The organism is Bradyrhizobium sp. HKCCYLRH2060, from assembly GCF_051168135.1.
Classification (GTDB): Bacteria; Pseudomonadota; Alphaproteobacteria; order Rhizobiales; family Xanthobacteraceae; genus Bradyrhizobium.
Map to the genome: position 1 here is coordinate 1 of NZ_JBNPUK010000007.1, position 115,343 is coordinate 115,343.

Consider the following 115,343-nt stretch of genomic DNA (forward strand, 5'->3'; position numbering starts at 1 on the left):
GACCTCTCGAAGATCTCACAGAGATCTTCGGCTTGCTTCTTATCCTCGATGTCCTTCGCCGGCCTGGTGGTCTTAGCGAGGAGCCTGAACCCGATCCCATCCCGAACTCGGCCGTTAAACTCCTCAGCGCCAATGGTACTATGGCTCAAGCCCTGGGAGAGTAGGTCGCTGCCAGGCCTGCAAAGGACATCCCCTCTTCACACCCCAAAACAACAACGCCGCGCTGAAACCTCAGCGCGGCGTTGTCGTTTGTCTCGGTGTCGTTTGTCTCGGTGCGGTCGTTCGCGCGGCGACATACTGTCTGGGTCGAAGCTCGAGCCCTGCCGAGATCTCGAGGCCAGCGTCCGCCGGCGACGACTCGCGGCGCGGCCGAGGGCAGGCTAGCGATGCGAGGATGACCATGCCGCATCGGTTCGCCTGCGCGGCCAACGCGATTGAAATGATCGAGAGGCGCGGATGGAAACGACCTCGGCGGCGCAGCCGCATCGCCTGAGCGCAATTGCGAGCTTTCATGCCCACATCTATTTCGATGATGCCACTCGAACCGAAGCCGCACAGCTACGGCAGTGGATGGCCGACCGCTTCCTCGTGACGCTCGGGCGTTGGCATGACGCGCTGGTCGGGCCTCACGAGCGGCCGATGTATCAAGTCGCCTTCGCGGTCGACGTGTTTCCAGTGCTGGTGCCATGGCTGATGCTCAATCATGGTCGCCTCAGCGTGCTCGTGCATCCGAACACGACCGAGCCGTTGGCCGATCACACCGCGCATGCGTTGTGGATCGGATCGCCGCTCGGCATCCGCAGTGAGAATCTTCCTTCGCACGGCGAGGCAGAGCTGGCGCGTGAGCCGAACACCACGCCGACGATCGCCGCCTGAGCTCGCGTGCCCACGGGTGACCGCTCCGTCTCGTCACGCTCGGAGCCTGGGCGGACTTGCCGGATTACAGCGTGCGCGCGAGATCGAACGCGCGGAGAATGACCTCGGCGGCATCGATGTCGAAATTGCTCGGGCCGAGCAGGCGCGGCGCCAGCGGGCGGCGGCCGGGCAGGGCATGTCCGCCACCTTCGACGCGATACAGCGACACGCCGCCGATCACCTGGCAATCGCGCCAGCTGAGTTGCGTGACGGAGGTGTCGCTGGCGAGATCCCGATGCGGCAGCGCGACGGCCTGGCGCGCGCCGCAACCGTCGCGCCGCGCAAAGAACTCCGCCGTCCTGTCAGCGCTCCACACCCGGCCGCGCCCGCCGCGCAGCCCGACCTCGCCGCCGCGATAGGGCACCATCGGATCAGCCGTGCCGTTGATCATCACCACCGGCAGCGGCCGCGCGGCGCAGGGCTCGATGCCTTCAGGCATGTTGGCGATCACCGTGCCGATGCCGGCAAACAGCTCCGGCGCCTTGCAGGCCAGGGTGAAGCTCATCATGCCGCCATTCGAAATGCCGGCGAGATAGATGCGCCGGGAATCGGCTGTGCCGTCAGCGACGAGCTGCCGCACCAGGGCGCGGATGAAACCGATATCATCGGGACCGCCGGAGCGGCCGTCGCGGCCGTCATTCCATTGCCGGTTGATGCCATCGGGAAAGACCGCGGCGAAGCCATGGGCCGCCGCAGCTTCGGCAAAGCCCGTCGTGCGGGCGGTGCCGGCGCCGCTGCCGAGCGCGCCATGGAGCACGATCACGGTCGGCTGCGGCGTCCTGCCCGCGGTCATCACCAGCGCATGGCGCGGACCGTCGCTTGTGTCGATGGTGATGCCGCGCTCCGCGGCGACGGCCGTGGTCGAGACGAGCAGAACGGCCGCCATGGCGGCCATGGACGATCGGAGATGTGACGTCATGAGCATCCTTCTCGGCTGTCGGGTGACTCCCGGCGGTGGCGCTTGTCTCCGGGGGCCGCGGTCAGCACGCGCAGCCGCGTGGCCCAGTTCCGCGCCGCCGTAAGGTCGCGGGCGATCGCAATCCATTCGCCAAATGCGATCCGCAACGGATTGAAGCTCGGTTCAACGCCGACGAGGCCATAGCGCAGCGTCTCGCCGGCCGGGGCCTCGGCGAAACTGCCGAACAGCCGGTCGAAAATGATGAGCACGCCGCCATAGTTGCGATCGAGACAGGACGCGTTGGCCGCGTGGTGGACGCGGTGATGCCGCGGCGTGTTCAGCACAGATTCGAGCGGACCGAGATGCGGCGCGAGCTCGGTATGGATGAAGAACTGGTAGAGCAGATTGACGCCGAGCATGGTGATGATGGCGAGCGGATGGAAGCCGAGCAGCGCCAGCGGCAGATAGAACAGGAAATGACCGGAGATCTCGCTCGTCCAGCCGAGACGAATCGCTGCGGTCAGGTTCAGACGCGTGGAAGAGTGATGCACGGCATGCGTGGCCCACAGCCAGCGAACCCGATGCGAGGCGCGATGGTGCCAGTAATAGACGAACTCGCTGGCGAGAAACAATGCGAGCAGGGCCAGCGGCCGGCTCGGATCGAAATCGAAGATCCTGTGGCGATAGGCGATGATGAAGGGAACGGCCGCGACGAGCGCGACCATTGCGCGGATCAGGTGCTGTCCGACCGCGACGGCGAACGAGGCTGCGGTCTCACGCAGGTCGTGAGTCTCGCGGCCGGCGAGCCGGCTGAGCCCATATTCCAGCGTCATGAAGCCGATCGCCGTCAGCAGCACGATCATGCGCGTCGACGGGGGCAGGGAAGAGAGGATGGGCATGGCGCGTGTCCGGCGTCATCGGATGGAGACGGCGCGCCGGCCCGCTCCGGAACAGCAGGCGGACCGGCGATGTCAATGCTTCCGGAGGGCCGCGGCCAGCGGCGCCGCGGCGTCCGCTCAGCGCGTGACGGTGCGGCTGTAGCTGTAGGAATTGCCGCGCGGTCCCGTGCCCTGGCCCTGCCGGGTGCAGCTGCCGTCGCTGCAGCTCGCGGAGCCGGAGCGCGACCAGCTGCGGCCGGCGGGACCTGTGCCGCCACCCTGCCAGGCGCAGGCGCCGCCGGAGCAGCTGCCGGAGCCGCCAAATGAGGTGGTGCCGCGCGGTCCGGTGACCGAGCCGCTGCGGGTCCAGGCATTCGCGTCGACCGCTGCTGCCGCCGAAAGCACTGCCACGAGCAGAAATGTCGCGATGGATGTCTTCACGTCAGTCTCCCAATTCGTTCGCGCGGGCGATCGCGTCGCCTGCAGAGGGATACTGCGCGTTCGATGTCGCGGCTTGATGCACCGCCGGTGTCGTTTGGTCGCGGTGATTGGCTGGATTGTAACGGCTTGTCACACGACGGCCGTCCGATGCCACGACATCGCGCGGGGCGGACTCCGGTCCGCCGCCCCCGACGCTCCGGCGCCCCTTCAGGCCGCTACCGGCCCGCCGTTGCGCTTCACCACCGGGTCTTGGTCGCCGTGTTGACGTTGATCACCGAAGTCGCCGTGTTGGACGTCGTCGTCGCCGTGGTGTTGATCAGGGTCAGAAGCTTGTAGTAGTCGACGACCTTGGCATTGGCGACGTACATCACGTCCTTGCTGCGCATCTGGAAGCCCGAAGCCAGCAGCATGCCGGAGGGATCGCGCAGGTTGATGTGATAGATCGTCGGGATGCGGTCGTAGATGAAGCGGCTGGTATCGACGCCGAGCTTCTGCAGCAGCGGGCGCTCCTCGTAGCGATACAGGAAGACCTCGGCCGGATCAGATTGCTGATCGTTCAGTCCGCCCGCCTTGCCGATCGCCTGGGCCAGCGTGAGGGTCTCGGTATCGAACGAAATCTCGGAATTGAAGCCGAAGACGTTCTGATTGAGGGCGCCGAGGGCCGTGAAAGTCGGGGATTCCCGCGTGATGTAGACGACGTCGTTCGGACGGATGAAGATGTTCTCGCGCGGATCCTGCACGACGCGGCTGAGCAGCACGCGCACGCGCTTGCCGTCCCGCTGCAGGGTCACATAGCTTTCGATGGCCTCGTGCTTCGGGCCGCCCGCACGTGCGATCACGGCCAGCAGGCGTTCGCCCACGCTGTTGAGGGCAAGCACGCCCGGCGTATTGACGTCGCCGAGCACGCTGACCACGCTGGAATGCTGCTGGTTCAGGCTGACCACGACCTGCGGCTCGAGCGCGCGCTTCTGCAGCCGGAAGACGATCTCCTGCTCGATCTGCGGCAGCGTCCGGCCGGCGGCGGTGATCTCGCCCGCATAGGGAACGCGGATATTGCCTTGCTGGTCCACCGCCTGCGCCGGCAGATCCACGAAGTTGCCCGGGCGGGCGCCGGCGGCCGTGGGCGGCGTGAACAGCCCGCCTGGGGCGGCTTCGAAAATGGAAACGTTCAGCACGTCACCAACGCCCGCGACCTGCACCGGCTTCGGCCGCTTGTCCGGGAATACGCCCTGGAACGTGATCAGATTGGGCTGCGACAGGAAGCCGATCGTTTCGGAGCTGACGTCGACCAGCGCATAGGGAAGCGCCGTGTTCGACCGCACGCTGGCCGTGGCATTGTCGTTCACGGCGTCGCTGGTCGGTCCTGTCCCGGGGAGCAAGGAACAGGCGGGCAGAAGCGCCAAGATCGCCAGGGTGAGGAGCGCGCGCGAGCGGCGGCAAAGGCCATGAAAGCTGCGCGGGTCCACTGTACTGCTGCGCACAGGAGACCCCCCGCCGCCGGTCGGCCCGGGCGGATTGATCAAGGCCTTCAAACGCGTCCCCGAATACAGCAAAAATACATTTCCCCACGCTGCTCCCTCCACCAAGAAGGGAGAACGTCCCACGTGTTTCAACCTACCCGGCGGCCATACTGGACGAAAGCGTACGGCCGTTCGGATTGGTCCGCTTTTGCCCGGCCGTGCCAATTAGGTCACAGTCTGACATCACCATATTACCGCCCCAAGCTGTCGGCGCCGCCGGAGGTCCCACGGTGAAGGGATGATCCATTCGACCTAACAGGGTCCGAACAATTTTAAGCACAAAGCCGTTGCGCAACGGTTAGCCCGAGTCGCTTGCTCGCGCAGGGGGCGACGACATCGCAGCCCGCGCAGCGCGTCGGTGAGCCGAGGCAGCCGGACAGCCGAGGGAGGCGGGACCGGCGCCGCCAAGGCGGCTGTAGCTGGCGAGATTCGAAGGCCGTGCGGGCGTCGGGACTGTAAGCGGCGGCCGGTTGTCCAAGGCCGCCGATCAAGTCTATGCTGCTGCGCCAGCCCTTGAGGCTCTTTTTGCAACGGAGCACGCAATTGTCGAACGTGATCAGGATCGCCGCAGCCGCTTTCGCGATCGCCTTCACGGGCCTATCCGATCCCGCGTCGGCGCGCGGCCTCTATCCGCTGACGGAGTGCGGGCCGGATCTCAGCAGACTCTGCCGGCTGCACGGGACATTCGAGGCCACTCCGTTTCATTATAATCTTGCGATTCATCCCGGGTGCATTCGGCGTGTCGCCGTCGAGACGCCCCAGGGCGTGCTGTACCGCCGCGCGGTGGTGTGCGGGGCGCCGGAGCGGCCCATGGTGTGGTAACCCGACCCCTTCCTCGTCGTCTCCGAAGGAGCTGGACGCTCCGCTCGGCCGAGTCATGGTCAAGCTTGGCGGCGAGGACTGATGAGGGCCGTGCTCGGCCGGTTCGGCCGCGTTCGGCAACGTCGATCGTCGCTCAGACGATTAAATGGGCAAGTTCCACACCGTATTCTTACGTAATCTAGAATTAAATTAATTGTGTAGAGACGATTCTGCACGGTCGGAGACATAAAAGGGTAGACTGAACAAACTAAAGCTTCAATTGTACCGGACGAAAGGTGCTTAAAAAGGTCTTTCTGGCAACGCGGTAGCATTTTACGGCAAACCGTAGCGAGTGCCAGAAGTATTTAATGTCTTGCTGTCAGATGGTAAATTAACTTGTCGCGAGTGGTTAATTTAATGCCGAAAATCGAATCCGTGCATCATCGCGATGACGGTTCGGCATTCGGGGAAGATGCCCTCAAAACTCGCCAACGAGTGGGGTCCGTCCTTGTGTGACGAGCTTGGTGCCGCGTTGATTGAGGATATTGAGATGGATGGCGGCGGTCGCGCTTTGAATGCCGTCCTGAAATCGCTGAATAAAATACGCCTTGCCAAATTACGTTTCGGCCGGCCAAGGTCGGGCCGTTCGCAGCAATCCGTGCTGCGGTCGCAGATCGAGCTTTGTGATGTCCTGCTCGATGAGATCCAATCCATCAGCACCAGCCTCGGCAAACGCGCGAAGAAGTCCGCGGCACCCAGGCGTCGCCCGATGGCCACGCGGCACGGCCGCGGGACGGCGCACGTGATTCCGCCCCGGCCGGCGGTGCCGGGTCGAACCAGGCAGCAGAAATAATCGCATCGGAATTTGATCGCTGCGGCGGCCGGCCGTCATGGCCGCGCCGCTTGCCGGCGCGAGGCGACAGCCGCTCGGCATTGACCCTGATGACGCGTCAGGTCGCCCCGTGCTGCTGTCGGCGGCCGCTCGACGGCCGGACGTCATCTGGACGTCCTTCAGCCGTCGTGTCGGGCAAGGACGGCGCTCCAAGACGGGCCCGAAACCATATCGCGGCGAGCCATGCGATGCGGCCGCTTCACCTGGCGCACAGGCCGCTGATGTCGCCTCCACGGACGATGACTTTGGACAACGGGTTTTCGGGATCGGCCGCCGGGTGTCCGCAGCCGTCCTCAACCTCACGGCCGATCGCAGCGGCAGTTAGTTCCGCTGCCGGTGTGTGCCTGTCTGACGCCGCGCGCCCCGCTGTCGGCGCGACGTGCGCAAGTCTGATCTGCGTGAGCGCACCTGAAGGATCCAATATTTAGGGAAGGCGTTTGATTCGCCGGAACGATGTCGGCTGCTTTGCGGCATATTCACGGTGGCGTGCTCAATTAAACCCGGTGGCGGCATTTTGTGCGCATGCAAAAATATCTCGATCCGGGTCTTCAGGGTGCTCGCTCGAAAAGGTTGTAAGTCCGTCGCGGCAGCTTTGAAAACCATGTCGTGGTGAGAATGTCAGCTATCAAATACGCGCAAGTTCGATCATCGAAACTACGTCACTTTGACGCGGTCTTGCCGTAGTATGCGACGAATCCGTTGCAGATCGTGTTGATTCGGTGGCTTCTTCCGGCGTGCAAACGAATGCTGCCGCAATCTCGAAGGCGGCGCGACATCGTTTCGGAAATGGGGTTGCGGGTTGAGTTTTATTTGAGTTACAACCATATGGCTTGGCCGGGTTGGTATAACTCAAATATTCAGTTTTTCCGACCGCGAGCCACTTGCGGAACGAAATACCGAATTATATGACGTTAATCCGGCAGGATAGAGATCACAGACAAAGGTCGCTGTATGTCCACCAAGAAGATCGATTTCGAGGCGATGTCTTTCGATGACCTCTGGTCTCTCCACGAGCAGATCAGTCAGATCCTCGCCGTGAGGATCACGTCGGAGAAGCGCGAGCTCGAACGTCGTCTGGCGGTTCTCAACCGCAGCCGCGGTGCCATCGAAGGTGCCGGCAGTGAGGGTGGGCAGTCCTACACCACCAGCGGCAAGGCGCGGCGCAAATATCCCCGGGTTCTGCCGAAGTATCGCAACCCGCAGACTTCCGAGACCTGGTCCGGCCGAGGCAAGCAGCCGCGTTGGCTGGTGGCGGCGATCAAGACCGGGCATCGGATCGAGGAGTTTGCGATCAATGGGGCAGGCGGTTCGAAAAGTCGCCGTCAGCGGGCCTAATCGGGGCCGACTGAGTCAAGCCCGTCGATAGCCCGAGCGACGCGCAGCGTCGGTTCTGCACCTGATTCGCTCCCTCAACATCAGCGAACGACATGTGAGCGGTCTGACGCCCCCGCGTCGCGATCCGCAGTCTCGAGCCTGAGATCGGTCCGATCCGCCCGCACGGCTCCGCCGGTAGGCTTGCGATCATCATCCCTTGCGAATATGCGCTAATAGGCATTGTTGCCGCGGATCAGCTCGATCGGCGTCCTCAGCAGGATCGCGACGTCGAGCGACAGGCTCCAATTGTCGATGTACCAGAGATCGAATTCGACGCGCTGTTCGATCGACGCACGCGTGGGCGTCGGGCCGCGGCAGCCATGCACCTGCGCCCAGCCGGTCAGTCCGGGCTTGACGCGGCGACGGAATGCGTAGTTGCGCACGAGCTTGTCGAATTCGTTGTCGTGCGCCAAGGCGTGGGGGCGGGGGCCGACCAGCGACATGCTGCCGTCCAGAACGTTGAGCAGCTGCGGCAGCTCATCAATGCTGGTCCGGCGCAGCCAGGTCCCGAGCCGGGTGAACCGGCTGTCGCCGATCTGGGCCTGGACGATGGAGGGCCCGTCCTCGAGCACGGACATCGTGCGAAACTTGTAGATCTGGAACGCCCGGCCGTTGAATCCGCAACGCTGCTGCCGGAACAGCACCGGTCCGGCCGAGTCGAGCTTGATGGCGATCGCCACCAGCAGCAGCAGCGGCGACATCAAGGCCAGCGCGATGCCGGCCAGCATGACATCCATGAGCCGCTTGGTGGCGTGTTCGAGCGGGCTCAGCAGGCCGCGCTGCAGCTCGATGGAGACGGCATTGCCGAGCTCGCGGCAGGGCCGCTTGAAGATGTCCGACGCCGCTCCGACCGGCACGAAGCTCACTGGAAACGGCAGGACTCTCAGTTCGGCGCCGAGCGTGCGCAGGTCGGACAAGGGTTCGGGATTGGCGCCGACGACGATCTCTTCGATGTCGGAGCCGCGCACATAGTCGATCACGCTGGACACGATCCGCTGCCGCTGATCCGGATCCGCACCGGGCTCGGGAAGCAGGAAATGCCGCTGGACGCGAAAGCCGGTGTCGGTGAGCACCTGGGTCAGCCCGGCGTTGTCCTTGCTTGCTTCATCGGTGATCAGAACGATGTTTCGGCCCGAGAACCGTCTCTCCGCCAAGCCCTTTGCCAGCAGATATGCGGTGGTGCGGCGATGCAGGATCAGCGCCGCGAGCCCGAACATCGCGAAGACGATGCTCGTGCCGCGCGAGAATTCGCTGCCGATCTTGAGCGCAAACAGGGCGCCGGCCAGCACGAGGAACGCCGTGACCCAGGTCAGGCAGGCCGCGCGGATCTGGCGCGGCAGGATCAGCAGCTCGGCCGGCCGGTACATCCCGCGGATCTTCATCAGCGAGACGAACAGCGCCGACACGAGGATCGCCAGGCCGAGCGATTTGCTGACGTCGTTGGCGCCCGCCGCATCCTGCAGGTGATACAGAAACCCGGACAGGACGCTCGACATGGTGATCGTCGCAATGTCCGCCACGATCGCGAACGGCTCCACCGAGTCGTAGTGGACGGGCCATTTGCGCCCCTGGAACTGCCGTTCCACCAGGACGGCCGGCATGCCGTTTCGATCGAGAGTCTCGGGCTGATCCACGTAATGCATGGGATGTCGGTGTTCGAAACTCGGTTAAATAGCGATTAGCCATTTATTATATGTTTTGGCATTTAATTTAAACAATGAAAAATTGCCATTGGAATTTATTCGCGCGGTCGGATTATCCCCCGATACCTGCGTCGCGGGCAGCGTGACGCCTGACGGTGGCGCTTAGGCGCCGAAAGATACCGCCCGTGCCCGCTACGGAAGCGGCTCCGGAAAATTAAGGTAGTCAAATTAATGTTTGAGGCGACGGATATTTCGATGCTTGCCGCCAAGAATGGCATTTAAAAAGAGATATAATTGGATTATTAATCCGGTGCCGGGTGCCCGTGACGCGGGTGGCGTCCGTAGCCGACCGGATGCGGAGGGAGTTTTTCCCTGCGCGGACGGAAGGGCGACACGAGGGCACGGCGAGCTGTCGTCGAGGCCCGCCGGCGAGGTTGAAGATAGTGCTGCTCATTTCAGAGATTGAGAACCCGAAGGACGTCGCGCCATGAAGGTCGTATTGTTCTGTGGAGGACTCGGGACGCGGATCCGGGAATATTCCGAGAGCATTCCGAAGCCGATGATTCCGATCGGCCACCAGCCGATCCTCTGGCACGTCATGCAGTATTACAGCCAGTACGGGCACCGGGATTTCGTTCTGTGCCTGGGCTACAAGGCCAATGTGGTGAAGGACTATTTCCTGAACTACAATCAGGCGGCGACCACCGACTGCACGATCTCGCAGTTCGGCAAGAAGGTCGAGCTATTGGGCGACCGCCCGCCGGACTGGCGGGTGTCGCTGGTCGACACCGGCATCTGGCGCAACATCGGCCAGCGACTGCGGGCCGTCCGGCACCTGGTCGAGGGCGAGGAGATCTTTCTCGCCAACTACAGCGACGGCCTGACGGACGCGCCGCTGCCGGAGATGATCGATCGCTTCAAGCGCAGCGGCAAGATCGGCTGCTTCATCGCCATCCATCCGCCGATCAGCTTTCACCTCGCCGAATTCGACGCCGACGGCACCGTGGGCCGCATGGCCGCGAGCAACGATTCCGATATCTGGATCAACGGCGGCTACTTCATCTTCCGCAAGGAGATATTCGACTACATCGAGGAAGGGGACGAGCTCGTCGTGCAGCCGTTCAAGCGGCTGATCGACCGCGGCGAGTTGATGGCCTACCGCTACGAAGGGTTCTGGCGGGCCATGGACACGCTCCGCGACCGCCAGGTGCTCGAGGAGATGATCGAGCGCGGCGACACGCCCTGGCATCTCGGCTCCAGTCTTCCGGCGGTGGTGAACGGATGAGGGCGTTGCAGCTCGCCGGTCGCGGCGACCGGCTGTCGGTCCTGTGTCTCGGCGCGCATTCCGACGACATCGAGATCGGGGCCGGAGGCACGCTGCTGTCGTGGCTCGACCAGGGCATCCGCCTGGATGTTCATTGGTGCGTGCTCAGCGGCAATGGCGAGCGCGGCGTCGAGGCGCGGGCGTCGGCCGATGATTTCCTCGCCGAGGTCGCCAGCCGCAATCTCGAGATCATGCAGTTCCGCGACGGCTTCTTCCCCGAGCAGGGCGAGGAGATCAAGGCCTGGTTCGAGCAGCTCAAGGGCCGGATCAATCCGGACGTCATTCTCGCGCACCGCCGCGACGACGCCCATCAGGACCATCGGCAGGTCAACCGCCTGGTCTGGAACACATTCCGCGATCATCTCGTCCTGGAATACGAGATTCCGAAATGGGACGGCGATCTCGGACGGCCCAACGTCTACATGCCCCTCTCCGAGCGGATCATGAAGCGGAAGGTCGCGCTGCTGATGACGCATTTCGGCAGCCAGCGCTCCAAGCAATGGTTCGATCCGGAAACGTTCATGGGCCTGGCGCGGTTGCGGGGCATGGAATGCCGCGCCGCCGAGCGCTACGCCGAGGCCTTCGTCGCGCGCAAGCTGTCACTGGGGTGAACGGCGGCTGAAGCCGCCTCGCCGCGAGGCCCTCGCACACGGTCTATCCATGCCCTATGGGCGAGGCGATGAGCGGCGCCCGGCCGCTTTGCCCGGCGGCGGCCTGCCGTCAGCCGGCCGCCCGCCGCGGAAGTTCGACGATCTCCTCTGCCGGCGGACGCTCGATCGCGGTGGCCGGCACCTTCTCCAGCCAGACCTCGCGCCACCATGCATAGATGCCGCGCGGGCAGAACAACCGGTTCTCGCTGTAGCGCGACTGGCAATAGACGCCGTCGAGGATGACGGCCGGTGTCTTCATCCGCCGGATGTAGCCGGTGCGCTCGTCGATGAACTTTTCGACCCGCGTCCGTACCCGGAACACCTTTCCGCAATAGGGCACCATCTCGGCGTCGAAGCCCATGCCGCGGTTGTTGGTCTGCTTGTCGATGGTGGCCAGGATCTCCTGGTGCGGGCGCACGCGGACGAGATCGCCGGGCTGCAGCCCGAGATCGGCGATCGGCGCGTCCTTGTCGGTCAGGAGGACGCCGCGCTTGCGCGGGAACGGTACGCCGCCCCACAGCGACTGGATGCGGTCGTAGATCCAGCGCGCGGGCCGGCCGAGCCGCGGGCGGCGGGCCATGGTGGCGCCGACATAGGCGAAGTAGAGGAGGCCCTTGAACATCTTCGCGAGCGAGACATTGCCGGACGCGATGTCCTCGGCGTACTGCCGGGCGTCCCACCATTTGAGCGGCTGGGTGTAGGTCGGGAGCTCGGTCGCCTGGCAGGCATAGCGGGGGCCTTTTCCCGGCTGCTGGTCCGGCGACTTGGTCGCATCCCACACCGCGCGCACCGTGCATCCGCCGGGCGGTTGAAGCGCAGCGGCGCGGTCCGGGATGGCCGCGGCGGGCTTGGCCGGATCGACCGGGGTCAGCCACGCCTCTTTCCAGAAGATCAGGCAGGCCGCCTGGCAGCCGCCATAGGCCTCGCCGTCGCAGCGATGCTCGAGATGCACGGCGTTGGGGAGGCGCCGTCCGAGCCACTCGCCGGTGTTGTATCCGGTGACCGTGTCGCAGGTCTTGTGGGCGCGCTTGTAGACCTGGAAGCGCTGGCCGCACCATTTGAACATCTGCGGCATGAACGGCAACCCTTCGAGGCGCCCGTTGGCATCGAGCGTCGCCAGGATCTCTTCCTTGCTGCGCACTTCGACCCAGTCGCCGGCGGATAGTGTCATGCTCTGTCTTTCAATGCTTCAATCAATGCGTCGTCAGGCCGGGGCGTTCCCGCACGCGGGACGTCCTCATTTCCATGGATCGAATTAAAGCTGCCGAGATTTGCGGTCAACATTTGTTCCTATTGTGGCATTATTTAATTTGGTGGAATAAATTAAATGGGAGAGGTTGCCTGATGCCGCATCGATCGGCGCCGTCCGGATGGGGCACGGTAACAGGCGGATCGAGATGGCGGAGAAAGGATTTTTACCGAGTTTTGCGTATCCCGCCGGAGAAGGCGGGCGGCACCGCCGCTGCCGACGGATTCACTGGACGCCGGCTGGAATATTAAATTATAATCGATTGCAGGTGATTTAAATTTTGTTTTGGTCGGTATCGTAGAGGGTGAGATTTTGAAGGTCCTGATCACCGGAAACATGGGCTATGTGGGTCCGGTCGTCGCGCGGCATCTGCGGGCGCAGCGCCCGGATGCGACGCTGCACGGCTTCGACAACGCCTATTTCGCGCACTGCCTGACCGGAGCGCCCGTCGTTCCCGAGCGATATCTCGACGAGCAGATCCATGGCGACGTTCGCGACATGTCGCTCGACCTCCGCGGCTATGATGCCGTGGTCCAGCTGGCGGCGATCTCCAACGATCCGATGGGCAATCGCTTCCAGGACGTGACGCTCGACATCAACCAGAACACCACCGTGTCGCTTGCCAGGAAAGCTGCGGCGGCCGGTGTGAAGAATTTCGTGTTCGCGTCGAGCTGCAGCGTCTACGGCATCGCCGACGGACCGCCGCGCAAGGAGGGCGATCCGCTCAATCCCATCACGGCCTACGCCAAGTCGAAGATCGGATCGGAGCAGGAGCTCGCCGCGATCGACACCGGCATGACCATCACCTGTCTGCGCTTTGCGACCGCCTGCGGCATGTCGGATCGGCTGCGGCTCGACCTCGTCCTCAACGATTTCGTGGCCTGCGCGCTCACCCGCCGCCAGATCAGCGTGCTCTCCGACGGCACGCCGTGGCGCCCCCTGATCGACGTGGCCGACATGGCGCGGGCGATCGACTGGGCGATCGACCGGCCGGCGGCGACGGGCGGCCGCTTCCTCACCATCAATGCCGGCTCGGACGACCGCAACTACCAGGTCAAGGATCTCGCCAACGCGGTGGCCGCGCGCGTGCCGGGGACCAGCGTGTCGATCAACACCTCCGCGCCGGTGGACAGCCGCTCCTACAAGGTCGATTTCGGCCTGTACCGCTCGCTGGCCCCCGATCATCAGCCGCAGGTCACCCTGGACCAGTCGATCCAGAACCTTGTCGATGGTCTCAAGAGGATGCAGTTCAAGGATGCCGAGTTTCGCTCGTCCGATCTGATCCGTCTCAAGGTCCTGCAGGACCACATGGAGACGGCCCGGATCAACGACAGGCTGCAATGGACGTGATCGCGCCGGCCGCGCCGGGCAGATGCTCGCCTCAGCCGGCAAGGACAGTGACGGAGACACCATGGAACTGACCCTTCCCACCGCCGTCGGCGTCGCGCCCAAGTGCCGGCACTGCGGCGACGACCTGACCCTCAAGCTGATCGATCTCGGCGCCTCGCCGGTCGCGAACGACTACATCGATCCGGCCAACTACATGCGGGCGGAGCCGTTCTATCCGCTGGAGACCTTCGTCTGCCGCGAGTGCCGTCTGGCGCAGACGCGCGACCTCCTGGCCGCGTCCGAGATCTTCCGCGCCGACTATGCCTATTTCTCCTCGCACTCGACCTCATGGCTCGAGCACGCGCGCCGCTATGTCGAAGCCACGGCCGATCGCTTCAAGCTCGGCCCGGCCTCGCGGCATGTCGAGATCGCGTCGAATGACGGCTATCTGCTGCAATACTCGCTCCAGAAGGGCATCAACTGTCTCGGCGTCGAACCCTGCGAAAGCGTTGCGCTGGCCGCGCGCGCCAAGGGCATCGAGACCCGGGTCGAATTCTTCGGCCGCGACTATGCGACCCGTCTCCGGGAGGAGGGCTGGTCGGCCGATCTCCTCACGGCCAACAACGTGCTCGCGCACGTTCCCGACATCAACGACTTCGTCGGCGGCGTCAAAATCCTGCTGGCGCCGGAGGGCGTCGCGACCTTCGAGGTCCAGCACCTGCTGACCTTGATGCAGCGGCATCAGTTCGACACCATCTATCACGAGCATTTCTCGTATCTGTCGCTGATCGCGGGCCTGCGCATCTTCGCCCAAGCGGGCCTGCGGGTGTTCGACGTCGAGCTTCCGGAGACGCATGGCGGCTCGATCAGGTTCTTCGTCTGCCACGCGGAGGCCGCTCATGCGGAGAGCCCGAACGTTGCCGATGTCCTGGCGCGGGAGCGGGCCTATGGGCTGCATGACGATGCCATCTACATGGCCTGGAACGAGCAGGTCAAAGAGACCAAGCGTGCGCTGCTCGAATTGCTGACGGCGCTCAAGCGCGACAACAAGAAGATCGTCGGCTACGGTGCCCCGGCGAAGGGTGTGACGCTGCTGAATTATTGCGGCATCCGCACCGATTTTCTCGACTTCACGGTCGATCGCGCCCCGTCCAAGCAGGGCCGCTACATGCCGGGTGTGCGCATTCCGATCCTGCCGCCGGAAGCGATCTTCGAAGCCAGGCCGGATTACGTCCTGATCCTGCCGTGGAACATCAAGAGCGAGATCAAGGCACAGATGGCGGCGATCCGCGACTGGGGCGGCCGCTTCATCGTGCCGGTCCCCAAGGCGACGATCGAGGAGTAGAGCAGGGCATTGCCGCACCATATGCGCGAAGAGTGTTGAGCCATGAGGTTTGTCCCGCTTGGACGGTCGGATGCGCGGCTGATCGAGCTGACCGTTCGCTCCGACGAGCGCGGCAGCTTCACGCGGACCTGGTGCGCGAAGACCTTTGCCGAGCAGGGCATCGCGTTCGTCCCGATGCAGGGCAACAGCTCGGTGACGCGTCTCCGCGGCAGCGTCCGCGGCATGCATTTCCAGCGTGCGCCGAAGCCTGACGCCAAGATCGTCCGCTGCAGCGCCGGGCTGATCCATGACGTCATCGTCGACATCAGGCCGAACTCGCCGACGCGCGGCGAGGTCTATGCCTGCGAGCTCGGCCCCTCGACGGCGCGGATGCTCTACGTTCCCGCTGGTTTTGCCCATGGATTCCAGACGCTGACCGACGACGTCACGGTCGAGTATCTGATGGGCGAAGACTATGTCGAGCAGCTCTCGGACGGCTTCCGGCACGACGATCCGATGATCGGCATCCGATGGCCGCAGCCGGTGACGGTGTTGTCAGCCAAGGATGCCGCTTGGCCCTCGCTTGCCGAACGGGGTCTTTGGTGAAGCAGCATGACGACAGCGCGGTATCCTGGGGGAGGGATCTGGCGGCCACGGAGCGGCCCGATCGTCTCGAACGTTCTGACGATTTGTCGAGGAGGATCACGGAATGACGAACATTTTCGTTGATGCCACGATGCCCGATGACGAGCGGCGCCAGAAACTGTATCAGGGCGCGCTGTTCCTGCATTCGCCGACGCCCTCGCTCAATGCGCTGGTCGCGTTCGCCAGGGAGCTGATCGAGGAGGCGTTTCATCCCTATGATCCCCGAACGGCGCAATTCGAGCTCCCGGTCGAGCGCTACGTCGAGATCCTCGCCAGGCTGAAGCCGTTCTTCATCCATCACGCCCGGTCGAAGGAGCTGGTCCAGGGCACGCTCCGCGAGTTCGGCTGCGATCCCGAGTTGACCTATTTCGACGTGCCGCGGCTGCGGTCGGCAACCAGCAACGACTATCTCACCACCGGGATCGCGTTCGCATTCCACCCTCATCGCGACACCTGGTACTCGGCGCCGCCGTGCCAGCTCAATTGGTGGCTGCCGGTGTATGACATCGCGCCGGACAACGGCCTTGCATTTCATCCGCGCTATTTCGATGAAGCGATCAAGAACGGCTCCAGGACCTATAACTACTACGAGTGGAACAGGACCTCGCGTGCGTCGGCGGCGCAGCACATCAAGACGGATACACGGGTGCAGCCGAAGCCGGAGCAGGAGATTGCACTGGATCCGCAGATCCGGGTGATCGCGCCGAGTGGCGGCGTCACGATCTTCTCCGGAGCGCATCTGCATTCGTCCGTCCCGAACACCTCGGGCGTGACGCGCTTCAGCATCGATTTCCGTACCGTGCATTTTGCCGATGTCAGCAGCCGGCGCGGCGCCGTCAACATCGACTCGGAATCGACCGGCACGAACCTGCGCGACTTCCTGCGGGTGGCCGATCTCGCGCGGCTGCCCGAGGAGATCGTCACGCCATACGATCAGGTGGAAGCTCCGGCGGAGCATCTGGTCTACCAGCCGACGATCGTGCCGCTGCCGGCCGGCGATCTCGCGGCCGATGCCGCGCAGGCGTCGGCCTGACCGATGAAGTAGGGCTGACGCGTCATGCTGGACATCCTCAAATCCCCGGCTGGTCCGAGAACGCCGGCGATCGATCTCCACGATCTGGTCGCCGAACTGTTTCCGATCAACCGCAGCCTCACCGGGGCGGGTGTCCGTCAGACGCTCGGCATCGTCGCGCGGAATGTCGGGCTTGCGATTCACGAGGTGCCGTCCGGCACGCCGGTCCTGGACTGGCACGTGCCGGCGGAGTGGAACATTCGTCGCGCGACGATCTCGACCCTGTCGGGCCGCGTTCTCGTCGACTTCGCCGACAACAATCTGCACGTGATGGGCTACAGCAAGCCGGTCCAGGCGGTGCTCAGCCGCGCCGAGCTTGCCAAGCACGTCCATACCTTGCCGGATCAGCCTGATCTCATTCCCTACCGGACCGGCTACTATGCCGACGATTGGGGCTTCTGCCTGCAAGATCGTCTGTGGCGGGGGATGACGGACGACAGCTACCGCGTCGAGATCGACAGCGAGCTCTCGCAGGGGGCGTTGACCTACGGCGAATTCTTCGTCCCCGGGCAGACGGACAAGGAAGTCCTGATCACCTGCCATATCTGTCACCCGAGTCTCGCCAACGACAATCTCTCAGGGATTTCCGTCATGACGGCGCTGGCGATGCGGCAGGCGCAGCAGCCGCGCCGACTCGGATACCGATTTCTGTTCCTGCCGGCGACCATCGGCGCGCTCGCGTGGCTCGACCGCAACGAGCGGAATCTCGGACGTGTCGAACACGGCCTCGTCCTCACCTGTCTCGGCGATTCCAGTGGATTTCACTACAAGCAGAGCCGGAGCGGGGCGAGCATCGATCGCGCCGTCGCGCATGTCCTGAAGCACTCAGGCCATCCTCATGAGATTCTGCCATTCAGCCCCTATGGATATGACGAGCGGCAGTTCTGCTCGCCGGGATTCGATCTGCCGGTCGGGTGCCTGATGCGCGGCGTGCACGGCACGTTTCCCGAATATCACACCTCGGCGGACAATCTGGATTTCGTCAAGCCGGACTGTCTCGAGCAGTCCTACGCGGTCATCGAGGAGGTGCTGGATCTGCTCGATCGCGACCGCATCTATGAGCGCGTCGATGGGCGAGGGGAGCCGCAACTGGGACGGCGCGGCCTGTATCGCGCGATTGCCGGCCAGCGCGAGGCGGGCGGGGCGACGCAGATGGACCTGCTATGGGTCCTCAACCTCGCGGATGGCAGGCACAGCCTGCTCGACATGGCAATCCGGGCCGACGTTCCGTTCGCGCGCATCGAGGCCGCTGCGCGGATCGCGCTGGACGCCGATCTCATCAGAACACCGGTTTCATCATCGTGACGTCGCCGCCTTCGTACAGCACCGTGCAAGTGGTCCAACAACACCAGAGTGAGGCGTCATGAGTTCGCAGCCGGGCAAGCCCCGTATCGCCGTCTTCTCACTCCGAAACATCTTCGGCAAAGCCCTCAACCGCGGTCCCCATGTCGAGTTCGAGGACATCATCTGCGAGGTCGATTCCGCCGAGCTGTTCGCGCCCGAACTCGACCCGTCGAGCCGACGGGCGAGCTTCGCGACCCGGCTGGGCTACCACGCGCCCGTGCTGCTGAATCCCGGGCTCACGCGGATCAAGCCGCAGCAGCAATACGACGTTCTGTTCGCGATCTGCGGGTTCCCGCAGGACCTGATCATGTTCGACGCGATCGAGGATCTGAGAGGTGCGTGCGGGACCTCGGTGTGTCTGCTGGACGAGCTCTGGATCAAGGAGATCGCCAAGCACCGGCATTTCCTGAAGATCCTCGCCAAGTTCGATGTCGTGATGCCGTTCCAGATCGGCACGGTGAAGCCGCTCGGCGAGGAGATCGGCAAGGCTTGCGTGCATCTTCCGCTCGCCATCGACGCGATCCGCTTTTGTCCCTATCCCGATCCGCCCGAGAGGGTCATCGACGTCTTCAGCATGGGGCGTCGCTCCCGTGTCACCCACCAGTCGCTGCTCGCGATGGCGCAGCAGAGCGGCCTGTTCTATCTCCACGACACGATCGGCGGCAGCCAGGCCATCGACCTCCGGGAGCACCGGACGCAGATGGCAAACCTCGCCAAGAGAAGCAGGTATTTTCTGGTCAATCCCGGCAAGTTCGACGAGCCGCAGGAGACCGGGCGGCAAGTCGAGTTCGGCTACCGGTATTTCGAGGGCGCGGCGGCGGGCGCCATCATGCTCGGCGAGCGTCCCGACAATGACCTGTTTCCGCGGCTGTTCGATTGGCCCGAGGTGATGATCGACGTGCCGCACACATCGCCCGACATCGACCGGGTCATCAGGGAGCTGGACGGCGATCCGGTCCGCCAGGACCGGATGCGGCGAACCGGCATGGCCCAGACCTTGATGCGGCACGACTGGGTGTATCGGTGGGAGACGATCCTGGAGGCCACGGGTCTGCAGCCGATGCCGGGCCTCGCTGCCCGCAAGGATCGGCTGAAGAGGCTGGCGGAGATGGCGGCTGGCTCGGGGATGGCTCGCGAGCAGGAATTAAATCGCAAGCCGGTATTGTTGGCGCAGTGACGTTTCAATCCTTTTCTCCGCCACAAAGTGGCGTCATCGCTCCAGCGGCCTCCGCGAGCTATTTTATACCGGCTGCATTTTCGACGATCGGATTTTCATTGCCCTGGACGGATCTGTTTGGCCGTGACTGGGAATCGAAAGGTTGGTTACGATGATTGAAAGCGATTGAACGGAGATGTCGGAAGCCGTCGCCGCTTACTTCGAGGAACATCGGGAATCGAGCGATCTCGGACGCCGTGCGTTGCGCGGCGGCCTGATTTCCATCGTCATCCAATACGGCAATGCCGTGCTCCAGATCGGAGCGGCCATCGTCCTGGCCCGGCTGCTCGCGCCGGAGGATTTCGGGCTCGTCGCCATCGTCACCGTGCTGACGAGCTTCGCGCCGCTGCTGATCGACTTCGGCCTGCTCGATGCCACCGCTCAGCGCAGCAGGATCACGCCGGCCCAGGTCAGCGGCCTGTTCTGGGTCAGCACCGGCATCGGCGTTGCGGTGGCGATCGTCGTCGCGGCATCCAGCCCGCTGATTGCCTGGGTCTACGGTGATCCGCGACTGGAGCCGATCGCGCTTTGCGTCGCGATCACCTTCGTGCTGTCCGGGCTGACCAACCAGCATATGGCGCTGCTCCGGCGCACGCTGCAGTTCGGTCGCATCGGCCGGATCCAGTTGTTCGGCACGCTGGCAGGGACGGTTGCCGCCGTCGCCATGGCGTTCGAGGGCTACGGCTATTGGGCGCTGGTCATTCGTCCCGTCGTGACATCGATTTGCGTCGTGGTCGCCGCGTGGTCGGCCTGTCGCTGGAGGCCCGGCGTCCCCGTTTTCGATGCTGAGGTGAGGTCGATGGTCCGGTTCGGGCTGCACGTGGTCGGCTTCACCGTGGCCTATACCTTGTCGCGGGCGGTGGACCGGATCGCGCTCGGGCTGCTCTACCGGCCCGATCAGGTCGGCTACTACCAGAATGCGATGAACCTGTACGACAACTCGATCTATGCGGCGCTCAATCAGACGCATGCGGTGGGAAGCTCGGCGCTGAGCAAGCTGCAGGCGAATCCGGCTGCGCTTCGGCAGAAGTACGAGGTGGCACTCTCGATGCTGGCGTTCTTCCTGATGCCGGCGGCGGCGATCCTCTCCGTCACCGCGGAGGACCTCACCGTCGTGCTGTTGGGGCAGAAGTGGCAGGCTGCGGGAGGGCTGCTCAGCATCATTGCGCTGCGCGGCATTTCGCACGTCGTCGAGGGCTCGCAGGGCTGGCTGCATCTGTCGCTCGGGAGGGCGGACCGCTGGCAGACCTGGGGCATCATCTCTCTCTTTGCGCAGGTCGTTGCGGTGCTGGCCGGACTGCCCTTTGGGCCGGTCGGCGTCGCCTGGGGCGTCGTGGCCGGATACTCGCTGATCGCGTTGCCGTCGGTGATGTATGCCGGACGTCCGATCGGGATCGGTGCGGAACTGGTGATCCGGGCCGTCGGTCCGCAGACCGTCGGCGCCGTTGCGACTGCGGCTGCGGGCTGGTGGATGCAAGCGACGCTTCTCGGAGCCTATCCCGCGCTCGTGCGCATGGTTCTGTCCGGCTGCTTCTGCGGCTGTCTCTATCTCGCGATCGTCGTCGGAATGTTCCGGGTCCGCGAGCCGCTCAGGATCGCAGGTACGATCATCCATGATTTCGCCGGCAGGCGCTGAGATGGAACGAAGGGGGCCTCGGACAGCACCGCACGTCGCGATTAACTATCGCAATCGTTAAATGCCACATATAAAATATCCCGTGATTTAAATGCTTTAAATGGTCATGGCCCGCGACAACCACCAAGGCTTGGATGTGATGGAGGTCGAGCCTGCGCCGCCAGCGCAGCGCGATCCCGAATGGTCGGTGGCCGGTTTCGCCGACCGACGGCGGCTCAGCATCCTCTGCGTCTCGCATATGCCGGCGAGCCCGCCGCGGTTCGGGGCACAGGCGCGCATGCACGGGCTGATGACCCAGCTCGCGCGCCGCCACGACCTCACGGCGGTGATGCTGGTCGATGACGCCTTCGACATCGACGAGTGCCGGCTGGCCATGCAGTCCTATTGCCGCGACGTGGTGCTGGTGCCGAACCCTTACGGCCGCGACGGTCTCGCGAAGCGGCTGCTGCAGCTGCGCTCGCTGGTCTCGGTGCGGAGCTTCGACCGGCTGCGCGTGGCCCTGCCGGAATTGCAGCGGGTGCTGGATCGGGTGCTGCGGTCCACGCGGTTCGACATCGTCAATCTCGAATTTCCCTATCTCGGTCACTGCCTGTTCCGTCAGGCGCCGGCAGGCGCAACGCCGCCGCGGCTGATCGTGGACTCGCATGAGATCGCCTACGATCTGGCGCGGCAGTTCGCGGCCACGGGGGCGAGCCTGGGCCGCCGGCTCTATGCCGGCGCGAACTGGCGCAAGCTGCGCCGCGAGGAGATCGCAGCCTATCGCCAAGCTGACGGCGTCTATCTCTGCAGCACGGACGATGAGAAGCGTCTGCATGACGACATTCCGAACGCCCGCACGGCGGTCATCCCCAATGCCGCCGATGTCGACTTCTATCAGCCGCGCGGTACCGATCCCGCGCCCGACGGCCGTACGCTGGTCTATTTCGGCCTGCTGTCGACGGTGCCCAACATCGATGCGGTCACGCATTTCGTGCAGGACATCTGGCCCCGCGTCGCCGCGCGGCACCCGGATGCGCGCTGCAAGATCATCGGCGGCCGGCCGCCGCAGGCGTTGACGGCACTGGCCGGGCCGCGGATCGAGCTGACCGGTTTCGTGCCGGACCTGCGGCCGCACCTCGCCGCCGCGGCGGCGGTGATCGTCCCGCTCCGTCTCGGTGGCGGCACGCGGCTCAAGATCGTCGAGGCCATGGCGATGGGCAAGGCGATCGTCTCGACCAGCCTGGGTGCCGAGGGCATCGAGGCCATGCCCGGGCGTGACATCCTCATCGCAGACGAGCCGGATGCCTTTGCAGATGCGGTCAGCGGGCTGCTCGCCGAGCCCGATCTCGCGGCGCGGATCGGCGGCTCGGCGCGGCAGGTCGCGGTCGAGAAGTATGCCTGGAGCGCGGCGGCGCAGGCGCTGGAAGACTTTTATTGCGAGATCCTGGAGGCAAGTTCGTGATGAAGGCCGTGCTCATCGGGGCAGGGCAGATCGCCCGCCAGCATCTTGCCTGCCTCAACACCTTGCCGGGCGTTCAACTGGCCGGCATCTGCGACCTGTCGCCGGCGACCGCGGAGGCCGCGGCCGAGCGCTACGCGATCCCGTCCTGGTTCACCGATCATCGCGCGATGCTGCAGACCGTGCGGCCCGATGTGGTGCATGTGACGACGCCGCCGACCTCGCATTTCCGGCTCGCGATGGACGCGCTGGAGGCCGGAGCACATGTGATCGTCGAGAAGCCCGCGACCTCGACCTTCGACGAGTTGCAGACCCTGACGTTGCGCGCCAAGCAGACCGGCCGCCACGTCGTCGAGGACTACAACTACGTCTTCAACCGGGCGCCGCAGGACATCCTGCGCCGGATCGAGACCGGCGAGTTCGGCGCCGTGACCCATGTCGACGTGCTGATCTGCCTCGACATCCTCGGCCCCGACGGCTTTGCCGATCCGAACTCGCCGCATCCGGCGCTCAAATTGGCGGGTGGCGCGATCGCCGACTTCCTGCCGCATCTCGCCTCGCTGTCACATGCGTTCGTCGGCCCGCACCGCAAGGCGGAGACGGTCTGGAGCAAGCGCAAGCCGTCGCCGCTGCCGTACGACGAGTTTCGCTGTGTGGTCGAAGCCGAGCGCGGCACGGCGACGCTCGGCTTCAGCGCCAGCGCTCAGCCCGACGCGTTCTGGCTGCGGGTCTATGGCGAGCGGATGCAGGCGACCGCCAATCTGTTCGAAACGCGGTTGACCTTCGATGGCCCGCGCAACGTGCCGAAGCCGCTGCGCCCGTTCTTCAGCGGATTGGAGGAGGGCCGCGACATCCGCCGCGCGGCGCTCTCGACCCTGCTGCGCAAGTTCAAGGGCCCGGGCGCCTATGAGGGGCTGTGGGAGTGTCTGGCGCGCACCTATCAGGCGCTCGGCGCGGGAACGGCCCTGCCGATCACGATCGAGGACGTCCTCGCGGTCAATCGGATGGTCGAGGCAATGAAGCCGAGCGAGCAGGCGGACATGAGGGAGCTGGCGATATGAGAGCCCTGGTCACGGGCGCCAACGGTTTTCTCGGCCGGCATGTCGTCGATGCGCTGCTCGCCCGCGGTATCGAGGTTCGTGCCATGGTCCGCCCGGCGACGCGCGTCGATGCGCTCGGCTGGCCGTCGTCGGTCGACGTCGTCAGGGCCGACCTGCGCACCTCGCGCGACCTTGTCGGCGCGTTCGAGAATGTGGACGTGCTGATCCATCTGGCGGCCGTGGTCTCCGGCGGCGAGGACGCGCAATTCGCCGGCACCGTGGGCGGAACCGAGCGGCTGCTCGAGGCGATGGCGGGCAGTGCCTGCCGCCGGCTCGTGCTGTGCAGCAGCTTCTCGGTCTACGACTACACGGCGACGCGCGATGTCCTCGACGAACGCGCGCCGCTGCAGCAGACACCTGACGTCTACACCCGTGGCGGATACACCGTCGCCAAATGGTGGCAGGAGCGGGTGACGCGCCGCTACGTCGAGACGCATGGCTGGGATCTCACCGTGCTGCGTCCCGGCTTCATCTGGGGTCGCGGCCACGGCTATCTCGCCGCGCTCGGCCAGCAGATCGGACGCCACCACGTCGTGATCGGGCCGCTGACCCGCATCCCGATGACCCATGTCGAGAACTGCGCCGACGTCTTCGCGCTGGCGGCCAGGGATTCGCGGGCGATCGGCCAGACGCTGAACGTCGTGGATGGTCCCGGCGAGCGGGTCTGGTCCTATCTGTCGGACTACATGCGCGGCACCGGCGCGCGCGGCTTGCGGTTGCCCATCCCTCATTGGCTGGCCAGCAGCGTCGTGCGGCTGGCGTTTGCGACCGTGTTCAGGCGGGCCACGAAAGTGCCGGCGATCCTGACGCCCAAGAAATTCGATGCGATGCTCAAGCCGCTGCGCTTCGACAATCGCAAGCTGAGGGAGACGCTCGGCTGGACGCCGCCGCTCGACTACGAACAATGCCTGGCGCGAACCTACGGTCCGCTGCCGGCGTCGGCACCAGCGCCGGCGTCCTGGTCGTCCGGAACGGCTGCTTCCATTTGAGGGCCGACAATGGTCCAGCGATGCCCGTGCCCTGTTAGTCCGCGATCTCGCGGGCGAGGCCATTCCGTGCCGTCCGTCATTTTGACGTCGCGCTTCTCAAACGGATTGTTCTGATGTGTGGCATCGCTGGGATCATCGGACGGGTGGACGACGACAACCGCGCCGCGCTGCAGCGGATGAACGACGCCATGCTCCATCGCGGTCCGGATGCCGGCGGAATTTGGACCTCGCCCGCGGACGAGCGTGGCTGGGGCGCGCTGCTGGCGCACCGCCGGCTCGCGATCCTCGATTTGTCGCCGGCCGGTGTGCAGCCCATGATCGACCCGGTCAGCGGGCACGTCATCGTCTTCAACGGCGAGATCTACAATTTCGCCGACCTGCGGCAGCGTCTGGTCGCCGACGGCCAGCATTTCAGCTCCACGGGCGATACCGCGGTGATGCTGCGCGCGCTCGGCCTTCACGGGCCGGAGGCGGTGGCGTGGCTGCGCGGCATGTTCGCGTTCGCCTGCTGGGATCCGAAGCAGCGCCGGCTGCTGCTGGCGCGCGATCCGCTCGGCATCAAGCCGCTGTACGTCGCCCGCGCCTCGAACCCAGACGCGGGGTGGTCGGTCGCCTTCGCATCCGAGCTGCGTGCTCTCCTGGCGTCGGGCCTTCTGGGCAGCGCCCAGCTCGATCCGCAGGCCGTCGCCAGCGGCGTCTGGAACGGTTTCGTGGTCGGCCCCGGTACCGCGGTGAAGGGCGTCGAGCTGCTGCCTCCCGGCCATCTCACCGCATTCGACGGCGTCGGCAACACCGTCCGCGATGAGGATTTCTGGTCGATCCCGGAGCGGGCTCCGGATCCGACGATGGATGAGGACCAGCTTGCCGAGATCCTCGAGGAGGGGCTGAGGCTGCACCTCGCCAGCGACGTGCCGCTGGCGGTGTTTCTCTCGGGCGGCATCGATTCCTCGGTCATGGCCAATCTGGCGCAGCGTGCGGCCAGGAGCCCGATCCACACCTTCACGCTGGCGTTCGAGGAGCAGGAGCTGAACGAGGGGCCGATCGCGCGACAGATCGCTGCCGCCATCGGCACCGAGCATCATGAGGTGGTGCTGACGGAGCAGCACTTCGTCGACAACCTCGATGCCGCGCTCGACAGCCTCGACCAGCCGACCTTCGACGGCCTGAACTCCTACTTCATGTCGCACGCCATCCGCGGCGCAGGCTTCACGGTGGCGCTGTCGGGGACCGGCGGCGACGAGCTGTTCGGCGGCTACACGTCATTTCGCGACCTGCCCATCCTGCAGCGATGGTCGGAGCGCACCGCCTGGGTGCCGGCCGGCGTCAAAGCCGCTGCGGCGAAGCTGGCCGCACAGATGCTGTCGCCGTCGCGCGGAACGGTGGCGCCGCAGACGCGCTGGGCCAAGCTGCCGGAGATGGTCCGGTGCGGCGACGATCTCCTGGCGCTGTACCAGATGGCCTATGCGCTGTTCCTCCCCGGCTTTCAGCGCGAGCTGCTCGCGCCTGATCTCGTCGAGACGCTGAACGATGGGTTGCCCGCCGCGATGAGAGCGAAGATCACCGCGGAGACCCGCGCGCGCACCCCGCTGTCGGCGATCAGCGTCATGGAGCAGCGCCTGTTTCTCGGCGAGCGCCTGCTGCGCGACAATGACGTGGCGAGCATGGCGGCCTCGCTGGAGCAGCGGGTGCCGCTGGTCGATCAGGTGCTGTTCGAAAGCGTCGACCGGCTGCCCGATGCGACGCGCTACGCGCCGCTGCGGAGCAAGGCGATGCTCAGGCGGATCGGCCTGCGTGGCCTCGATCCGTCGTTGTTCGACCGGCCGAAGAGCGGCTTCGTGTTGCCGCTCGATCGCTGGATACGGCGCGGCCTGCAGGATGCGATGGACCGGACCCTGCGCGACCCGCAGGCGATTGCGCCGGTGGGGCTTGAGCCTGCGGCCGTGGAGCGCCTCTGGCGCGCCTTCCTCGATGGCGCGCCGGGGATCTATTGGTCGCGCGTCTGGTCGATCTACGTGTTCGTGCGTTGGTGCCACCGTCATCGCGTCTTCCGCTGAGGCGCGATCGACATCAGGTGAGCTGGCTGCATCGAAGCGCGCGTGGTCAGGCTTCCGGCATGACGATTCCGCCGCACACTGGCACGCGAACGCCGGTCACGAAGCCGGCGAGGTCCGAGGCCAGAAACGCGATCATGTTGGCGACGTCCTGATCGTAGCCACGCCGCCCGAGCGGCACGGACCGCTCGTAGAGCGGCTGCACCTCGTCGCGGTCGCGGCGGTCCCTGTCGGAGATGACCCAGCCCGGGGCGACCTGATTCACCGTGATGCCATGCCCTCCGAGCTCCCGCGCCAGCGATCGGAGCATGCCGTCCATGGCGCATTTGGCCGCCGTGTATGGCGCGCGGTTGTGCAGGGCCAGGCTCGTCATCTCCGTGCCGAGAGAGATGAGGCGTCCCCATTTCCGCTCGATCATCGGTCCGGAAAACACCCGCGCGGTCGCCCAGGCCTGCAGGACCGAAGAGCGGAACACCTTGTCGAACTGGTCGGGTGTCTGCTCGACCACGGGACGTTCGTCGTACCATGTCACCGCATTGTTCACGACGATATCGACAGGACCGAGCGCGTGCTCGGTGGCGCGGCGCATGGCCTGCACGTCCTCGAGCTCGGCGACGTCGCCCGAGATCGTGCAGGCATGTTGCGGCTGAAGCTCGTTCAGCTCCTCGCACAGTCTTTCGGCGGCAGCCCGCGCCGTCAGATAATGGATCGCGACCTTCGCACCACAGGCCGCGAGCGTCCGGGCGATCGGCCGGCCGAGCTCTCCGGCCGCTCCGGTGACCAGCGCGACCTTGCCCGAGAGATTGATCTGGAGCGGGGACTTCAACGGGCGCAGCGCCGGATCGTCCGGCAGGGGACCGAGCGTGTTTCGCCGAATTCGTCGTGCAACCGCGCGCGCGATCCGCATCCACCCGTCCCCGAAAGTATTCATTCGCCCGGGTCGCAGTATTAAATGCGGGACTAATTATTTAAATTGCACAATTTGACGCATTTGTGCCGCAGCCGATCGAGCGGTGACGTGGGCCGATCCGCTCAGGATGCGCGCGGCGTCGGACTCTCGGCGAGACGGTTGCCGAGCGGCCAGTCTGCGCCGGACGCGTCATGCACCGCTCCGGCAGCAGGCGCAGGCCTGAACTTGTGCCGGAGCTGCCTGAAATACGGCTCGATGAAGCGCTCGATCGCCGCCGCGTAGATGACGGAGATCAGGAGCGCGAGCGGAAACAGCAGGTACGGCTTGGCGGCGATCGCGGGCAGGTTCTTGTCGATCGTTCGGATCACGACGTTGTGGATCAGATAGATCGCATAGGAATAGGTGCCGAGCGTCATCACCCAGGAGCGGTTGAGATCACGAAACAGCGGCGCGTCGGCGAAACGCACCGCGAAATAGAACAACGGCATCAGCGCCAGGCCCTGAAGGCTGTAGCGCGCGGTCTCCCGGAACACCGGATCACGGTAGACCAGCGAGACCAGCAGCGCCGCGACGGCGCCGGCCAGCAGCGCCCATTGGGCCGCCGACATCCGCCCCGAGGCAGAGCGCTGCCGCACCGGGTTCATGACCAGCGCCAGAATGCAGCCATAGGCGATCGAGTCGATGCGGGTGTCCGAGGCGTAATAGGTGCGGTCGGAGAAGAACCCAGGCGCATGCACGAGATGGAAGCGCCAGGCGAGGACGCCGAGACAGACGAGCCCGAGCAGCGCGCCGATGGTGCGCGGCCGCAGCGCCGATCCGAGCAGCAGCGTCATCAGCAGGGGATAGACGATGTAGAAATGCTCTTCGACCGCGAGCGACCAGAGAATGCCGGTGCCGTCGGGCACCGTGTTGCCGGGATCGAAGAACAGGCCGTAATAGTTGGCGAAATACAACACCTGGGCGGCCAGGCCCTTGACGGTCATTCCGCCGTCCAGCAGGCCGGCGGCGGTCAGGCCGTAGGCGATCGCCAGGGACAGCAGCAGAGGCGGCATCAGCCGGAACACGCGCCGCGCATAGAAACTGGGAACGTCGAGCCCCCCGGTTCGCTCATGCTCGGCCAGCATGAGCGTGGAGATCAGGAAGCCGCTGAGGAAGAAGAAGATGGTGACGCCGAAGCCGCCGGGGACGATGGCCTGAAGTCCGGAATGGCCCAGCACCACGATCAGCACCGACAGCGCGCGGATGCCGTCGAGTGACGGAATAAGCGTGGATGCACTGCCCTTGATGTTCGTTCCGCGTGATGCCGCTGGCGCGGTCGTCCCGTCGCCGGGCGCCGTCATCGGCGGTAGAGCGGACGCGGCACGAAGGCGGCTGAGCTCGAGAATCTTGGCCATGCTGTCCAGACGGAGTCGGAGAAACACGTAGCTTCGTAATCGTCGTGTCAGTGCCGCGGCGATCGGCCGCCGAGCGTCATCGCGTGTCGGCCGCGGCGTGGCTGGCCCGCCAGAGCTGGGCCCGCTCCGCGTTGATCCGGGCCGTGGCGGCGCGCTTGCCGAGGCGCAGGCAGGCGTGCTGGTAGGCGCGGAGGAAGCGGCGGAATTCGAGATCGTCGTAGCGCGGCAGGCCCGTCAGCCAGCTCCGGAAATAGCCCCACAGCATCGCGGTGCTGCCGATCAGGGCGGGATAGGCCGGCAGGTGATAGACCGCCACCGCGAACTGATACAGCGGCGACGTTCCCATGAAGTACTGGCCAAAACCCTTGCGCAGCCGCCCGGTCCAGATGCCCTTGTGACTGGCGCCCTGCGGCCGCAGATGGATGAAGCGCAGCGCTTCGCTGTCGATGCTCTCGGCGATCCAGCCGAGCATGCGGCAGCGGTGGCAGTCGATGCCGTCCCACATCACCTGGCGCACGAAACCGCCGATCTCCTGGAAGCAGGCGACGCGGTAGAACTTGGTCATCCCGACCGACATCTCGTCGCCGCAGACCTCCGGCTCGAGCGCGCCGGTCTGGGGATGGACGAACCACGGCTTGCCCGAGGTGGTCCCGACCCGCGGATCGCTTTCCATCCGCTCCATCAGCAGCTCGAAGTAGCGCGCGGGCAGATCGAGGTCCATGTCGAGCTTGCAGAGATAGTCGAAATCCTCCAGCCGCACGCTCTCCAGCCCGGCATAGAACGCCTCGATCACGCCGGGCCCGACCTTGCGTCCGCCACGATCGGCGCGGCGGATCACGCGCAGATAGGGCAGGCGCTGGGCGTACTCGTCGAGAATGGCCGGGGTGTCATCGGTCGATCCGTCATCCACCACGATCCACAGCGCCGGCGGCACCGATTGCGCAGCGACGCTGTCGAGAGTCCGGCGGAGGTATTGGGCCTCGTCCCGGCAGGGCGAGATGAGCAGGTAGCGGCGCGATGGCGTCACGTATCAAATCCCTTGCCGAAGGCGGAAGATTGCGACGAATCTCTGCCGAGCAGGGGCGTCGCCGGCCGCCTTTCAATAAATTAAATCGTGAATTAATATTATGTCAGGGCGCGTGTCAAAGTCATGGTGTTTTTAAATCGGCGCCCTCGTTCGCTGTGACCGGTCCTGCGAGAGGTTAACATGGATGGCATCGGCCCCGTGATCCCCGGCTGCACCCAGGCTTCGGCCCGGCCGGTCGCGCGTGGGACGCGCCGGATCGACGCCGCCTGCATCCGGGCGCTGCTCACGGCGGCGCTTGCCCTGCTGTCTGTCCGCGGCATTGCCGCAGCCGCCGAGCCGACCGCGTCCGCCGGGCCGTCACTGGCCGGCAATCTGCTGCCGGTGGAGCGTCTCGCAGCCTGGAATCCCGGGCTGATGTCAGCCGGCGGTATTCCGAACCGCACCATCATTTATCGCGCGCTGTCTCCGAGCGGGAGAGACGACAGCGGCGCGATCCAGGCCGCCCTGACCGCCGCGCCCGCCGGCCAGGTGGTGATGCTCGGCCCCGGGACGTTCATCGTCAACGAGCCGCTCCTGATCAGCCGGCCGGTGACGCTGCGCGGCGCGGGCGCGGGTGTGACCAGGCTGGTGAAAACCAACGGTGCACGGGCACGAACGTCGGCCGTGATTGCCGGCACCAAGGGAATCCTGACGCCGGTCGATCCGAGCACGTACAGCTATGATCCCAAGCCGATCATCATCGTCGGACCTTCGCGCTGGAACAATGGCCCCGACAGCAGCGCGTCGCAGGACCTGCTGGCCGACGGCGTTCAGGGAACGTCGACTGTGACCCTTGCCAACACCGCGAACCTGAAGCCGGGGGATTTCGTTCTGCTCGACGAGGTCTCGGGCGCATCGTGGCAGGCGACACCGGCCGGCTTTCCGGCGGGAGCGAAGGTCTGGCAAGGCGATCGGGTCGCCTGGAACATGCACGATCCGGTTCAGCCGGGGGACGACAATGCCGGCGCGAATGCCGGAGGTCCATATGACCAGACCCCCGGTGTGCTGCCGAAGTCGATGTCGTGGTTCGCCCGGACCGACCGGGCGACCGCCGAGATCAAGGAGATCGCCTCGGTCACCGGCAGCACGGTGACATTCACCTCGCCGCTCACGATCAGCTATCGCAGGGATCACCAGGCGCAGCTCACGCCCTACAGCACCGACCCGAACAGCGGTCGCCACGCCGCCAATAATCGCGACATCCACGTTGCCAGGGTGGGTGTCGAAGATCTGAGCATCATCGGCGGGGCGGACGGCGCGTTGCGGTTCGAAGCCGCCGCTTATTCCTGGGCCAGATCCGTCGAGGTGACACAATGGCTCGGCGAGGGCGTGGCGATCAACAATTCGTTCCGGATCGAGCTCCGCGACTCCTACATTCACGCCGGCTCGTGGCCGCAGCCGGGCGGGGCGGGCTACGCGATCAGCCTGGCGGCGGGCTCCTCGGAGGTCCTGATCGAGAACAACATCCTGGTCGATGTCTGCAAGAACATGGTGTTCCGGTCGTCGGGCGCCGGCAGCGTCGTCGGCTATAATTATGCCGACGACTCGTTCGATTTCGACAATCCCGGCTGGGTCGAGGTCGGCATCAACGCCTCGCACATGGCCGGCGCGCATCACGTCCTGTTCGAAGGCAATCTGTCCCACAATGCCGACAGCGACTACACGCACGGCAACGCGATCTATCTCACTTTTTTCCGCAACCATCTCACCGGCCAGCGCCAGCGCTTCGTCGATCGCTCGGGCATCCGGGCCGTGGGTCTCGCCTACGGCTCGTGGTGGGATTCGTTCGCCGGCAATGTGCTGGGCCAGCCGGGACGCATGAGCGGTTGGGTGTACGACGATCCATCGATGCGGGCCGGCACGGCCGCCTGGGGGCAGGGCGGTGTCGGCAACGTCTGGATGCTTGGCTACGACCCGGAGCGATGGACCATGGCGCCCGATCCGAAGACGCTGGCCACGGTGATCCGCGGCGGCAATTTCGACTATCTCACCGGCAAGGTGGTCTGGACTGACGCTCTCGCGGCGCAGCCGCTGCCGGCGTCGCTGTATCTCAGAGCCAAACCCGGCTTTTTCGGCGATCATCCGTGGCCCTGGGTGGACCCGACCAGCGATACCAAGCTGCATACGTTGCCGGCCAAGGCGAGATTCGAGGCGGGCGCGCCATTCGCGGCCGCGCCGGGATCAACGCAATAGAGCCGGCGTGAGACGTCCAACGGGTTTCCGTCAGGTGCGGACGCCGAGCCGCGGGCGCCAAGCCGGCCGTGTACGGCTCCAACGAGCCGGCCGCCTGTTCGCCGGCTGAGCGGCGGGCATGCTCTGTTGTGACCTCCGCCAGTATCGCGCGGCCTCGACCGTGACGAGCACGAACACCACCCAGGTCACGTCGAACGCGCGCAGCCACAGGGTTTCGAGCAGGTTGTAGAGCATGACGAACAGCGCGACGGACAGCAGGATCCACGCCCGCTTGTAGTCGTGCTTCATCACGCGGCCGATGACGTGAACGGTGGCCGCCAGAAAGACGAGGAGAAAGGCAAAGCCCACATAGCCCAGCTCCAGCATCGCATCGTAGTAGCCGTTGTGGGAGTTCGGCATGGCCTTCACCCAGCCGGGCGCATCGGTGATGCTTGGTGCGTCGGCGCCGACCAGCCAGAAGCTCTGATAGCCCCATCCCAGGAGCGGCCGCTTCGCGATCTCCAGATTCGAGAAGGCCCATATGGTCGTCCGGCCGGTGAAGCTGGAATCACCCGTCAGCAGATAGGCGATGCGGCCGGTCGTGAAGCCCGCGAGCTCGCCGACCACGAAGTAGCCGAGGATGATCGCCATCAGGATCAGAAGCGGTGCAACCCGCAGCGTTCTCGCAAGCGCCAGCGTCAGGACGGCCAGGATCGGGGCGACCAGAGCGAGGCCGAGCGCGGTCTTCGAACTGGACAAGAAGATCAGGACGACGGCAGCGGCGGCGACGACGATCCCAAGCGCGCGGCGCGTGCCGGGATAGAGCAGCTCGTGAACCGACAGCAGGAAGGCGATGGCAGCAAACTCGCCCAGCAGGTTCTTGCCCGAGAAGTAGCCCTGATAACCGATGTCGACCAGCGCGTTGCCGTACTGCGCGTAGGTCGCGTAGCCGCCGGGGATCAGCAGAACATTGAGGATCGCCCCCGCTGCAAAGCAGAGGAACATGCCGCGCAGGATGTCGGCGCTCGGCCTCGATAGCAGGGCGGGCAGCACGATGGCGGTGAGGACCATCGCTTCCTGGACGAAACGGACGAAGGCGAATTCGGGTTTGAATGCCCACGCAATGCTGGCGCCAGCCAATCCAAAATAGGCGCAGAGACTGATGATGTTGGGCGGAACGGCAAACCGCTCGCCGCGGGCGAGGCGTTGCATCGTAACGATGATGGCGACGGCCGCGAGAACAGGCCAGAAGACCCGGTTCTCGACCCTGCTCTCGAGCAAGCCCTGGAGTCCGGGCGATGGCGGGAAGCTGAAATAGATCAGCGGCTGAATGAGCGACGAGTAGGCGAAGGCGAGGACCGGAATCAGCGCGCAGACGTCGAACGTCCCCGCGGAGGCCTGCGGCCCGGCCGACATCGACGTGCTCGCTGCAATTCTCGGCATCAATCTCACTCGGATATTCGAACGGGGCGGCCCCCGGCAGCCGCCGGGAATACCGTCCATGATATTATCCAGAGATGAAATTAAATAAAAGAACCTTCGACGCGTGCTCGGAAGGTATCGCTGCGGACGCGCCGCAAATCTGCTCTGGCATTCACAAATAAATCGTATTAAATAAATCATGTGATTTAAAATTAAATAGTGGCTTTTAGGTCGCACGTTTTTCGGTCGGGGAGGTGCGGCAGGGGTCCGCGGCCCGGCATCCTCGTGCGGCGGGGCAGATTGAGGGAGAGCGGTTGATGCTGACCACGCATGAATTGCAGGAGCCGGGATCCTCCCTTTATCGCGTGGGGCGCTCCGGGGCGGGTCGCGATCGGCCGGAGGTCGATGCTGTCGCCCCGGCCGACGCCGCAATTCCCGACGACCTCGCGCGCGACGTCTATTGCGTCCTCGGAATACCGGTCGATGCCATCAACATGCGCGGCGTGCTGCGCCGCATCCGCGATGCTGCTCAACAAAGAACGCGGCTTCTCATTTCGACCCCCAATCTCAACTTCCTTGTCGCCAGCCAGTCGAACAGGAGCTTCAGGGAGTCGCTGATCCTGAGCGATCTCTGCACGGTGGACGGCATGCCGGTGGTCTGGATCGCCAGGCTGCTCGGGATTCCGATCAAGAGCCGGACGGCCGGCGCGGACATCTTCGACGCGCTGAAGTCGGAGGCCGCGCCGGCAAGCGCGCTGAAGCTCTTTCTTTTCGGTGGCCCGGAGGGGGCCGCCGAACGGGCCGCCCGGACGCTGAACGGTCAGTCGGCGGGATTGCAGTGCGTGGGCTGGTCGAACCCCGGTTATTTGTCGGCCGAGGAGCTGAGCCGGGATCACATCATCGACGAGATCAATTCCAGCGGGGCGGACTTCCTGGTTGCCTCGCTCAGCAGCGTGAAGGGACAATCATGGCTGCAGCGCAACCATGAGCGTCTCGAGATTCCAGTTCGCGCCCACCTCGGCGCCGCGCTCAACTTCCAGGCCGGCACCGTGAAGCGAGCACCGGCGTTCCTGCGCCGATCAGGCTTCGAGTGGCTGTGGCGCATCAAGGAGGAGCCCTATCTCTGGCGCCGCTACTGGAACGACGGCACGGCGATGCTCGGCCTCATGCTCACCCACGTGTTGCCGTTCGTGGTGTGGACCTGGTGGATGCGCCGCACGCATGAGCGGGGTGAGGCGCTGACCATCACGCAGGACTATGGGACACGCGCGGTCACGCTCAGCCTGTCGGGGCCCGCCGACTCGCGCCACGTCGACCGGGCCATTCCGGTTTTCCGCGCCGCGACGGCGTCCCGTAAGCCGGTCACGGTCGATTTCTCCAACGTCTGCGCCATCGATGCGCGCTTCCTTGGATTGCTGCTGATGCTGAGGAAGCAGTTGGAAGCCCAGGGCTGTACCGCGACCTTCGTGGGCGTTTCGCCGCTGATGGCCCGCATCTTCCGCTTCGGCGGTCTGGACCGGCAATGAGAGGGGGAGGCCTGTCATCGGTCGCACCACGGGTTCAGCAGTCGGTGGTTCGATGATCGCCGCCGCGACGCTCGCCCGCGTTGCGAAGGATTGCCTGAGCCGTCAGTCCGACCGGCGCCCACCGGCTGACTGTCGCCCATCGAGCGACGTGTGTTCGGAGATTGAGCGGTGAGTGCGGCAGGCCAGAAGAGGCGCGAGCTTCTGGTCGACTTCTATCGAAGCTGCGCGATGCTGTTCGTGTTCTATCATCACACGGCCAACGTCTTTCCGGACTCCGTCGATCTGTTCACGAAATTCAATCCCTTCGCCGAGCTCTTCGTCGTGATCTCGGGATTCATGGTCGGCTACGTCTATCTGCACAAGGAGAGACATGGAGAACTCGTCGCCCGCGGCTTGAAGGTGCTCGCCGCCTATTTCGTCGTCTCGGTGCCGGTTGCGGTCGGCATGGCCGTTCTGGGGAAGAAGCGAGAGCCGGTGGGGCAGGCGATTTTCGACGTGCTGACGTTCCAGTCCGAGCCGACCGCCATCACGATCCTCAAATTCTACGGGCTGATATTCCTGCTGCTGCCGGTCATCCTGCCGATGTTCAAGCGAAGCAGGCTCCTGGTGCTCGCGTTGTCGGCTGCGATCTTCGTGGCGTGCACCTGGTTCAGCAACACGAGCACGGCCGCCGAGCTCGAGAATCCGGCCGTCATTCTGCTGCTGTTCTCGCTCCAGGTGCAGATGTTCTTCGTGGTCGGTATCTGGCTCGGAGATCTCCATCGGTCCAACCGTCTGATCGGACCCGCGTTCTACACGGCGCTGGCGGGGATCTTCATCTTCGGGCTGCTGCTCGATTACAGCCTCGGCTTTCCCAGCAACGGCGAAAAATACCCCTATCGGTTCGACAAGCTCCTCAACCTGCTTTGGACATTGCCGCTGCTGTTGGCGCTGCTGTGGGCGGTGTACGCGCGCACCCGGCGATCGCCGGCAGTCGCGCTCATCCTCAACGTCGGCCAGAACTCGCTGATCGCGTTCCTCGGGTCGGAGGTGGTGCGGCAATCGGTAAAACTCGCGCTCCTCCTGGGCGGCGTCCACCCGCAGGTTTACGGCCAGACCGTGATGGGTCTGTTCGATGTCGTCCTGGTGACCGCGGTGCTTTGGCTCTACCGGGCGCACTGGCAGAACCGCCAGACAATGCTGCACCCGCTCAGCGGGCCGTAGGCGCATCTTTCGCCTGAAAGTGTTGCTCCGATGCGCTTGTTCGAATCCTCCCGGGCGGCTTAGCTCATCGCTAACCATTGGCCGCTAGCCTCTCGAGACGCCCGAGGAGGCATGAACTGATGTGGGTGATAGCGCTTCATTTTGCAGCCGGAGTGGTTGCCGGGACGATGTTCACGGTGCGCACGCTGCTGGCGCTTGCCGCGATCGTCTTCATGGAGTGCATCGCCGCGTCGATCATCAGCGGGCTGCCGGCCGCGCTCTATGCCGGCGCCGGTCTGGTTGCAGTCCAGGTCGGCTATCTCTCAGGGATCTACGTTCGCAGCGCTCTGGAGCGTGCCGGCATCGCCCAGCCATCCATTCGCGCCGAGCACCAGCGCTGACGGCCGATCGATCTCCGTCATCGGTTGCCGTCCATGGCGCGCACCGGCCGGCGCGCGCCGATGGACCTACTCGGCCATCACGCTCCCGTAACGAGCATAGTATTTATGGTTGTAGTAGTCGCCGAAGTGATTGGCGTAGCGCTTCAGCGCCTTCATGTCGGTCTTGTTGAGCACGACGCCGAACAGGGCATCGTAGACGTTGGGCGCCGTGTTCAGCGCATGCTCGACCACCTCGGCGGGCGTCCGTCCCCATTCCACGACAAGGACGAAGCTGTCGAGCAGCGCCGAGATGGCCCGCGCATCGACGACGGGGGCGAGCGGCGGAAGATCGACGATGACGTAGTCATAGGCTTCGCGGAGCTGCTCGAACAGCTTGCGCATCTGCTCGTTGCCGAGGATATCGCTGGTGTCGCGCTGTGCGGCGCCCATTCCGGGCAGAAAATCCAGGCGCGTCACCGGGTCGGTCCAGACGGCGTCCGCTAGCTGACGCCCTCCCGAGACGATGTCGGCGATCCCGGTCCCGGCATCGGGGGCGAGCATCGCGGAGAGCGACGGATTCCTGAGGTCGCAGTCGACCACGATCACCCGCTTGCCTGAATTGGCGACCAACTGCGCCAGCGACGCGGCGATGATGGACTTGCCCTCGTTCGGCAGGGCGGACGTCAGTCCGAAGACCTTCCGCGACGTCCGGTTCGGATCCTGGTCGATGGCGACTTTCAACGAGCGGATGGATTCGGCGAAGCGCGAAGTGGGCATCGCGGATGCGGCCCAGCAGGTCCCGGGGCCTCTCGAGACCATTCGCTGGCTGCAGTCCGGTTCGACCTTGGCGACGGCGTTGGCCGTCGCTTTCTTGGTGAACTTGTCGACTTCGCCTCGTTTGAGCAGAGGGACGACCGAGAGGCAGGGCAGGCGCAGGCGATCCTCGACCTGATCGGTCGTTCGAAAGCTGCGGTCCTTGGCCTCTGCGAGCAGGCCAAGGCCGCCGCCGAGCGCCAGGCCGCCGAACAGGCCGATCGCCATCAGCACGATGGACTTCGGCTTGATCTTCTTCTTCGGTGGTGTGGCGGCGGAGATCACACGCGCCTTGGCGATCGGGAAGGAGCCCTGCTGGACCGAGCCCATGTAGCGCTGAAGGAAGGTGTCGTAGAGGGCACGATAGCTCTTGGCGCTCGTCTCCAGCTCGCGGATGCTGACCTCCGCGGCCCTGGTGTCCTGCGACTTGCCAACGGCTTGCGCCAGCTGCCTCTCGATCTCCTGCTGCTGCTGCTTGGCCTCCGCATAGTCATGCTTGGCGACGTCGGCAAGGCGCCGCACCTCGTCGAGCATGGCCTGACGGATGCTCTTCATCGTCGCACGGATATTGACGACGGCGACGTGATCGTTGCCATATTTCGCAGCATATTCGTACTCGCGCTTGGCGTTATCGAGATATTGCTGACGCAGGCTGTTGATGATCGTCGTGCTGTTGGAATTGCTCAAGGAGAGGCCGTCCGGCGGATTGAGATTGCCGCTGAGTTCCGCCGGGGAGAAGTCGGAGACGGCGGCAATGCGGTCGACCGGCATATCGGCATTGCTCGTCGCGAGCATGTCGTCGAACCGATTGAGCCGGGTCATCAGCGAGGCGGTATGGGTGCGCGCCGCCACCAGACGGTTGGTGAGTTCTGTGACCTGCTGCTGGTCGATGAGCTTGCCGTCTGCCGAAACGATATTGTACCGGCTCTTCAGCTCGTTGACGGCGCGCTCGGCCGTCGTCGCGTCGTTGCCGAGGTCCTGCAGGCGGTCGTGGAGCCAGGCCGTGATGGTGCGCTGCTCGTTGGCCTCCGCCTTCAGCTGCTGATCGAAATACTCCTTGGCGATGGCATTGGCGATCATCGCCGCCCGATGGGGATCGCTGGCGCTGAAATCGACCTCGACGACCGAGCTGGTGCCGATCCTGAAGGCGTTCATCCGGCGCTGGAATTCGTCGAGGAGATCGTCCATGGACGGCGCGTTTGGCTCCGGCGCCAAACCGACGAGCCTGCGGACCGCGTTGACCGCACCGTGCAGCGGGCTGCCTTTACCGTTGAAGTCGGGGTCGTCGGCCAGGTTCAACTGGTTGATGACGCTGGTCGCGATCGACTTGGATTTCAGGATCTCGATCTGCGACTCCATGTCGAGCGGGGGCTCGTCCTGAACCGCAGGTTGCGGCTGCACGACCGCGGCCTTGGAGGTGCCCAGCATGATCTTGACGTCCGCCGAGTAGGTCGGCGGGAGGATTTTCAGCAGGGCGAAGCTTGCCAGGAGCGAAAGCACCGTGGTGATCGCAATCACCAGATAGTGCCGGCGCAGGAATCCCAGCGCCATGTCAAACGGCCCGGGTCCGTTCCGGTCCCAACCCTGCTCCTGCTGAGGGGGGTAGGCAGGCGTGCTCGCGTTGGGATTGTGCAGCATGTTTTGAAGCTTCATCAGTTGCGTTTCGGACGTCGGAGCCGTCCGATTGCCTGCGAGAACGAGAATTTATATATTCGGAGCCATTAAATGATCTGGGACTGCCGCTTGATTTAATTTATATTAAATAAGGTTTTGCTCAGCAAGTGGCCTTTCGAATTAAATATCGCCGGTGTGGAGCGCGCCCGTGCGCCAGCAAGGGCTTCTCCGGCCGTCGGATACCGGCGTCCCGCTCGCCGGCGTCTCGGTATTTGGCCGTGGCGTAACGGTGTGTAACGGCCGTCGCCGGACCATTGCCAAGCCACCGGTTTTGGGCATCAGTCCTGGCGATGAGCATGCCTGCGGCCACGCTTTTGATGGTGGAGGACGACCCGGAGATCAGCCGGCTCGTGAGTGATTTCATGCGCCGGGAACGGTTCGAGATCGAGGTCGCCGCCACGGCGGCGGCGATGGATGCCGTGCTGCGGCGGCTGCGCCCCGATCTCATCATTCTCGACCTGATGCTGCCGGGAGAGGACGGGCTTTCGATCTGCCGCCGGCTGCGGGCGAGCGACGACATTCCCATCCTGATGCTGTCGGCCAAGAGCGACGAGATCGACCGCGTGGTCGGGCTGGAGCTCGGCGCCGATGACTATATGGTCAAGCCTTTCGGGCCACGCGAGCTTCTGGCCCGCGTGCGCGCGCTGTTGCGGCGTACCCAGGCGAGCCCGCCGCGAGACGCGAGCCGGCGTTTCGGTTTCGACCGCTTCGTGCTCGACGTTGATGCCCGCAGCATCGAGATCCCGGATGCGCAGGGCGCGCCGATCCAGCTGACCTCGGCGGAGTTCGACCTGCTCGCCTGCTTCGTGCAGCGGCCGCGGCGGGTGCTGAGCCGCGACCAGATCCTGGATTGGACGCGCGGCCGCTCCGCCGAGCCTTTCGACCGCACCGTCGACATGCTGATCTCGCGGTTGCGGCGCAAGCTCGAGGCCGCAAGCCCGGGAACGAACCTGATCACCACCGTCCGCAACGGCGGATACCTGTTCACGGCGACGGTGAGGCCGGTGGCGTGATGATGCGGCTGACGCTTGCGATGCGTATCGGCCTCATCGTCATCATCGGCCTGTTGGCGATCTGGATCGTCACCCTGGCGCGGTTCTACCGCGCCCGTACCGCGGAGCTCGAAGGCGCGACGCCGCTGCCGATGCGGCTGGCCGCGCTCGCCGAGCTGATCGAGCGAACGTCCCGGACGGAGCGGGGCCGGGTCGTCGATGCCGTGTCCTCCGACCGCTTCGAGGTCCGGCTGGTCGGGGCCGACGCGGCGGCCCGGCTTCTGCGGACGGAGCCCGCGCCGGTCCGGTCCGGATTGCGCGAGGCCTATGCCGAGGCGCTCGGTGCGCGCCCGCTGGCCATCACCTCCGTGCCGGAGCCGGAGGGGCGGTGGTTTCCGCGGCTCTCGCGGGCGCCGCAGAATGCCCTGGAGTTCCGCATCGGCCTGAACGGCGGCGACGTGCTCGTCGTGGATTCGCGCTCGTCGCTGGTGTTGACCCAGCAGGGGTTGCCGATCGGACTCGGCGCGGGCCTGTTCGGAACGGTGGTCGCGCTGTTCGCGCTTCTCATCATGCAGCGCGAGACCCGGCCGCTGGCGCGCCTTGCCGCCGCCGTCGACCGGGTCGACCTCGGCGGAGCGGCGGTGCCACTGCCCGACGTCCGCCGCAACGCGCCCGAGGTGCGCGCCGTGGTCACGGCGTTCGGGCGGCTGCAGGACCGGCTCGCCGATCTGATGCAGGCGCGCATGGCGCTGGTCGGCGGCATTGCTCACGACGTCCGCACCTTCGCCACGCGGCTGCGGCTGCGTATCGACCAGATCCCGGACGACGCCGAGCGGCAGCGCGCCGTGGTCGATATCTCCGACATGATCCGTCTGCTCGACGACGCGCTGCTCGCGAGCCGGGCGGGGGCCGGCGAGCTGCCGCAGGAGCTCATCGCCTTCGACGAGCTGGTGCGGGCCGAGGTCGATGATCGCCGTGCGCACCGGGCGCGGGTGCGTCTCGACCATGCGGGCGATGGACGCGAGCTGCTGATGCTCGGTGACCGCGTCGCGCTGCGCCGGATCGTCGCCAACATCATCGACAACGCGCTCAAATATGGCGAGGCTGCGCATGTCTCGCTGCAACGCCAGCCGGAGCACGCCGTGCTGACGGTCGATGACGAAGGGCCCGGGATTCCCGGCGACCAGCGCAAGGCCATGCTTGAGCCGTTCACGCGCCTGGACACGTCGCGCAATCGTGGCACCGGAGGAGCCGGGCTCGGACTGGCGGTGGTGCGGACGCTGGTGGAGGCGCATCGTGGCAGCATCGAGATCACTGACGCGCCGCGCGGCGCCCGCATCGTCGTGCGGCTGCCGCTGTTTCTCGACGGGCCCGGCGATGTGCATTCCGATCTGACGTGATCGATGGCAGCGTGGTGATCGGAGCGCCGTCTTCAAGCGGTGGCAATTCGCCGTTCTTCCCGCAAAAGTTGAGATAACGACGTAGCGGGCGGGAAGGACGCGGCGGCTTGGTCTTCGCCTTACGCGACGTCGACGATGCGCCCGCTTGATGATCGCGTGGAGATTGTGATAGGTATTCGATGCATCCTCATTGCATCGCCACGCGGATTGAACTGGGCGCGGCGCCGATTTTGTAAACCCATCGTACCGAATGTCATTCAACCGCACGGGCCGCGCGGACCGCGGACTCGTGCGCCGATGGACGACGTCGTTCCGGCTCGCCCGGGCGAGAACGTCCGAGGTCAGGGCAGGATCATCGACATGGCAGCAAGAAAGACCCGCGTGGCGATATTGGGCGGCGGCATCGGCGCGTTGAGTGCGGCCTTTGCCTTGAGCGAGATCGATCCGCGCGGCGAGCTCTACGAGATCACCTTGTATCAGCTCGGCTGGCGTCTCGGAGGCAAGACCGCCAGCGGACGCAACGCCAAGCAGGGACAGCGCATCGAGGAGCATGGGCTGCATATCTGGGCCGGCTTCTACGAGAACGCCTTCACCATCCTGCGTGCCGCGCTGAAGGCACTGGATGCACCGCCGAGCGACCCGATCAGGACGATCGATGATGCCTTCAAGCGGCAGAACGAGATCTTCTACGCCGAGTATACCGACGGCCAATGGCTGCCCTGGCCATTCTGGTTTCAGCCGGATGTCGACGAATCGGTCTATCCCGGCCGGGATAGCCTGTGGGCGCCCGCCGACAACATCGTGCCACCGCTCTCGACCCTGCTGCTGCGGACCATCGCCAGCATCATCTTCAACCTGAACTACTATCTCGAGGATTGGCCGGGTGACCTGAATGCCGAACTGACGAAGGCGATCGCCGCCATGCCCGCCGAGCGGCAGGCCCGGCTGGCGGCGGTCCCGTCCAATGGCAAGGGCCATCCGCTGCTGCTGCTGGCTTACCGCGTCGGCGAAAAGCTGCACAGTGACGTCGAAGCGATCCGCCGCGATGCCCAGGGCGACATGGCGGCGCTTCTCCATGCGTTCCGCGGCATCGTCAAGGAGCACCAGAAGATCGATGGCCTCGAGGAAGGCCTGCGCCGGCTGTTGATCCTCGCCAATCTCGGCATCTGCATGCTGCTCGGCATCATCGAGAACGACTGCCTGACGGATGGGCTGGAGGTTCTCGACAGGTTCGAATTCCGCAGCTTTCTGGCGCAGCAGGATGAAGAGGCTGCCAACAACGCCATCGTGACCGCGCTCTATGAATACATCTTCGCCTTTCGCAGCGGCTCCCGCGAGCCGTCGGAGCAGCAGGTGTCGGCCTGCTCGGCCGTTCAGGGACTGCTGCGGCTGTTCTTCACCTACAAGGGGGCGTTCTTCTATAAGTCCGTCGTCGGCATGGGGGACACGATCTGCACCCCGATCTACCAGCTGCTGGCGCGGCGCGGCGTGAACTTCAAGTTCTTCCACAAGGTCACGAGCCTCGAGCCGACCGAGGACGGTAGCAACATCGCGATCATCAACATCGACAAGCAGGTCGAGTTCGTCGATGGCAAATATGATCCGCTGGTCCTGGTGAAGAACTACTGGTGCTGGCCGTCCGAGCCCAAATGGAAGGAGATCGAGAACGGTGAGTACTACGCGCTGAAGGGCTATAATTTCGAGAACGCCTATGGTCCTCCCAACCCGCCGCAGCCGCCTCCGGCGGCGCGGCTCAGCCTGCAGCTCGGCCAGGATTTCGACCAGGTGGTGCTGGGCATCGCGGTCGGCGCACTCGATGAGATCTGCCGGCCCTTGGTGCAGCAGAAGCCGGCCTGGGCCGACATGGTCGGCAATCTCCCAACCGTGCGCACCATGGCGCTGCAGCTCTGGCTCGACTGCCCGGTCGGGGATCTCGGCGGCCCCTATGTGGCGCCTGGACCGTCGCTGGAGACGATGGGGCCGATCGTCACCACCTGCAAGCCGCCGCTGGACACCTATTCCGACATGTCGCAATTGCTGCCGGCCGAGGACTGGCCGGCGCCGGGGCCGCGCTCGATCGCCTATTATTGTGCCATCATGAGCGACAAGAGCGCGCCGGACAATGAGGAACTGGCGGCGGACTATGTGAAAAACGCATCGAAGGACTGGATGACGTCCTGGCTCGATACGTTGTGGACGAACATCGGCAGCGGCAGCACGTTCCGCTGGGATCTGCTGCACGCGCCGAGCGACATCAGCGGATCGGCGCGGCTCGATTTCCAGTTCTGGCGCGCCAACATCAATCCGAGCGAACGCTATGTGCTGAGCCTGCCGGGCACGCTGCGGCACCGGATGGAGCCCGGCAAGTCCGGCTACGACAATCTCTTCCTCGCCGGCGACTGGACCCGTGTGCCTGAGATCAACGCCGGATGCGTGGAGGTCGCGGCGATGTCCGGCCTTGCCGCGGCGTCGGCGCTGTCGGGCGTCTACATTCCGATCGTCTCCACCAGCCCTGAGCCGTACATCACCAACGCCTATGTCAACTACGCCGGATGGATCACGCTTCCGCCGGCGCCCTATCTCTGCAACGACTCGACCTTCTACGGCTTCGCCGTGCCGGCCGACCTCGGTGCCTGCCAGCGATTCCTCGACCGCTCCTTCAACCGCGTCGCGGGCCGCGACCAGTTCCGCGTGATGCTGGACATGGCGTTCGTCAACGTCATCCAGGTGCGCAAGAGCCAAGCCGCGACGCCGCCATTCGCGGAGCAGGGGACGATGTCCGAGACCGATATCGGGCTGTGGCTCCTGGTCGGCAGCTATGAGCGGGGTGCCCTGCTGCCGAAATCGATCGGCTTCGTGCCTGCCTATCTGTTCGTCGACAATGCCTGGTCGGTGGTTGCGGGGCAGGAGGTCTGGGGCTTTCCCAAATATCACGCGACCATCGTCCAGCCGGCCAGCGCGCCATCGAACGACCCGTTCGACGTCTCGGGGCTGGCGATTGCCTGCTACGGGCCGGATGCCCATGCCTGCCAGCAGCGCGTCATCCGAATCGAAGGCACGGACGGATCGCCCCCGACCGCGACCGCGGTGGCCTCGCCGGCGGATGCGTTCCGGCGGCTCTGTGCCGGAGCCGACGACGAGCGGCTGAAGCAGGTGACGACCGGGCCCGGCATGGCGTCGTTCCTGGGCGGCGTCTGGGGTCTGCCGATTCCCGTGTTCTATCTCAAGCAGGCGCGGTCGGCGGACAGTCTCACCGCGGCGAGCTACAAGACGCTGTTGAACGGCGCGCTTGACCTGACGGCGCTGCGCAGCTGGCAACTGCAATCGGGCAACTGGACGATCGAGATGAGCGCGCTCGACAGCCTGCCGTTCATTCGCGACCTCGGGCTCGGCACGCCCGTCGACGGCAAGCTCGTCCTGACCGCGACCACGCGCATCTGGGCCGAGATCGACTTCACCGTCGCGACGGCCACCCCCATGGCCTGAACAGGTCGTCACGCCGATTGTCGCCTCGGCGCGTCATCATCGACGGCGGCGAGCCGCGCCGCCGCCCGGCGCAGGAACGCCGCCGCGCCCTGCGCCTCGGCCACCGTGACGGCCTCGCGCAGCGCGGCCGTCACCTGGCCCGGCGCATGATCCGGAACGGCGGCCAGGATCTCGGCGCGCCGCCGATGCAGCGGCGACAGGAAATAGCCGTCGCCATAGCGCCGCGCGGCGTCGATCGCCGCATCGATCGTCTGCATCGCCTCGGCCGTGTTGCCGACGATCAGTTGCAGGCCGGCGACCTCGCCGAGATAGAAGCAGGAGAAATGCATCATGCCGAGCGTCTGGAATGCCGGCAGCGCCTCGCACGCCGCCGCCAGCGCCTCGTCTGGATTCCTGCCGAGATGGCCGCGGGCGTGCGCCTGCAGGCTGCCCGCCACCAGCTGATAGAGCGGATAGCCATGGTCGCGGCAGATGGTCAGGGCTTCCTCGGTGGCGAGGAGGACATCCTCGTAGTCGCCGCGTGCGAGCTGATAGAAGGCGAGCCACGACAGCGCCCAGGCGAGGTCGAACGGACGTCCGAGCCGGCGCGCATGCGCGATGAGATCGCTGGCGACCGCGGCCGCTCCAGCGTCGTCGCCCATCGCATGCAGCACCTGCAGCAGCGAGGCCTGGGCGGCGACCAGCGGATCCTGCGAGGACAGTTGCGGCAGCCGCGCGCCGTCAGATGCCTGATAGAGCTGCACCGCGGCGGCCAGCAGCCGGCGCGCGGCGGGGAGGTCGCCTCTGGCGAAGAGAATGTAGCCCAACGCAACGCCGCTCTCGATGCGGTGCTCGGGAAGGCCGGTCTGCTCGCCGATTCCCAGGCACAGATGCGCCATCTCCTCGGCACCGTCGAGATCGCCCGCGATGATCAGGAAACTGCAGATGCCGCGCAGCACGGCGAACAGGCCGGCGGTGTTGCCGAGTGCGTCGCAGATCGCCCGTGCCTCGGACAGCGCCTTGCCGACCTCGGGCACGGTGTAGCCGCGCGAGGCGGCGAGGCTGACGGCAAGCCCGATCAGGAGCTCGAGCTCCAAGTCGGCGCGCTCGCCGTCGGCGGATTGATGACGCAGCAGGTCGAGCGCCGTTTGCAGATGTCGCGCCGCTTCGACATGCGCGGCGCGCGAGGCGGCGCGCCGGCCCGCGGCCGCCCATAGCGGGATGGCTTCGGCGATCGCGCCGCTCTCGGTGAAATGGTAGGCCAGCAACTCCGGCTCGGTGTCCCGCGTCTCGGGAAAGCGATCGCGCAGCACCGCGGCGATCCTGCCATGCAATGTCTGGCGTTCGCGCCGGAGCAGGGACTCGTAGGCGGCGTCGCGGATCAACGCGTGCTTGAACGTGTAGAGGCCGTCGGGCGGCGCGCCGCTGCTCTCCACGAGGCCGGACTTGACGAGCTGATCCAGGCTCTCGCCGAGCCTGGCTTCGGGCTCCGCCACGATGGCCGACAACAGATCGTAGCTGAAGCGGCGGCCGATGGCGGCGCCGAGATTGGCAATCCGGCGCGCCGGCCCCAATCGGTCGAGCCGCGCAACCAGGGAGTCCTGCAGCGAGGCAGGAATGGCCACGCTCGCATGGCCGTCCCGTGCGGGCGCCGCGGAGGCTTCGACGACGTACTTCGCCAGCTCTTCCAGGAATAGCGGAATGCCTTCGCCACGGCTGACGATCTGGCGCAGCGTCGCTGCCGGCAGCGCGGCCGAAGCGGCCACATGGGTGCAGATCCGCTCGGCGTCGCCGTGACTCAATCGCCCGAGCGGGAGCCGCGTGACCTGCGGGCTCCCGGCCCAGGGCGGCTCATATTCGAGCCGGGCCGTGACCACGATCAGCCAGCGGCGTTGTGCGGCGCGCCGGATCGCCCGATCGAGCAGCTCGAGCGTGGTCGTGTCGCTCCAATGCGCGTCTTCCAGCACCAGCAGCGCGGGCCCGGTCGGCACCATCATGTCGATCAGCCGGAGCAGCGTCTCCCGCGTGACCTCCGAGCGCTTCTCGACGGTCATCGTCTGCAGCGGACTGTCCGGCTCGGGAGCGACGCCCAGGATATCGGCGAGCACGGCGCGCGCCGTGGCGTCGCCGACGCCGTGCGCGTTCATGAAGCGATCGAGCTTGTCGCGACGCGTCGCTGCGCCGTCGGAGCGGTCGAAGCCGGCGATGAGCGCGAGCTGCTCCGAGATCGGATACAGCACGCTGTCACAACGGGTGGGGCTGCAGTGCCAGATCATCTGGAGCTGGGAGACGTCGGCCACGCGCCGACGCAGCTCCTCGACCAGCCGCGACTTGCCGATGCCCGGCTCGCCATGGAGCAGCACCACCTGTCCGCTGCCGAACCGCGCCGCCGCCCAGCAATCGAATAGACGCGCCAGCTCCTGGTCGCGCCCGACCAGAGGGGAGCTTTCGCCGCGAATGCGGGCGTGGAAACGGCTCGCGACGGCGGCTTCCTCCAGCACCTCGAACGCCTCGACCGGTGCGGCGAATCCCTTCAGCGCGAACGTGCCGAGATCGCGGAAGTCGAACATGCCGCGCGCGATGCGCTCGGTGGTCCGGGCCACGACGATGCTGTCGGGGGCGGCGATCGATTGCAGCCGCGCCGCCAGATTCGGCGTCTCGCCGACGATGTCGACCGGGCGGCCGTCGGCGCGGGGCATGAGGTCGCTGACCACGACGAGGCCGGTGGCGATGCCGATGCGCAGGCGCAGCTTCTGTCCATGCGGGGCCTCGAGCCGGCCGACGGCGTCGCGTAGCGCGATGGCGGCGCGGATCGCGGTGGCTGCATCGTCTTCCCCTGCGCGCGGATAGCCGAAATAGGCGAGCACGCCGTCGCCGGCATATTGCGTGATGGCGCCGCCATGGTGGCCGATGACGTTTTCGCAGGTCGTCAGGAAGGCGTCGATGACGCTGGTCATATCTTCCGGATCGAGCCTGACCGTGAGCGAGACGGAGCCGACGAGATCGCAGATCAGCGCCGTGACCTGCCGCCGCTCGGCGCGATGCATGCCGAGCAGGCGCGAGCTCGTCGTCGTATCGGATGACGGCTGTCGCAACGCCCCGCCACACCCGCCGCAGACGTCCGAGCCCGGTGGATTGGGCCGACCACAGGTTTCACAATCCATCTGCGTTCGGGCTCCCGGACACGACTACGGAATGCGAATGAGCGCGAAGCGCGGAGCTTGCGATGAGGGCGCGATCGCGGCGCCCGTATCGACCGACGTCGCGCGCCGAGCGCGAAGCATCGGTTTGCGGTACTGGCATTTCGAGTGCGACCAGGACCGGCTGATCATGTTCAACTCATAGCGCATTCGTGGCAGAGTAGCAACGGTGCCGGATTGCTCGCGGTCGCTCCGGGGAGGGGGGAACGATGTCGGACGGCTCCCTCGGGTGTCCTCGATGCCGGCGGGACCGTTCAAGCCTGCGACGATTTGACATCAATGTGGAAGCATCAGGTCGCCTCGCTTGCGGAAAGGCGCGCATGATCGCGCGATCCCGCGGCGGATGGCCCGTCCGGGTGATGCGTCGTGAGGCCCTCGGAAAGCGTGAGGGCGCAGGGAAGGCCGGACCTCGACTGAGGCCCGTGGCCCGCCTGCGAAAAAAATGCAGGCGGCAGGTACCACAGGTCAGCCGGAAACCCGGCCCTCCCTGCGCGATGGTTGAACGGCTGCTTCGCGTTCTCCCTGGTGCGCCGGGCTTTCTGGCCACCATCCCCACGCGAAGCCAGGGCCTCGACGTGAGTTGATATCAGCATCGGGATATCAGGACCGCGCGACTTGACCGTGCGTGGCGAATTGTTCGTCGGCGCGAGCAACCCGCGCTGCAATCCACCCCGCCCACCGCTCCCCGCCTCGCATGTCGTGACGACCGCGATACGCCCCTCAGCTCGAGGCGGGATAGGCAGATAAGATCACGATTTCCGTAAAAACGAAAGGGAAATATTTTCGGGGCGGGGACTGGACAGGCCAAATCAGCTTGATCGCGCAGCGGAAATCAGTTTCCTGGCGCATTGAGCATCCAGCGGTCGCGTCGCCCGTCCGAACTCGGGATCTGCTGGTCCGACGCTGACGCGTCGTCCTGGACTGACAAAGAGAGTGACCGAGGCGCCTGGCTGAGCCGCGCCGTCACGGCCAGTCGGCGAAGTTGAGCATGGTCCGTGACTGGCCTTTGGTCCGCTGCGACGAAAGACCCTTGCGCCAGGCGCCCGGCGATTGACCGGTGTGCCTGACGAAGAAGCGGTTGAAATAGGCGCTGTCCTTGAAGCCGAGCGCGAAGGCGATCTGCTTGATCGTTGCAGTGGTGGTTTCGAGCCGGGTCGCCGCTTCCTGAATGACGCGCTGCTGGATCAGCGCGCTCGGTGACCGCTGCAGCACGCGGGTGCACAGCGCGTGCAGGCGGTCCGCCGTCACGCCGAGCAGTGCGGCGTAGTCGGCGACCCGCAGTTGCTGATGAAAGCGTTCCTCGACGAGCCGGCGAAAGCGGCTCAGGATCTCGGCGCTGGAGCCTTGCGCCTCGCCGGCGCTCTCGTCGGCAAACAGCCGCCAGAAGCGCAGCACGCACAGGGTCAGCTCCGATGACATGATCGAGGCCGCGCCGCGCCGTGAGGGATTTTCGATCTCGGCTGCAATCGCCGCGATCGAGCGCGCGATGACCGCAGCGAACTCAGCCGTGACGGAGAAGGCCAGGACGGCCTCGGTGCCTGCGAGGTCGAGATAGGCGGGCTCGGCGGAGGAAGGCAGGTGGCGGTGCCAGAGCCCGGAGCGCAGCCGCAGGAGATGGCCGGCCGAGCCGGCCGCGACGTCGAGATGCTCGGCCTCTCCCGCCGGCAGCCAGACCAGCGCCGGACCGGACCAGGTCTGGATTTCGTCATCGGCGAAGCGCGCCGAGGCAGCCCCGGCGGAGAGGCAGAGCAGGTGGACGAACGGCCGCGCGGCATCCGACCGCAGGGCCCAGCGCCGTGCCTCGAAATGCGTGGGAATGGCTTCGGCGCCGAGCGCTGCCGGGGTGCCGCGAGCCACCGGCGGCAGCGTCCGAGGCGCGGCATTACGCGCAGTCGTCGCCCCAGAAAAGTGCACTCTTTTGCCGGAACTGTCCATTGCGCCACCCAAGCCTGCGGTGTTTCCCTCGTCAAGTCCCGACGACCGCAAACAAAAAACCGCGGACGACGCCGGGGCAGAGGAACGTCACCGATTCACCCGCGCGGTCCGCGCGCGTGAACATGGGAGGAGGACAAGGACATGACTTCGACCAACCGTCGTCAGGTGCTGCGGATCGCGGGAGCGGCGGCGATCGCAGCCGGCTTTGCCGTATCGGCCGCGCAGGCCCAGACACAGGACAAGATCCGCATCGGCTACGCGATCTCGAAGACCGGCCCCTATGCCGGCGGCGCCGGCATCACCACGCTGCCGAACTATCAGCTCTGGGTGAAGGACGTGAACGCGGCCGGCGGCATCAAGCTCGGCGACAAGCGGCTGCCGGTCGAGATCGTCGAATATGACGACCGCAGCTCGTCGGAAGAGGCGGTGAAGGCGATCGAGCGCCTCGCCAACCAGGACAAGGTCGACTTCATCCTGCCGCCCTGGGGCACCGGTCTCAACCTTGCGGTCGGTCCGACCTTGAACCGGCTCGGCTATCCGCATCTCGCGGTGACGTCGGTGACCGACAAGGCGCCAGAGCTCGCCAAGCGCTGGGCCAATGCCACCTTCTGGCTCGGCACGTCGGCGCAGATCTCCAACGGGCTCGCCGAGCTGCTCGGCAAGCTGAAGAGCGAGGGCAAGATCGGCGGCAGCGTCGCGATGGTCAGCGTCGCCGATCAGTTCGGCATCGAGCTGGCCGCCGCCGGGCGCGAGGCCTTCAAGAAGGCCGGACTGACCGTCGCCTACGACAAGACCTATCCGATGGGCTCGCAGGATCTGCAGCCGCTGCTCAAGGATGCGATCGCGAGCAAAGCCGATGCCTTCGTCGCCTTCAGCTATCCGCCGGATACGATCGGGCTGACCGAGCAGGCGCAACTGCTCAAGTACAATCCGAAGGTCTTCTATGTCGGCGTCGGCACGGCGTTCCCGCTGTTCAAGGGCAAGTTCGGCGCGGGCAGCGACGGCGTGATGGGCATCGGCGGCTGGAATGCCGACGCGCCCGCGCTCAAGGACTATCTCGCCCGCCACAAGGCGGCGACCGGGCAGGAGCCGGATCGCTGGGCGAGCCCGATCACCTATGCCAGCCTGCAGGTGCTGCAGCAGGCGATCGAGAAGGTCGGCAAGGTCGACCGTACCGCGGTCGCCAAGGAGATCCGCGAGGGCTCTTTCGACACCATCATCGGCAAGGTGAAGCTGAAGGACGGCCTGCTGCAGGAGGTCTGGAGCGTCGGCCAGTGGCAGAACGGCGAGTTCTACGCCCTGGCGCCGGCCTCGCTGCCCGGCGCACGCGCCGCGGTCGTGCCGAAGCCCGAGTGGAAATAGCCGGAACGAGGTCGTGAGCTTGCGGACGCGCGTCAATGCGCGCGTCCGCGGGCCTCGCGCAAGAGGCACCATCCCATGCTGCTGTTCGACATCCTGTTGCCCGGTCTGGTGCTGGGGGGCATGTATGCCCTGATCGCGCTCGGCCTGACGCTGCAATATGGCGTGGCGCGCATCATGAACCTGTCCTATGGCGAGTCGCTGGTCGCGGCCGCGTTCGGCACGCTGTCGCTCTATTCCGGCCTGCAACTGAGTCCGCTGCTGGCGCTGCTGCTGGCGATGCCCGCCGCGGGACTGCTGAACTGGCTGCTCTACAGGCTGTTGCTGCAGCGCCTGATCCGCCGCGGCAAGGACGCCGGTGCCCAGGAGGTCGACAGCATCCTCGTCACCTTCGGCGTGCTGTTCGTGATCCAGGGCATCATGCTGGTCGCTTTTGGCGGGCAGTATTACAGCTACAGCTATCTCTCCATTCCCGTGACGGTGCTCGGCTCGACGCTCGCGGTGAACCGGCTGGTCGCGCTCGGTTTCGCCGCGCTGATCGGCACCGGCGTCTATCTCGCGCTGACGCGGACGAGGATCGGTACGGCCGTGCGTGCCGTCGCGGTCGATGCCAATGCCGCGCGGCTCGTCGGCATCGATGTCGATTGGCTCGCAGGACTGGCGTTTGCGTTCGGTGGTGGACTGGTCGCCGCCGGCGGGGTGCTCGTCAGCATGTTCCTCACCTTCAACGCCTCGATGGGCGTCGTCTTCACGATGAAGGCGCTGGTGGTCGCGATCATGGGGGGCGTCGGCAATGTCATGGGCGCGCTGGCCGCAGGGCTGCTGCTCGGCGTCGTCGAGACCGCGGTGGCGCGGCTGGTCGATCCCGGGCTGACCTTGGCCGCGACGTTCGCGATGTTCCTCGCCGTGCTGCTGATCCGGCCGACCGGACTGTTCGGAAAGGCGGCGTCGTGATCAGCCCTGGCAAGATTCTCGCCTGGTGCATCGGGCTCGTCGGCGTTGCCGCAGCGGTCACGCTGCCGCTCTATGCCAACGGCTACTATCTCGCGCTCGGCATCAGCATTCTCTATTTCACCGTGCTGGCAACCGCCTGGGCCATGTTTTCCGGACCGACCCGCTACGTCTCGCTGGCGACGGCTGCGTTCTTCGGCATCGGCGCCTATACGGCGGCGGCGACGGGCGAGACGCTGAGCTGGCCGCTGCAACTGATGACCGCTGCGGGTGTCGGCGCCGTCGTCGCGGCCATCACCGGCCTGTCGACGCTGCGGCTGTCCGGCATCTACTTCATCATCTTCTCGTTCGGCCTGGCCGAGCTGATCCGCCAGCTCGTGATCTGGTACGAGGTCAACATCCACAAATCGGTCGGCCGCTATTTGTTCAGCGACATCACCCAGGAGATGCTGTACTGGCAGCTCTGCGCGCTGACGGCGCTGGTCTTCCTCACGGGCTTTCTGCTGACGCGCTCGCGCTATGGCCTCGCGCTGCGCGCGATCGGCGCCGACGAGACCGCCGCGCGCCATTCCGGCATCGATGCGACGGCGGTGAAGCTCGGGGTCTTCATCCTCAGCGCGATGTTCATGTCGGTGACCGGCGCGATCATGGCGCCGCGCTGGACCTATATCGATCCGGCGATCGCCTTCAACCCGATGATCTCATTCCAGGTCGTGATCATGGCGCTGCTCGGCGGCGCCGGCTCGCTGATCGGCCCGGTGCTCGGCGTCATCCCGCTGGTGCTGCTGTTCGAGGTGCTGACAGCCGCGCTGCCGAACCATTTCAGCATCGTGCTCGGCCTCATCTTCATCGGCATCGTGATGGCGCTGCCGAAGGGCGTGATCGGGGTGGTCGATCGGGTCTGGCGGCGCGAGCCCAAGGTCGCCGGCGCCAAGCCGGAGCAGGGCGGAACGCTGCTCATCGCCGAGACCGTCGGCAAATCCTTCGGCGGCCTGCGCGCCGTCGACAAGGTCAGTCTCGACGTCCGCGCCGGCGAGATCCTCGGCGTCATCGGTCCCAACGGCTCCGGCAAGACGACGCTGCTCAACATGCTCTCCGGCGCGCTGGTGCCGTCGGACGGCACCATCCGCTTCGACGGCACCGTCATCAACGGCATGGCCGCCCACCGGATCGCGCGGCTCGGGCTTGCCCGCACCTTCCAGTTGGTGCGGGTGATGCCGGACCTGACGGTTGCCGAGAATGTCGCGGCGGCGGCGTTGTTCCGCACGCGCCAGACCGGTGCGGCCGCGGAATCGATCCATGAGCTGCTCGCCCTGGTCGGCCTCGATGGCATGGCGGAGATGCTGGCGGGCGATCTCACTTACATCGACCAGAAGCGGCTGGAGCTCGCCCGCGCGCTGGCGTTGCATCCGCGTGTTGTGCTGCTCGACGAATGGCTGGCCGGGCTCAATCCGACCGAGCTCGAGACCGGCATCGGGCTGATCGCCTCCCTGCGCGACCGCGGCATCACCATCGTGATGGTCGAGCATGTGATGGATGCGATCCGCGCGCTGTGCGACCGCTGCGTCGTGATGAGCGCCGGCAACGTGATCGCGCGCGGCACGCCGGGCGAGGTGCTCGCCGATGCCGCCGTGATCACAGCCTATCTCGGAGAGCCCGATGCTTGAGATCGCGCGGCTGTCGCACGCCTACGGCAAGCACCAGGCGCTCACCGACGTCGCGCTCGAGGTCGCGCGCGGCGAGATCGTCGCCATCCTCGGCGCCAATGGCGCCGGCAAGTCGACCCTGCTGAAGGCGATCGCGGGACTGATCCGGCCGTCGCCCGGGGCCGTGATCCGGCTCGGCGGGACGGACATCGCCTCGCTCGCGCCGCATCTGATCGTCGAGCGCGGCATCGCGCTGGTGCCGGAAGGCCGCGGCGTCTTCGGCGATCTCACCGTCGCCGAGAACCTCCAGCTCGGCGCCTATCCGGCGCGCGCCCGCGACGGCGAGGCCGCGCGGCTCGCGCACGTGCTGCAACTGTTTCCGCGCCTTACCGAGCGCATGAGCCAGGCCGTGAGGACCATGAGCGGCGGCGAGCAGCAGATGGTCGCGATCGGCCGCGCGCTGATGTCGCGGCCCGAGCTGCTGCTGCTCGACGAGCCGTCGCTCGGACTGTCGCCGCTCTTGAGCCGCGAGGTGTTCCGGGCGCTCAAGACGATCCGCGGCGACGGCGTCGGCATCCTGATGGTCGAGCAGAACGCGCGCGCCAGCCTGGACATCGCCGACCGCGTCTACCTGATCGAGCAGGGGCGCAATGCCGGCGAAGGCGCGGCGTCCGAGATGAAGAACAATCCCGACATCCAGCGCGCCTATCTCGGCCAGTCGCGCGCGCCGAAATCTCCAGCAACCTCCAGCGAATCCGGGAGTCTTCCATGAACGCGATCAATCTGCTGATTGGCGGCAAGGATCAGTCCGCCGCCAATCAGCGCACCTTCCAGCGCCTCAATCCGATCAGCGGCGAGATCGCAACCATCGTCGCGGCGGCGTCGATCGACGACGCGCTGCGCGCCGCCGATGCCGCCGCGGCGGCGTTTCCGGCGTGGTCCCGGCTCGGCCCTGGCGAACGCCGCAAGCGGCTAAATGCGGCAGCCGATGCGCTGGCGCGCAATGCACCGGAGTTCGTCGCGCTGATGATGGCCGAGACCGGCGCCACCGCGGGCTGGGCCGGCTTCAACGTGCATCTCGCCGAGGGCATGCTGCGCGAGGCCGCGGCGATGACGACGCAGATCGCGGGCGAGGTGATTCCGACCGACGTGCCCGACAACATCGCGCTGGCGCATCGTCAGCCGGTCGGCGTCGTGCTCGGCATCGCGCCGTGGAATGCGCCGGTCATCCTCGGTGTCCGCTCGGTGGCGATGCCGCTCGCCTGCGGCAACACCGTGGTGCTGAAGGCCTCGGAGATGAGCCCGGGCGTGCATCGGCTGATCGGCGCGTGCCTGGCCGAAGGTGGTCTCGGCGACGGCGTCGTCAACGTCGTGACCAACGCGCCCGAGGATGCGCAGGCCGTGGTCGAGGCGCTGATCGCCCATCCCGCGATCCGCCGCGTCAACTTCACCGGCTCGACCCGCGTCGGCCGTCTCATCGCCATGGCCTGTGCCAGGCAATTGAAGCGCGCGCTGCTCGAGCTCGGCGGCAAGGCGCCGCTGGTCATTCTCGACGACGCCGATCTCGACGCCGCGGTGAATGCCGCCGCGTTCGGCGCCTTCATGAACCAGGGCCAGATCTGCATGTCGACCGAGCGCATCGTGGTCGACGACAAGGTGGCGGATGCATTCGTCGCGAAGTTCGCCGCCAAGGCCAACAGCCTGCCTTACGGAGATCCGCGCAAGGGCGACGTGGTGCTGGGCTCGCTGGTCAGCGCCGCCGCCTGCGACCGTGTCGGCGGCCTGATCGAGGACGCGGTGGCCAAGGGCGCGGTGCTGGCGGCCGGCGGCCGCGGCAGCGGCACGATCATGCCCGCGACCATCGTCGATCACGTCACGCCGGCGATGCGCATCTATGGCGAGGAGAGTTTTGGTCCCGTCGTCACCGTCGTGCGCGTCAGCGGCGTCGACGAGGCCGTGCGCGTCGCCAACGACACCGAATATGGCCTGTCGTCGGCGGTGTTCGGCCGCGACATCGCTCGCGCGATCGCTGTCGCCAAGCGGATCGAATCCGGCATCTGCCACGTCAACGCGCCGACGGTGCATGACGAGCCGCAGATGCCGTTCGGCGGCGTCAAGGCCTCCGGCTATGGCCGCTTCGGCGGCAAGGCCGCGATCGACGAGTTCACCGAGCTGCGCTGGATCACGGTGCAGACCGGCGAGCGGCACTACCCATTCTGAGGCGGGAACTCATCTGTGGCCCGGCTCTGGCGCATCGTTGGATGCAGCCGGAGCCGGTTGCATTCCGCGCGGCCATGCGCGGAAACGATTCGAACTGTGTCCGAGACATCGGCAGCAGCGACGTCGGCGCGCGACGTCGCGGCGGTGAGACGCGCCCCCGCTGGGCATCGATGGTGCGAGGTACGATCGAAATTCACGTTGCGGCTCCGCTGGTTGCGGCAGACAGGCGCGCTACTTTAAAGAAATTCCAACGGCTTTAGATCGATTCAGTTTGCTGCGGCCCTTCTCTTGCCGGACGTTCGGCTCAACACGTGCAACGTCGATGACGAAGGGTGGGTTCGAGCGCATGCGGCTGTGGGTTCAGGTTCATACGTGGACGTCGCTGATCAGCATGATCTTCCTGCTGATGCTGTGCCTGACCGGGCTTCCGCTGATCTTCCATGAGGAAATCGATCATCTGTTCGAGGACGAGATCGCCGCGCCGGCGATGCCGGCCGACACGCCGCTGCTGCCGCTCGACCGCCTGATCGCGGCGGCCAAGCAGCAGTTGCCGCAGCAGCATGCGCTGTTCGTGAGCCTGAAGCAGGCGGAGCCGCTGATCGTGGTCGCGATGTCGCCGACCGCCATTCCGGTGCCCGGGCAGTTTCATCGGCTCACCGTTGATGCGCGCACCGGCGTCGTGCTCGGCGAGGAGGCGCCGCATCAGGACGTCATGGACGTGATCCTGCGCATCCACCGCGACATGTTCACCGGCCTGCCGGGCGAGCTCTTTCTCGGACTGATGGGACTGGTGTTCGCGGCGTCCATCGTCTCGGGCGTCGTGGTCTACTGGCCCTTCATGCGGCGCCTGCAGTTCGGCACGGTGCGGGATCGCTCGGCGCGGCTGAAATGGCTCGACCTGCACAATCTGCTCGGCATCGTCACGGTGAGCTGGGCGCTCGCGGTCGGTCTGACCGGCACCATCAACACGCTGGCGGTGCCGCTGTTCGACCTCTGGCGCGCAAAGACCATGCCGGCGCTGCTCGCGCCCTATCAGGGCAAGCCGCTGGCGGAAGCAAAGTCGATCGAGGCCGCCGTCGGCGCCGTCCGCACCGCATTCCCGGACCGGCTGGTGACGTCCATCACCCTGCCGACGACGACGCGGTTCGGCAGCCCGCAGCACCTGATGATCTGGACCAAGGGCCGCGCGCCGTTCACCGCGCGCATGTTCAAGCCGGTCCTGGTCGACGCCCAGGACAGCAGCAAGATGGTCGTGCCCGAGCTCGCCTGGTACCTCACCGCGTTGCAGGTATCGCGGCCGCTGCACTTCGGTGACTACGGCGGCTTGCCGCTGAAGATCATCTGGGCCGCTCTCGACGTGATCACGATCATCGTGCTGTGCAGTGGACTCTATCTGTGGGCCGCCAAGCGCTGGGGCTTCCGCAGGAAGGCGTCAGGTGTCGTGGCATCGGCCGCGCCGGCAGTGGTGTCGACATGAGCTCCTCCGCTGCCTCGGCGACGCCGTCCTCCCGCGTCGCGCAACTCTCGACCTGGCAGGTGTTTCGTGCGCCGCTGCTGATCGGCCTCGTCGCCGCAGCCGGGCTCGCCTTCGGACTGTTCGGCGACGGCCTGTGGGATGGCCTGTGCTGGCTCGGGCTGTCGATTCCGATCCTGTTGTCGCTCGCCTACGGCACGAGACGGAGCCGCGGCGCGAAGGCCGGAATGCAGGGCGCTCAGGCCGGAACGCAGGATGGGCCGCTCTGAGCGCTGACGTCCGCCGCCGGTCGGCGGAAGACGCCCCGCATCATTGACCTCGATCCGGGCCGCGGGACTACGCGCTCGGCCGGCCAACGATCCCACGCATCTCTTCTCTTACGCGTCTTCTCTCGCGCGCCGCGTCATCGCGATGGCCGCACGCTGCGTCGGCGGCGCGTGATCGGTCTCGCGCAGTGAGCGCCGCCGCGAGCGGCGTCTCTCCGCCCCGGAAACAAACAGATACAACGGTCACGATGCTCTCTCCGATCTGCGCGCGGCGCGGCGGAGATGCGGCGCATTTGAACGCAAAGATTGATTCAAAAGTGGCAATGTGATTAGTTATCATCGTACGATTGATCGAAATGATTTCGATGAGTTCGAGACGATTGGTGTCCTGAGTTGTATCAGCCGACACGATCACGTCGGCCTTCCGCGCGACATGCGCTTCTTTGGAAGGCTTCAAAGAAGCGGCGGGAAAAAAATCTCGTAGTAGCGGCAATCTGTTGAGCTGACCGATTCGGCGAGACTGTCGTTCGTTAGACGGGTTCTACGCCGCGCGACGCCATCCTCAAATACCTGTGTGTTAGGACCACCGACGAGCCGAGTTGGAACTTGGAATGATCGGGGTGTCAGGATGGTTTGTCGCATTTTGGATAAAGACGTTGGATTGACGATGTCGTTGGGACTTGTGAGCTCATTGGCGCTCACGCTGAATGTCGGAGGCGTTCAACCGGCCTTCGCGCAGACCAAGCTCCCCGACGTGACCGTCGACGCGCCGAAGCCGAAAGTCCGGCAGACCGCCTCGAGACCGCAGGCGACCGCGACGCGAACCGCTCAGCAGCGCCGCGTCGCGCCGCGCAACCTGCCGCCGACCGCCCCGGTGGCCTACGTGACGCCGTCGACGGGAACAGTCGGCGCGCCGCCGTCGCCCTATGCCGGCGGCCAGGTCGCCAGCGGCGGCGGCCTCGGACTCCTCGGCAATCGCGGCATCATGAACACGCCCTTCAACCAGACGAGCTTCACCTCGCAGCTCATCCAGAACCAGCAGGCCCGCACAATTCGCGACGTGCTGATCAATGATCCCTCGGTGCGGACGATCCAGGCGGCCGGCGGCGGCGCCGACAGCCTGTTCATCCGCGGCTTCTACTATGACAGCGGCGACTACGCCTTGAACGGCCTCGCCGGCATTGCGCCGTATTATTCGACGGGCGCCAATTTCATCGAGCGGGTCGAGCTGCTCAAGGGGCCGGCGGCTCTGCTCAACGGCATGACGGTCGGCGGCACCGGCGCCTCGAGCGGCGGTGCGGTCGGTGGCAGCGTCAATCTCATCACCAAGCACGCGCCCGACACCGACATCACGCAACTCACGGCGACCTTCGCGTCGCGATCGCAATTCGGCGAGGAGGTCGATGTCAGCCGCCGCTACGGCGAGCACAAGGAGTGGGGCGTCCGTCTCAACAGCAAGTATTCCAACGGCAATACGCCGTGGGACCGCCAGACCGACGAGTTCGGAAATGCTCACCTCGCGGTCGACTATCACGGCGAGAACGTACGCGTCGATGCCGATATCGGCTATCAGGCGGACAAGCTGAATCCGCCGCTTCGCTTCTTCACGGTCGGCCCGACCACGACCAGCATCGCGTCGCCGCCGCCGTCCGGCACCAACTTCCAGATGCCGTGGGCCTATTATGCGCCGACCGATTTCTTCTCGACGGTCAAGGGCGAGGTCGATCTCAGCGATCACATCACGGCCTACGCAGGGTTCGGCTATCACGACAGCAACATCAACTATCGCTATACGTCGCCGGTTCTCGGCAATAACGGCGTTCTCACCGGAACCCCGCTCACGGGGAGCGAGACCTATGAGACGTTGGCGGGCGAAGCCGGCCTTCGGCTGACCGCCGACACCGGGCCCGTCAACCACGCCATCAATGTCGGCTACTCCGTCACCGATCGCACCTATACCCAGCGTGTGGTCACGGGGACGCTGTCGGCGGCGACGCCTTGGAATCTCTATCGTGATCCCTCGAACATCGCGCTGCCGGGATTCTCGTCGACGCTGGCAGCCAATCAGATCGTCGGCGCGAATCTCTGGAGCGTCGGCGTCTCCGACACGATGTCCATTCTCGACAAGAGGATCCAGCTGACCGTCGGTGCGCGCCGCCAGACCGCGGGGACCGAGATAACGAATTTCGTCGCGCCGGGGTCGAGCAGGCCGTTCGCGGACACCTCGGTTTGGACGCCGGCCTATGCGCTCGTCGTCAAGCCGGTCCAGCAGGTCTCGCTCTACGCCAACTATATCGAGGGTTTGCAGACCCCGGCCGTCGTCACCGGCAACTTCAGCAATGTCGGCACGGTGTTTCCACCCGGGCAGACCAAGCAGGTGGAGACCGGAATCAAGGTCGATTTCGGCCGCATCACGACGACGCTCAGCGCCTTCGACATCTCGCGCCCGAGCATCATCAGCGTCGCAACGGCAGGGGTGGCATTGCCCGCCCAGGTGCTCAACGGCTTGCAGCGAAATACCGGAGCTGAGTTCAACGTGTTCGGCGAGATCACGCCGGAGCTGCGCCTGCTCGGAGGCGCGGCCTACACCCACGGCGTGCAGGAGAAGACGCAAGGCGGCACGACGGACGGCAAGCGCGCCATCGGTGTGCCCGAACTGACGGTCAATCTCGGCGCCGAATGGGACACGCCGTTCGCACGCGACCTGACCCTGACGGGCCGGGTCGTCTACACGGCCGCGCAATATGTCAACGCAACCAATACGCTCTCGTTGCCAGATTGGACGCGAGTGGACCTGGGCGCGCGCTACAAGTTCACCTCGCCGTGGAACGGCAAGCCGATCATCGTTCGCGCCAGCGTCGAGAACGTGTTCGACAAGACCTATTGGGCGTCCGCCTATAGTGGCGTGATCACGCTGGGCGCGCCGCGCACCTACCTCGTTTCCACGACGTTCAACTTCTGAAGCGTCGACGTACATGAGGGCGACCAGGCCGCCGCACGGCAGATGTGCGGCGGCTTGGTTAGTTGGAGCGACGCGTAGAGTTGCATGTCCAAGCGACGGAGAGCGTGCGGTCCGTGGCGCGCATGCCAAGACGGGCAAGCGAATGGAGCGTGATTCAACACCGAACTACACGGCAATTGCTGTAGAGCCGCCGGAATCGCCGACTTGAAGACGATGCATCCAGATGTTGAGTCGTCACCTGCGTGTCACCTTGGAGAGATTAAAAACTTCGATCGGCGGTATCCTTTTGACTGTCATTATCAACTGCATTACTCGTAGTTCATCAACGTCGCTTGTTAGTAGGGAGTAGCCGGTCATGATGGTCTTCGACAGGGACGACGTCACCTTCACCGTCGTCGTGAATCACGAAGAGCAATATTCGATCTGGCCGACATTCAAGGACATTCCGAACGGGTGGACGGCCATAGGCGTCACCGGGAACAAGAAGGAATGTCTGGACCATATCGAACAGGTGTGGACCGACATGCGGCCGCTCTCGCTGCGGAAATTCATGCAGGAGAACACGCAGGCCTCTGCCGAATCCTGAAGCGAGGGAGGATGGCTGCCATGCGGCTGATCTGTTTGCCCCATGCCGGCGGCAGCGCCATGGTCTACGCGCGCTGGAGGAGAGGTCTTCCGTCCTGGATCGAGGTCCTGCCGCTGGAGCTTCCAGGACGCGGGGCGCGGATGGACGAGCCGCTGCAGACGGATGCGGCCGTGCTGGCCGATCAGCTCGCGTCCGAACTGATCGGGGCGCCGTTGGCGCAGCCCTACGCTCTGTTCGGGCACAGTCTTGGCGGCTTGCTCGCCTTCGAGCTCGCGCACCGGCTGCTCGCGCGCGGTGCGCCGGGGCCGCAGATGTTGCTCGTGTCCGGAACGGAAGCGCCGGCCGTGCGCGACGGCAGCCGCTGGCGCGAGCCGCTCGGCGACGACGCGTTGCGCGACGAGCTTCTCAGGCTGAACGGCACACCGCCGGAGGCGTTCGAAAGCATGGAGATCATGCGCAGCGCGCTGCCGATCCTGCGGGCCGACTTCCTGATGTGCGGGACCTACGTCTATCAGCGGCGCCAGCCGTTGCCCTGTCCGCTGCACGTGTTCGGCGGCGATCTCGACGAGACGCGCGCCGAGGCGCTGGAGGCGTGGCGGGCCGAGACCTCCGGCGCGTTCGGCCGCGACACGTTGCCGGGCGACCATTTCTTCATCCATAGCCGGCAGGCGGAGCTGCTGAATCTCCTTGCCGCATTGCTGGCACGCGCGGCCCGGCCGGAGCTCGCCGTTGCTCGCGCGGGGCCTTGAGCGGCGTGCCGAAAGCGTGGCCCAGCCGGCGAGCCGGCTGGTGATGAGACTTTGATGCTGAAATCGACGGGAGACGGGGAGAGGTCATGTTCGCAACACAATCTAAAGTAGAGCAAGATTCGTTGCCGTTCCTTCTGCGGGCCAGCCGCGAGCAGCAGCCGCTGATAGAGGCCGTCAGCGACGTCCGCGACATGATCGAGCGTCAGCTCTACGCCTGCGGCGGAATTCTCTTCCGTGGCTTCCATCTCGATGGCGCCGAGGCGTTCAGGAGCTTTGCCGCGAGCTTCGGCCATCCGCTGCTGTCCTACGAATTCGGCTCGACGCCGCGATCGAAGGTCAGCGCCGGCGTCTACACATCGACCGAATATCCGCCGCACCAGAGCATCCCGCTGCACAACGAGCAGGCCTATACGCGCGACTGGCCGATGAAGATCTGGTTCTATTGCGAGCAGGCGGCGCAGCAGGGTGGCGAAACGCCGGTCGCCGACGGCCGGCTCATTCACCGCGACATGCCTGCCGCGATCCGCAACCGTTTCGCCGAGCGCGGCGTCATGTATGTCCGCAACTATGGCAGCGGTCTCGACGTCGACTGGCGGCAGGTGTTCGGCACGGAGTCGAAGGCCGAAGTCGAGGCCTATTGCGCCGCGCATGCCATCGCCTGCGAATGGAAGGATGGCGACGAATTGCGGACACGGCAGGTCTGCCAGGGGACCGCGGTGCACCCCGTGACCGGGGACATGGTGTGGTTCAATCAGGCGCATCTGTTCCACGTCTCCAGCCTCGCGCCCGAGGTTCGGGAGAGTCTTCTCGACATCGTCGGCGATCCGCTCGAGCTGCCGCGCAATGCGTTCTACGGCGATGGTGCGCCGATCGAGGATGAGACGCTGGCCACGGTCCGCCGCGTGCTCGACCGGCACAAGATCGTCTTCCCGTGGCAGACCGGCGACGTCGTCATGCTCGACAACATGCTGACTGCGCACGCGCGCGAGCCGTTCAAGGGGCCGCGCAGGGTGATCGTCGCGATGGCGCAGGCCCATCGCGTGAACTGAATCCGCGCAATCGACCACCAGCCGCGATCGGACCTTCGCAAGATGCCGCCACAGACCCTCGTCGAACGACTCCGTGAGCATGCCGCCTCGCGTGCCGATCATCCGGCATTGCGCTTCATCGAAGGCGACGACGTCATCGACGAGCTGTCATTCGCGGCGCTGGACCGGCGCATCCGTGCCCTTGCCGCGCATTTGCAGGAGATCGCGCGTGCCGGCGAACGTGCCGTGATCCTGCTGCCGAACGGGCCCGACTATGCGGTTGCATTCTACGCCTGTCTCTATGCCGGGGTCATTGCCGTGCCGGCCTATCCGCCGGAGGCCGGCAGGGAGCGCTACGCCAGCCGCCTCGACGGCATCCTGCGCGATGCGGCGCCACGGCTCATTCTCACCCAGGCGCGGCTTCGCGACGCCGTCACGGCCTGTGTGGGCCAGACCCGGGCCGATGTCGTTGCCGTCGACGAGGTGCCGGTCGGCGCGGCCGTCTCCTGGCGCGAGACGGAGCTGAACGGCGATGCGATCGCGTTCCTCCAATATACGTCGGGTTCGACATCGCAGCCGAAGGGCGTCTGCGTCACCCACCGAAACCTCGTCGCCAATGAGATTGCGATCGAGGCGGTGCTCGGCGGCACCCGGGATGACGTGTTCGTCAGCTGGCTGCCGCTCTATCACGACATGGGATTGATGGGCGGATTGCTCAATCCGCTGTTCACGGGTTTCACCGCGGTGCTGATGACGCCGCGCAATTTCCTCGAGCAGCCGCGGCGATGGCTCGAGGCCATCGATCGCCACGGCGGCACCTGCAGCGGCGGGCCGGACTTCGCATTCGCGCTCTGCGCGGACCGGATCTCGGATGCGGCGATCGCGCACCTGGACCTTAGCCGCTGGCGCTTCGCGTTCTCCGGCTCGGAGTTCGTGCGGCGCGCGACGCTGGATCGCTTTGCCGCGCGCTTCCGGCCCGCGGGCCTCGATCCTCGCGTTCTGACGCCTTGCTACGGCCTTGCCGAGGCGACCTTGCTGGTGACCGCAGGCGACAGCGCGAGCCTGGCGGCTTGTCATATGCTCGATTCCGCAGCACTCGCTGGCGGCCGTGTTGCCGATACCGACGCAGGGACGGACCTGATGGTCTGCGGCACCGTGGCCGACGGTCACGCCGTCCGCATCATGAGAACCGATGCGTCCGCCCAGGCCGAGGCGAACGAAGTCGGAGAGATCTGGGTCGCGGGTCCGAGCGTCGCGCAGGGCTATTGGAACAATCCCGAGGCGACGCAGCAGACGTTCGTCCTTCGCGACGGCGCGCGCTGGTTGCGGACCGGCGACCTCGGATTCGTCCGTGACGGCGAGCTCGTCGTCACCGGGAGGCTCAAGGATCTGCTGATCGTTCGCGGCCAGAACATCTATCCATTCGACCTGGAGCAGGCTGTCGAGTCCGACGTGGCCTCGGTCCGGAAGGGGCGCGTCGCGGCCTTCCCGGTCGAGATCGATGGCGCCGAAGGCATCGGCGTGGCGGCCGAGTTCAGCAGGGCGGTGCTGCGGCGGACGCCGGCCGATGTGCTGATCAAGGCGATCGGCGATGCGGTCATGCGGCAGACGCAAGATTATCCGGCGGTGGTCGTGCTGCTGAACCCGCAGGGCATGCCGTTGACCACCAGCGGCAAGCTGCAGCGCTCCGCCTGCCGCGCCGGGTGGGCGCACGGCACGCTCGACAGTTTTAGGGTGTTCGAGCGGCGGCGTGAGGCGGCGGACCGGTCGCCGTCCTCGGAGCTTGCAACGGAAACCGAACGCCGTCTTGCGCTGATTTGGCGGGATGTGCTCCGGGTCACGGCCGTCGGCTGCGGCGACGACTTCTTCATGCTCGGCGGCAATTCGGTCGCAGCCGCCCAGGTCGCGGCGATGGTGCGCGAGCAGTTCGGAATCGAGCTCGCGCTGCGCAGCTTCTTCGATGCGCCGACGCTCGCAGCGCTTGCGGCGCTGGTCGATGCGGCCGGCACCGATGCAAGAGCGCTGGCGCCGCTGCAGCCGGCCCCGGAGGGCGTGCGCGAACTGCTGTCGCCCGCGCAGGAGCGGCTGTGGTTCCTCTGGAGCATGGACCCGGCCAGCACGGCCTACACCATCGCCTGCACGCTCCGCTTCGACGGCGCGCTCGATCAGGCGCTGCTGGTGCAGGCGCTGACCGAGATCATTGCGCGACACGAGACGCTGCGCACCAGCTTTGCCGCGCCGGACGGTCGTGTCGTGCAGGTGATCCATGCGGCAACCGAGATTCCCGTCGCGGTCGAGGATCTACGGCGCAGGCCGGCAGCGGAGCGCGCGTCGCGGGCCGCGGCGCGGACACGCGAGGAGCTGGCGCGGCCGTTCGATCTCGTCGATGGCCCGCTGCTGCGCGCGGTGCTGATGCAGCTCGCGGACGATCGCCACGAACTGCTTTTGTCGGCGCATCACATCGTCGCCGATGGCCTCTCGCTCGACGTGCTGCTGGCTGAGATCGCTACGCTTTATGACGGGCTCCGGCGCGGAGCAGTCGCGCTGCCGCCGCCATCCGCCATCCAATATGCCGACTACGCCGCCTGGCAGCGGGAGTGGCTCGCCGGCCCCGAGGCCGCGCAGCAGCTCGCCTATTGGCGCGGGCGGCTCGGCGATGCGGATACGCCGCTCGCCTTGCCGTTCGACCGGCCGCGACCGGCGGTGCCGAGCTATCGCGGCGACACCATCCACCTCGCGATCCCGCCCGATCTGGCGCTGAAGCTGCGCGCGCTCGCCAGGGAGCATCGCGTCAGCATGTTCATGCTTTTGCTCGCCGCCTATCAGTTGCTGCTGTTCCGCTACTCCGGCCGCTCCGACCTGCGCGTCGGCGTGCCCGTCGCCGGACGCCGGCAGGCCGAGCTGGCATCGTTGATCGGCTGCTTCGTCAATACGCTGGTGTTGCGGGCCGACGTGGCCGACGGCATGAGCTTCGCCGAACTGCTGGCGCAGGCGAAAGAGGAGGTCATCACCGGGCTCGCGCATCAGGATCTGCCGTTCGACCGTCTCGTCGATGCGCTCAAGCCGGCCCGCTCCGGCGGCCACAATCCGCTGTTCCAGGTCAAGTTCAACTACATGGCCGCGCCGGCCGGACTTGCGCTCGGCGACGGCCTGCGCGCCGAGACGCGGATCGTCGATCTCGCCGGCTCGCATTTTGATCTCGCGCTCGACATTGCCGACGGGCCGACGGGCATGAATGCGAGCCTGAATTTCGCGACGGATCTGTTCGATGCTGCCACGGTCGAGCGGATCGGCGGCCAGCTCGTCGATTTTCTGCGGCAGATCGCGGCCGGTCCCGACCGGCCGCTGCGCGACTTCGCGATCGCGCGGGACGTCAGGCAGACCGTCGCAGCGGAGGCGAAGAGCTTCCCCGCGACGGATATCCTCGATCTGATCGGCACTGCGTTTGCGGGCCGCGACGACCGGGTCGCGCTGCGTCAGGGACAGGACACTGTCAGCGCAGCCGGGCTGGCGCGCTGGTCGGACCACATCGCGGGCGCGCTCGTCGCGGCCGGCGTCACGCGCGAGACGCCGGTGGCGTTGTGGATCGAGCGGTCGCCGGCCTTCGTCGCGGCGCTGCTCGGCGTCCTCAAGGCGGGCGGCGCTGTCGTGCCGCTCGATCCGGCGTGGCCGGTGGCGCGCGTTGCGCGCATCCTTCGGGACGGCGAGATTGGCATCCTGATCGCAACCGGCGAGCATCTGGCTGCGGCGAGGGCGCTGGCCTGTCGTACACTCGACGGCACTGAGCGCGGCGATGCGTCCGCGTTCGATGCCCCGCGGCCCCATCCGGCGCAGACCGCCTACATCATCTACACCTCGGGTTCGACCGGCGCGCCCAAGGGAGTTGCCGTCTCGCACGGCGCGCTCGCCAACTACGTGCAGGCGCTGCCGTTCCGACTGCAGCCGCCTGCCGGCGGCGGCATGGCGATGGTCTCGACGGTCGCCGCCGATCTCGGCCACACCGTGCTGTTCGGCGCGCTCGCGAGCGGTGTGACCTTGAACCTGCTGCCGGCCGATGCCGCGTTCGATGCGGATGCGTTTGCGCAAGCGATGCGCGATGGCGAGATCGGCGTCCTCAAGATCGTGCCGAGCCATCTGCGCGGCCTGTTGCGGGCGCGGCGCTCGGCCGACATCCTGCCACGCGACGTGCTGATCCTCGGCGGCGAGGCCTGCGATCCCGGCCTGATCGCAGAGGTCCGTCGGCTGCGGCCGCACTGCCGGATCGTCAATCACTACGGCCCGACCGAGACGACGGTCGGCGTGATAACCCATGAGTGGACGGACGCCGACGCCGAAGGTGTGGTGCCGGTCGGATTGCCGCTTGCGAACCTGCGCGCCTACGTTCTCGACGATGCGTTGAATATCGTGCCGGCCGGGGTCGCTGGTGAGCTCTACATCGGTGGCGCCGGGCTGGCGCGCGGCTATCGCGGCGCGCCTGGACAGACGGCCGAGCGCTTCGTCCCCGATCCGTTCGGAGTCTCAGGCGAACGCCTCTACCGCACCGGCGATTTGGTGCGCTGTGATCAGGCGGGTCGGGTCGTGTTCGTGGGCCGGCGCGACGATCAGGTGAAGCTGCGCGGCTACCGCGTCGAGCCCGCCGAGATCGGCCGCGCCGTCTGCTCGTTGAATGGCGTCGCCGATGCCGCCGTCGTGGTCCGCGCCGTCGACGCGGAGCGGGAACGCCAGGAGCTCGTGGCCTATTGTGTTGCCGCGACAAACGTCGTGTTGCAGCCGGAGGCGCTGCGGCACCAGCTCTCGGCGATGCTGCCGGACTACATGGTGCCCTCGCGCTTCGTCGTGCTCGAGCGGCTGCCGCTGACCGCCAACGGCAAGCTCGACCGCGCGGCGCTGCCGCAGCCGGACGAGGACGTCGTGCTGTCCTATGCCGCCCCTGTCGGCGCGGTGGAGCAGGCGATCGCCGAAGTCTGGCAGGACGTGCTCGGCCGCGAGCGGATCGGCCGCAATGACAATTTCTTCGAGCTCGGCGGCGACTCCATTCTGAGCCTCCAGATCATCGCGCGGCTGCGCAAGCGCGGCGTCAGGCTGACGCCGAAGCAAATGTTCGCGCAGCAGACGATAGCGGCGCTGGCCGGTGTGGTTGCGACCACCTCCGCACCGGCCATGACGCCGCCGGCAGCAGCACGCAACGCAATGAACGCCTGCGCTGCGGAGCTGCTGCCGATCCAATTGCGCTTCTTTGCCGACGACATTCCCAACCGCGATCACTTCAACCAGGCGGCGCTTCTGATCCCGCGGGACCGGATCGACTGGAGCGTGTTGCAGCGGGCACTCGCCGCCATCGTGAGGCATCACGACGCGCTTCGCATGACGTACCGTCAGGTCGCGGGCGAATGGCAGGCGGCGCCGGTCGATCTGCCTGCCGAGGCTGAGCTGCTTTGGATCCGCACGGCGGCCGAGCCGGCCGACATCGGTGCGATCGCGGCGGCGGCACAGGCGAGCCTGTCATTGGCAGCGGGATCGCTGCTGCGCGCGGTCGGGTTAGACATGGCCGACGGCAGCCAGCGGCTGCTGATCGCGGTCCATCACCTCGCCGTCGACGGCGTGTCATGGCGGATCCTGCTCGAAGACATCACGATGGCCTATGAGCAACTGGCAGGGCGGGCGGCCGCCGTCACCCTGCCGTCCACGAGCTCCGCACCGTCGTCATGGGTGCAACGGCTGCGCGCGCATGCGGCGTCCGATCGGTTGGCTGGCGAGATGGCCTTCTGGCTGGCGTCCTCGCGCGGCCGCGCGCTGCCCTGTGACGACGATCATGGCGGCGCCGATGTCGAGGCCGAGGCCGAGGAGGTCGTGCTCAACGTCGAGGCGGAGCTGACCGAACAGCTGCTCGATGCCGCGCCTGCGGCCTATCGCACGCAGGTCAACGACCTGCTGCTGGCCGCGCTGGCGCGTGCGCTCTGGAATTGGAGCGGGATCGATGGCGTCGCGATCGAGCTCGAGGGCCACGGCCGCGAGGATGTCTTTGCGGACGTCGATCTCACGCGGACGGTGGGCTGGTTCACCACCGCATTTCCGGTCTGTCTCGACGGCGGCAGCGAGACCGACCGTGCGCTCATCGCCCGCGTCAAGGAGAGCTTGCGCGCCGTGCCCGACCGCGGGCTCGGCTATGGCGTCCTGCGCTATCTCGGCGCGAAGGAGCAGCGTGAGGCGCTATCGCAGACGCCAAGCCCGCGCATCGTCTTCAACTATCTCGGCCGCTTCGATGGGCAGCTCGGCGCGTCGGCGCCGTACCGGATCGCGCCGGAGAATCCGGGACCGATGCGGGCCACAGACACGCCGTTGCGGGCTTGGCTCACCATCAATGGCGAGGTGCGCGACGGACAGCTGCGTCTCGGCTTCCGCTATGGCAGCCGGCGCTATCGGCGCGCCACCGTCGAACGGCTCGCGGAGCTCTATCGCGCGGCGCTGCGTGGTCTCGTCGATCACTGCCTCGGCGCTGCCGGCGGTCTGACCCCGTCCGACGTTCCGGTCGCGGGGCTCGATCAGGCGGCGCTCGACAGGCTCTGCGCGACGATCGACTGTCGCTCCGTCGAGGACATCTATCCGCTGTCGCCTATGCAGCAGGGCTTGCTGTTCCATGCGCTGCGCGATGGCGCTGATGACGTCTATGTCAACCAGCTCTCGATCGAGCTCCGCGGGGTGACGCCGTCGCAGGTGCGTGCGGCATGGCAGGCGGCGAGCGCGCGGCATGCGGCGCTGCGGACGGGGTTTGTCTGGCAGCAATTGTCCGGCGCGGCCCAGCAGATCGTATACCGCCAGCTCGACGTGCCCGTGGTCGAGGAGGATTGGCGTGGCCGTATCGCGGATGGGGCCGCGGCGGCGGAGATCGATGCGGCGCTTGCGGAGGCGGCGGTGCACGAGCGCGAGCCTGGCTTCGACATCACGCGGCCGCCGCTGCAGCGGCTGCGGCTGATCCGGCTCGGCGAAGACAGGCTGTGGCTGATCTGGACGCATCATCACATCGTGCTTGACGGCTGGAGCTCGGCGCGGCTGCTTGCCGACGTCCTTCAGCAGATCGGCGGCCATGCGCCGTCGGCGGCGCAAGGCAGCTACCGCGACTACATCGCCTGGCTGCAGACGCGCGACCAGGCGGCAGCCGCGGATGTCTGGCGCGAGACGCTGCGCAATTTCGAGCCCACGCCGCTGGCCGGTGCCTTGCGCGCCAGCCGCGCGATCGACGCTGCGAGCGGCCATGGCCGGCTGACTTTGCGCGTGGACGGCGATCTCGCGGCTCGCCTGCGGCGGTTCGCGACACAGCAGCGCATCACGATGAACACGCTGCTGCAGGGGACCTGGGCGCAATTGCTGCGGCAGTATACCGGGCAAAGAGCGGTCTGCTTTGGCGTCACGGTCTCGGGCCGTCCGGCCGAGCTGGCCGGCGCCGAGCATATCGTCGGCCTCTTCATCAACACGCTGCCGCTGATCGACCGCGCGCATCCGCACACCGCGACCGGCGACTGGCTGCGCGCGCTGCAGGCGCACAGCGTCGCGGCGCGCGACTATGAGTGGCTGCCGCTGCACGAGATCCAGCGCCTGGCCGACAGGGCCGGGCAGCCACTGTTCGACAGCCTGATGGTGTTCGAGAACTATCCGATCGATCGGACGCTCACCGCGCGCGACGGAGCCGGGACGCAGATCGGGCGGGTCGACCACGTGACGCCGACCAACTATCCGATCGCGGTCATCGTGTTCGACGGACCGGAGGGGCTGCGCCTCGACTTCAACTACGATCGCGCGCAATTGGACGACCATGCGGTCCGCCAGGTGAGCGCGTCGTTGCGGGACTGGCTGACGCAGATATCGGCGGATGCCACCCGTCCGGTCGGCAGCCTTCGAATGGTCGACGGTGAGGCGCTGGCGTGCGTCCTGCGCTGGAGCGGAGCAGCGGTCGGCGAGACCTCATGCCGGCCGCCGTTCAGCGATTTGGTGCCCGGCCTTGTGGCGCAGATCGAGACGCGCGCGAAGGCCATCCCGGACGCGGTTGCGATCGTCAGCGGCGACCGCCGGATCAGCTACGGCGAGTTGAACGCACGCGCCAACCGGCTGGCGCGGCGACTGCGCGCGCGCGGGATCGGCGCCGGTGCCGTGGTCGGACTGGCGCTGGAGCGCGACGCCGAGATGATCGTGGCGCTGCTCGCTGTGCTGAAGGCCGGCGCCGCCTACCTGCCGCTCGATCCGGACTATCCGGAAGAGCGTCTCGCCCACATGCTCGGCGACAGCAGTGTAAAACTGCTGCTGACGCAGACCGGGCTGCAGGATCGGTTCACGCGCGCGCTGGCCGACGGCGGAGTGGAGGCCTGGCTGCTGGATCGTGCCGACGAGGGCGGCAACGCCGACAATCTCGACCTTGCCATTCATCCTGAGAGCCTTGCCTACGTCATCTATACCTCGGGCTCGACCGGCTTGCCCAAGGGCGTGATGGTACGCCACGGCGCATTGACGAACTTCCTGGCGACCATGGCCGAGCAGCCGGGGATCACGTCCGACGACCGCGTGCTGGCCCTGACCTCGTTGTCGTTCGACATCGCGGTGCTGGAGCTGTGGCTGCCGCTGACACGGGGCGCACGCATCGTGCTGGCCGACCGGGCGTCGGCGCAGGATCCGGCGGCGCTGAAGGCGATCGTGGCCAGGCACGGCGTGACCTTGATCCAGGCGACGCCGTCGAGCTGGCGCATGCTGCTCGATCATGACGGCGCCGCGAGGCTGCCGCCTGGCTGTCGCGCGCTCAGCGGCGGCGAGGCGCTGGCTCCCGATCTGGCGCGGCGGCTCGTCGCGCTGAGCGGCGAGGTGTGGAACCTGTATGGGCCGACCGAGACCACGGTGTGGTCCGCGCGTCACCGGCTGGACTCCGATGATCCAACGCCGGTGCTCGGCGGTCCGATCGGCAACACCACGCTTTACGTGCTGGACGCCAATCTCAATCTGCTGCCGCCCGGGGTGGCCGGCGAGCTGTTCATCGGCGGCGAGGGATTGGCCCGCGGTTATTGGAGGCGCGCCGGGCTCAGCGCGGAGCGCTTCATTCCGGATCCGTTCGGCCGCCCCGGTGCGCGGCTGTACCGGACCGGCGATCTGGCGCGCTGGCGTGCCGATCGCGCGCTCGACTATGTCGGCCGCGCCGATCACCAGGTGAAGATCCGCGGACATCGCATCGAGCTCGGCGAGATCGAGGCGCGGCTGCGCGCGCTGCCCGGCGTCCGCGACAGCGTCGTGGTCGCGCAGGAGTTCGGCGGCGGCAGGACCCTGGTCGGCTATGTCAGCAGCGAGAGCATGCTGGATGGCGGCGAGCTTCGCGCGGCGCTCGCGGCCGTGCTGCCGGACTACATGGTGCCGTTGCGCGTCGTCGTGCTGCCGCGGCTGCCGCTGACGCCGAACGGCAAGATCGACCGCAAGGCGCTGCCGACGACGTCGCAAGGCGAGGCGTGGGACGACTATCAGGCTCCGGTCGGCGAGATCGAGAGCACGCTGGCCGGCATCTGGGCGGAGCTGCTCGGTCTCGACCGTGTCGGGCGGGCGGATCACTTCTTCAAGCTCGGCGGCCACTCTCTGCTGGCGGTACGGCTGCTCAGCCGCGTCGCGCAGGAGTTCGGCACGTCGATGCCATTGTCCGAGCTGTTCGCTCATCCCGAATTGGCGGAGCTCGCGCGCGTCCTCTCGATCAGGCTGATCGAGCAGGAGTTCGCCGAAGGTGAGCTCGAGGACCTGATGACGGCGGAGCTATCATGAGCGGACAATCAGGACAGCCTCGACTGCGCGACCTCGATCCGGACGCATTGCGCCAGCTGGCTTCGCGCGCACGGCAGCGCGGCCGCAACGCCGGCAGACGCGACGTCAACACCATCCCAAGCATCGATCGCGGGGGTCGGCTACCGCTCTCCTTCGCGCAGCAGCAGCTCTGGCTGCTGGCACAGCTCGAGGGCGGAGGCACGAACTATCACATCGACGTCGCGCTGCGGCTGCGGGGCCCGCTCGACATCGGCGCATGGCGCCGCAGCCTCGACCGGCTGTTCTCCCGCCACGAGGCGCTGCGAACGATCTTCGTTGCCGAGCAGGGCGAGCCGCGAGCCGTACTGTTGCCGCCGGATACCGGCCTGCCGCTGGAGATGCACGATCTTCGCAGCCGGCCGGACCGCGAGACGCGGCTGGCCGACCTGCTGAATGCGTGTACGCGCGCGCCGTTCGATCTCGCTCGGGGCCCGTTGATCCGCGGCCATCTGATCAGTCTCGGCGACGACGATCACGTCTTTCTGCTCAGCCAGCACCACATCATCTCCGACGGATGGTCGATGGGCGTCATCGTCCGCGAGCTGTCGGCGCTGTATGGCGCCTTCGCCGGAGGCGGCGACGATCCGTCGCCACCGCTGGCGATTCAGTATCCGGACTATGCGGCATGGCAGCGCGATGCGCTCACGGCGGATCGGCTGCGGCGGCAGCTCGATCATTGGACCACCGTGCTGCGGGACGCGCCATCCGTGCTGGCATTGCCGACGGACCGTCCGCGTCCCGCGCCGCGGTCCGACGCCGGCGCTGCTGTGGCTGTCGAGATCGACGACGGTCTTACGGCCGATATCAGGCAATTGAGCATCGCGCTCGGCGCCACCCCGTTCGTCATCGTGCTGGCGGCCTGGGCGATCGTGCTGTCGCGGCTGGCCGGCCAGCAGGATCTCGTCATCGGCACGCCGACGGCCAATCGGATGCGTTCGGAGCTCGAAGGGCTTGTCGGCTTCTTCGTCAACATGCTGGCGCTGCGGCTCGACCTCTCGGATGATCCTGCTGTGGTCGAGCTGATCGAGCGAGTGAAGACGGCCGTTCTTGCGGCGCAGGATCATCAGGACCTGCCATTCGAGCATCTTGTCGAGGCGCTCCAGCCGCCGCGGCATCCGGAATACACGCCCGTGTTCCAGGTGGTGTTCGCATGGCAGAGCAATGAAATCGGCTCATTGGCGCTGCCCGGCCTGGCGGTCGAGCGCCTTGCGACCGAGCAGCACAAGGTCAAGTTCGATCTCGAGCTCGATCTCAGTGAGAGCCGTGGCCGCATCTCCGGCAAGATCAACTACGTGACGGCGCTGTTCGACGCCGAGACCGTGCGGCGCTATCGCGGCTATCTGCTGGCTACGCTGCGCGCCATGGTCGCTGACACCAGCCAGCCGGTCGACCGCATCGAGCTGCTACCGGCCGAGGAACGTGCGCTGCTGCTGGACAGCTGGAATTGCACCCGATCGGTCACGCCGGCCGACTGCTGCATCCAGGATCTCATTGCCGAGCAGGCACGCCGCCGGCCGTCAGCGGTGGCGCTGGTCCATGACGAGGTCAGACTGACCTATCGGGAGCTCGAGCTGCGCGCCAATCGCCTCGCGCATCACCTCGTCGCGCTGGGCGCCGGTCCGGACCGGCTGATCGCGATCTGCCAGCAGCGCGGCGTCGATACGATCGTCAGCGTGCTCGCGGTGCTCAAGGCCGGGGCCGCCTATCTGCCGCTGGATCCGACCTATCCGCTGCAGCGGCTGCGCGAGATCGTGGCCGATGCCCAGCCGATGCTGCTGCTCCGTGACCGCGAGAGCGCCGGTGCGCTCGGCGACGTGGCATGCCCCGTGGTCGATGTGGAAAGCGATGCACCGGCCTGGAGCGGGCTGCCGGACAGCGCGCCGGATGTTGATGCCCGCGGCGTGACGCCGCGCAATCTCGCTTATGTCATCTACACCTCGGGCTCCACCGGGCGGCCGAAGGGGGTGATGATCGAGCACCATGGCCTGGTCAATCTCGCGCAGGCCCAGATCGGGCTGTTCGACACCGGTCCGGACAGCCGGGTCGCGCAGTTCGCCTCCTTCAGTTTCGACGCAAGCGTGTGGGACATCGTCATGGCGCTCTGCGCCGGCGCCGAGCTGCATCTGCTCGGAAGCCGCGAGCATCGCGACGCAGCCGAGCTGTTGAACTATCTCGCCGACCATCGCATCACCCACGCCACCCTGCCGCCCGCGATGCTGCAGGGCCGCTCGGACCTCGCGCGGCTCTCCGGGCTCGAGGTGCTGGTTCTTGCCGGCGAGTTGCCGAAGTCGGAGCTGTTCGAGGTTTTGCCGTCGGAGATTGCGGTCTTCAACGCCTACGGCCCGACGGAAGCGACCGTCTGCGCCACCGCGTGGCGTCGTCCAGCCGGCTTTGCCGGCGGTATCGTCCCGATCGGGCGCCCGATCGCCAATGCGCGCATCTATCTGCTCGACGCCCAGGGCATGCCGGTGCCGCGCGGTGCCGTGGGTGAGATCTGGATCGGCGGGGCAGGGGTTGCGCGCGGCTATCTGAACCGTCCGGATCTGTCGGCGCAGCGCTTTGCTGCCGATCCCTTCGGGCTGTCGGCCGACGCGCGGATGTATCGAACCGGTGACCTCGGCCGCCATCTGGCCGACGGCAATATCGAATTTCTTGGCCGCAACGACCATCAGGTGAAGATCCGCGGCTTCCGTATCGAACTCGGTGAGATCGAGCATCGGCTGAATGCGCAAACCGGCGTGCGGGACTCGGCGGCGCTGGCGCGGCGCGATGCGCAGGGCGATCTCAGGCTCGTCGCCTATGTGGTGCCGGCAGACGACACCGATGACGCCGCCGCATGGGCCGCGCAGCTGCGCGGGCAATTGCAGGCGTGCCTGCCGGATTACATGGTTCCCTCGGCGATCGTCCGCCTCGATGCGTTTCCGCTGACACCCAACGGCAAGGTCGATCGGCAGGCGCTGCCGGCGCCGGACGACGAAGCGTTCGGCCGCGGCGCCTATGATCCACCCCGGGGCGAAATCGAACAGGCCCTCGCGGCCATCTGGCGCGAGCTGCTGGGCATCGAGCGCGTCGGCCGCAACGATCATTTCTTCGAGCTCGGCGGCCATTCGCTGCTCGTCGTCCGCATGCTGGACCGGCTGAAGCGCCATGCACTGACGCTCGATGCGCACATGGTGTTCGCCAGGCCGGTGCTGCGCGATCTAGCGGCCAGCCTGCGGCCCGGCGAGGAGATTGCGATCCCCGCCAACCTGATCGCGCCGGAGAGCGCGGCCATCACGCCGGACATGCTGCCGCTGATCGCGCTGAGCCAGCCCGAGATCGACCGCGTGGTCGCCCAGGTGCCGGGCGGCGTCGCCAACGTCCAGGACATCTACGCGCTGTCGCCGTTGCAGGAAGGCATCCTGTTCCATCATCTGCTGGCGACCGAGGGCGATCCTTACGTGCTGGTCGCACAGATGGCATTCGCGGGCCGCGATCTGCTGGATCGTTATCTCGCCGCGGTTCAGGACGTGATCGACCGGCACGACGTGCTGCGGACGTCGTTCCTCTGGGATGGGTTGTCGGTTCCGGCGCAGGTGGTCTGGCGCCACGCACCGCTGAGCGTCACCGAAGTCGCGCTCGAAGGTCACGCGCCGGCTCAGGTCGAGCTGGCCCGCCGCTTCGATCCGGGATCCTGCCGGCTCGATCTGACCCGGGCGCCGTTGCTGCGTCTGGTTGTCGCCCGTGACGAGGAAAATGATCGCCTGCTGCTGCTGGTCCTGCTGCATCACATGGTCGGCGACCATACCACGCTGCAGGCGTTGCATGAGGAGGTGCAGCTGATTCTGTCGGGGCGCCGCGCTGATCTGCCTCCGCCGATTCCATTCCGCAATCTTGTCGCCGAAACGCGCAAGCCCGCCGGGCAGGATGCGCAGCAGCGTTTCTTCCGCGGCATGCTCGCCGACATCGATGCGCCCACGGCACCGTTCGGATTGATGGAGGTGCGCAGCGACGGCGACGGCGTGCGCGAGGCAAGGCTGCCCCTGCCGGCCGCGCTCGACGCGCGGCTGCGTGCACAGGCGCGGCGCCTTGGCGCGAGCCTCGCCAGCCTCTGTCATGTCGCCTGGGGGCAGGTGCTGGCGCGCAGCAGCGGGCGCGAGCAGGTCGTGTTCGGCACCGTGCTGCTCGGCCGCATGCAGGCCGGTCACGATACCGGCCGCAGCCTGGGCCTGTTCATCAACACGCTGCCGGTGCGGCTCGATCTCGACGGCACGTCGGTGGAGGACAGCGTTCGCGCGGCGCATGCGCGGCTGGCGGAGCTGATGGCGCATGAGCATGCCTCGCTGGCGATGGCCCAGCGCTGCAGCGGTGTCGCGCCGCCGACGCCGCTGTTTTCCGCGATCTTGAACTATCGGCACGGCCGGAGACAGGATGCGCAGGTGGATGCTGAGCTCCCGCAAGGCGTCGAATGGCTCGGCGGCGAGGAGCGCACCAACTATCCGCTGATGCTGGCGGTGGACGATGACGGCCATGGGCTTCACCTGACGGTCCAGGTCGCGGCGCCGGTCGCGCCCGAGCGGGTCGGCGCGATGATGCAGCAATCGCTCGATCAACTCGCGTTGGCACTGGAAGAGGCGCTCCATACGCCGGTGCGCCGGATCGACGTCGTTCCGGACGATGATCGCGCGCGGCTGCTGCAGGCCTGGAATGCGACGGCGACCAACGCTGCGAATGCGCCCTGCGTGTATCGACAGTTCGAGGCGCATGCGGCGCGAACGCCCGATGCGGTCGCGCTGGTGCATGGACCGGAGACGATCAGCTACGGTGCGCTGAATGCGCGGGCGAACCGGCTGGCGCGGCGGCTGCGGGATCGCGGCGTCGGCCCCGATGTGGTGGTCGGGCTCGCGCTGGAGCGCGGCGTCGCGATGATGGTGGCGCTGCTCGCGGTGCTCAAGGCGGGCGCGGCCTATCTGCCGCTCGATCCGGACTATCCCGCCGAGCGTCTCGCGCACATGCTGAACGACAGCGGTGCCAAGCTGCTGCTGACACAGGCCACGCTGCACGACCGGTTCGCGCCGGTGCTGGAGCGGAGCGAGGCCGAGGCTTGGCTGCTCGAGGTCGCGGCCGGCGATGGCCTCGGCCAGACCGACAATCTTTCCGTCGACGTGCACCCCGAGAGCCTCGCCTACGTCATCTACACCTCCGGCTCGACCGGGCTGCCGAAGGGCGTGATGGTGCGCCATGCCGCGCTGACGAACTTCCTGGCGACGATGGCCGAACAGCCGGGCATCGCGGCCGGCGACCGCGTGCTCGCGCTGACGTCGTTGTCCTTCGACATCGCCGTTCTGGAGCTGTGGTTGCCACTCACAAATGGCGCCCAGGTCGTGCTCGCCGACCGTGCCGCGGCCCATGATCCCGAGGCCCTCAAGGCGATGGTCGCACGGCACGGCGTGACCATGATCCAGGCGACGCCATCGAGCTGGCGCATGCTGCTCGATCACGACGCGGCCAATCCTGATCCATGGCTGCGGAAGGGCTGCCGCCTGCTGAGCGGCGGGGAGGCGCTGGCCTCGGATCTGGCGCGGCGGCTGAACGCAGAGAGCAGCGAGGTCTGGAATCTGTATGGGCCGACCGAGACCACGGTGTGGTCGGCGCGCCACCGCCTCGATGGCGCGAATCCGGTGCCGCTGCTCGGCAGCCCGATCGGCAACACCGCACTGTACGTGCTCGACGGCGAGCTCAACCTCGCGCCGGTCGGCGTCACCGGCGAGCTCTTCATCGGTGGTGACGGGCTCGCGCGCGGCTATTGGAAACGCGCGGCGCTGAGTGCCGAGCGCTTCATTCCGGATCCGTTCGGCGACGACGGCGCGCGGCTGTACCGGACCGGGGACCTCGCGCGCTGGCGGGCCGATGGCGTGCTCGACTATGTCGGCCGCGCCGATCATCAGGTGAAGATCCGCGGGCATCGGATCGAGCTCGGCGAGATCGAGGCGCGGCTGCGGGAGCAGCCGGGCGTGCGCGACAGCGTCGTCGTCGCGCACGAGCTCGGCGGCAGCCGTCAGTTGGTCGGTTATGTCGGCGGCGAGGCCCCGCTCGATGGCAGTGAGCTGCGCGCCGCGCTCGCAACGGCGCTGCCGGACTACATGGTGCCCTCGCGCGTCATCGTGCTGCCGGAGCTGCCGCTGACCCCGAACGGCAAGATCGACCGCAAGGCGCTGCCGCGGCCGGATGCGACGCCGCCGGGGGCGCGGCGCGTCGATCCGCGCAATCCGACCGAGGCTGCGCTCGCGACGATCTGGGCCGAGCTGCTGCACAGGCCGGCGGTCGGCGTCACCGATGATTTCTTCGAGCTCGGCGGCGACTCGCTGGTGGCCGTCCAGCTCGTCGGCCGCATCAAGCGCGATCTCGCGCGGGAGCTGCCGTTGAAGCGGCTGTTCGAACTGACCACGGTCGAGACCATGGCATCCGCGCTCGCCGCGGACCCGCCGCCGAGGCGCAGCGACGACATCGCCGCCATGTTCGATCTGCTTGAAGAAGTCGAGTTCGCCAATGAATGATCAGTCCGGACTTCAGGCCCAGCAGCTCAGCGAGATCGCGCGCCGGTTGGTGCGTCTCGACGCGCCAAAGCAGCGCGCCTTCCTGACGCAGTTGGCGGCCAAGGGCATCGATCTTTCGATTCTGCCGATCGCCCGGCAGCAGCTGCAGCGCGCGCTGTTGTCGTTCGCGCAGGCCCGCCTCTGGTTCCTGTGGCGGATGGATCCGGACGGCTCCGCCTACAACATGCCGGTCGCGATCCGGCTGCGAGGCCGTCTCGATGCCGCCGCGCTTCAACGGGCGCTCGACGAGCTGGTTATGCGCCATGCCGCGCTCCGCACCACGTTCCGGCAGGACGACGGCGAGCCGGAGCAGATCGTGGGACCGCCGGCGCCGGTCGCGCTTCGCCGCATCGAGATTGCCGGCGATGATTGCGAGCAGCAGGCGCGCCGGCTGCTGCGTGAGGAAGCGGCGCTGCCGTTCGATCTCGAATCCGGACCGCTGCTGCGCGCGGCGCTGCTGAGGCTCGACGAGCACGACCATGTTCTCTCGGTGACGCTGCACCACATCGTCGCCGATGGCTGGTCGATGCAGGTCCTCACCGACGAGTTCTGGCAGCTCTATCGCGCAGCCGTCCGCGGCGAGACCGCCTCGCTGCCGGCGCTCGAGATCGACTACGCCGATTTCTCCGCCTGGCAGCGGCTGTGGCTCGGCGCGGTGGAGGAGGAGCGGCAGCTCCGCTACTGGACCGGCCGGCTGCACGACACGGCGATGCTGCAACTGCCGTTCGATCGGCCGCGTTCGGCCCAGACCGACCAATCCGGCGGTGCCATACGCCTGTCACTCGGCGCCGAGCTTTCCGATCGTCTGCGCGAGCTTGCGCGGCAACATCACACGACGCTGTTCGTCGTGCTGCTCGCGGCACTGAAGCTGGTGCTCTATCGCTACAGCGGCCAGGACGACATCAGCATCGGCGTTCCCCTCGCCAATCGCGATCGGCCGGAAACGCGGCGCCTGATCGGGCTGTTGGTCAACACCCAGGTGCTGCGGACGCGGATCGACAGCCTGGGGACGATCGCCGACGTCGTCGAAACGCTGCGCGCGGCTTCGCTCGAGGCCAGGGATCACCAGGACCTTCCGTTCGAACGGCTGCTCGACGTGTTGCAGCCACAGCGCAGCCTGAGCCAGACGCCGCTGTTCCAGGTGCTCTACAACCATCAGCATCGGCGCGGGCCGGCGCATGCGCCGGCTAGCTCTGAATTGCAGATCGAGACGATCGCGGCCGAGATTGAGACGGTGAAATTCGACCTCGCGCTCGACAGCGAGGAATTGCCGTCGGGGGACGTCTCGGCGCTGTTTTCCTTTACCACCGCGTTGTTCGAGCGGTCGACCATCACGCGGCTCGCCGGCCATTGGCTGACGATCCTGCAGGAAATGGTCGCAGATCCCACGCGCCGGATCGCGGCGCTGGAGCTGTTGTCGGACCGGCAGCGCGACGACGTCAGGCAGTGGAATGCCTGCGCGCCCGCGCGCGCGGCCTTCCAGTCGGTGCACCGGATGTTCGCGCGGCACGCCAAGGACACGCCGGGCGCGACAGCCCTGGTGTTCGGAGCCGAGACGATCAGCTATCAGGCGCTCGATCGCCGCGCCAATGCCATCGCGCAGCATCTGCTGGCGCTCGGCGTTCGACCCGGCGAGCTCGTCGCGCTCTCGATGCAGCGTTCGCCCGATCTCGTCGCCGGTTTCGTTGCCGTCCTCAAGGCCGGCGCCGCCTATCTGCCGCTCGATCCCGATCATCCACCAGCGCGGCTTGCTGCAACCGTTCGCGATGCCGGCGCGCGCGTCGTGCTGGTCGATGCGGCGGGACGATCGCAATGGCCGCCGATGCCGGGCATCGCAGTCGTCGATCTCGGCGTGATCCCGGCCGAGACGACGGAGATTGATCCCGCGGTCGATGTCCATCCCGCGAGCCTCGCCTACGTGATCTATACGTCCGGCTCCACCGGTGTACCGAAGGGCGTCGCGGTCGCGCATGGACCGTTCGCGATGCATTGCGACGCCACCGCTGGTCTCTACGAGATGGACCGGCAGTCGCGCGAGCTGCACTTCCTCTCCTTCACCTTCGACGGCGCGCATGAGCGGTTGTGGACCGCGCTGAGCTGCGGCGCGGCTTTGGTGATGCGCGACGCCGATCTCTGGTCGGCGGAGAAGACGCTCGAGGTGATGCGCGCGGAGCGCGTGACCAATGCCGGCTTTCCGCCGGCCTACCTGCAGCAGCTCGCCGACTTCGCGGCGTGGCGCGGCGATCCGCCGCCCGTGTCGCTGTATTCGTTCGGCGGCGAGGCGATGCCGAAATCGGGCTTCGACAAGGTCAGGCAGGCGCTGCGGCCGCGCAAGCTGATCAACGGCTACGGTCCGACGGAGACGGTGGTCACGCCGCTGGTCTGGAAGGTCGACGCCGATACCGAGATCGACGGCGCCTATGCGCCGATCGGCCGTCCGGTCGGCCGGCGCTCGGCCTATGTTCTCGACGGCGATCTCAACATCGTTCCGGTCGGCGTCATAGGCGAGCTTCATGTCGGTGGCGAGGGGCTCGCGGCCGGCTATTGGAATCGGCCGGCGCTGACGGCGGAGCGCTTCATCCCCGATCCGTTCGGCGCACCGGGTGCGCGGCTGTATCGCACCGGCGATCTGGCGCGCTGGCGTACCGATGGCGTCATCGACTATGTCGGCCGGTCCGATCATCAGCTCAAGATCCGCGGCTTCCGCATCGAGCCGGGCGAGGTCGAGGCGCGGCTGACGCGGCAGGCGGGTGTTCACTCGGCGGTGGTGACGGCACGCGAGATCGGCGGACGCCAGCAGCTGATCGGCTATGTCTGCGGCGAGGATGGCCTCGACGAGACCGCGCTGCGCACGGCGTTGTCGGAGGAACTGCCGGACTACATGGTTCCGGCGCGCATCGTGCCGATGCCGCAGATGCCGCTCACGGCGCATGGCAAGGTCGATCGCGACGTCTTGCCGGCGCCCGAGCAGCTGTCTGCTGAGGCCGACTACGTCGCGCCGCAATCCCCGGCTGAACTGGAGCTGGCGGCGATCTGGGCGGAATTGCTCGGCCATGCGCGGGTCGGGCTGACCGACAACTTCTTCGAGCTCGGCGGCGATTCCATCATCTCATTGCAGGTGGTCGGGCGGGCACGGCAGCGCGGCCTATCGATCGAGCCGCGCGATCTGTTCCGGCATCAGACGCTGCAGGAGCTGGCGCGAGTCGCGCGCCGCGATCGGGCGGTCGTTGCATCTGAGGAGCCGCTTGCGCGCGATGGCGATCCGGTGCCGCTGTTGCCGATCCAGCGCCGTTTCTTTGCCGAAGACGCCGGCGAACGCCATCACTGGAACCAAGCCGTGATGCTCGTGCCGTCGGCTCGGCTCGACTGGCGCCTGATGGCGCGCGCTATCGATGCCGTGGTGGCGCATCACGACGCCCTGCGGCTGCAATTCGAGCAAAGCGACGGCACGTGGCAGGCGAGATACGGCAACATGCCCGCGAGCGCTGATCTGCTCTGGATCCGTACTGTTCAGGACGCAGCGGAGATCACCTCGGTTGCGGCGGCCGCGCAGGCGAGCCTGTCCTTGCAGGGGCCATTGCTGCGCCTCGTCGGCATGGACGTCGCGGACGGCAGCCAGAGGCTTCTCATCGTTGTGCATCATCTCATCGTCGACGGCGTGTCCTGGCGCGTCCTGCTCGAGGACATCGCCTCGGCGTCTCGACAGGCGGCGCAGGGCGCCGTGATTGTCTTGCCGACCAGGAGCCAGTCCGTGGCGTCATGGGGCAGGAGGCTCGAAGACTACGCGGCGAGCGAGGAGCTGGCCGATCAGCTCGATTATTGGAGACAGCGCAGCGCCGCCGACGACCTGCCGTGCGACGACGATCACGGTGGGACTGATCGCGTCGCCGATGGTGAAGACGTCGTCGTGTCCTTCGATGTCGAGATGACCGGGCAACTGCTCAAGCAGGCACCCGTCGCCTACAGGACGCAGGTCAATGATCTGCTGCTGGCGGCGCTGGCCCGCGCGGTCAGCCGCTGGTGCGGGCGCGATGAATGCATGGTCGAGCTCGAGGGCCATGGCCGCGAGGATCTGTTCGAAGGCATCGACCTGTCGCGCACGGTCGGCTGGTTCACGACAGCATTTCCGATTCGGCTCTCTGCCGGCTCGAGCGACGACGCCACCCTCATCAAGTCGATCAAGGAGGAATTGCGGGCCATCCCGGCGCGCGGGCTCGGCTACGGCGTGCTGCGCCATTGCGGCAGCCCCGAGCAGCGCGCCGCCCTGGCGGATGGAGCCGAGCCGCGAATCGTCTTCAACTATCTCGGCCAGTTCGGCGCCGGCTCCGACCTTGCCTTCGCGCTCGCGCCGGAAAGCACGGGCCCGTCACGCAGCGCCAGCGCGCCGCTCGGCCGCTGGCTCAGCATCAACGGTCAGGTGCTCGATGGCCGGCTGAAGCTGACGTTCAGTTTCGGTTGCCGCCGCTATCGCCGCACGACGATCGAGCGGCTGGCCGCGTGTTACTCCAAGGCGTTGCGCGAGCTGGTCGCGCATTGCACCAGCGGTGTACACGGCATCACGCCGTCCGACGTTCCACTGTCGCGCCTCGGCCAGCCGGAGCTCGATTTGCTCGGCGCGACGCGCGATTGGCGCGATGTCGAGGATATCTATCCGCTGTCGCCGATGCAGCAGGGCATGCTGTTCCACGCGCTGCGCGACGGCGACAGCGGCAACTACGTCAGCCAGATCGCCGTCGACATCGAAGGCGCGGATGCGGCGCGCCTGCGCGCGACGTGGCAGGCGGTGACGGCGCGACACGCGGTGCTGCGGACCGCGTTCGTGTGGAGAGACTTATCAGGCGCACCGCAGCAGGTCGTCCATCGGCAGGTTCCTGTTCCCTTCGTCGAGGAGGATTGGCGCGACCGCGCGGACTCGATGGATCGAGCCACGCGTGACGCGGCGCTGGCCGAGGTGGCGGCGGCCGAATGGCGTGCCGGCTTCGACCTGTCACGGCCGCCGCTGCAGCGGGTCCGTCTCATCGATCTCGGCGGCGGCGTTTGCCGCCTGATCTGGACCCATCATCACATCCTGCTCGACGGCTGGAGCGCGGCGAGGCTGATCGGGGAGATCATGCAGCATGTCGGCGGCGCGTCGCTGGGTGCACCGCGCGGCCGCTATCGCGATTACATTGCCTGGCTGCAACGACAGGATCGCGAGGCATCGATCGCGTTCTGGTCGCGCTCGCTCTCAACGCTCGGCGAGCCGAGCCTGCTGGCCGATGCGCTGGGCGGGCCGGCCATACCTGCCCACGGCCATGCCTCGATTGATCTCGTCATCGATGCAGCGAAAACCGAGCGGCTGCAGCTCGTGGCACGGCGCGAGCGGGTGACCTTGAACACATTGCTGCAGGGGGCCTGGGGCCAGCTGCTGCGACGCTTGACCGGGCAGGATGTCGTCTGCTTCGGCGCCACGATCTCCGGCCGTCCGCCCGAGGTCGCGGGCGTGGAAGAGACGGTCGGCCTGTTCATCAACACCGTGCCCGTGCTCGAGGACGCGAGACCGCAGACGCCGGTGGGCGATTGGCTGCGCGGCCTGCAGGATCGCAACGTCGACCTGCGCGAGCATGGCTGGATGCCGCTGCACGAGATCCAGCGTCTTGCCGGCCACGCCGGCCGGCCGCTGTTCGACACCATTTTCGTGTTCGAGAACTATCCGGTCGACGCGGCGCTGCGCGATCAGGCCGGCGAGGGGCCGCGCGCCAGCCGCGCCGAGCAGATCTCGATCACCAACTATGCGCTGACGGTCGCGGTGTTCGTCACCGACGCCGGCATCCGGCTCGGCTTCCGTTACGATCGCAGCCGGTTCGACCGGCCGCAGATCGAGCGGATGCAGGCGGCGTTCGCCTGCCTGCTCGGGCGCATCGCCGACGACAGCAGCCGCCCGGTCGCGGAGCTGCATGGCCTCGACGCCGCCGCTTTGCAACGGGTGCTCGGCTGGAGCTCGGGACCCGCCGCGCCGACGGTGAAAGACCGCTTCGTCGACGTGGTGACGCAGATCGAGCAGCAGGTCGCACGGTCGTCCGCGGCCGTGGCCCTGATCTCCGATCAGGAGAGGATCAGATACGCGGAACTGAACGCGCGGGCCAACCGATTGGCACGACAGATCAGGCAATCCGGCGTCGCTCTGGATGCTCCGGTCGGCCTGGCATTCGAGCGCAGTGCCGATCTGGTCGTGGCGGTGCTGGCGGTGCTGAAGGCAGGGGCCGGCTATCTGCCGCTCGATCCGGATTATCCCGGCCAGCGGCTCGCCGCGATGCTGGGCGACAGCGGCGCGCGACTGGTGCTGACGCAGCCGCAATTGCGCGATCGGCTGATGGAGATCACGGCCGGGGCGGGCGCCGAGCTGATCGCCGTCGACGACAGCCGCGCTTCGCACGGGATCGATGCCGACAGCTCGGATCTCCGCAGTCCGATCCACGCCGAGAGCCTCGCTTATGTGATCTACACGTCCGGCTCGACCGGCATGCCGAAGGGCGTGGCCTGCACGCGGGGCGCGCTGGCGGCGCGGCTGGCCTGGATGCAGCGGGAGTACGGGCTCGATCCCGGCGAAACGCTGCTGCAGAAGACGCCGTTCAGCTTCGACGTCGCTGTGTGGGAAATCCTGTGGCCGCTGACGGTCGGTGCACGGCTTGCGATCGCAGCGCCGGGTGCCCATCGCGAGCCGAAGCGGCTGATCGATGCAGTCACCACGCATCGCGTCACCACGCTGCATTTCGTGCCCCAGATGCTCGCGCAATTCGTGGCCGAGCCCGAAGCTCGCCGATGCGTGAGCCTGAAGCGCCTGTTCTCCGGTGGCGAGGCCTTGTCGGTCCAACTGAAGGAGCAAGTCTACACGGTATTCCCCGCGATCCGGTTCGACAACCGCTATGGACCGACCGAAGCGCTCATCAATGCCAGCTTCTGGAGCTGCCGCGAGGCGAGCGGGCCGCGCGTGCCGATCGGCGTCCCGGTCCCGGGCACGACCCTGCGCATTCTCGATGCCGACCTCAATCCGGTGGCCGAGGGTACGACGGGCGGGCTCCATATCGGCGGCGACGGGCTGGCGCGCGGCTATCTCGGTCGCGCGGCGCTGACGGCCGAGCGCTTCATTCCAGATCCGTTCGGACCTCCCGGTGCGCGGCTGTACCGGAGCGGCGACTTGGCGCGCTGGCGCAGCGATGGCGCCATCGACTATGTCGGCCGCACTGATCATCAAGTGAAGGTTCGCGGCTTCCGCATCGAGCTCGGCGAGATCGAGGCGCGGCTGTTGCAGCAGCCATCGGTCACTGCCGCCGTCGTCATCGCCAGGGAGTTCGGAGCAGGCCGGCAACTGATCGGCTATGTCTGCGGTGACGACACGCTCGACGGCGTCGTGCTGCGCGATGTCTTGTCCGCGGCCCTGCCGGACTACATGGTGCCGGCGCGGATCGTGGTGCTCGATCGTCTGCCGCTGATGGTGAATGGCAAGGTCGATCGCCATGCGCTGCCGGCGCCGGAGGCGCCCGCATCGGCCAAGCGGATTGCGCCGCGGACGGCGGCCGAGGCTGCGCTGGCGGCCATCTGGGCCGAGCTGCTGCATCAGCCCGATGTCGGCATGACCGACAATTTCTTCGAGCTCGGCGGCGATTCCATCATCTCGCTGCAGATGGTCAGTCGCGCGCGGCGAGCCGGACTTCTGATCGAGCCGCGCGACGTCTTCAAGCATCAGACACTGGAAGCCCTGGCGCGCGACGCGCGGCAGATCGCGCGGCTGGAGACGACGGTGGAGCACGGCCTCGTCTCAGGGCCACTGCCGTTGCTGCCGATTCAACTGCGCTTCTTCGAGCAGGAGCTGGAGGCGCCGGACCACTGGAACCAGGCCTTGCTGCTGCGGCCGCAGCGGCGGCTCGACTGGGACGTGCTGCGGCGCGCGGCGGCGGCGGTCGTCACCCATCATGATGCGCTGAGGCTGCGCTTCCAACGCATCGACGGCACCTGGCGCGCCGAGCACGGGCCGGCGCCGGCCGCCCCCAGCCTGTTTCGAGCGTGCGAGCTGGCTGACGGCGAGGCGGTCACCGCGCTGGCCGCGGAGGTCCAGGCGAGCCTCTCGCTCGCGCAGGGGCGTCTGGTGCAGATGGTCGGCATCGATCTGCCCGACGGCGGGCAGCGCCTCCTGATCGTGATCCATCACCTCGTGATCGACGGCGTGTCGTGGCGTGTGCTGCTGGAGGATCTCGCGGCGGCCTACGAGCAGCTGATGCGTGGGCAGGAGGCGACGCTGCCGCCCAAGACGCACGCCTATGCCCAATGGGGTGCGGCCCTGCACGCGCACGCCGCCTCGGATGCGCTGGCTGCCGAGTTGGATCATTGGTCCGGTCTCCGGCAGGCGGCGGACGTGCCATGCGATGTCGATCATGCGGATCGGGATACGATCGCCGACGCCGACGATGTGCCGCTTGCGATCGACGCCGAGCTGACCGCGCGTCTGCTGGGCGCGGCGCACGGCGCGTACCGAACCCAGGTCAATGATCTGCTGCTGTCGGCGCTGGCGCGTGCGTTGTGGCAGTGGTTGGGCCGTGAGATCATGGCGATCGAGCTCGAAGGCCACGGCCGCGAGGATCTCGGCGACGGGCTCGATCTGTCGCGAACCATCGGCTGGTTCACAACCGCCTTTCCGGTGCAATTGACGGCTGGATCGCAGCCGCCCGCCGAGCTGATCAAGGCGACCAAGGAGATGCTGCGGTCCGTCCCCAACCGGGGACTTGGCTACGGCGTGCTGCGCTACCTGGGGTCTGATGCCCAGCGTGCGGCGCTGAGGACGGGCGTGCAGCCGCGCATCGGGTTCAACTATCTCGGTCAGGTCGATGGCGGCACGGACGAGACGGCGCTGTTCTCGATCGCGCCCGAGAGCGCAGGACCTTCGCGTGCAGCATCGAGCCCGCTCCGCCACCATATCGCGATCAATGCGAGGGTGCTCGACGGCCGTCTGCAGTTGTCGTTCGGCTTCAGCAGGAAGCGCTATCGACGCGAGACCGTGACCCGCGTCGCCGGTTGTTTCGAGGAAGCGCTTCGTGAACTGGTCGATCATTGCACGAGCGGCGTCCATGGCGTGACGCCGTCCGATGTGCCGCTGTCGAAGCTGAGTCAGGCCGAGCTCGATGCGCTGGCGCTGGATTGGCGCGAGGTCGAGGACATCTATCCGCTGTCGCCGATGCAGCAGGGCATGTTGTTTCACGCGCTGCACGACGACGTCACTGGGGTCTACGTCAACCAGGTCGCTGCCGAGATCCGCGGCCTCGACGCCGGCAAGCTGCAAGCCGCTTGGCAGGCGGTCAGCCATCGCCATGCCGTGCTTCGCACCGGCTTCCTCTGGCGTGAATTGCCCGGACCACCGCAGCAGGTCGTTTATCGCAATGCCGACGTTGCCTTCGTCGCGGAGGATTGGCGGGAACGTGCGGCGGGGCTTACTCCGGCGGCGCTGGAGGCTGAGCTCATGGCAGTTGCAGATCGCGAGCGCGCCGACGGCTTCGATCTCTCGCGGCCGCCGCTGCAGCGCGTGCGGCTGGTCCGGATCGCCGATGACCGGCACTGGCTGATCTGGACCCATCATCACATTCTGATGGACGGCTGGAGCTCGGCCCGCTTCATTGCCGAGGTGATCCAGCAAGAGGGGCAGGGGGCGCTGCAGGGACCGCCGCCGCGCTTCCGCGACTACATCGGATGGCTGCAGGCGCAGGACCACGGTGCGGCGGTCGAGTTCTGGCGAGCGGCGTTGGCTGGACTCGACGAGCCGAGCCTGCTGTCGCAGCCTGCGGCCGGCGCTCGCGTCGGCCATGGCTCGCTCGCCATGGCGGTGGACGCCGATCTCAGCGAGCGGCTGCAACGCTTCGCGACCCGCGAACGGGTCACGCTGAACACGGTGGTGCAGGCGGCTTGGGCGCAACTGCTCCGTCGGTTCACCGGCCAGCCGACGGTCTGCTTCGGCGTGACCGTGTCGGACCGGCCCGCCGGGCTCGCCGGCGCCGAAGAGATGGTCGGCCTCTTCATCAACACCTTGCCGGTGGTCGATACCAAGGATCCGGAGCAGCGCGTCGGCGCGTGGCTGCGGGACTTGCAGGATCGCAATCTCGGCCTGCGGGATCACGGCTGGATGCCGCTGGCCGACATCCAGCGGATCGCGGGCCGGGCCGGGCGTCCGCTGTTCGACAGCATCCTCGTGTTCGAGAACTATCCGGTGGACGCGGCCTTGAAGACCCGAGATGGCCGTCTGAGCGTCAGCCGGACGAGGATACTCGAAACCAGCAACTACCCGCTGTTCGTGAGTGTCGGTCTCGAAAGCGAGCTGCGGCTGGTGTTCAATTTCCAGCAGCAACATTTCGACGACGTCCAGATCCGTCGGCTGCAGATGGCGTTCGTGCAACTGCTCGCGGCCATCGCTGGCGATGCGGAGCAGGCGGTCGGCTGCCTTGCGGCTGATGATCCCGCTGATATCGCGCTGCTCGCACGGGTGAACGCCACAGCGGCCGCCGTGATATCGCCCGGTGTCGTCGCTCAATTCGAGGCGCAGACGGAGCGCGCACCCGATGCGATCGCGCTCGTGCACAATGAGGAGACGCTCAGCTACGCCGCGCTGAACGCGCGCGCGAACCGGCTGGGCCAAAGGCTCAGGGAGGGCGGCGTCGGTCCCGATGTGGTGGTAGGGCTGGCGCTGGAGCGCGGTGTCACGATGATGGTGGCGCTGCTCGCGGTGCTCAAGGCGGGCGGGGCCTATCTGCCGCTCGATCCCGACTATCCGGCCGAGCGTCTCGCGCACATGCTGACCGACAGCGGCGCCAAGCTGCTGCTGACGCAGGCGACGCTCCGCGATCGGCTCGGTCCGGTGCTGGCGGACGGCCACGCCGAGGTCTGGCTGCTGGACGAGGCGCCTGGAGAGGAAGTTGCCGACGTCGGCAATCTCGATGTCGCCGTCCATCCTGAAAACCTGGCTTACGTCATCTACACCTCGGGCTCGACCGGCCTGCCCAAGGGCGTGATGGTGCGCCATGGCGCCGTGACGAATTTCCTGGCGACAATGGCTGATCAGCCAGGCATTGCCCGCGATGACCGCGTGCTCGGTTTGACCTCGCTGTCGTTCGACATCGCGGTGCTCGAGCTCTGGCTGCCGCTGACTCGTGGCGCGCAGATCGTGCTGGCGGATCGCGCCTCGGCCCATGATCCGGCGGCGTTGAAAGCGATCGTGGCCCGTCATGGCGTGACCATGATCCAGGCCACGCCATCGAGCTGGCGCATGCTGCTCGACCATGACGATGGCGGGCGCGGATGGTTGCCTCGCGGCTGCCGCTTGCTGAGCGGTGGCGAGGCGCTGGCGCCCGACCTGGCGCTCCGGCTGCTCGCGCTCGGCGGCGAGGTCTGGAACCTGTTCGGGCCGACCGAAACCACGGTGTGGTCCGCGCGCCATCGGCTCGAAGCGCGCGATCCGGCGCCCGTCCTCGGCGGCCCGATCGGCAGCACCACGCTGCACGTGCTCGACGGCGATCTCAACCGTGCCCCTGTCGGCGTGGCGGGCGAGCTCTTCATCGGTGGCGAAGGCCTGGCCCGCGGCTATTGGCGCCGTGCGGCGCTGAGCGCCGAGCGCTTCGTTCCCGATCCATTTGGTGATCCCGGTGCGCGGCTGTACCGGACCGGCGATCTGGCGCGCTGGCGCGCCGATGGAATGCTCGACTATGTCGGCCGCGCCGACCATCAGGTGAAGATCCGCGGCCACCGCATCGAGCTCGGCGAGATCGAGGCGCGGCTGCGCACGCGGCCCGGCGTGCGCGACAGCGTCGTGGTGGCGCAAGAGCTCGGCGGCAGCCGGCAGCTCGTCGGCTATGTCAGCGGCGACGATACGCTCGATGGAGCTGAGCTGCGTGCGGCGCTCGCGTCTACGCTCCCGGACTACATGGTGCCGTCGCGCGTGATGGTGCTGCCGCTTCTGCCGCTGACACCGAACGGCAAGATCGATCGCAAGGCCTTGCCGTTGCCCGACACCTGGGCCGGGCAGGGACGGCGCATCGCGCCACGTAGTCCCACCGAGGCCACGCTCGCTGCGATCTGGGCCGAGCTGCTGCAGCAGCCGGCCGTCGGCGTCACCGACAATTTCTTCGAGCTCGGCGGCGACTCGATCATCTCGCTGCAGATGGTCGGTCGCGCACGCCGCGCCGGCCTTGTGCTGGAGCCGAGAGACGTGTTCCGTCTGCAGACGATCGAGCTGCTCGCGCCGGCCTGCGTGGCGTCGCGGAACGACCAGCCCGCAATCACGCTCGTGCGCGGCGCATTGTCCGGGCTGACGAGCGAGGAGGTCGCCCGGCTCGGGGTCGACTGGGATCGCATCGAGGACGTCTACCCACTCTCGCCGATGCAGCAGGGCATGCTGTTCCACAGCCTGCGCGATGCCGGCAGTGGTGCCTATGTCAACCAGATCAGCGTCGAGATCCGCGGCCTTGACGTCGAGCGGCTGCGCGGCGCGTGGCAGGAGGTCTCCGCTTGCCATCCGATGCTGCGCACCGGATTTCTCTGGCGCGAGCTGTCCGGCGCACCGCTGCAGGCCGTCCATCGTGTAGCGAGCGTGCCGTTCGCGACGGAAGACTGGCGCGGGCAGGCCGTCGATGAAGCGCTTCTGTCGTCGGCGCTGGCCGCGGAGCGTGACGTCGAGTTCGATCTCGCGGTGCCGCCGCTGCAGCGTGTCCGCCTGGTGCGCCTCGACCAGGATCGTCATCGCCTGATCTGGACCTACCATCACATCCTGATGGACGGCTGGAGCTCGGCCCGCTTCATCGGCGAAATCCTGCAGCGCTATTCCGGGCGTGCGCTCGTCTCTCACTCGGCGCTCTATCGCGACTATGTTGCCTGGCTGCTCGCCCAAGACGCGCAGGCCGCCGAGCGCTTCTGGCGCGGACAGCTCACGGCCTTCCACCAGCCGACGCAACTGGCCGATGCCTTCGGAGCACGGCGCCACGATGCGCACGGGCACCAGCGCTGCTACACGCGGCTCGACGAAGACGCGACCGCGGCCTTGAAGGCGTTTGCTCGGCGCGAGCGCATCACCCTGAACACGCTCATCCAGGGCGTCTGGGCGCTGCTGCTGCAACGCTACACCGGCCAGCAGACCGTCACCTTCGGTGTCACCGTCGCCGGCCGTCCGGCTGGTCTCGACGGGGCCGAGCAGATGATCGGCCTGTTCATCAATACGCTGCCGGTGATCGAGACGCCGTCGCCGGCCACCACAATCGGCGACTGGCTGCGTGCCATGCAGGACCGTAACGCGGCGATGCGCAATTTCGAGCAGACGCCGCTCTACGACATCCAGAGCTGGGCCGGCCGTGCCGGCGAGAGCATGTTCGACAGCATCATCGTGTTCGAGAACTATCCCGTCGACCGGGGCCTGCTGCAGGGCGACGGCTCGCTTCAATTCGGCGAGCTGCGCAATGTCGACGTCACCAACTATCCGATGGACCTGTCCATCATGGTCGAGGATACGCTGCAGGTCGAGTTCACCTATATGCCGAGCCACTTCACGCCGGATCAGGCGGAGCAGGTGAGGGCGCAATTCGAACATCTGCTCGCGGCTATCATGCGAAGTCCGGAAGCCGCGCTCGGCGCAATCGATGCGGCTACCGCTCTGGATGTGCAGCGCGCTGACGCCTGCAATGGCCGGGCGGCGTCTTCCGCGACGCGTCCGCTCGTGCACGAGATGATCAGCGGTCATGCCCAGCGTGACCCGGAACGTGTCGCCCTCACGATCGGCGGCAGGAACGTGTCCTACGGCGAGCTCGATCGTCGCGCCAATCGGCTCGCGCTCCGCCTCGTCGGCGCCGGGCTCCAGCCAGACCAGCGCGTCGGCGTCGTCGTCGAGCGCAACGAAGTGACGATGGCCGCGCTGCTCGCCGTGCTGAAGGCCGGCGGAGCCTATGTGCCGCTCGATCCCGAGCTGCCGCCGGACCGCATCGCCCATCTGATGCGCGATTCCGGGATGAGCATGCTGCTGTCCGGCGCGCATGAGATCGCCGCCACCGAAGGTGTCCAGGCCGTCGATCTGGCCTCGTTCGATTTCGACAGCGGTCCGCACCATGCGCCGGATCCGGGCCTGCATCCGGAGAATCTGGCTTATGTGATCTACACGTCCGGCTCGACCGGGCGGCCGAAAGGCGTCGCGGTCGCGCATGGACCGCTGGCGATGCATTGCCGGGCGACCGCTGCGCTCTACGAGCTCGACGAGCACGCAACCGAGCTGCATTTCCTGTCGCTGGCCTTCGACGGCGCGCATGAACGGTGGCTCACGGTGCTGTCGCAGGGCGCACGGCTGGTCATGCGTGATGCGGAGCTGTGGACGCCGGAGCAGACGGTCGCCGAGCTTCATGCGCAGCGCGTGACGCATATCGGTCTGCCGCCGGCCTACCTGCAGCAGGTCGCCGAATGGGTGGAGCAGACCGGAAATCCGCCGCCGGTGCGGTTGTATTCGTTCGGTGGCGAGGCCATGCCGAAGGCCGGCTTCGACAAGGTGAGGCGGGCGCTGAAGCCGCGGATCCTGATCAACGGCTATGGTCCGACCGAGACCGTCGTGACACCGCTGGTGTGGAAGGTCGATGGCAACACGGCATGCGACAAGGCCTATGCGCCGATCGGCATTCCCGTCGGCCGCCGCACCGCCTACATCCTCGATGGCGCGCTGAATCTCGTTCCGGCAGGCGCAGCCGGCGAGCTCTATGTCGGCGGCTTTGGGCTCGCGCGCGGCTACCTCGCCAAGCCAGGCATGACGGCGGAACGCTTCGTGCCGGATCCATTTTCGACGGAGGAGGGCGCACGTCTCTATCGCACCGGCGACCTGGCCCGATGGGATGCGAGCGGCACGATCGAGTATCTCGGGCGCAGCGACGATCAGGTCAAGGTCAGCGGCTTCCGGATCGAGCTTGGCGAAATCCAATCGGCTCTGCTGAGCGACCCCGCAGTCGCACAGGCTGCCGTGCTCGCGGTGGCGGGTGCGGGAGGAAGTCAGCTCGTGGCCTATGTGGCGCCACGGGCGCCGGGTGACGCCGCCGCTGCAGCGGCCGAGCGCCTGTCGGCGGCGCTGACCGCCGCGCTGCGCCGGACATTGCCGGCCTACATGGTTCCGGCCCGTATCATCGTGCTCGAGCGCCTGCCCACGCTGTCGAGCGGCAAGGTCGATCGCAAGGCGTTGCCCGCGCCTGGTATCGCAGCCGGGCGCGCGTTCATCGCCCCGGAAAGTCCGCCAGAGGTCGCGATGGCGAAGCTGTGGGCGGAGGTTCTCGGCGTCGCGCAAGTCGGCGTCACCGACAACTTCTTCGAGCTCGGCGGCAACTCGATTCTCAGCCTCAAGGTGATCGCGCGGCTTCGCCGCGAACCGGTCCTCGATGGCGAGATCAAGCTGCGGGATCTCTTGCAAAAGCCGACCATTCGCGCCTTGCTCGGCTCGCCCGCAGCATCATCCACGCGGCCGTCGGCGCTGCTGCCCCTGAGTTCGCCGGTCGATGGCGCGGCGCCCGTGTTCTGCCTTCACGGCGGCTTCGGCACCGTGTTCGACTATGCGCCGCTGGCGCGTCGTCTGGAGGGAGAACGGCAACTGATCGGTCTGCAGTGCCGGACGCTGATCGAGCCGTCCTTCACCGATCGCTCGCTGGCGGCGATGGCCGTGGACTATGCCGATGAGATCGTACAGACGCAGAGCGAGGGGCCCTATCATCTGATCGGCTGGTCGCTCGGCGGGCTGCTCGCGGGTCTGGTTGCCGCCGAACTGCAAAGGCGCGGCGCGCGGGTCGAGCGCCTGGCGCTGATCGACAGCTTCGTTCCGCATGGTGGCCAGCAGCCGTCGCGACATTGGACTGACGACTTGCTCGCGCTGCTCTCGGTCACGGCGCCGGGCGTGCAGTTGTCAGCGATCGCGTCGCAGGTGACGGCGATCCGCTCCGCCGATGCGCCGGCGACGGACGAGGTGATCCGGGGCCTCGTCGCCGATGCGATCGGCATGGCACCGCTGCAGCCGCGCGACGGCCTTCTCGGCATCGACGACATCGTCGCGGCCTTCAGGGTCGGACGCCATCTCGCGCAACTGGCGCAAACGGCCGAATGGCCGGCTGATCTCGCTGTCGCGCCCGGCTGCTGGTGGACCTCGGGCCGGCTTCGACAGCGCGATCGGCTCGCGGCGCGGCTGCCGCAGGCGGCAGACCTCGGCGTGATCGGCGACGATCACTTCGCGATCCTGAGCAACGAATCCTTCCTGGCGGCACTTGGCGCGTGGCTCGAGCCGGACCAGGCGGCGCAGACATCGCCAGGTCTGCAGCCCGAACCAGCTGAATGAGGTGATCATGGGCCTTCATCCTGATATCGCGGCGCTGCTCGAGATGATCCAGCTCGGAACGGAAGCTGGCGCGCGCATCCCGTTTCCGCAACTCACGCCGGCGCAGGCGCGCGCCGATTTCGACGCGTCGTCGCCGCTGCTGGATGTCGATCCACCGCCGCTGGCGTTCGAGAGGCAGCTTGCGCTGCCGATGCGCGACGGGACGGAGATTGCAGGGCGGCTCTATGCAGCGCGGCCGTTGGATGTCGCCGATCCGATGCCCGTGCTGCTCTACATGCATGGCGGCGGCTTTGTCGTCGGCAGCCTCGACTCGCACCAGCCGCTGTGCCGCGGCCTCGCGGATGACAGCGGCGCGGCGGTGCTGTCGATCGACTATCGGCTGGCGCCGGAGCATCGGTTTCCGACGGCGTTCGAGGATTGCGTCGATGCGCTCACCTGGATCGGGGGCGAGGGGCCGGCGCTTGGCTTCGACCCGCGGCGAGTCGCGATCGGCGGCGACAGCGCGGGCGGAACGCTGGCCGCGGCGCTGGCAATCGCCGCGCGCGACGACCGGGCCTTGCCGCAGCCGATCCTTCAGGTCCTCGCTTATCCCGGGCTCAGCCCGCAGCAGATCTCGGACTCCTACGAGAACTACGGCTCGGGCTATCTGCTCGAGCGCGAGACCGTCGACTGGTTCTTCGACCACTATCTGCCCGAAGGCACTGATCGCCACGACTGGCGATTTGCGCCGCTGGCGGCCTCCGACCTCACGCGCGTCGCGCCCGCGCTGATCGTGCTGCCCGAGTTCGATCCGCTGGTCGACGAGGGGCAGGCCTATGCCGCACGCTTGCGCGAGGCCGGCGTCGCTGTGGACTTGAAGGTCTATCCCGGCATGGTCCACGAGTTCCTGCGCATGGGCAACGTCGTGCCCGACGCCCTCCAGGCCCGCGCCGACATCGGCGACAAGCTCGCCGCTGTCTTCGCCACACGAATGGGAGCCGGCGGCCGATGATGACGCCATCCAATCCGGCAATTGCCAACGTCGGAAGCCTGCTGCGGCCGTATTGGCTGCTGCTGGCGGCAGCCATCCTGCTCGGCCTGCTCGGCGGCGCCAGCGTTGCTGGTCTGCTCGCCGTGGTGAACCGCGGCCTTTACGCAGGCGCAGGCGACGTCGGCGGCCTGATTGCCTCGTTCGCGGGTCTCTGCATCCTGATCGTGATCGGGTCGGTTGGCTCTGACATCAGCGCCAATATCGTCGGGCAGCGGATCGTGGCCTCGTTGCGCAAGTCGCTGGCCGCCAAGATCCTGATGGCGCCGATCGACCAGCTCGAAGCCTATCGGTCGCACCGCCTCATCCCGGTCCTGACCAAGGACGTCGATGCCATCAGCGATTTCGCCTTCTTCTTTCCCGCCTTCCTGGTGTCCGGCGTCATCGTCGCCGGCTGCCTGATCTACCTCGCGGTGCTGTCGTGGCCGTTGTTCCTGGTCACGGCAATCTTGATCGCGCTCGGGTCGTTCGTCCATTACCTCGCCCGCAAGCGCGGAATGACGGGCTTCAATCTCGCGCGCCAATACGAAGACGATCTGCAGAAGCACTACCGCGCGATCTCCGACGGTGCCAAGGAGCTCCGTCTTCATCGCCAGCGCCGGCGCCATGTCCATGTCGATCTGATCGGACGGACGGTCGACCGGATCGGCGACGTGCAGATCAAGGCGATCAATCTGCTGGTGACGGCGCGTGCGCTCGGGACGGTTCTGCTGTTTCTGGTGATCGGGACCGCGCTGGTGCTGCGTCCACTGCTGTGGCCCGACAGCCCGGCCTCGGTGTCCAGCGGCTTCGTGCTGGTGCTGCTGTTCATGCGCGGACCGATCGACCAGTTGATCGGCATGCTGCCGTCGCTCGGCCGCGCCCAGGTTGCGATGCGCCGGATCGCCGAGTTGTCGGAGCGTTTCACCGCCGCAGAGGCTGAACTGCTCGATGATCCCCAGGATCGGACCGCTGAGCAGATCGAATCCATCGAGCTGCGCGGCGTCTCCTACGCATTCCCTGCGTCGTCATCCGAACGCCCTTTTGTCATCGGACCGATCGACCTTCGCATTCGCCGCGGCGAGATCGTCTTCATCGTCGGTGAGAACGGCAGCGGCAAGACGACGCTGATCAAGCTGCTGCTTGGACTCTATGTGCCGGACCGCGGCGTGCTGCTGCGCGACGGCAATCCCGTCGTCAGCGAGACCCGCGACGACTATCGGCAGCTCTTCACCACGATATTCTCGGACTATTTCCTGTTCGACACCCTGGCGCAGCAGAGCAACCAGCCGCCTGACCTCGCACATCGCTATCTAGATCGACTCGAGCTCGCTCACAAGGTCTCGATCGATGGCGGCGCGTTCTCCACCACCGACCTGTCGACGGGCCAGCGCAAGCGGCTCGCCCTGATCAATGCCTGGATCGAGGGACGGCCGGTGCTGGTGTTCGACGAATGGGCGGCCGATCAGGATCCAGCGTTTCGCCAAATCTTCTACACCGAGCTGCTCGCCGACCTCAAACGTCTCGGCAAGACGATCATTGTGATCTCGCACGACGATCGCTACTTCCACTGCGCCGATCGGATCGTGCGTCTGCGCGACGGTCGGATTGACGCCAGCGACGCCGCGGAACGCCGCGAGCCGGCACAAAGGCAGCGCACGCTCACGACTGTTCTGCATGAACCCGCTGCATCGCTTGGAGCATCGAAGCCGTGAGCCGCATCTTTGTAGTTAATCTAAAAACAGCGCTACGGACTTTGTTGTCTTCGTCGTGCCGGCCGATCTACATCCTGAGCGGGAGTGGACAGAGATGACGCCCGTGCAGATCAATGAGAGGGAGGGAGTTCGCATGAGCGCGACCGCGAGCGTTACGGGCAGTATCCGGACATTCCCTGTCGCAACCGACGCGACAATGTCGGTCGTTCGCGACGATGACGGGCTTCGGGTGATCGCGGACGGCGCGCCACTGCTGGCGCTTCGGCCGGATGGCGAACTGACGCGTCTGATCGTGCACGACGGGGTCGATGATTGGCGCCGGCTGTCGCGCGGAGCCGCGGCAATGGCCGAAGCGGTCTTTGCCTGGACGCCGTCGCTGCAGAGGCTCGACCTTGCACTCGACGACAACCCGGCAGCAGCATCGGCCCTTGCGAACGATGGCCTCGCGGTGGTGACCGACGGCAGGCTGGCGCTGTATCCGGACATGGTGATGCAGTTTCGCGAGAACTGGCTGACGGACGCCGCGCGCCCGGCGTTTCCACAGTCCTACGCGATGACCGACGGCAGGCGCCATCCGCGGCGGCCGCCCAAGCCGGTCGGCACCGTCTACGCCCGTTTCATTCCCTGGCTGTCCGACGTCGTCAGCTTTCGCGTCATCGACATCGCTCACGATCTCCCGTTGGTCCACCGCTGGCTCAACGATCCGCGGGTGGACTCGTTCTGGAACGAAGCGGGGGACATCGACAAGCACCGGCAATATCTGTCACGGATCATGTCGGACCCGCACATGGTGCCGCTGATCGGCTGCTTCGGGGATCGGCCGTTCGGCTATTTCGAGCTCTACTGGGCGAAGGAAAATCGTATCGCGCCGTTCTATGATGCGGCGGACTATGATCGTGGATGGCACGTGATCGTCGGCGAGGACGGCTTCCGGGGCCGCCGCTTCATCACGGCCTGGCTTCCCTCACTCATGCACTACATGTTCCTCGACGACTGTCGCACCGAACGTGTCGTCGGCGAGCCGGCGGCGGCACATTCCCAGCAGCTTCGCAACCTGGATCTGGCGGGGTTTGCCCGGATCAAGAATTTCGATTTCCCCCACAAGCGGGCAACCCTCGTCATGTTGCTGCGAGAACGCTTCTTCGGCGATCGGCTGTGGCAGCCGGCGGCCAAGGAAGCACCCACAGAAGCCTAGCGCGGACGGAGCATCACCATGTCGTATCATCCTGCCCCTGACTATGATGTCGTCGGCGTCGGCTTCGGGCCATCGAACCTCGCATTGGCGATCGCGCTCGACGATTGCTTCAGACAGCAGCGTCTGAAATGCCGGTCCTTGTTCCTGGAAAAGCAGCGGGACTTCAAATGGCATGGCGGAATGCTGCTGCCCGGCAGCAACATGCAGATCTCCTTCCTCAAGGACCTGGTATCGCTGCGCGATCCGACCAGTCCGTTCACCTTCGTCAACTACCTGCATAAATCCGGCCGGCTGCTCGACTTCACGAACTGCAAGACGTTCTATCCCAGTCGGATCGAGTTCAACGACTATCTCCGATGGGTCGCCGGCCAGTTCAGCACCACGGTTGCCTACGGAGAAACGGTCGAGTCTGTCGAGCCCGTGCATAGCGGTCAATCCGTCACCGCGCTTCGTGTGCTCACGCGCATGGCTGACGGAAAAGAGCGATCACGCGTCACGCGTCACCTCGTGGCGGCCGTCGGCGGCGTGCCGCACATCCCTTCCATATTTCAACCGATCGCGAGGGATCCGCGGGTCGTGCACACCAGCGGCTATCTGAGTTCATCGCTTGCGGCAGGATCGGATGGCCGGTCGCCGCGGGTGGCGGTCATCGGCGGTGGACAAAGTGCGGCTGAGGTCACGCTCGATCTGAGCGAGCGGCTTCCGGACGCCCGGATCGATCTGGTCTTCCGTGGGCACGCGCTCAAGCCGGCGGACAGCAGCCCGTTCGTGAACGAGATCTTCAATCCGGACTACACCGATTATTTTCATTCGCGGTCCGATCGGCAGCGCGAGACGATCGTCCGCAGCTTCCGCAATACCAATTATGCGGTGGTCGACCCCGATCTGCTCGATCAGCTCTACCGGATGACGTACCAGCAGCGGGTTGCCGGCGCTCGGAAACTGGCTCTCCATCCGCGCAGCGAGATCGTCGCAGCCTATGCCTCCCCTGAGGGGATGGTGCTCGAGATCGTCAACAAGGACGAAGAGGTTCGCCGCCGGGCCGCGTACGATGCTGTCGTGCTCGCCACCGGCTACGAGCGATCTCCGATCCCGGCGTGTCTTGGTCCGATCAGCCGCTACATCGAATCGGCGTCGCTCGACCGCGACTATCGTCTGCAGACGAGCCCGGCGTTTCGTCCGCAGGTCTACGTGCAGGGCTGCGCCGAAACCTCGCACGGCCTCAGCGACACACTCTTGTCGGTGCTGCCGATGCGGGCACAGGAGATCACACAGTCGCTGGTGTCGGCAACAGCGAGAGAACAGGACGCGGCGCCGTCTCACGACCAGGCTGAGCGCGTGTATTCGTGATGGACGGCCGAATGCAAGCCGCGAGGAGCGCGCCGCGCGCGGCGTCATGAAATGAGACGAAACGATCGGGCCTTCCCTGGCGTGTCGCGGTCGAATTGTCATCGGGGGCGCCGTGCCTGCAATTGCTGGATTGCCGACATCTCGGGTCGGCCGGCGGGCGCGGTGGAGTGCAGGAATGGAAATGGGTGAGCCGCATCTGCCTGAGCGGGCCGTAACCTTGCTGGTGTCGAGTGAATACGCGCGGCTCGTGGGGCGGACCATGTCGGAACGGCTCGACTACATCGTCGACATCGCCTCGCTGCATACGCGCGACGAGTTGGTGCGGCGGCTGGACCTCGGCCGCGTGGTCGTGCGGCAGGTCGAGAAATGGCTCGCGTTCCATGGGCGCCGTTTGCGGCGTCCGAATGAAAGCATCGATATCGTCATGTGCGGATTGGAGTTTCGGAAGCGGCGTGTCCGGCGCTCCCGGGTGGCGGCACGAACGCGACGATTGAACGGCAGGACGCTCCCGAGGGAGCCAGGCCGAGGCGGCTGAACGGCTCGGGCTCTGCCTGAGCGGCGAGCCCACCGGAGGCTCCCATCGAGGCACTGACGGGACCGCGATGCACACGGAATGCACCGCGGGCGTTATCGCGTCGCATCATGGAAAATGAGACTCGTCGTCAAGGTCGAGGCCGGGCGGGTTGCGCGGGGGCTCGGCTCATCCGCTAGCCTCCGCGGTCGATGGGGGCTCACCGTCGCTCGTCAGAGATGGCGCGAGGCGACGGGAAGGTCCACTGCCAACATGGCCAAGAAAACAGTGGCCGGCACACGCTCGTGTGCCCCAGCAATGGGCGACAAGGGAGGAGTTCGATGCACATGCGAAGTGTAGGTATCGCCGTGTTCACGGCGCTTTTGCTGTCCAGCACAGCGTTCGCGCAGGAGAAGATCAAGGTCGGCGTCACCGCGACGCTGGAGGGCACCTATACCGTGCTCGGCGAGGACGGAATGCGCGGACATGTCACCGCGCTGAACGTGTTGGGCAAGAAGGTCGGCGACAAGGAGCTGGAATTCGTCGTCGCGTCGACCGACGCCACGCCGGACTCGGCCGTCCGTGCCGTGCGCAAGCTGATCGAGCAGGACAAGGTGCAGATCCTGCTGTCGCCGCTGTCGGGCGACGAGGGCATCGCCGTCAAGAACTTCGCCAAGACGCACCCCGAGCTGACCTTCGTCAACGCCGCGTCCGGTGCGCAGGAGACCACCTATGTCGATCCCGCGCCGAACTTCTTCCGCTTCAACATGGATGGTGCCCAATGGCAGGTCGGCCTCGGCAAATACGCCTATGAGACCAAGGGCTACCGCAAGATCGCGACCGTCGGCGAGGACTATTCCTTCATCTACACCCAGGTGTTCGGCCTGGCGCTGGAGTTCTGCGGCCTGGGCGGCAAGATCACCAGCCGGCAATGGGTCCCGCTCGGCACCAAGGATTTCGCGTCGGTGATCGCGGCGCTGCCCGATGATGTCGATGCGATCTATCTCGGCCTCGGCGGCGCCGATGCCGTCAACTTCCTCAACCAGTATCAACAGGCCGGCGGCAAGGCGCACCTGATGGGCGGCTCGATCATGATCGACCAGACCATCCTGTCGTCCAAGGGAAATGCCAAAAACGCCCTGATCGGTACGATTGCTGCATCGGGTCAGGCCGATACCTGGGAGGATCCGCGCTGGCAGAAGTTCGTGAAGGCCTATCAGGACTCGTTCCCGCCGGAGAAGCGCTTCCCGAGTCCGTCGCTGCTGGCGACCAACTATTATGGCTCGACCATGGCGTTGATCCTGGCGCTGCGCGAGGTCAATGGCGATCTGTCGAACAACCAGGCCAAGCTCAAGGCGGCGCTGGCGAAGATCGAGATCGATGCCCCCAACGGCAAGATCAAGCTCGACGCCAACCGCCAGGCCATCGGCACCAACTTCGTCACCGAGGTGGTCGACGACGGCAAGGGCGCGCTGTTCAGCAAGGTCGTGAAGGTGATCCCCGACGTCAACCAAACGCTGGGATACGACGCCGCGACCTTCGCCAAGATCGGCCTGCCGAGCCGCACCGTGCCTGAATGTAAGAAGTACTGACCTTTCGACAGGGAGCGGCGCGGCTCGAGCGGGCTCGGGCCGCGTCGTCGCGTCCCTTGCTTTCTGACATGCAATGATCGACGCTGACGAATAATAAAAGCCATTTCGGTGAGGAAGTGATGAGTAGGGCGCTCGCCGTCTTTCATGCTCGCTTCGGCCGTGCGACGGTTTATCAGCTCAATCGGCCATTCAATGTGCATGCCCATCGCGAGGGACATCTGATCTTTCACGTTGGTGGGACGCCGGCCGACATCGACGTCTGCGACCAGCACTATCAGATCGGCGAGGACTGGATCGTCGCGGTCAATCCGTGGGAACCGCACAATTTCCTGCCGAACGACATCGACAACGGCGCCATCTTTTTTGTGCTCTACGTCAATGCGGAGTGGTTCACGCCCTCGGCTGCGCGCGAGCAGGGCCTGCGGTTTGGCCGTACCTGCTTCCGGCGGACTGCCGCGCTCGATCGCTGTATTCGCCGCACCGCAGCGTTGGTATGTGGCGCGCCATCGCTCGGCTGTCTCGATGGCGAGCTGAGGCAGCTCATCGACAGTTGCTACGAGGAAAGCTGGCGCGTCTCGGAGCAGATGCCCGAACGGCCATGCGCGGAAGTGACGGACTTTCGTGTTCGCAAGTGCATCAAGCTGATGTCGGACAGTCCGTGCGCCGAGATCGAGCTCGATCACATCGCCCGCGAATCGGGACTGTCACGGCCTCATTTCTATCGGCTGTTCCGCAGCCAGACCGGTGTGACGCCCAATCTCTATCTGAATACGCTGCTGATGGAGCGAGCGCTCGATGCCGTCGTGGCAACGGAAGCGCCGATCGCCGATATCGGCTTCGATCTCGGATTCACCTCGCAGAGCGGCTTCACGCGGTTCTTCGCCGGCAATGTCGGCATGGCGCCGACCGACTATCGCCGCGCTGCAAAAGTGCTGCGCGCCTGACCTGCTGCTGCGCGTTGCGCGAAAAGAGACTGTCGATCAAGTGCGCACTCTCGTCTGCCGCTACACTCTGGGCAACGTGATCCGCAGAAGGATCCGACGAGGGAGGACGAGCGATGGCCGGCAGACCCGGCGATCTTCGGCTGAATGCGCCTTTCCGCTGTGACGACGGATCCGTCCCTCGTATCCTGAGGGAGGGGTGATGAGCCGCTTCATCGAGCGTCACCCGATCTGGTCCCTCATCATTCTCCTCGCCTTGGCGCTGCTGGCGTGGCTGATCTTCGCCGTGTGGCCGCCGGGGCTCGAGGAGGCGATCGGCCGCAAGAAGGTGTTCCTGAGTGCGGTTTTCAACGGCATCACGCTGGGCGGACTGTATTTCCTTGTCGCGAGCGGATTCACGTTGATCTTCGGCCTGATGCGCAACGTCAATCTTGCGCACGGCTCGCTCTATCTGCTTGGCGGCTATGTGGGCTACGGCGTGTCCGCCGCGACGGGGTCGTGGATCCTCGCCTTCGTCGCCGCCTTCATCGTCGTCGCGGCGATCGGTGTTCTCCTGCAACTGCTCGTCTTCCGCCGCATGGAGGGGCAGGACCTGCGCCAGACCATGGTGACGATCGGCCTCTCGATTGTGTTCGCCGATCTGATGCTGTGGGCGTTCGGCGGCGACTTCTATCAGATCCAGACGCCGGCCTGGCTGATCGGGCCGGTGCAGCTGCCGCTGATGACGGCGATGAAATCGTCGGGCGAGGCTGTGTTCCTGCAATATCCGCTGGTGCGGCTGGTGATCTTCTGCGGCTCGGTCGTGATCGGCATTGCGATGTGGCTCGCGCTCAACCGCACCCGCGTCGGCATGATCGTGCGGGCCGGCGTGGATGATCGCGAGATCCTGGCGGCAACCGGCGTGCAGATCCAGCTCGTCTTCGTGCTGGTGTTCGCACTGGGCGCGGGGCTGGCCGGCATTGCCGGCGTGGTCGGCGGAACCTTCCAGTCCATCTCACCCGGCGAGGACACGCGCTTTCTGCTGGCCTCGCTGGTCGTCGTCATCGTCGGCGGCATGGGATCGATCCCGGGAGCCGCGCTCGGCGCGCTGATCATTGGGCTCGCCGAGCAGCTCGGCTCGGTCTACATCCCAACCTATGCGATCGTCGTGACCTTCCTGATCATGGTGCTGGTGCTCGCGCTGCGGCCCCAGGGCCTGCTGGCGAGGCGATGAGATGTCGCTGATCCAGGAGGCACGTGCGCGGGAGAGCATGCTGGCAGGCGGCGCCGCACGGCAGCCGGTCGCGTGGTCGGCCACCGAGCAGCCCTGGGCCTGGGCGGTCGCCGCGCTGCTGCTGATCATGCCGCTGATCGCCAACGGCTTCTTCCTGATCGAGATCTTCGGCACGACCCTGATCCTCGGCACCATCGCGCTGAGCCTGATGTTCCTCGCCGGCTATGGCGGCATGGTCAGCCTGATGCAGCTGACGATCGCGGGCTTTGCCGGCTACATGGTTGCCGTGTTCGGTGTCAGCGGCAACGCGAATATCAGCCTTGGATGGCCTTGGTGGTTGGCGACGCCGATGGCGCTGGTGCTCGCGGTGCTGTTCGGCACGCTGGGTGGTGCGCTGGCGGTGCGCACCGAGGGCATCTACACCATCATGATCACGCTCGCGATCGGCGCGGCGTTCTATTATTTCACCAACCAGAACTGGGCGATCTTCAACGGCCACACCGGCATCAACACGATCGCCACACCGCATGTTCTCGGCGTCGATTGGCGCACGGATATCGCGTTCTATTACCTGACGCTCGTGGTGGCCGCGCTGTGCTATTGCGCTGTGCTCTATCTGTCGCGCGCGCCGTTCGGCCTGGCGCTGCAGGGCGTGCGCGACAATCCCAGGCGCATGGCCGCGCTCGGCTTCAACGTCAATGCGCATCGCATCGCCGCCTATGCGTTCGCGGCCCTGATCGCCGGCATGGGTGGCGTGCTGCAGGTCTGGAACTATCGGCAGATCTCGCCCGGATCGGTCGCGGTCGAGCGCTGCATCGACATTCTCATCGTCGCCGTCGTCGGCGGCATCACCCGGCCGGTTGGGCCGTATATCGGCGCGTTCATCTTCGTCATCCTGCGCACCTTCGCGCTCGACTTCCTGGTCAAGGTCGGGCTCGACGGCAACCGGTTCCGGCTGCTGATCGGGCTCGGCTTCCTCGCCATCGTGTTCTGGTCCTCCGACGGCGTCATCGGCCTCTATGAGCGGTGGCGCAAACGCGGCCAGCGCACGGAGGAGCGGCCCCGTCCGGGAGGTCACGGCCATGGATAGGGTCGCGGACCGGCTCTCAGCGCTCGGCTCGACCGCAGCCCTCGAATTGCGCGGCGTGACGCGGATGTTCGGTGCGCTCGCCGCGCTGACCGACATCACGATCACGGTGCGGCCTGGCGAGCGGCGCGCGGTGCTCGGTTCGAACGGCGCCGGCAAGACCACCTTGTTCAACTGCGTGACCGGCGACTTCCTGCCGACGTCAGGCACGATCCGCTTCTTCGGCGAGGACATCACCGCCTTTCCGCCCTACGAGCGGATCCGCCGCGGGCTGCGCCGCACCTACCAGATCTCGGCACTGTTCCTCGGCCTGTCGGTACGCGACAATGTCTATCTGGCATGCCGTGGCGTCTCGCGCGCGCGCTTCTCGATGCTGCGTCCCAGCGCCAATGACGCCCTGATGCAGGCGGCCGAGCGCCTGATCGAGGCCGTGCATCTGACGTCGGTGCGTGATCAACTGGTTTCGGAGCTCGCCCATGGCCAGCAGCGGCAGCTCGAGATCGCGCTGGCGCTGGCTGGCGCGCCCCGATTCATCCTGTTCGACGAGCCGGCGGCGGGTCTGTCGCCGACCGAGCGGCGCGAGCTGGTCGAGATTCTGACGTCGCTGCCGCCGCACATCGGTTACATCATCATCGAGCACGACATGGACGTGGCGCTGCGCGTCGTCGAGAGCGTGACGATGATGCACAACGGCCGCATCTTCAAGGAGGGCGCACCGCAGGAGATCGAATCCGATCCGGAGGTGCAGGAGCTCTATCTCGGAGGAGGCCATGAATGATATCCGCCGCTCCGCGCCTGCGCTCGAGGTCCGCGGCCTCGACGTCTACTACGGCCATTCGCATGCGCTGCAGGGCGTCGACCTCCGGCTCGACAGCGGAGTGTTCTCGCTGGTCGGCCGCAACGGCATGGGCAAGACGACGCTGTGCAAGGCCATCATGGGCCTGCTGCGGCCGTCCGGAGGGACGGTGCGGCTGCGGGGAGAGGATATCACGGGCCTCAATCCCGCGCGCATCGCGCGGCTCGGCGTAGGCTACGTGCCGCAGGGGCGGCGTCTGTGGCGCTCGCTCAGCGTCGACGACCATCTGCGGCTCGCGGCCGGCCAGCGCCGCGGCGCCTGGACTGTCGAGCGCGTCTACGAGACGTTTCCGCGGCTCGCCGAGCGCCGCAACAATGGCGGCGGGCAGTTGTCCGGCGGCGAGCAGCAGATGCTGGCGATTTCGCGCGCGCTGCTGACCAATCCGCAGCTGCTGATCATGGATGAGCCGACGGAGGGCTTGGCGCCGGTGATCGTCGCCCAGGTCGAGGAGATGCTGATCCGGCTCGGCCAGGACGGCGACATGGCGGTGCTCGTGATCGAGCAGAACATCGGCGTTGCAACCGCAATCTCGGCCCGCGTCGCGATCATGGTCAATGGCCGCATCAACCGCATCATCGACTCGGCCCGGCTCGCCGCCGACCGCGAGCTGCAGCAGCGCCTGCTCGGCGTCGGCCAGCATGCCGGCGACGAGACGGATCTCGGCACGGGGCAGGACGGCGACGCGCCCGCCGCACGTGCGGCGGCGCCAACGACGCCGAAAGCTGCGCCCGTCAAGGTTTACGTCTCCAATCCCGTGCTGCCGACGCGCTGGTCGCAGCCGGTGCCGATCGCGCAGATCGAGGCCAAGGCGCGCACGCTCTCCACCAGCGTCAGCCGGCTTGACGAGGCCGCGCGCCAGGGCCGTGAGCGCGCCGTGCCGATCGCGTCAGGTCCGCCCGCGGTGATCGTCGCCGGCACGCTCGACACCAAGGGTGACGAACTGCGCTTCATTCGCGATCTCGTCGCGAGCCACGGGCTGCGCACCCGGCTGGTCGACGTCTCCACCAGCGGACGCCATACGAGCTGCGACGTCTCGGCCCAGGAGGTCGCGCTCAATCATCCGCGCGGCGGCTCCGCCGTGTTCGGCACCGATCGCGGTGCATCCGTCACGGCCATGGCCGACGCGTTCGCGCGCTGGCTGCGCCGGCAGGACAATGTCGCAGGCATCATCTCGGCGGGCGGCTCCGGTGGTACGTCGCTGGTCGCACCTGGCATGCGCGAGCTCCCCGTCGGCGTGCCCAAGCTGATCATCTCCTCGGTCGCCTCGGGAGACGTCGGCGCCTATGTCGGGCCGGCCGACATCGCGATGATGTACTCGGTCACCGACGTCCAAGGACTCAATTCGATTTCGCTGATGGTGCTGAGCAATGGCGCGCATGCGCTTGCCGGCATGGTGATGGCGCGCGAGCAACGGTCCGCTGTCGCTGATCGCACCCGACCGCAACGTCCCGCGATCGGCATCACCATGTTCGGCGTAACCACGCCGGCGGTGCAGAAGCTCACCGCCGAGCTGCGCGACGACTACGAGTGCCTCGTCTTCCACGCCACCGGCGTCGGCGGCCGCTCGATGGAGAAGCTGGTCGATTCCGGCATGCTCGCCGGCGTCATCGATCTCACCACGACTGAGGTCTGCGACCTGCTGATGGGCGGCGTGTTTCCGGCAACCGAGGATCGCTTCGGCGCGGTCATCCGCACCCGCGTGCCCTATGTCGGCTCGGTCGGCGCGCTCGACATGGTCAATTTCGGCGCGCCCGAGACCATTCCGGAGCGCTATCGCGGCCGCAAGTTTCACGTCCACAACCCGCAGGTCACGCTGATGCGGACGACGGCGGCGGAGAACGCGCAGATGGGGCGCTGGATCGGCGAGCGGCTCAACCGCATGGACGGGCCGGTCCGGTTCTTCCTGCCCGAGAAGGGCGTGTCGGCCCTTGATGCACAGGGACAGCCGTTCTTCGATCGCGAGGCGGACGAGGCGCTGTTTCGCAGCCTCGAACAGACGGTGCGGCAGACCTCGAACCGGCGCCTGATCCGCGTGCCGCATCACATCAACGACAATGAGTTCGCAGCAGCGATCGTCGGTGCCGTCAGGCCGATGCTCGGGCGGCTGCCGACGCGGCGCAGACAGGCGAGGTGATGGTGATGCCGAGATATGAGCGCGCACCGCTGCTGAAGAAGTTTCGCGACATGGTGCGCCGTGGCGTGCCGATCATCGGCGGCGGGGCCGGCACCGGCCTGTCTGCCAAATGCGAGGAGGCCGGCGGCATCGACCTGATCGTGATCTACAATTCCGGCCGCTATCGCATGGCCGGCCGCGGTTCGCTCGCCGGCCTGATGGCCTATGGCGACGCCAATGCCATCGTGGTCGAGATGGCCAGCGAGGTGCTGCCGGTGGTGAAGTCGACCCCGGTGCTCGCGGGCGTCAACGGCACCGACCCGTTCCGCGACATGGATGTGTTCCTCGACGAGCTGAAGTCGCTCGGCTTCTCCGGTGTGCAGAACTTCCCAACCGTCGGCCTGATCGACGGCACTTTCCGCGCCAACCTCGAGGAGACGGGCATTTCCTACGCGCTGGAGATCGACATGATCGGGCGCGCGCACGACAAGGACCTGCTGACGACGCCTTATGTCTTCAATGAAGCCCAGGCCGCGGGCATGGCGATCGCGGGCGCGGACATCATCGTCTGCCATCTCGGTCTGACAACCGGCGGCTCGATCGGCGCGCAGACCGCGCCCAAGCTCGAAGACTGCCCCGGCCTGATCGACAGCTGGGCCTCGGCCGCGCTCAGCGTCAACCCGGAGATTCTGGTTCTGGCCCATGGCGGCCCGATCGCGGAGCCGTCCGACGCCGACTTCATCATGAAGCACACCAAGAACTGCCACGGCTTCTACGGCGCCTCCTCAATGGAGCGGCTGCCGGTGGAGCGCGCGCTGACGGAGCAGGTACGACATTTCAAGGCAATCAGCGCGCGGCCACGCCGCGTCTGAGGTGACAACACGAGATCCGGCAGCCCTGGCGCTTGGCGCCACGCTCGCCGGACGGAGACTGAGGGAGGAATGAGATGTCCGGGGTTCTGATCGGTGAGCTGATCCTTTGGCTGATCATCGCGATCATCGTCATCGTGGTCGCAGTCTACATCGTCAACTGGCTGTATCATCGCTCGTCGAAGGAGGTCTCCTTCGTCCGAACCGGTTTCATGGGTGAGCGCGTCGTCATCAATGGCGGCGCCTTCGTGATGCCGTTCATTCACGACTATACGCCGGTCAACATGAACGTGCTGCCGATGGGAATCACGCGCGCGAAGCAGGACGCCGTGATCACGCGTGACCGCATGCGGGTCGACGTCGAAGCCGACTTCTACGTGCGTGTGCAGCCGACCAGGGAAGCGGTGTCGATTGCGGCCGCGACGCTCGGCCGGCGCACGCTCGAACCGGAAAAACTGCACGCGTTGCTCTCCGGCAAGTTCATCTCCGCCCTGCGCGCGGTCGCGGCCGAGATGACGATGGAGCAGATGCACGAGGAGCGCGGCGACTACGTGTCCCGCGTGAAGGCGGCCGCCTCCGAGGCGCTGGCGCAGAATGGCCTGGAGCTGGAATCGGTCGCGATCACCGATCTCGACCAGACCGACCTCGAATTCTTCAACCCCTCGAACCGGTTCGATGCCGAGGGTCTGACGCGGCTGATGGAGGACATCGAGAGCAAGCGCAAGCTGCGCAACGACATCGAGCAGGACTCGATGATCAAGATTCGCACCCGCAACCTCGAAGCCGAGCGCGAGGCGCTCGATATCGAGCGCGAGAGCGAGACGGCGCGGCTGGAGCAGGAGCGCGACATCGAGATGCGCCGCGCCCTGCAGCGGACGGAAGTGGCGCGCGAGCGGGCGCTGCGCGAGACCGAGGCCGAGCAGGCACAGATCATGGCGCGCGAGGCGATCGAGAAGGCGCGGATCGCGAACGAGCTGACGATTGCCGAGGCCCGAATCGCGGCCGAGCGCGACACGCGGCAGCGCGAGATCGAGCGGACGCGTGCCGTCGAAGAGAGGGAGCTGCTGGCGCGCGAGGATATCGAGAAGGCTCGTATCGCCAATCAGCGGGCCATCGATGCCGCGCGGATCGAATCCGAGCGCGAGGTGCGCCAACGCGATATCGAGCGGACCCGCACCATCGAGGAAGCAGAGATCGCGGCGCGCGAGGCGGTCGAGAAGGCGCGGATCCAGCAGGATCGCGTCGTCTCCGATGCGCGCATCGCCAATGACGAGGAGACACGCCGCCGCGAGATCGAACGCACCCGCGCGGTCGAGCAGGCGGAGATCGCCGCGCGCGAGGCGACCGAGAAGGCGCGCATCGCGCAGACCATGATCGTCAATCTGGAGCGCATCAGCTCCGACGAGCGCACCCGCGCCACCGAGATTGCCCAGGTGCGCAACATCCAGGAGGCCGAGATCGAAGCGCAGAAGGCGGTCGAGGCCGCCCGGATCGCGCGCGAGCAGGCATTGTCGGCGGAACGGATCGCTGCCGAGCACGCCACGCGCAAGCTGGAGATCGAGCGCAACCAGGGCGTCGAGATCGCCGGCATCGCCGCGCGCGAGGCGACGGAAGCCAGCCGCATCGCGCAGGAGGAGCGGGTGCGTGCGCTGGAGATCGCGCGCATCCGGACCATCGAGGAGGCGGACATCGCCTCGCGCGAGGCGATCGAAGCGGCCCGCATCGCCCAGGAGCTGGCTGTAACAGCCAAGCGGATCCAGTCGGAGAAGGAGACGCGCAGCCTGGAGATCGAGCGCACGGAGGCCGTCGAGGCCGCCGATCTGAAGCGTCGGGAGGCGGTCGAGCGGCGTCGCATCGAGGTCGAGCTGGCGCTGGAGGCCGAGCGCATCGCCTCGTCGCGGACGCGCGAGGTGCTCAACATCGACCAGAAGAAGGCGATCGAGCTCGCCGACGAAACCCGCGTGATCGAGCTCGCTGCCAAGCGCGCCGAGCGCATCGATGCGGATCGCCAGGTCAAGGAAGCCGAGATCGTTGCGCGCAAGCAGGTCGAGACCGCCGATGTCTCGCGCGAGCAGGCGCTGGAGGCTGTCCGGCTGGAGCGTCGCCGGGCGATCGAGCAGCTCGAGGTCGCGCGCGTCCAGTCGCTGCAGGAGGCCGAGATCGCGGCCCGTGAGGAGGTCGAACGCGCCCGCATCGCCTCCGATCGCGGTCTCGACGAGGCCCGCATCGGCCGCGAGCGCGAGCTGCGCAAGCTCGAAGTCAATCGCGAGAAGGACGTCGAGACTGCGCTGATGGAGAAGGCGATCGCGCTGTATCAGAAGTCGCTGGAGGAATCCGCGGCCAAGGTCGCGGCCGAGGAGGCGCGCACGCGCGCAACGGAAGCGGCAGAGAAAGTGGTCACCGCGCGCGAGAGCGAGATCGCCCGCCGCCGTAAGACCGTCGAGGTGCTGCTCGCCGAGAAGCAGGCCGAAGAGACGCGGATCGCGGCCGAGGCCGAGCGGGTTCGTGCCGCGGTCGAAGCCGAAGCGCAGAAGCTGCTCAACGAGGCCGAGAACGTCCTGACCGATCAGGCGCGCTACTCGCTGTTCCGGCGCAAGCTGCTCGACCGCATCGAGGGCATCGTGCGCGAGAGCGTCAAGCCGATGGAGAAGATCGAGGGCATCCGCATCCTGCAGGTCGACGGCTTGAACGGCAATGGCGGCAACGGCAATGGCGGCCGCAGCGCGACCGACGAGGTGATCGACTCCGCGCTGCGCTACCGCGTGCAGGCGCCGCTGATCGACTCCATCCTCTCCGACATCGGAGTCGAGGGCGGCAGCCTCGCCAAGATGCCCGGCCTGATCCGCGAAGCCAGGGACATGCAGGGCATCCGGAAAGAGACGTCCGCGCGCAAGGATGCAGGCGGCGGAGGTGGAGCAAATGATGCCAGCCCATCCGAGCCGCCAGCCGACCGCGGTCCGCGCAAGAAGGGGTGAGGCACCATGGCGAGAGTCTACGTCTCCACCGTCGTCAATGCCCGCAACGACCGGGTGTGGGCGCGGGTGCGCGATTTCAACGGCCTGCCGAACTGGCATCCGGCGATTGCCGAGAGCCGCATCGAGGGCGGCGAGCCCGCCGACAAGATCGGCTGTGTCAGGGATTTCAGGCTGCGCAATGGCGACCGCATCCGCGAGAAGCTGCTCGGCCTGTCCGACTACGACATGTTCTGCACCTATTCGATTTTGGAATCGCCGATGGGCGTGTCGAACTACGTCGCGACCTTGCGCCTGACGCCGGTTACCGACGGCGACAAGACCTTCCTGGAATGGACCGCCGAATTCGACTGCGCCCCGGAGCGCGAGGCCGACCTGGCCGGCTCGATCGGCGGCGGCGTGTTCCAGGGCGGCTTCGATGCGCTCAAGCGGGCGTTCGGAGGCTGACGCCGTGCCGCACGTCGTCAAGAGCACCATCATCGACGCGCCGACTGACCGGGTGTGGGAGGTGCTGCGCGACTTCAACGGTCATGATCGCTGGCACCCGGCGGTGGCGACCTCGGCGATCGAGCGCTCGCAGACGTCCGACAAGATCGGCTGCGTCAGGCGCTTCCGGCTCAAGGACGGGTCGGAGTTGCGCGAGCAACTGCTGGCGCTGTCCGATCTCGAACAGAGCTTCAGCTACTGCCTGCTCGACACGCCGATCCAGCTGTTCAACTACGTCGCCCATGTCCGGCTGCTGCCGGTCACCGATGGTGATCGCACCTTCTGGCACTGGGAGAGCCGCTTCACGACGCGGCCCGAGCAGGCCGAGGCTCTGACGCGCATGGTGGCGGAAGACATCTACCAGGCCGGCTTCGAGGCGATCCGATCGCATCTGAAGCAGGCGGCATGAGCAAGAGGTGAACCGATGCCGGTCACGGTGAAGACGTTTCAGGCCGCGAGCGACGCGGCGTCGGCGCTGTCGTCCGATCGCGCAGCCCGCTATCTCGGCGGCGGCACGCTGGTGATGCGCGATCTGAACGAAGGCGACGTCTCGATTGCGACCGTGGTCCGCGCGACCGACCGCGCGCTGCAGAGCATCGATGCGGCGGGCGCGCGCATCCGCATCGGCGCCGCGGTCACTTTTGCCCGCGTGCTGGCCGAGCGCGAGCTTGCGTTCCTGCATCCGGCGGCGCGCTCGATTGGCGGGCCGGCGGTCCGCAACATGGGCACCGTCGGCGGCAATTTGTTCGCACCTGCGCCATTCGGCGATTTCACCGTGGCGCTGCTGGCGCTGGACGGCACGGTCTCGGTGCAGGGCGGCTTCGGCGTCAGGGACATGCCGCTGGAAGAGTTTCTGCAGTCGCGCGATCGCCAGGCTGGTGCGCTGGTCGTTGCGGTCTCCTGCATTCGGCCGGCATCGGTGGATGCGTTCCGGTATCGCAAGATCGCCCGCATCAAGCCGAAGGGCGGATCTGTGATCACGATCGCGGCGCATGTTCCCCTCGGCGGCGGTCGCGTGACGGGGGCCCGGATCGCGCTGGGATCGATGGCCCCGACCGCCATCCGCGCCAAGGCGGCCGAGCGCGCGCTCGAAGGCCGGCCGCTCGATGCCACCGCGATCAGCGCGGCGGCTGCGGCGGCGGGCGAGGGGACGGCTCCCACGGACAATTCGCTGGCCAGCGCGTGGTA

The 115,343-nt window shown here is 66.6% G+C and carries 68 protein-coding genes and 1 rRNA gene (1 of these 69 running past the window's edge); 55 read left to right on the forward strand and 14 right to left on the reverse strand.

The features are described 5' to 3' along the window. The first annotated feature begins 62 nt into the window (after nt 1-62). Together rrf and ACQR10_RS15715 are read left to right on the forward strand one after the other, a co-directional pair. Nucleotides 63-177 (forward strand): 5S ribosomal RNA (rrf, locus tag ACQR10_RS15710). A gap of 279 nt (nt 178-456) precedes the next feature. Further along, on the forward strand, nt 457-876 hold the full coding sequence (locus ACQR10_RS15715) for a DOPA 4,5-dioxygenase family protein (protein ID WP_434838901.1): 420 nt from the start codon (nt 457-459) through the stop codon (nt 874-876). A 64-nt stretch (nt 877-940) separates the two neighbouring features. Here the strand turns inward: ACQR10_RS15715 and ACQR10_RS15720 are convergent, their stop codons facing one another. The 4 genes from ACQR10_RS15720 to ACQR10_RS15735 form a co-directional block, all read right to left on the reverse strand. Further along, entirely contained in the window at nt 941-1,834 is an 894-nt protein-coding gene (locus tag ACQR10_RS15720; protein WP_315802898.1) for an alpha/beta hydrolase family esterase, read from the reverse strand. Continuing rightward, nucleotides 1,831-2,712 (reverse strand): sterol desaturase family protein, encoded by an 882-nt coding sequence (locus ACQR10_RS15725; protein WP_434838902.1) that lies wholly within the window; start codon nt 2,710-2,712, stop codon nt 1,831-1,833. The genes ACQR10_RS15720 and ACQR10_RS15725 overlap by 4 nt, the downstream gene beginning before the upstream one ends. Before the next feature lie 117 nt (nt 2,713-2,829). Next, the gene (locus ACQR10_RS15730) at nt 2,830-3,132 is read right to left on the reverse strand and encodes a hypothetical protein (protein ID WP_315717381.1); all 303 of its coding nucleotides are present in this window, start codon (nt 3,130-3,132) and stop codon (nt 2,830-2,832) included. 236 nt (nt 3,133-3,368) lie between these two features. Next, a complete protein-coding gene (locus ACQR10_RS15735; RefSeq protein ID WP_316237939.1) occupies nt 3,369-4,478 on the reverse strand; it encodes a polysaccharide biosynthesis/export family protein in 1,110 nt (369 codons plus the stop codon). Nucleotides 4,479-5,147: 669 nt separating this feature from the next. On the opposite strand from ACQR10_RS15735, the gene ACQR10_RS15740 reads away from it, so the two are divergent. The 3 genes from ACQR10_RS15740 (at nt 5,148) to ACQR10_RS15750 (ending at nt 7,680) form a co-directional block, all read left to right on the forward strand. Continuing rightward, nucleotides 5,148-5,474: a hypothetical protein gene (locus ACQR10_RS15740; protein WP_316180484.1), complete on the forward strand. Its 327-nt coding sequence runs from the start codon at nt 5,148-5,150 to the stop codon at nt 5,472-5,474. 487 nt (nt 5,475-5,961) lie between these two features. After that, complete coding sequence (locus ACQR10_RS15745) at nt 5,962-6,306, forward strand: hypothetical protein (protein WP_316180485.1); 345 nt, start codon at nt 5,962-5,964, stop codon at nt 6,304-6,306. A 990-nt stretch (nt 6,307-7,296) separates the two neighbouring features. After that, nucleotides 7,297-7,680, forward strand: coding sequence for an H-NS family nucleoid-associated regulatory protein (locus ACQR10_RS15750; protein ID WP_434863895.1), 384 nt, complete (start codon nt 7,297-7,299; stop codon nt 7,678-7,680). 209 nt (nt 7,681-7,889) lie between these two features. Here ACQR10_RS15750 and ACQR10_RS15755 read toward each other — a convergent pair whose 3' ends face one another. Beyond that, a complete protein-coding gene (locus tag ACQR10_RS15755) occupies nt 7,890-9,362 on the reverse strand; it encodes an undecaprenyl-phosphate glucose phosphotransferase (protein WP_434863896.1) in 1,473 nt (490 codons plus the stop codon). Nucleotides 9,363-9,849: 487 nt separating this feature from the next. Between ACQR10_RS15755 and ACQR10_RS15760 the strand changes: the two genes are divergently transcribed. Next, entirely contained in the window at nt 9,850-10,647 is a 798-nt protein-coding gene (locus tag ACQR10_RS15760; RefSeq protein WP_315802904.1) for a glucose-1-phosphate cytidylyltransferase, read from the forward strand. Further along, nucleotides 10,644-11,297, forward strand: coding sequence for a PIG-L deacetylase family protein (locus tag ACQR10_RS15765; protein ID WP_316237937.1), 654 nt, complete (start codon nt 10,644-10,646; stop codon nt 11,295-11,297). Before ACQR10_RS15760 ends, ACQR10_RS15765 begins: the two co-directional genes overlap by 4 nt. Before the next feature lie 109 nt (nt 11,298-11,406). Here ACQR10_RS15765 and ACQR10_RS15770 read toward each other — a convergent pair whose 3' ends face one another. After that, nucleotides 11,407-12,507 (reverse strand): hypothetical protein, encoded by a 1,101-nt coding sequence (locus tag ACQR10_RS15770; RefSeq protein ID WP_316180490.1) that lies wholly within the window; start codon nt 12,505-12,507, stop codon nt 11,407-11,409. Nucleotides 12,508-12,897: 390 nt separating this feature from the next. On the opposite strand from ACQR10_RS15770, the gene ACQR10_RS15775 reads away from it, so the two are divergent. The 11 genes from ACQR10_RS15775 (at nt 12,898) to asnB (ending at nt 26,732) form a co-directional block, all read left to right on the forward strand. Next, nucleotides 12,898-13,935: an NAD-dependent epimerase/dehydratase family protein gene (locus tag ACQR10_RS15775; protein ID WP_315802907.1), complete on the forward strand. Its 1,038-nt coding sequence runs from the start codon at nt 12,898-12,900 to the stop codon at nt 13,933-13,935. 61 nt (nt 13,936-13,996) lie between these two features. Continuing rightward, complete coding sequence (locus ACQR10_RS15780; protein ID WP_434863897.1) at nt 13,997-15,259, forward strand: methyltransferase domain-containing protein; 1,263 nt, start codon at nt 13,997-13,999, stop codon at nt 15,257-15,259. A gap of 42 nt (nt 15,260-15,301) precedes the next feature. Next, on the forward strand, nt 15,302-15,844 hold the full coding sequence (locus ACQR10_RS15785; protein ID WP_316180494.1) for a dTDP-4-dehydrorhamnose 3,5-epimerase family protein: 543 nt from the start codon (nt 15,302-15,304) through the stop codon (nt 15,842-15,844). Between the two features lie 103 nt (nt 15,845-15,947). Further along, nucleotides 15,948-16,916, forward strand: a complete 969-nt coding sequence (locus tag ACQR10_RS15790; RefSeq protein WP_316180496.1) for a phytanoyl-CoA dioxygenase family protein — start codon at nt 15,948-15,950, stop codon at nt 16,914-16,916. A gap of 24 nt (nt 16,917-16,940) precedes the next feature. Continuing rightward, complete coding sequence (locus ACQR10_RS15795; protein ID WP_316216139.1) at nt 16,941-18,260, forward strand: DUF4910 domain-containing protein; 1,320 nt, start codon at nt 16,941-16,943, stop codon at nt 18,258-18,260. A 58-nt stretch (nt 18,261-18,318) separates the two neighbouring features. Then, complete coding sequence (locus ACQR10_RS15800; RefSeq protein WP_315802912.1) at nt 18,319-19,476, forward strand: glycosyltransferase; 1,158 nt, start codon at nt 18,319-18,321, stop codon at nt 19,474-19,476. 175 nt (nt 19,477-19,651) lie between these two features. Then, nucleotides 19,652-21,151 (forward strand): lipopolysaccharide biosynthesis protein, encoded by a 1,500-nt coding sequence (locus ACQR10_RS15805; RefSeq protein WP_316216140.1) that lies wholly within the window; start codon nt 19,652-19,654, stop codon nt 21,149-21,151. A 139-nt stretch (nt 21,152-21,290) separates the two neighbouring features. Further along, a complete protein-coding gene (locus ACQR10_RS15810; protein ID WP_434911998.1) occupies nt 21,291-22,592 on the forward strand; it encodes a glycosyltransferase family 4 protein in 1,302 nt (433 codons plus the stop codon). Next, the gene (locus ACQR10_RS15815) at nt 22,592-23,650 is read left to right on the forward strand and encodes a Gfo/Idh/MocA family protein (RefSeq protein ID WP_316216142.1); all 1,059 of its coding nucleotides are present in this window, start codon (nt 22,592-22,594) and stop codon (nt 23,648-23,650) included. The genes ACQR10_RS15810 and ACQR10_RS15815 overlap by 1 nt, the downstream gene beginning before the upstream one ends. Further along, nucleotides 23,647-24,678, forward strand: a complete 1,032-nt coding sequence (locus tag ACQR10_RS15820) for an NAD-dependent epimerase/dehydratase family protein (protein WP_316216143.1) — start codon at nt 23,647-23,649, stop codon at nt 24,676-24,678. Before ACQR10_RS15815 ends, ACQR10_RS15820 begins: the two co-directional genes overlap by 4 nt. Before the next feature lie 113 nt (nt 24,679-24,791). After that, nucleotides 24,792-26,732, forward strand: a complete 1,941-nt coding sequence (gene asnB / locus ACQR10_RS15825) for an asparagine synthase (glutamine-hydrolyzing) (protein ID WP_316216144.1) — start codon at nt 24,792-24,794, stop codon at nt 26,730-26,732. 46 nt (nt 26,733-26,778) lie between these two features. On the opposite strand, the gene ACQR10_RS15830 is transcribed toward asnB, so the two are convergent. From ACQR10_RS15830 to ACQR10_RS15840, 3 genes are all read right to left on the reverse strand, one after another. Beyond that, nucleotides 26,779-27,555: an SDR family NAD(P)-dependent oxidoreductase gene (locus ACQR10_RS15830; RefSeq protein WP_316216145.1), complete on the reverse strand. Its 777-nt coding sequence runs from the start codon at nt 27,553-27,555 to the stop codon at nt 26,779-26,781. A gap of 206 nt (nt 27,556-27,761) precedes the next feature. Next, nucleotides 27,762-29,033, reverse strand: coding sequence for an acyltransferase family protein (locus ACQR10_RS15835; protein WP_316180510.1), 1,272 nt, complete (start codon nt 29,031-29,033; stop codon nt 27,762-27,764). A 76-nt stretch (nt 29,034-29,109) separates the two neighbouring features. After that, a complete protein-coding gene (locus ACQR10_RS15840; protein WP_315802920.1) occupies nt 29,110-30,060 on the reverse strand; it encodes a glycosyltransferase in 951 nt (316 codons plus the stop codon). Between the two features lie 180 nt (nt 30,061-30,240). On the opposite strand from ACQR10_RS15840, the gene ACQR10_RS15845 reads away from it, so the two are divergent. Continuing rightward, a complete protein-coding gene (locus ACQR10_RS15845) occupies nt 30,241-32,292 on the forward strand; it encodes a glycosyl hydrolase family 28-related protein (protein ID WP_316216146.1) in 2,052 nt (683 codons plus the stop codon). A gap of 30 nt (nt 32,293-32,322) precedes the next feature. On the opposite strand, the gene ACQR10_RS15850 is transcribed toward ACQR10_RS15845, so the two are convergent. Then, nucleotides 32,323-33,714 (reverse strand): O-antigen ligase family protein, encoded by a 1,392-nt coding sequence (locus tag ACQR10_RS15850; RefSeq protein WP_316180513.1) that lies wholly within the window; start codon nt 33,712-33,714, stop codon nt 32,323-32,325. Between the two features lie 296 nt (nt 33,715-34,010). Here ACQR10_RS15850 and ACQR10_RS15855 point away from each other — a divergent pair, with 296 nt between their 5' ends. The 3 genes from ACQR10_RS15855 (at nt 34,011) to ACQR10_RS15865 (ending at nt 36,802) form a co-directional block, all read left to right on the forward strand. After that, nucleotides 34,011-35,219 carry a WecB/TagA/CpsF family glycosyltransferase gene (locus ACQR10_RS15855; RefSeq protein WP_315802923.1) on the forward strand — a complete coding sequence of 403 codons (1,209 nt, stop codon included), beginning with the start codon at nt 34,011-34,013 and terminating at the stop codon, nt 35,217-35,219. A 168-nt stretch (nt 35,220-35,387) separates the two neighbouring features. Further along, nucleotides 35,388-36,422, forward strand: a complete 1,035-nt coding sequence (gene opgC, locus ACQR10_RS15860; RefSeq protein ID WP_316216147.1) for an OpgC domain-containing protein — start codon at nt 35,388-35,390, stop codon at nt 36,420-36,422. Nucleotides 36,423-36,541: 119 nt separating this feature from the next. Continuing rightward, a complete protein-coding gene (locus ACQR10_RS15865; protein ID WP_316180516.1) occupies nt 36,542-36,802 on the forward strand; it encodes a hypothetical protein in 261 nt (86 codons plus the stop codon). Nucleotides 36,803-36,868: 66 nt separating this feature from the next. Here ACQR10_RS15865 and ACQR10_RS15870 read toward each other — a convergent pair whose 3' ends face one another. Beyond that, nucleotides 36,869-39,232 carry a polysaccharide biosynthesis tyrosine autokinase gene (locus ACQR10_RS15870; protein ID WP_410051416.1) on the reverse strand — a complete coding sequence of 788 codons (2,364 nt, stop codon included), beginning with the start codon at nt 39,230-39,232 and terminating at the stop codon, nt 36,869-36,871. Nucleotides 39,233-39,558: 326 nt separating this feature from the next. Here ACQR10_RS15870 and ACQR10_RS15875 point away from each other — a divergent pair, with 326 nt between their 5' ends. The 3 genes from ACQR10_RS15875 to ACQR10_RS15885 all read left to right on the forward strand — a co-directional run bounded on the left by ACQR10_RS15875 (nt 39,559) and on the right by ACQR10_RS15885 (nt 45,146). Continuing rightward, nucleotides 39,559-40,281, forward strand: a complete 723-nt coding sequence (locus tag ACQR10_RS15875; RefSeq protein ID WP_316216149.1) for a response regulator transcription factor — start codon at nt 39,559-39,561, stop codon at nt 40,279-40,281. Next, a complete protein-coding gene (locus ACQR10_RS15880) occupies nt 40,281-41,660 on the forward strand; it encodes a sensor histidine kinase (RefSeq protein WP_316216150.1) in 1,380 nt (459 codons plus the stop codon). The genes ACQR10_RS15875 and ACQR10_RS15880 overlap by 1 nt, the downstream gene beginning before the upstream one ends. 360 nt (nt 41,661-42,020) lie before the next feature. Next, on the forward strand, nt 42,021-45,146 hold the full coding sequence (locus tag ACQR10_RS15885) for an NAD(P)-binding protein (RefSeq protein ID WP_316216151.1): 3,126 nt from the start codon (nt 42,021-42,023) through the stop codon (nt 45,144-45,146). Nucleotides 45,147-45,154: 8 nt separating this feature from the next. Here ACQR10_RS15885 and ACQR10_RS15890 read toward each other — a convergent pair whose 3' ends face one another. Together ACQR10_RS15890 and ACQR10_RS15895 are read right to left on the reverse strand one after the other, a co-directional pair. Then, nucleotides 45,155-48,220 carry an ATP-binding protein gene (locus ACQR10_RS15890; RefSeq protein ID WP_434887603.1) on the reverse strand — a complete coding sequence of 1,022 codons (3,066 nt, stop codon included), beginning with the start codon at nt 48,218-48,220 and terminating at the stop codon, nt 45,155-45,157. 1,068 nt (nt 48,221-49,288) lie between these two features. Beyond that, nucleotides 49,289-50,182, reverse strand: coding sequence for a helix-turn-helix domain-containing protein (locus ACQR10_RS15895; RefSeq protein ID WP_434911999.1), 894 nt, complete (start codon nt 50,180-50,182; stop codon nt 49,289-49,291). A 219-nt stretch (nt 50,183-50,401) separates the two neighbouring features. Here ACQR10_RS15895 and ACQR10_RS15900 point away from each other — a divergent pair, with 219 nt between their 5' ends. The 7 genes from ACQR10_RS15900 to ACQR10_RS15930 all read left to right on the forward strand — a co-directional run bounded on the left by ACQR10_RS15900 (nt 50,402) and on the right by ACQR10_RS15930 (nt 58,179). Beyond that, complete coding sequence (locus ACQR10_RS15900) at nt 50,402-51,622, forward strand: amino acid ABC transporter substrate-binding protein (protein WP_434887604.1); 1,221 nt, start codon at nt 50,402-50,404, stop codon at nt 51,620-51,622. 75 nt (nt 51,623-51,697) lie between these two features. Beyond that, nucleotides 51,698-52,573, forward strand: coding sequence for a branched-chain amino acid ABC transporter permease (locus ACQR10_RS15905; protein WP_434912000.1), 876 nt, complete (start codon nt 51,698-51,700; stop codon nt 52,571-52,573). Then, entirely contained in the window at nt 52,570-54,237 is a 1,668-nt protein-coding gene (locus ACQR10_RS15910; RefSeq protein WP_434912001.1) for a branched-chain amino acid ABC transporter ATP-binding protein/permease, read from the forward strand. The genes ACQR10_RS15905 and ACQR10_RS15910 overlap by 4 nt, the downstream gene beginning before the upstream one ends. Then, complete coding sequence (locus tag ACQR10_RS15915) at nt 54,230-54,988, forward strand: ABC transporter ATP-binding protein (RefSeq protein WP_316216154.1); 759 nt, start codon at nt 54,230-54,232, stop codon at nt 54,986-54,988. The genes ACQR10_RS15910 and ACQR10_RS15915 overlap by 8 nt, the downstream gene beginning before the upstream one ends. After that, entirely contained in the window at nt 54,985-56,436 is a 1,452-nt protein-coding gene (locus ACQR10_RS15920; protein ID WP_315802934.1) for an aldehyde dehydrogenase, read from the forward strand. Before ACQR10_RS15915 ends, ACQR10_RS15920 begins: the two co-directional genes overlap by 4 nt. A gap of 346 nt (nt 56,437-56,782) precedes the next feature. Beyond that, a complete protein-coding gene (locus ACQR10_RS15925; RefSeq protein WP_316216401.1) occupies nt 56,783-57,913 on the forward strand; it encodes a PepSY-associated TM helix domain-containing protein in 1,131 nt (376 codons plus the stop codon). Beyond that, nucleotides 57,910-58,179, forward strand: a complete 270-nt coding sequence (locus ACQR10_RS15930; protein ID WP_316216155.1) for a hypothetical protein — start codon at nt 57,910-57,912, stop codon at nt 58,177-58,179. The genes ACQR10_RS15925 and ACQR10_RS15930 overlap by 4 nt, the downstream gene beginning before the upstream one ends. Before the next feature lie 67 nt (nt 58,180-58,246). Here the strand turns inward: ACQR10_RS15930 and ACQR10_RS15935 are convergent, their stop codons facing one another. Then, nucleotides 58,247-58,591: a hypothetical protein gene (locus ACQR10_RS15935; RefSeq protein WP_316180539.1), complete on the reverse strand. Its 345-nt coding sequence runs from the start codon at nt 58,589-58,591 to the stop codon at nt 58,247-58,249. A gap of 252 nt (nt 58,592-58,843) precedes the next feature. Between ACQR10_RS15935 and ACQR10_RS15940 the strand changes: the two genes are divergently transcribed. The 23 genes from ACQR10_RS15940 to ACQR10_RS16050 form a co-directional block, all read left to right on the forward strand. Continuing rightward, nucleotides 58,844-61,138, forward strand: a complete 2,295-nt coding sequence (locus ACQR10_RS15940) for a TonB-dependent receptor (protein WP_316216156.1) — start codon at nt 58,844-58,846, stop codon at nt 61,136-61,138. 355 nt (nt 61,139-61,493) lie between these two features. Beyond that, on the forward strand, nt 61,494-61,724 hold the full coding sequence (locus ACQR10_RS15945) for an MbtH family protein (RefSeq protein ID WP_315802938.1): 231 nt from the start codon (nt 61,494-61,496) through the stop codon (nt 61,722-61,724). Between the two features lie 20 nt (nt 61,725-61,744). Further along, nucleotides 61,745-62,473: a thioesterase II family protein gene (locus ACQR10_RS15950; RefSeq protein ID WP_316216157.1), complete on the forward strand. Its 729-nt coding sequence runs from the start codon at nt 61,745-61,747 to the stop codon at nt 62,471-62,473. A 122-nt stretch (nt 62,474-62,595) separates the two neighbouring features. Next, on the forward strand, nt 62,596-63,522 hold the full coding sequence (locus ACQR10_RS15955; RefSeq protein WP_316216158.1) for a TauD/TfdA family dioxygenase: 927 nt from the start codon (nt 62,596-62,598) through the stop codon (nt 63,520-63,522). A 42-nt stretch (nt 63,523-63,564) separates the two neighbouring features. Beyond that, nucleotides 63,565-73,284 carry a non-ribosomal peptide synthetase gene (locus ACQR10_RS15960; protein ID WP_316216160.1) on the forward strand — a complete coding sequence of 3,240 codons (9,720 nt, stop codon included), beginning with the start codon at nt 63,565-63,567 and terminating at the stop codon, nt 73,282-73,284. Then, nucleotides 73,281-79,859 (forward strand): non-ribosomal peptide synthetase, encoded by a 6,579-nt coding sequence (locus ACQR10_RS15965; RefSeq protein WP_316216161.1) that lies wholly within the window; start codon nt 73,281-73,283, stop codon nt 79,857-79,859. Before ACQR10_RS15960 ends, ACQR10_RS15965 begins: the two co-directional genes overlap by 4 nt. Continuing rightward, nucleotides 79,852-96,249: a non-ribosomal peptide synthase/polyketide synthase gene (locus ACQR10_RS15970; RefSeq protein WP_434885710.1), complete on the forward strand. Its 16,398-nt coding sequence runs from the start codon at nt 79,852-79,854 to the stop codon at nt 96,247-96,249. The genes ACQR10_RS15965 and ACQR10_RS15970 overlap by 8 nt, the downstream gene beginning before the upstream one ends. A 7-nt stretch (nt 96,250-96,256) precedes the next feature. Further along, a complete protein-coding gene (locus ACQR10_RS15975; protein WP_316216163.1) occupies nt 96,257-97,240 on the forward strand; it encodes an alpha/beta hydrolase in 984 nt (327 codons plus the stop codon). Further along, the gene (locus ACQR10_RS15980; RefSeq protein WP_316216164.1) at nt 97,237-98,970 is read left to right on the forward strand and encodes a cyclic peptide export ABC transporter; all 1,734 of its coding nucleotides are present in this window, start codon (nt 97,237-97,239) and stop codon (nt 98,968-98,970) included. Before ACQR10_RS15975 ends, ACQR10_RS15980 begins: the two co-directional genes overlap by 4 nt. A gap of 133 nt (nt 98,971-99,103) precedes the next feature. Further along, entirely contained in the window at nt 99,104-100,165 is a 1,062-nt protein-coding gene (locus tag ACQR10_RS15985) for a GNAT family N-acetyltransferase (RefSeq protein WP_410051417.1), read from the forward strand. Between the two features lie 18 nt (nt 100,166-100,183). Continuing rightward, on the forward strand, nt 100,184-101,515 hold the full coding sequence (locus ACQR10_RS15990) for a lysine N(6)-hydroxylase/L-ornithine N(5)-oxygenase family protein (protein WP_316216166.1): 1,332 nt from the start codon (nt 100,184-100,186) through the stop codon (nt 101,513-101,515). A 181-nt stretch (nt 101,516-101,696) separates the two neighbouring features. After that, on the forward strand, nt 101,697-102,050 hold the full coding sequence (locus tag ACQR10_RS15995) for a hypothetical protein (protein WP_316216403.1): 354 nt from the start codon (nt 101,697-101,699) through the stop codon (nt 102,048-102,050). Nucleotides 102,051-102,367: 317 nt separating this feature from the next. Then, a complete protein-coding gene (locus ACQR10_RS16000) occupies nt 102,368-103,618 on the forward strand; it encodes an ABC transporter substrate-binding protein (RefSeq protein WP_315802947.1) in 1,251 nt (416 codons plus the stop codon). A 119-nt stretch (nt 103,619-103,737) separates the two neighbouring features. Further along, on the forward strand, nt 103,738-104,562 hold the full coding sequence (locus ACQR10_RS16005; protein WP_315802948.1) for an AraC family transcriptional regulator: 825 nt from the start codon (nt 103,738-103,740) through the stop codon (nt 104,560-104,562). A gap of 199 nt (nt 104,563-104,761) precedes the next feature. Then, entirely contained in the window at nt 104,762-105,772 is a 1,011-nt protein-coding gene (locus ACQR10_RS16010) for a branched-chain amino acid ABC transporter permease (protein ID WP_315802949.1), read from the forward strand. A 1-nt stretch (nt 105,773) separates the two neighbouring features. After that, complete coding sequence (locus ACQR10_RS16015) at nt 105,774-106,862, forward strand: branched-chain amino acid ABC transporter permease (RefSeq protein WP_410051412.1); 1,089 nt, start codon at nt 105,774-105,776, stop codon at nt 106,860-106,862. Further along, nucleotides 106,855-107,637: an ABC transporter ATP-binding protein gene (locus ACQR10_RS16020; protein ID WP_315717437.1), complete on the forward strand. Its 783-nt coding sequence runs from the start codon at nt 106,855-106,857 to the stop codon at nt 107,635-107,637. The genes ACQR10_RS16015 and ACQR10_RS16020 overlap by 8 nt, the downstream gene beginning before the upstream one ends. Further along, a complete protein-coding gene (locus ACQR10_RS16025) occupies nt 107,630-109,849 on the forward strand; it encodes an ABC transporter permease (RefSeq protein WP_315802950.1) in 2,220 nt (739 codons plus the stop codon). Before ACQR10_RS16020 ends, ACQR10_RS16025 begins: the two co-directional genes overlap by 8 nt. A 5-nt stretch (nt 109,850-109,854) precedes the next feature. Further along, a complete protein-coding gene (locus ACQR10_RS16030; protein WP_315802951.1) occupies nt 109,855-110,700 on the forward strand; it encodes a phosphoenolpyruvate hydrolase family protein in 846 nt (281 codons plus the stop codon). Between the two features lie 74 nt (nt 110,701-110,774). After that, nucleotides 110,775-113,672 (forward strand): flotillin family protein, encoded by a 2,898-nt coding sequence (locus ACQR10_RS16035; protein ID WP_315802952.1) that lies wholly within the window; start codon nt 110,775-110,777, stop codon nt 113,670-113,672. A gap of 6 nt (nt 113,673-113,678) precedes the next feature. Beyond that, nucleotides 113,679-114,116, forward strand: a complete 438-nt coding sequence (locus ACQR10_RS16040) for an SRPBCC family protein (RefSeq protein ID WP_315802953.1) — start codon at nt 113,679-113,681, stop codon at nt 114,114-114,116. Between the two features lie 4 nt (nt 114,117-114,120). Next, nucleotides 114,121-114,564: an SRPBCC family protein gene (locus ACQR10_RS16045; protein WP_315802954.1), complete on the forward strand. Its 444-nt coding sequence runs from the start codon at nt 114,121-114,123 to the stop codon at nt 114,562-114,564. Nucleotides 114,565-114,579: 15 nt separating this feature from the next. Then, on the forward strand, nt 114,580-115,343 hold the 5' portion of the coding sequence (locus tag ACQR10_RS16050) for an FAD binding domain-containing protein (RefSeq protein WP_434912002.1). 58 nt of this gene lie beyond the right edge of the window; the window shows 764 of its 822 coding nt (coding positions 1-764); it begins with the start codon at nt 114,580-114,582; its stop codon lies beyond the right edge, outside the window.

Bases quoted from the DNA above. Each gene is read 5' to 3' on its own strand.
- ACQR10_RS15800 (WP_315802912.1), top strand. From the start codon at position 18,319: ATGAGTTCGCAGCCGGGCAAGCCCCGTATCGCCGTCTTCTCACTCCGA.
- ACQR10_RS15870 (WP_410051416.1), bottom strand. From the start codon at position 39,232: ATGCTGCACAATCCCAACGCGAGCACGCCTGCCTACCCCCCTCAGCAG.
- ACQR10_RS15810 (WP_434911998.1), top strand. From the start codon at position 21,291: ATGGAGGTCGAGCCTGCGCCGCCAGCGCAGCGCGATCCCGAATGGTCG.
- ACQR10_RS15990 (WP_316216166.1), top strand. From the start codon at position 100,184: ATGTCGTATCATCCTGCCCCTGACTATGATGTCGTCGGCGTCGGCTTC.
- asnB (WP_316216144.1), top strand. From the start codon at position 24,792: ATGTGTGGCATCGCTGGGATCATCGGACGGGTGGACGACGACAACCGC.
- ACQR10_RS15790 (WP_316180496.1), top strand. From the start codon at position 15,948: ATGACGAACATTTTCGTTGATGCCACGATGCCCGATGACGAGCGGCGC.
- ACQR10_RS15920 (WP_315802934.1), top strand. From the start codon at position 54,985: ATGAACGCGATCAATCTGCTGATTGGCGGCAAGGATCAGTCCGCCGCC.
- ACQR10_RS15780 (WP_434863897.1), top strand. From the start codon at position 13,997: ATGGAACTGACCCTTCCCACCGCCGTCGGCGTCGCGCCCAAGTGCCGG.
- ACQR10_RS15805 (WP_316216140.1), top strand. From the start codon at position 19,652: ATGTCGGAAGCCGTCGCCGCTTACTTCGAGGAACATCGGGAATCGAGC.
- ACQR10_RS15960 (WP_316216160.1), top strand. From the start codon at position 63,565: ATGCCGCCACAGACCCTCGTCGAACGACTCCGTGAGCATGCCGCCTCG.
- ACQR10_RS15995 (WP_316216403.1), top strand. From the start codon at position 101,697: ATGGGTGAGCCGCATCTGCCTGAGCGGGCCGTAACCTTGCTGGTGTCG.
- ACQR10_RS15725 (WP_434838902.1), bottom strand. From the start codon at position 2,712: ATGCCCATCCTCTCTTCCCTGCCCCCGTCGACGCGCATGATCGTGCTG.
- ACQR10_RS15850 (WP_316180513.1), bottom strand. From the start codon at position 33,714: ATGCCGAGAATTGCAGCGAGCACGTCGATGTCGGCCGGGCCGCAGGCC.
- ACQR10_RS16010 (WP_315802949.1), top strand. From the start codon at position 104,762: ATGAGCCGCTTCATCGAGCGTCACCCGATCTGGTCCCTCATCATTCTC.
- ACQR10_RS15905 (WP_434912000.1), top strand. From the start codon at position 51,698: ATGCTGCTGTTCGACATCCTGTTGCCCGGTCTGGTGCTGGGGGGCATG.
- ACQR10_RS15915 (WP_316216154.1), top strand. From the start codon at position 54,230: ATGCTTGAGATCGCGCGGCTGTCGCACGCCTACGGCAAGCACCAGGCG.
- ACQR10_RS15760 (WP_315802904.1), top strand. From the start codon at position 9,850: ATGAAGGTCGTATTGTTCTGTGGAGGACTCGGGACGCGGATCCGGGAA.
- ACQR10_RS16000 (WP_315802947.1), top strand. From the start codon at position 102,368: ATGCACATGCGAAGTGTAGGTATCGCCGTGTTCACGGCGCTTTTGCTG.
- ACQR10_RS15970 (WP_434885710.1), top strand. From the start codon at position 79,852: ATGAATGATCAGTCCGGACTTCAGGCCCAGCAGCTCAGCGAGATCGCG.
- ACQR10_RS15785 (WP_316180494.1), top strand. From the start codon at position 15,302: ATGAGGTTTGTCCCGCTTGGACGGTCGGATGCGCGGCTGATCGAGCTG.
- ACQR10_RS15715 (WP_434838901.1), top strand. From the start codon at position 457: ATGGAAACGACCTCGGCGGCGCAGCCGCATCGCCTGAGCGCAATTGCG.
- ACQR10_RS15930 (WP_316216155.1), top strand. From the start codon at position 57,910: ATGAGCTCCTCCGCTGCCTCGGCGACGCCGTCCTCCCGCGTCGCGCAA.
- ACQR10_RS16015 (WP_410051412.1), top strand. From the start codon at position 105,774: ATGTCGCTGATCCAGGAGGCACGTGCGCGGGAGAGCATGCTGGCAGGC.
- ACQR10_RS15815 (WP_316216142.1), top strand. From the start codon at position 22,592: ATGAAGGCCGTGCTCATCGGGGCAGGGCAGATCGCCCGCCAGCATCTT.
- ACQR10_RS15945 (WP_315802938.1), top strand. From the start codon at position 61,494: ATGATGGTCTTCGACAGGGACGACGTCACCTTCACCGTCGTCGTGAAT.
- ACQR10_RS15740 (WP_316180484.1), top strand. From the start codon at position 5,148: ATGCTGCTGCGCCAGCCCTTGAGGCTCTTTTTGCAACGGAGCACGCAA.
- ACQR10_RS15765 (WP_316237937.1), top strand. From the start codon at position 10,644: ATGAGGGCGTTGCAGCTCGCCGGTCGCGGCGACCGGCTGTCGGTCCTG.
- ACQR10_RS15950 (WP_316216157.1), top strand. From the start codon at position 61,745: ATGCGGCTGATCTGTTTGCCCCATGCCGGCGGCAGCGCCATGGTCTAC.
- ACQR10_RS15750 (WP_434863895.1), top strand. From the start codon at position 7,297: ATGTCCACCAAGAAGATCGATTTCGAGGCGATGTCTTTCGATGACCTC.
- ACQR10_RS16005 (WP_315802948.1), top strand. From the start codon at position 103,738: ATGAGTAGGGCGCTCGCCGTCTTTCATGCTCGCTTCGGCCGTGCGACG.
- ACQR10_RS15965 (WP_316216161.1), top strand. From the start codon at position 73,281: ATGAGCGGACAATCAGGACAGCCTCGACTGCGCGACCTCGATCCGGAC.
- ACQR10_RS15755 (WP_434863896.1), bottom strand. From the start codon at position 9,362: ATGCATTACGTGGATCAGCCCGAGACTCTCGATCGAAACGGCATGCCG.
- ACQR10_RS15980 (WP_316216164.1), top strand. From the start codon at position 97,237: ATGATGACGCCATCCAATCCGGCAATTGCCAACGTCGGAAGCCTGCTG.
- ACQR10_RS15855 (WP_315802923.1), top strand. From the start codon at position 34,011: ATGCTGACCACGCATGAATTGCAGGAGCCGGGATCCTCCCTTTATCGC.
- ACQR10_RS16025 (WP_315802950.1), top strand. From the start codon at position 107,630: ATGAATGATATCCGCCGCTCCGCGCCTGCGCTCGAGGTCCGCGGCCTC.
- ACQR10_RS15885 (WP_316216151.1), top strand. From the start codon at position 42,021: ATGGCAGCAAGAAAGACCCGCGTGGCGATATTGGGCGGCGGCATCGGC.
- ACQR10_RS15900 (WP_434887604.1), top strand. From the start codon at position 50,402: ATGACTTCGACCAACCGTCGTCAGGTGCTGCGGATCGCGGGAGCGGCG.
- ACQR10_RS15985 (WP_410051417.1), top strand. From the start codon at position 99,104: ATGAGCGCGACCGCGAGCGTTACGGGCAGTATCCGGACATTCCCTGTC.
- ACQR10_RS16035 (WP_315802952.1), top strand. From the start codon at position 110,775: ATGTCCGGGGTTCTGATCGGTGAGCTGATCCTTTGGCTGATCATCGCG.
- ACQR10_RS15975 (WP_316216163.1), top strand. From the start codon at position 96,257: ATGGGCCTTCATCCTGATATCGCGGCGCTGCTCGAGATGATCCAGCTC.
- ACQR10_RS16030 (WP_315802951.1), top strand. From the start codon at position 109,855: ATGCCGAGATATGAGCGCGCACCGCTGCTGAAGAAGTTTCGCGACATG.
- ACQR10_RS15835 (WP_316180510.1), bottom strand. From the start codon at position 29,033: ATGGCCAAGATTCTCGAGCTCAGCCGCCTTCGTGCCGCGTCCGCTCTA.
- ACQR10_RS15865 (WP_316180516.1), top strand. From the start codon at position 36,542: ATGTGGGTGATAGCGCTTCATTTTGCAGCCGGAGTGGTTGCCGGGACG.
- ACQR10_RS16020 (WP_315717437.1), top strand. From the start codon at position 106,855: ATGGATAGGGTCGCGGACCGGCTCTCAGCGCTCGGCTCGACCGCAGCC.
- ACQR10_RS15795 (WP_316216139.1), top strand. From the start codon at position 16,941: ATGCTGGACATCCTCAAATCCCCGGCTGGTCCGAGAACGCCGGCGATC.
- ACQR10_RS15770 (WP_316180490.1), bottom strand. From the start codon at position 12,507: ATGACACTATCCGCCGGCGACTGGGTCGAAGTGCGCAGCAAGGAAGAG.
- ACQR10_RS15925 (WP_316216401.1), top strand. From the start codon at position 56,783: ATGCGGCTGTGGGTTCAGGTTCATACGTGGACGTCGCTGATCAGCATG.
- ACQR10_RS15845 (WP_316216146.1), top strand. From the start codon at position 30,241: ATGGATGGCATCGGCCCCGTGATCCCCGGCTGCACCCAGGCTTCGGCC.
- ACQR10_RS15880 (WP_316216150.1), top strand. From the start codon at position 40,281: ATGATGCGGCTGACGCTTGCGATGCGTATCGGCCTCATCGTCATCATC.
- ACQR10_RS15820 (WP_316216143.1), top strand. From the start codon at position 23,647: ATGAGAGCCCTGGTCACGGGCGCCAACGGTTTTCTCGGCCGGCATGTC.
- ACQR10_RS15875 (WP_316216149.1), top strand. From the start codon at position 39,559: ATGAGCATGCCTGCGGCCACGCTTTTGATGGTGGAGGACGACCCGGAG.
- ACQR10_RS15940 (WP_316216156.1), top strand. From the start codon at position 58,844: ATGTCGTTGGGACTTGTGAGCTCATTGGCGCTCACGCTGAATGTCGGA.
- ACQR10_RS16040 (WP_315802953.1), top strand. From the start codon at position 113,679: ATGGCGAGAGTCTACGTCTCCACCGTCGTCAATGCCCGCAACGACCGG.
- ACQR10_RS15720 (WP_315802898.1), bottom strand. From the start codon at position 1,834: ATGACGTCACATCTCCGATCGTCCATGGCCGCCATGGCGGCCGTTCTG.